Raw genomic sequence first — 115343 nt, forward strand, 5'->3', positions numbered from 1 at the left:
CCATTTATCTAAGACCAAACGAAGGGCTGCGGTTTGCCTGCGAATGCTTACTTTTGCAAAAAAATACAAATTGATACGCCTCGCGCAGGATAACGATTGGGTTATACTTCTTATTACAGGCTGCATTTTCCTGCTCCTGTTCATGCTGCGGTCTCTTCAGCGCGAGTCTTCGTTACCCGAGTTTTTGCTGCAGAAATTTCCCGATGCTACCAATAGCTTTCTCAGTTGGGCAACCATCAGCGTCGTCTATTCACTGATGTTTGCGACGGCGCTGTCTCAATTCATACCTATAGTGCCAAAATTTGTACGGCAATTTCCGTTTTTTGGCTATGAGCTCAATAAATTCGGTTTTACCCTCATCATTGTTTCAATTTTTTATCTGTTACGGACCGGACTCGGTTTTCTGCTTTTCGCCGGAACAGGCGCATCGCGCAGGTGGGAGCGGTTTTATTTTACAGCGGGTAAGTTCTATTTTGTCTTTTCGGTTTTGCTTATCATCTTAAATGTGGCTCAGTTTTACGTGATTACAGACCGGGATTCCTTCTTTATGTTTTCTATAATCCTGTTTCTGGCGATGTTCATATTTAAAAATATATTTTATCTGATGCAGCCTGAAGCTATACTGCCTCAAAAATGGTATTATAAATTTTTGTATATTTGCACCCTCCAAATTGTACCTGTTTTGGTACTGTGGAAAGTCTTATTTGTTTAACAAATTATTGATGATGAAAATAAAATCTATACTTGTTTCACAGCCTGCTCCGAATGAATCTTCTCCGTATCTCGAGATGGCTAAAAAGGAAAAAATCAGGATTGATTTCAGGCACTTCATACATGTTGAAGGCGTGGATGCGAAAGAGTTAAGGACGCAGAAGATTGATCTTTCTCATTTCACCGGAATTATTTTCACCAGCAAGAACGCGATTGATCATTATTTCCGTCTGGCTGAAGAGATGCGCTTTGCCGTGCCGGATTCTATGCGTTATATCTGCCTTTCTGAGGCGATTGCCAACTATCTTCAGAAACATATAGTTTACCGCAAACGCAGAATCTCTTTTGGTGAAAGAACTTTTGCCGATCTGTTGCCGCTCTTCAAGAAGTTTCCGTCTGAGAAGTATCTTTTGCCTTCGGGGGAAACGGTGAGTCCGGACACGCTGAAAGTTTTGGAAGCAGCCGGGATAGAGTGGTCTCCTGCCACAATGTACCGCACGGTAAGCAGTGACCTGAGCGATATCTCGATTGACGAATATGATATGTTGGTGTTTTTTACGCCGCAAGGTATCCGTTCGCTGCGCTCGAACTTCCCGAATTTTGAACAGGGCGATACCAAAATCGCTGTTTTCGGTAATGCAACTGAGCAGACTGCAAAAGACGCCGGTTTACGTGTAGACGTGATGGCGCCAACAAAAGAAAGCCCGTCTATGACGATGGCCATTGAGAAGTTCATAAGGGCGAGCAACAAATAGATTGCATCGTCATGATATACAGGCTGTCTTTTTCAATGGATTAAGGCAGCTTTTTGTTTTTAATTAAAAAGATGCAGCATACCAACTGCCAGATTTACATACGATGAATGCTCCAAAAGCAAAGAAAATAGATAAAATACTCACAACCCATGGCCATGAGCGGAATGACCCGTACTACTGGCTTAATGAACGCGAGAATGCGGAGGTGATAAAATATCTTGAGGAAGAAAATGCGTACTGTGACCACCAGATGCGCGATACCGAGGATTTGCAGGAACTTCTCTTTGAAGAGATGAAAGCAAGATATAAGGAAGATGACCAAAGTCTGCCTTACTTTTTCAATGAATACTGGTATATCGTACGGTACGAGATTGGAAAAGAATATCCAATTTTCAGCCGAAAGTTTCAAACGCTCGACAACGAGGAAGAAATCTTGCTTGATGTGAATGTTTTAGCCATCGGGCAGCAGTATATGGAGGTGGCAAGTCTCGCAGTTTCGCCCAACAACAGGCTGATGAGCTATTCCTTCGACGACCTTGGCCGCCGCATCTATACAATCTGTTTCAAAAATTTGGAAACCGGAGAGAATTTTGAAGACAGAATCGAAAATACTACCGGAAAAGCTGTTTGGGCCGATGATAACGAACATGTTTTTTATATCCGGAAAGATGAAAGCCTGCGCGCATTCCAGGTTTTCCGCCACCGCCTTGGGACGGATCCTGCCGAAGATGTGCTGATCTTTCATGAGGAAGATGAAACGTTCGATGTCAATGTATTCAAAACGAAGTCTTTAGAATATATTTTTATTTCCAGTTCAAGTTCGGTTTCAGATGAGATGTGTTTTATTCCGTCCGGCGATGTCTTTGCAGATTGGCAGATCATACAGCCACGCACGGAGGATTTGGAATATTCCGTAGAACATTACAAAGATGAATTCTACATCATTACCAATGCCGATGATGCCACCAATTTTAAAATAGTAAAAACCAAGGTTTCTGATCCCGGAATTGAGTTTTGGGAAGATATCGTGCCGCACAGACCGGAAACTTTACTTGAAGGTTTTGAGATTTTCCGTGATTTTTTCGTGCTGGAAGAGAGAACCGAAGGTTTGCTGTACATCAAGATCATCGAGAATGAAACGGGAAATTCACATTACATTGAATTTAGTGAACCAACCTACACGGCGTTCATCGGCTTGAATTTAGAGTTCAAGACCGAAAAACTGGTATATGGCTATACTTCATTGACGCATCCGAATGCCGTGCTGCAATATGATATGCACAACCGGACTACCGAAATATTGAAAGTGCATGAAGTACTAGGCGGAAATTTTTCAAAGGAAAATTATATTTCGGAAAGGATTTGGGCGCCGTCCCGCGATGGTGAAAACGAAATACCGATTTCGCTCGTGTATCATAAAACCACACAAAAATCAGCCGATACACCGCTATTGCTTTATGGTTATGGAAGTTATGGCCACACGGTAGATGCGGCTTTTTCTAATGTCAGGCTGTCTTTGCTCGACCGCGGATTTACCTACGCGATCGCGCACGTTCGCGGCGGTGAATATCTTGGCCGCGAATGGTACGAGGAGGGCAAAATGCTCAGCAAAAAGAATACATTCTACGATTTCATAGACGCTGCTAAATTTTTGATTTCAGAAAATTACACGTCCGAAAAACATCTTTATGCAATGGGTGGCAGCGCCGGCGGTCTGCTTGTTGGTGCGGTAGTAAATGAAGAGCCTCAGCTTTTTAATGGTGTGGTAGCACAGGTTCCGTTTGTGGATGTGGTCACTACGATGCTCGATGATTCCATTCCGCTTACGACGGGCGAATATGATGAATGGGGAAATCCGCACGAGGAAGAATATTACCATTATATGAAGTCTTACTCGCCATATGATAACATTAAAGCGACAGATTATCCGAATATGCTTATTACGACAGGTTTGCACGATTCTCAAGTCCAGTATTGGGAGCCTGCAAAATGGACCGCCAAACTGCGTGAAATGAAGACTGATGACAATCTACTCCTTTTAAAAACCGATATGAGCGCGGGGCACGGCGGGGCTTCCGGCAGATTTGAATCACTTAAAGAAGATGCGCTGGAATATGCGTTCATCCTCAAATTAGAAAACAGAATTCATGGAAAATAAATCAGACAGCGAACTTTGGGCAGAGGTAGAATCGTTTTTCCAGCGGAATTTCGATACTGATAAACATCCGCAGATCGACACGATACTTTTCCTGATCGGTGTTCAGGAACTTGGCAGCGGTCAGCAGAAATATACTAAAGATGATAAGCTGAATATTCTGCATATCGCGGTGTGTAGGCTATTGCAACCATTTGGGTATTATGCATTCTCACACTACGACGATGATGGCTACCCGCATTTTACAGAACTCGAAAAACTGCCCGAACTGAAACCGAACGAGCAGCAAATCCTGATGAAAAAAGCGATTATCCAGTATTTTATTGACGAGAATCTGTTTGATTCAGAAGTTCCTCAAGCTGATTAAGCCCGGCTGTGAAACCTTGCTCAAAACCCATTTCCAGTAGCTGCGTCATCTCAGATGAGTCTGCAAAATGAATATTGATGGTAAGTTTTGTGCCTTCTTCTACGCCTGTAAACCCGAAAAGCCATTTCACTTCCGGCAGATTGTGATCGATCTCACCGTTTTGGTCCATAAAGTAATCTGTCCAGTCGAAACTTCTGTGCCAGTTGATTTCGTGGTAGTTGGCGCCGGCAAAATGCTTTTCTCCTTCCGGACCTACCATTGCATAGATCCATTTTCCGCCTTCAGTGACATCTAAATTTGAGGTTTCACATTTCCAGGGTCTTGGTGCCCACCATTGATCCAAAAGTTCTGCACGCGTGAAAAATTTCCAGACGGTCGTCACATCCTGTGGAAAAACCTTCATTACAAAAACCTGCGCCGCATCGTAATCTCTGTTAAAAACCAATTCGTTTGTCATTATGTTATTTTTAAACAAATTTAGGTGAATAATCGTTAATGATATCGGTATGTCATTAATCTTTAATTTAAATGGAAATAGTTAAAAACACTGGTTTTAAGAATTTTTCCATACTATATTAATCATTTAGACGTTTATATATTCTTAAAATGACTAATTTTAACATTTGAAGATTAAAAGCTAAGGATGAACAACAGATTTATTCCATTCATTTCGGTACTGATGACGATCTCTATGATAGTGTTCGTCACGCTGCAGCTATATTGGATCAAAGAACTTTACGCCGCACTGAACCAGGACTTTTCGAACAAAGTCTATGCTGCGATGGAGTCTGCGGCCACCAAAACGCAGCAGTTAGAAGTGGAGAAGTATTTGAATATAGACAACCGGAATTTTGCCAACAACATCATAGACAGTAGTAATCTCCCTACCCAAACTTATATTCAGCAAACGTCAGATTCTGCCAACCGCCGAACCATCACCTTTCAGAAAAGCATTGTAGAAAACCAGAATTTTCCCATTTCGCCACTTGGTGACAGTCTTTTGCTGACCAAACTTTACACCGACGAAGGAATTTTAAAGATAAAAACCCAGGAAAACGCGGCCGAACCGCTGACTGCGCAGATGAGCCGGGATTTCAATAACAATACCTACGCGCTGCGCGAGTTTGCCAAACTGAATGCCAGCAACCTGCCTGTTGAAAGACGTGTGAATGCTGCAATTCTTGATTCTGTATTGTCTAAAGAATTAAAGCTGAACGGATTGAACACAAAATTTGGTTTCGCAGTGATCGACAAGAGAAGCGCGATGACCAAAATAGTGAACGATACCTATTTGGAACAGAAAGATAAGAGCAACTATACCTATCCACTGTTTACCGACAGTAAAGACCGCACACTTTACACCTTGGCACTGGTTTTCCCACGTAAAGATTATTCGCTGGCGAAGAACAACCTGCCGATGTTGCTTGGAACCTTCATGTCGCTGCTTACCATTCTCGGAATTTATATTATTTCGATCAATTACATGATGCGCCAAAAGAAGATTGCGGAAGTCAAGACAGATTTCATCAACAATATGTCGCACGAGTTCAAGACGCCGCTGGCAACCATTTCGGTAGCTACAGATTCTTTGGCTAATGACAAGATTGCGACAAATCCCGAAAAAGTCAAATATTATTCAGGACTAATCAAACAGGAAAACCTTCGGATGAAAAAGCAGGTGGAAAACGTGCTGAATATGTCTAAACTTGAGCGTAATGAAGTAAATCTCTTCCTTAAAGAAACAGATGTGCGCGCTTTAATAAAGGAACTGTCAGAATCTTTTGGTCTGATTGTCGCACAACGCAACGGAACCCTCACGCAGGAACTCCGTGCAGAGCGTTATGTTTTCAAAGTAGATGAATTCCACCTTTCGAACGCGCTGATCAACCTCTTGGATAATGCCAACAAATATTCTCCTGACGCTCCGCAAATCAAAGTGAAGACCAGCAACGAAGGAAACTGGTACGTGGTAGAGATTTCAGACCAGGGAATGGGGATGGATATGGGTAACAAAACGCGGATCTTCGAAAAATTCTTCCGTGAAGAAACCGGTAATATCCACAATGTGAAAGGTCAGGGCCTCGGTCTCTCTTATGTGAAGAAGATTATTGAGCTGCACAAAGGGCAAGTTTTGGTGGAGTCTCAAAAAGGTACAGGAAGTACCTTCACCATCAAACTGCCGGTGGTGTAGAAGCTTATTTTTAAATTTTTAAGAACTAAAAAACAAATATTATTATGAACAACAGGATTTTGTTGGTAGAAGATGACCAGAGTTTCGGCGCGGTTTTGAAAGATTATCTTACCATAAATAATTTTGAAGTAACACTGGCCACTGATGGTGAACAGGGACTGAAAGAGTTTACCGAAAATGAATTCGATATCTGCATCTTTGATGTGATGATGCCGAAAAAAGATGGTTTCAGCCTTGCTGAAGATGTAAAACGTATTGATAAAAATACGCCTATCATTTTCCTTACCGCACGAAATATGCGGGAAGATATACTGAAAGGTTACCAGCTGGGCGCTGACGATTATATCACCAAGCCTTTCGATACAGAACTTTTGCTCTATAAGATAAAAGCCATTCTTCAGCGCAGCAGCGTTTCTGAGGATGAAGAACAGGAACAGTTCAAGATCAGCAATATCTTCTTTGATTCAATGCTGAGACAGTTGCGTGTAGGTGACAATGAATACAAACTTTCGCCGAAGGAAAATGAGCTGTTGAAACTGCTTTGTCTTCACCGCAATGATTTCATGCCTAGAGATTTAGCTTTGAGAAAAATCTGGAAGAAAGAGAATTATTTCACCGCAAGAAGTATGGATGTTTACATCGCAAAGCTTAGAAAACTGCTTAAAGATGATCCGGGATTAGAGATCATCAACGTACATGGCGAAGGTTTCAGGCTTTTGGTAAAAAACTAAAACTTTTCTACATACAGAAAGCTCCGGAAAATCCGGAGCTTTTTTGATTTTGTTCGTTTATTATTTCGCCTCTACACAGAAAACGCGGTACTGCACGGCCATCGCCGACTTGAAATGTGGTTTTATCTTCGAGAGGTCTGACGCGGCGCTCTGCTTGCTGAGATAGCTGCCGGCCATCACTTTGTAATTTGGTCTTAGCGAAGCATCGATTTCCACTTTCATATTCGGGAACCGACGACGGAAGAACAACCCGACTTCCCGGGCTTCCTCATTGCTTTTTACCACGGCAAGCTGAATCTTATAGCCCATGATTCGTGGGTTTCTGCGGCAAATTTCCGCTTTGGATAGTTCTTTTTCCGGAGTAACCACTCGCACAGGTCGCGAGGGAGAATCTTCATCAGTCCGCCGAATGCCTGTTGCGCATTTTTCTTCCAGATTTTCAAGAAGTGCAGCCACATTTTTGTCCATGCTGGTGATAAGTGGCGTGCCGGAAATAGTGTCGTTTTTCGTAACCAGTTGCGCATGAGCGACATTTGAAATCGAAAACAGAAGTATTGGGATTATTTTGAAAAATTGTTTCATCCGTTAATTTTAAACAAAAATAGGACAATTAAAAATTATACCAATTTTTATTATTTAGAATTATTACAAATTACCTCGCTTCCGTGTTTGCAGGCGGCCGCGCCCGTTAATTTTCTGTTAAAAGTGCTATTTTTGCCCAATTGAAAAGTAAACTCAAATATTTTACTAACCCAATATTATATAAATGATTAGTTGGAGAAAGCATTACAAGAAGGGTCTTATCGCAATAGGTTTATTGCTCGCGACCAGTGCTTCTGTTTACGCTCAGGGCGATGCCAAGAACGGTGAAAAGCTTTTTAAGGCAAACTGTACGGCATGTCACGCGTTGGATAAGCAGCTCATCGGGCCCGCGCTCGGTGGTGTGGTAGACCGATTGAAAACTGAACAGAATCTGGATACAGACTGGTTGCACAAGTGGATCAAGGATAACAAATCCCTTCGTGAGTCCGGTGATAAGTACGCTCTAGAGGTTTACGAGAAGTTCAACAAGGTGGAAATGACGCCTTTCCCTAATCTATCGGATACAGATATTGACGATATTTTAGAGTATACGACGAATCCACCCGTGCCAGAAGCTGCTGCACCAGCAGATGCAGCTACTGCAGCGCCATCGGCCGCAGATTTGGAAGCCTCTAAAACCGAGTCTCAAAACTCCAAGATCATCCTGATTTCGATGGTTGCCATTGGCGCTTTGCTGCTTTGGCTTCTAGTGAAACTTAATCAGCTTGTAAAGCTTCAGCAGAGCGATGAACTTGCCGAGCAGCAGGTTAACCGCGCTGTTTCATGGGGTGAGCTATACCGTAAATACCACTATGTAGGTAAAGGTGTGCTTGCAGTTCTTGGGATTTTAGCAGCATACGGAATCTGGAATTCCCTGATGTGGATTGGTGTCTATAAAGGTTACAAGCCTGAGCAACCAATCTATTTCTCCCACAAAATTCACGTGGGTGAAAACAAAATCGATTGTCAGCTTTGTCACTCTTCTGCGAAGTATGGTAAGGTTTCCGAAATACCTTCAATGAACGTTTGTATGAACTGTCACCGTACAATTTCCGAGTATAACGGTAAGTATATGGAGCCAGGTAAAGACAAAGCTTTCTACGACGGAGAAATCCAGAAAATCTATGCTGCTACTGGCTGGGATCCGGCAAAACAGCAGTACACGGGCAAAACACAGCCGGTGGAATGGGTGAGAATTCACAACATGCCTGATTTTGTATATTTCGATCACTCTCAGCACGTTGTGGCCGGTGAACAGGTAATCATCAATTCACACAACAAGAAAAATCCGAATGCTAAGATTGATGTAGTATGTAAGGCTTGCCACGGACAGGTAGATACAATGAACGTTGTACGTATGGCTAACGATTTCACGATGGGTTGGTGTGTAGAATGCCACAGAACAACCGAAGTGGATATGAACAACGGCTATAATAAAGAGTACTTCAAAAATCTGCATGACAAACTGAAAAAACAGTACGGTAATGAAACCAAAATTACTGTGGATGCGATTGGTGGTCTTGAATGTGGTAAATGTCATTATTAATAACAAAAATTAGAAGTATCAATGGCTTCAAATAAAATACAATTCAGAAGTATTCAGGAACTGAAAGATCCAGGTTTAACGGCAAAGCTGGCTCAAAAAGAATTTCAGGAGGAAATTCCGGTGAATGACTTATTAGGAGGATCAAAAAGTGGCGGCTCAGGCTCATCACGTAGAGACTTCCTGAAGCTTTTAGGTTTTTCTACGGCAGCCGTGACGCTTGCAGCTTGTGAGGCGCCGGTTATCAAAACCATTCCGTACGTTGTAAAACCGCATGAGATCATTCCGGGGATTCCGAACTATTACGCAACTACTTATTTTGATGGGTTTGATTTTGCGAGTGTTTTGGTAAAAACAAGGGAAGGAAGACCTATCAAGATTGAACCGAATCCTGCAGCTGGTGAACTGGGCAAAACCAATGCTCGTGCTCAGGCAGCTGTGCTTTCACTTTATGATAATGATAAGGTGAAGCAGCCAAAACTGAACGGCAAAGACGAAACTTTCGATAAAGTAGATGACTATGTTATCAAAAGTTTGAACGAAGCACAGACCAATGGCCGCAGAATCGTGGTTCTGTCGCATTCTTTCGCTTCGCCAACATTCAAAAAGCTTTTCGCTGATTTTAAAACCAAATACCCAACCGCCGAGCTTGTAGCTTATGATGCCATTCCATGCACATCCGCACTGGATGCTGCTGAGGAAGTTTTCGGTCAGCGTGCACTGCCTGTGTACGATCTTTCTAGAACGCAGTTGGTGGTTTCTTTCCAGGCAGATTTCCTCGGAGAATACAACGGTGGATCACTGGAAGGCACTTATGCTGCAGCTAGAGTTCCGGGACCAAACATGTTGCGACACATTCAGATAGAATCTAACATGTCACTTACCGGTGCGAATGCCGACAGCCGTATCAAACTGAAACCAAGCGCTGTAAACAAGGTGTTGGTAGAGGTTTACAACGGTCTGAATGGTGGTAATACCAGCAAAGAAGCCGGTGAGATCGTAAAAGAACTTCAGGCAAAAGGAAGCAACGCAGTTGTTTTCGCTGATGGTTCTAAAGGTGCGCATGTGTTGGCACATTTGATCAACCAAAAACTGGGTTCTACCGCATTTACGGGTAAGGCAAATTTCCTTAAAGAATTTGATGCTAAACGTTTCCAGGAGTTTGTTAGCTGGATGAATACTGGGCAGGTAGGTGTACTGATTGCGAACAACGTGAATCCGCTGTACTCAAATAACCGTTCAGAAGACTTCAAAAAAGCACTGGCACGCGTTCCGCATGTGATTGCCGTAGCTGATAAGAAAAACGAAATGTACAAAGCAGCGAAAGCTGTAATTCCGGTGGCAAACTGGTTGGAATCCTGGGGCGATATGGCACCACAAACTGGTGTTTATACGCTGATGCAGCCTACAATTCAGAAAATCTACAAATCAAGACAGATTGAAGAATCACTTTTGGTGTGGATGAACGGTAAGAACAATCCGGCAAATAACTATTATGACTATCTGAAAGCCAATGCGGGTACAATGATTGGCGGTGCAACATTTAACAATGCACTGTATAATGGAGTAATGGCTGGCGGAAATACTGCAGGTCTTGCTTACGCCGGTGGAAATGCCGCACAGGCAGCAGCAGAGCTTGAAAGTATGAAAGCTTCTGACCTTGAACTTGTTCTTTACACAAAGACAGCAATGGGCGACGGAACGCAGGCCAACAACCCTTGGCTTCAGGAACTTCCGGATCCAATCACCAGACTTTCATGGGATAATTACCTGACGGTTTCACCTAAAGATGCAGAACGTCTTGGTCTTGATAACGACCTCAATGCTCGTATGCAGCTTAATGGTTCTATCGTGAACGTGACTGTGAACGGTGTTACTGTGAAAGATGTTCCGGTATTCATTCAGCCTGGTCAGGCAGAAGGTTCCGTAGGTCTTGCCTTAGGTTATGGTAAAAAAGACACGGGTAAAGTTGCCGAGACAGGTGTGAATGCTTTCCCACTTTTTGACGGATCAAACTTTGCGCTTTCTAATGTAAAGCTTGAGAAGGTTAGCGGAATGCATGAGTTTGCAGGTATGCAGCTCCAAAATACCCTGATGGGCCGTTATGAAATTGCGAGAGAAGTTTCTCTGGACACTTTCCTCAATGTAAAATTTGACGACGAAAAATTAGGCTGGAACAAGCCTTTGGAATATCACACAATCGGAGGTGCACTTCCTTCCGGAAAAATTGACCTTTGGGATTCATTCGATGAAACTGACGGGCCACACTTCAATATGTCAGTTGACCTGAACTCATGTACAGGTTGCGGCGCGTGTATCATCGCTTGTCAGGCAGAAAACAACGTGCCTGTAGTAGGTAAGGAAGAGATCAGAATGTCGCGTGATATGTACTGGTTGAGAATCGACCGTTACTATTCAACAGATGTTCCTGCAGATTACGATACGAACAAAGACCGCAAACTTTCTCAGGAAGAAGCGATCTCTGCCGACCTCAATGTACCTGGAATGTATGGACATTTCCTCGACAAGGAAAGCGGAATTTTGAATCACCCGGCGGACAATCCGGATGTGATCTTCCAGCCGGTAATGTGCCAGCACTGTAACCATGCACCATGTGAAACTGTTTGTCCGGTAGCTGCAACCTCTCACGGTAAGCAGGGCCAGAACCAAATGGCGTATAACAGATGTATCGGTACCAGATACTGCGCGAACAACTGTCCTTATAAAGTGCGTCGTTTCAATTGGTTCACTTATAACCTGAATGATAAATTTGATTTTAATCAGAATAATGATCTAGGAAGAATGGTACTGAATCCTGACGTGGTAACCAGAACGCGTGGTGTGATGGAGAAATGCTCACTTTGTATCCAGATGACTCAGAAAACTATTCTTGAAGCTAAGAAAGAAGGTCGCAGAGTGAAAGACGGTGAGTTTACAACTGCATGTGTGAATGCCTGTTCTACCGGAGCACTTAAGTTTGGTGATATGAATGACAAGGATTCAAACATCCGTTCACTGTTCAAGTCTGACAGAAGATATACGCTTCTTGAAGAAATCGGTACCAAACCAAATGTTTTCTACCACACGAAGGTGAGAAACAGAAAAGAACAAAATGTTTAAAATAATAAATAGGTAAAAAATGTCAGGACATTACGAAGCTCCGATAAGGGAACCTTTAATTATTGGTCATAAGACTTATCACGATATTACAGAAGATATCGCAAGACCTATCGAAGAAAGAGCCGGAAAACTTTGGTGGATTTCTTTTTGGATTGCGCTGGTGCTGTTCATCTACGGATTTGGCTGCATCGCATACACCATCGGTACCGGTATCGGTGCGTGGGGTCTGAACCGAACCAATAACTGGGGTTGGGATATTACAAACTTCGTCTGGTGGGTAGGTATTGGTCACGCCGGAACACTTATTTCCGCAGTACTATTACTCTTCCGTCAGCGTTGGAGAATGTCCGTAAACCGTTCTGCCGAAGCGATGACAATTTTCGCGGTAGTGCAGGCTGCTATCTTCCCGGTGATACACATGGGTAGAGTTTGGGTAGGTTATTGGGTATTTCCATTACCAAACCAGTTCGGTTCACTTTGGACGAACTTCAACTCACCACTTCTTTGGGACGTGTTCGCGATTTCTACCTATTTCTCGGTTTCCACAGTATTCTGGTTCATGGGTCTTATCCCTGACTTTGCGATGATCCGTGACCGTGCGAAAACGCCTTGGACCAAGAGAATCTACACTTTCCTTTCATTCGGATGGGGCGGTAAAGCAAAACATTGGCAGCGATTCGAGGAGTTATCTCTCGTACTTGCAGGTCTTGCGACGCCACTTGTATTCTCGGTACATACCACGGTATCCTTTGACTTTGCCACTTCGGTGATCAAAGGATGGCACTCTACCATTTATCCTCCGTACTTCGTTGCGGGCGCAATCTTCTCCGGATTCGCGATGGTACAGACGCTTCTCCTTGTGGCTAGAAAAGTTGCGCATCTTGAAGATTATATAACGATGTATCATATCGAAATCATGAACATCGTAATCATCGTAACTGGTGGTATGGTGACCGTAGCTTATGCTGCTGAATATTTCATCGCATGGTATTCGGGTTCACGTTATGAAGATTTCACATACCTTTCACCAGGTGCTGCTACAGGACCTTACTGGTGGGCATTCTGGGCGCTGATTATCTGTAACCTTGTGGTTCCTGCTGCGTTCTGGTTCAAGAAAGTACGTACAAACATCATCGCGACGTTCATTATCGCTTTGATAATCAACATCGGGATGTGGTTCGAAAGATTTGATATTATCGTAATCAACATTTCAAGAGATTACCTGCCGTCTTCGTGGACGATGTTTAAACCTTCCATCATTGATGTAGGTGTATATCTCGGAACGATCGGTTTCTTTGGCGTGCTGTTCCTACTTTATGCAAGGACCTTCCCGGTAATTGCACAGGCCGAACTGAAGACGATTCTGAAGATTTCTGGTGAAACTTATAAAGCAAAAGAAGAAGAAGATGAGCACCACTAAAAAAATATTTGGCATCTATGCAGACGATGATGATCTGCTGAATGGAGTACATGCCTTCAATGACAAGGGTATCGCGATTGGCGAGGTTTATACACCTTTCCCGGTGCACGGTCTTGATAAAGCTTTAGGCCTTAAGAAAACAAGAATTTCTGATGCTGCCTTTATCTATGCTGTTTATGGTGTTACGATCGGTGCTTTGGTCACTTATTACACGATGAACCATGACTGGCCAATGAATATTGGGGGTAAACCTGCATTTTCATGGGCAGAAAATATGCCGGCATTCGTAGTACCGATGTTTGAACTGATGGTTTTCTGCGCGGCTCACCTTATGTCGCTTACCTTCCTGTTCCGTAATAAGATGTATCCTGGCTGTCCGCCACAGAACCCGGACCCAAGAACAACGGATGACAAGTTCATGATTGAGCTGGTAAGTGATAACGTAGAAGCAGTAAAGCAAATCCTTGTTGACACCGGCGTTGAAGAAATCACCATGAAGGATGTGTAAGTGATTGCCTGCCAGGTATCATTATTTAAAAAAAATAAAATTGTCCGAACATGACAAAGAATATATTTAAAATTACAGCGATCGTAGGATTTGCAGCCATGGCACTTAGCTCTTGCAGCAAGGAAAATCCACCATTGGTATACTTCCCGGATATGTATTTCCCGGTAGCTTATGACCCATTGATGAAAGCTGATGACGCTTATACTGACCGCGAAAACCAAAATCCCGCGTTCGTAAAGAACGGTGGTGCAACAGGTCTTCGTCCGGTTGACGGTACGGTTGCTCAGAATGCTGACGGAGTAGTATCACCTGCAGCCAATTCGGGTATGACAGTGGATATGTATAATGCCGGCTACGACGCTTCGAAACAGATTACTACCTCGCCATTACAGGCCGGAAACCAGCAGAAAGATATAGAGCGCGGAAAAGTACTCTTCAATCAGGCTTGTGCGGCTTGCCACGGAACTGGTGGTGACGGTCAGGGACCTATCGTAGCAAGTGGAGCTTACAGCGGTGTTCCAAATTATAAGGACCGTGAACTTACGGTAGCGTCCGTACAATATGTGATCAAACATGGCCGAAACGCTATGGGTTCTTATGCAGGTCAACTAAAGCCTGGCGACCAGTGGAGAGTTGCAATGTATGTAATGAACGAGTTTAAAGGTGGCTTAGCAGCAGCATCTCCAGCAGTAGCAGGTACTACGACCTCTACACCGGGCGCTGCCGCGGCACTTACGGAAACACCTGCTCCCGGAGCCGGATCACCAGCACCTACCGCGCAGCAAGGCGCAGGAAATGCATCCACAAATCCTAAAAAATAAAAAGATTTACAATGTATAGTTTTTCACCTAAATTGAGATTATATTCCATCATATTCATCGCGCTTGGATTAGTGCTTTTTGGTGCGGGTTATTTCCTGAACAAAGGAATTGATGATACACGTATAGAACACATGATGGAAGCTGTGCACGCAGGCGGCAACCATGCACCTACGCATTCCAGCGAGCTTGTGGGTCCGCAAGACCATCAGGCACATCTGGATCATGCTAAACTTCAGGTGGGCAACCAGCCATTGGCTGCTATCCATATTGTAGCCGTGTTCCTTTTTGCACTCAGCTGCTGCGCACTTTTCTTTTACTGTATTCAGAACGCGGCACACGCTGGTTGGTCTATAATCATCCTCAGAGTGATGGAGGCTATAGCTTCTTTCATTCCATGGGCGGGTGCTATCCTAATTATTTTAATGGTGCTGAACGTGACCCATTTCGGTCACCTCTTCCACTGGATGGATCCGGAGCTCACCACGCCTGGAGATCCACATTTCGATCCGATTCTGTACGAAAAACAAACGTTCCTAAATATTCCGTTCTATGCTGTCCGTACTTTAATTTATGTTCTTGGTGCTTCATTCTTCGCCTGGAAACTGAAAAGTTTGTCTAAGCGCGTAGATGAGACCAAAGACCGTAAAGTATACGCCAGCTACTATAACTGGAGTGTTGGTTACATCGCATTCTTCGGGTTCGCATCTGCTGCCTGGGCTTGGGATTGGTTGATGTCTATCGATCCGCACTGGTATTCTACGATGTATATTTGGTATGCAATGGTAAGCTGTCTTGCTTCCGCGATTGCCGCAATCATCCTTATCAGTGTTTATTTAAAGAAAAAAGGTGTTTTACCTCAGTTCAATGATAATCACCTGCACGATTTAGGGGTTTACCTTTTCGCGAGCAGCATGCTTTGGACATATACCTGGTTCTGTCAGTTCATGTTATACTGGTATGCAAACATTCCGGAGGAAGTGAATTACTTCTTTGGCAGATTTAAATATTACTCGCCAACTTTCCTTCCGATGCTTATCCTAAACTTCCTTATTCCATTGTTGGTTTTGGTAAGTTCAAGCATCAAGAGAAACTATACGGTTGTGACAACTGTCGCTGTTATCGTTCTCGTAGGTCACTGGCTAGATTACTTTAACATGGTGATGCCGGGAACAGTAGGTCCGTTCTGGAGAACTCCGGAGGTCCTGCTTCTCAACCTTGGTTCGGTACTGTTTGGGGTCGGATTGTTTGTATTCGTCGTACTTACGGCCCTTTCAAAACTGAAACTGATACCGGAAGGCAACCCATTCGTGAAAGAATCAAAGATTTACGAATATCCATTCTAAGTTAGTGCGCTAATACGCAACTCAATATATCCCGGCTTATGTCGGGATTTTTTTTAATTTTGTATAAATCACGCGTTTATGAAACGATTACTTTTCCTGCTTATATTTTCATTTTTAATGGTTGCCTGTAAAAAAGATTCGGTGGATGCATCCACCACACGGTCTTTTCAGTCGAGTATTAATGACATGGCCAGCAGCCTGAATACCCTGCAGCAGGTCAAATTCAACGAAGCACTTTACATTCTCAAGACTTTCGGCGTAGAAGCGGAAGGGGATGTAAACGAATTGAATGCGTTGGGAAAGCTTATCAACGGAATGAAGGTTCCACAGATTTTCGCTCTTGCAGATCAGGTTGCGCAGCGAAACGGTATCGATTGGAGCAGCACAGGTCCGCCGTCTTTAGGTGAAATGAATATTTTTGGCGAGGAAGAGGCAAAAGAATCAGATCCAAACGATATTTCAGCCAGTTCGCTCGGCCTTACGGTCACGCCAACAGCACAGGACAGTATTTTAGGTCCTAAATCACTGCAGATCGTGCCAAGGCTTCTAGACAACCGCGGAAACGCGATAACGTTCTCCGGTGCGGCTCTTGAGGTTACAATGGAGGTCTTCAGTGCCGGAACAAGAATTCTGACGGCGAAAAACCTGATGACCGACAATAATTTCAAAGGTTTCAGTTTACGGTTTGCATCCTTGCCAGCGAGTAAAATTACGGACGGCAAGATAGACATCACCGTGTCCGCTAAAACGGCGAAGAAAACTTTCAAAATGTCTAAAATTGGTGTTCCCGTCAACCAGAAAGCACTGCTGATGCCGGCAGGAACTCCTGTAGATACGCAATTGCCAACTACAACTGATCCTACAACTGACGGAACAGATGTGCCAACCGGTACAGACACTTCGCCCGCGGTGCCAACGGCGGATCCGAAAGCCAGTGTGACAAAATTTCTGAACAGCCTGAGCTCACAAAATCTTAGGGGTGCCTATGATACTGCCGATAATCCGGCGTGGGGATCGTACGAAAGCTTCTCTAATCCTACGTCAGGTTTTGGTGCGGTAAAAAGTATTAACGTAAAAAATATCAGTACTACGAATACTGCCGCCGGCAGTGCAAGCGTGGATGCCACGTATGATGTGACCGATAAAAGCGGTAAAACTACAGCGCTGCAAGTGACATTCGGCTTAAAGAATGTCAATGGAGAATGGAAGATTTCTAGTTACAAAATCAACTGAGATGAGTGAGCCGCAACTGGTAAAACGTTTGGAAGAAGCCATTGAGTCCATTCCGGACTTTCCTAAAGATGGTATTTTGTTTAGAGACATTACGCCAATATTCTTAAATCCCGACCTGTACGAAGATATAATCGGCGAATTTGTGAATTTCAGCCGCGGTAAGATAGATGCGGTCTGCGGAATCGAAAGTCGCGGTTACCTTTTTGGAATTGCCATCGCTGTCGCGCTGAAGGTTCCGTTTGTACTGATCCGTAAAGCCGGCAAGCTACCGCCGCCATTCGTAGCCGAAAGTTATGATCTTGAATATGGGTCAGCCGAAATAGAGATGCGTACCGGACAAATCAAAGCCGGACAGCGCATATTGATTCACGATGACTTGCTCGCGACTGGCGGAACCACCGAAGCCGCCGCAAAACTTGTAGAAAAGCAGGGCGCTACGGTCTCACAGTTCAGTTTTTTGATCGGTTTGAAAGATCTCCAGGGTGAAAACCGGCTTAAAGATTTCAACGCTGAAATTTTCAGCATCATCGAATATTAAATCAGATATCATTAAAATAATTTAAATAAACCGCGCAGATTTTCAGACAGAATGTTTTTTAAACCAATATTTTGTATATCCTGCGAAAACCGCTAAATTTGCACTTCAATTTTTAAAAATATTATGGCAAAACATACAACGCATACCGATAAGAAAGAACTTGAAGGTAAAGAAACCGTAGAAGTCTTCAAAGATCTGGACAGAGGTGCACTGGATACAGAAAGATTCATTGAGAAACATGCGAAAAAACTCGCTTTGGTCTTCGTATTCCTTGTAGCAGCAGTGCTTGGCTATTTTGCCTATGAGCAGTTTTATGTAGAACCAAGAAATGAGGAAGCCACTTTAAGCTATCTGGCAGCGCAGAAAAACCTTGCCGATGGTAAGCAGGATCTGGCTTTGGGTGGAAAAACCGCTGCAAATCCTGGATATTTGGGTACTTACAAAGATTTCTCTGACACGCACGTTGGGAAGCTTTCTGCTTACAACGCCGGTTTGCTTAAATTTAAAGAAGGAAAATACCAGGAAGCTTACGATCTGCTCGATAAATTTTCATCGAAAAATGATGTGCTGATGGCATTGAAATTCGGTGCAATGGCTGATGCTCAACTGAATTTAAATAAGAATGAAGACGCATTAAGCCTTCTGGATAAAGCCACTTCGGCATCGGAAGATCCTTACACTACGTATTATTTTACACGCAAAGCGGGTATCGTAGCTTTAGCTTTGAAGAAAAACAGCGAAGCAAAGAAATATTTCTCAGCGATTGACGAAAAGTACCAGGATTACGATAACGGCATGTCTGATGCGTATATCGAAATGGTGAAATATTACTAATAAAAATGAAAAAATGGCCACGGTAAATCTTTCCGATTACAAACCATTACAAATTGATGATGCCGGTTCTTTCAGAATTGGCATTGTTGTTTCGGAGTGGAATGATTTTGTAACCCACAACCTGCGTGATGCCGCTCTACAAATCCTTCAGCAGGAAGGTGTGCCGGCGCAGAATATCAATGTTTTTAAAGTTCCCGGCGCATTCGAACTCAGCTATGCGTCGATGCAGCTTTGCAAAGAAAACACCTTTGACGCGGTGATTTCTATTGGCTGCGTAATTCGCGGAGAAACGCCGCATTTCGATTTTGTGTGTTCGGCGGTGGCGCAGGGCATCAAAGACTGCAACATCCTTACGGATGTCCCGACGATCTTTTGTGTGCTGACCGATGATACCAAAGAGCAATCTGTGGCGCGTAGCGGCGGCGATCTTGGTAACAAAGGGGTAGAGGCGGCTGTTACTGCACTGCAGATGATTGATTTTAAAAGAAAACTTTCGGGTAAGTCCGGTCACATCGGATTTGTCAGTTAAAAATTTGAATTTTTGAATAAAGCCATCGTAATACCGTGCTACAATGAATCTACGCGTTTGCCTGTGGCAGAATACGCCAATTTCCTGCAAAATGAGGTTTCGTGCGTTCTGGTTTTTGTAAATGATGGTTCTACGGATGATACGGTTGCCGTTCTGAAGAATCTGCAGGTACAGTTTCATGAAAACGTGCAGATTGTTGATTTAATTCAGAATGTGGGCAAGGCAGCTGCTGTGCGTGCTGGCGTGCTTAAATGTTTGGAGCATGACTACGAGAGCATCGGTTACCTCGATGCCGATCTCGCTACTTCACTCGAGGAATGGATCTCAATCTCCGAAAATATTTCTGGCGATGTAGTTTTCGCATTTGGCGCCCGAATTTCAAAGATTGACAACCAAATTTCGCGCAAAAAATACCGTCACTACGTGGGGCGTGTCATCGCGACATTTATTTCCGAAGCGCTTGGTTTCGCAGTGTACGATACGCAGTGTGGCTGCAAAGTTTTGCGCGCAGATGTGGCGCGGGAAGTTTTTACAGAGGGTTTTCTTTCACGCTGGCTGTTTGATGTGGAGATATTTTTCAGAATTAAAAACAGATTTGGTGGCCCAAACATGTCACGGGTTTGCCGCGAAATTCCGCTTCAGCGCTGGCATGATGTGGCTGAATCTAAAGTAAAGTTCACCTACTTTTTTAGGCTTTGGACCGATCTTTTTCTAATCGTTAAAAAATACCGCAATGCGCAGAACTGAATTTTATAATCATCCAAACTTCTATAAAGTAGCCCTGGCCGTAATGATCGTGGCCCGACTTCTTCTTAATGCACTGATCCCGCTGATGGATCAAACTGAAGCGCGCTACTCTGAAATTGCAAGAATAATGGCTGACACCGGCAACTGGATCACGCCACAGATCGATTATGACACGCCGTTTTGGGCAAAGCCGCCCTTATCCACATGGCTTTCAGCAATCTCAATTAAGATTTTTGGTGTAAATGAATTTGCGGTGAGATTTCCGGCATTTGCAATCTCACTTTTGCTTGTTTGGCTCATGAAGCCGTTCGCAAAACGTGCGGGCGTGCCGTTGCTGCTTCCGGCTTTTGTGCTTTTTACCCTTCCTGAATTCCTGCTGCACGTAGGTGTAGTTTCCACAGACATGACTTTGCTTTTGTCGATTACACTGATGATGGTTTCGTTCTGGGAAACGGTGAATGGAGGAAAGCGAATCTGGCGCTATCTGTTCTTTATGGCTATTGGTTTAGGATTCTTGGCGAAAGGACCCATCATCCTTTTACTTACGGGTCCACCGCTCTTTGCCTGGACAGTTTGGTTTAAATCTTTTAGAAAAGTGCTTTTTTCGTTCCCGTGGCTTATTGGTATTTTAATAGTATCTGCCTTTGCAATTCCTTGGTATTGGCTGGCGGAAAAAACCACTCCCGGCTTCCTCGAATACTTTTTTGTCGGCGAACATTACAAACGTTTTTTTGATGCTTCCTGGACAGGTGACAAGTATGGTTTCCCGAAAATTCAGCCGTTTGGTATTATTTGGGTCTTCCTTTTCTCACTTGCACTGCCGTGGATCTTGTTTTTTGCAAATAAAATAGTGCGTCAACCTAAAGTGATCCTGAAAGACCGTTGGCTGCTTTTCCTGGCACTTTGGATCCTGTGGACGCCTGTGTTCTTTACTTCATCAAAAAGTCTTATCCACACCTATATTCTGCCGTGCTGTTTCCCGCTTGCGCTTTTTGTTGCCACCTCCTGGGAAAATATTAAAAATAAGAAAGCCTACATCTATTCCGCATTGGTTCTGCCGGCGCTTTCGGTTTTAATTATTCTGCTTGCATTTGTTCCCGGTGTGTTTGAAAATAACACAAACACAGACAAGTATATCCTGAGAGATTACAAAGGTGAAAACCTGTTTTATCTCTCTGAAAAGACATATTCTAGCCAGTTTTACAGCCGGGGCCGTGTGAAAACCATTCCCGCCGAAAAGCTCGACAGTCTCAAGACAAATAACCAGGATTTTCTTCTGCTCGTTCGTAAACGCGATAAGGCCTCACTCCCGGCTTCGCCTGATTTGGTGAAAGTTGGCGAAAGCAAAAAAAGCCTTCTGTACAGGTTTCATTAATCATTTTTTAAAACTCAACTTAGCGTTACGCGCCGTGTTTTACATTCGGGGTATATTTTTTGTACATTTAATATTCAAAAAATAAACTATTATGAAATGGACAAATAACCGGAGTGGAAATGTAGATGACAGACGCGGCTCAGGTGGTGGCGGAATGCTTGTAGGTGGTGGTCTTGGCACAATGATCATTGCGGCTATCGTATTTTTCCTTGGTGGCGATCCATCCGCAATATTATCCGGTGGCGGCAGTATGGGTCCACAAACGGAACAGCGCGACCTCACTGCGGATGAACTTAAAGTTCGTGCATTTGTACAGATGATCACCTTTGAAAACGAACGTAGTTGGAATCAAATCTTTCAGGAAAACGGGATGCAGTATGAACCTGCCAAAGTGGTGATGTTTGAGCAGATGACGCAGTCGGGGTGTGGCACCGCGCAGGCGGCGATGGGTCCTTTCTACTGTCCGGCAGACCAAACGGTGTATATGGATATGAGTTTTTTCAAAGAACTGCAGCAGCGATTCGGCGCACAGGTTACCGAGTTTTCAGTAGCTTATGTGATGGCTCACGAAATGGGGCATCACGTGCAAAATCTGCTCGGCACCTTACAGAAAACCGATCAGTTGCGTCGCAGTGGCCAATATTCTGAAAGTGAAATGAACCGTGTATCTGTTGCTACTGAACTTCAGGCAGATTTCTATGCCGGACTTTGGGCCAAATACACAGACAACCGCGAGAAAATTTTAGAGCCAGGCGATCTTGAGGCAGCTATTTCTGCAGCAGAAGCCGTAGGTGATGATAATATTCAGAAGCGTTCTCAAGGGTACGTAAACCAGGAAGGTTTCACGCATGGCAGTTCGGCTCAGCGAAAAGAATGGTTTATGAAAGGTTACAATACCGGCGATATTCGCCAAGGTGATACTTTTAACGCATTACTTAAGTAAACATAGTTTAGATTAAAAAAGCTGGAAATATTTTCCAGCTTTTTTAATTCATATTATTTTCAGTTTAACGCCATCCGCCGCCAAGAGCCTGATACAGTTCTACGCCAGCGCGCATTTTGTTGTATTCAGCATTAGAGATGTTCAGTTCTGCATTCAGTGAATTCACCGACGAATTTAAAACCTCAAGATAATTGGCCATACCATAGTTCACAAGTTCCTGAGAATATTCCACCGAATTGCGGTACGCCGCGAGTTCTTTTCTCTTCAAATCAATAAATTGATCCTGCGCTTCGTAAACTTTTAAAGCATCAGAAACTTCTCGTCCGGCCTGCAATACAGTCTTGCGGAAATTCAGATAAGCACTTTCACGGTTTGCCAAGCTTACTTCATAGTTCGTTCGGATCTGCCTTTTATTCAAAATAGGCTGTGTAAGTCCACCAATCACATTCGCAAACAATGAATTTGCACTGAATAGGTTATCTATCGCCAGGCTTTGAAGGCCGCCGCTTCCCGTGATCCGAAGTGTGGGATAAAACTGTGCTTTTGCCGCATTTGTAAGTTCAAAGGCTGACATTAAATTATACTCTGACGCACGAACGTCCGGGCGGTTTGCAAGCAAGTTTGCAGGGAAGCCAAGTTTGTAGTTTGCCGGCATCTTTTGCTGGGCGAGCGTAGTTCTTTCAATTCTTTGCGAAGGAACCGCGAGAAGGTAGCTCATCGCGTTTTCAAGAAGTTCTATTTGGGTATTGGTGTCTATTAGCATAGATTCTGCATTGTAAACCAATGCTTCGCTCTGCTGTACGGCAACTTCGGTCAGCGTTCCGGCTTCTTTCAGTGCGCGCGTGGTTTCAAGGTTTTTGCGACGCAGGGAAATGGTCTCACCAATTATCCGTTTTTGCTCATCGAATGTGAGTAGCTGATAATATGCGGACGCAATAGCCGCCACCAAATCGCTTTTCACCGCTTGATGTGTAGCTACAGAACCGAAATATTCTGCCGCACGGGCTCTTTCCTCAGCTTTCATTCTCCCCCAGATATCGAGGTCCAATGAGACGTCGCCGCTAAGGTCAAATATATCATTGTACCTTCGCGTACCGCCACCCAATTGGCCTAGCTGCGTGTTCAGCGACTGTGTTTGGAATGTATAGGAAGGACCAACAGCCACTGTAGGTTGGTAGGCTGCTTTACTTTGTTTTAAATAGGCCTCGGCACGCGTGATATTCTGCAGTGCGAGTCGTATGTCGAGGTTGTTTTCCAGTCCCTGCTGAATATGGCGCTGTAGTACCGGATCGGTGAAGATTTCGCGCCATGAAATCGTGGCAAGGCTTGAAGAATCCAATATCAGCTTATCAGTTCGGAACAGGTCCCCATCCACTGCGTCCGCGGGGCGTTCATACTTTTGCCGCGCTGTGCACGAGGACAGCAAAACCAATGCGCCCACGAGCCAAAGTATGTTTTTTGTACGCAACTTATCTTTCATTTTTTTGTTTTTAATTAATGACGCGAGTCTTAGGGTTATTCAGCTAAATTGATTTCCTTCGCCTTGATGGGTTTCACTTTTTCCTGTAACCACTGGAAAATCACAAACAGCACCGGAATTGCCAGTAATCCGAAGAAAGTACCGATCAGAAGTCCCGCCGCAGCACCAGTCCCGATTGATCTGTTACCTACCGAACCAATTCCGGAAGCAAAGACCAGTGGTAACATCCCGAAAATAAACGCGAATGAAGTCATCAAAATCGGACGCAGACGTGCTTTTGCCGCATTTATCGCCGCCATCGAAAGGCTTTCACCGTGATGACGCCGTTGAACAGCGAATTCAACAATCAGAATTGCGTTTTTAGCTAAAAGTCCGACAAGCATAATCAAAGCGATTTGGAAGTAAATGTTATTCTCCAGCCCGGCAACTTTCTGTCCGAAATAAGCACCGAAAACACCAAGTGGCAGCGAAATGATTACGGCCAAAGGCAACAGGAAACTTTCGTACTGTGCCGCCAGAATAAAGTACACAAAAACCAAACTCAGCAGGAATATGACCGCTGTCTGGGATCCGGCGCTTAATTCCTCTTTTGAAAGGCCTGTGAATTCCACTACATAATCAGCGGGCAAATGTTCGGCAGCTACTTCCTGCACGGCTCGGATCGCATCACCGGTGGAGTAACCAGGATTGTTCGACCCGGACATCGATACGGAAGTAAACAGGTTATATCGTTCTACAGATTTCGGTCCGAAAGTTTTTTCCATCGTTACAAACTGGGAAATAGGCGCCATCTGGCCCGAAGCGGTTTTTACGAAAATACTGCTCAGATCAGAAGGTTCATTCCTAGCATCGGGGAATGCCTGTACCATTACCCGGAACTGCTTTCCATATTTGGTAAAATCCGCGGCATATACGCCTCCAACATAACCCTGCATTGTGCTTAGGATATCCGACACAGAAACGCCGGTTTCCTTAGCCCTTGGCACATCAATCACCATTTCATATTGCGGATAGTTGGTGTTGAATGAAGTCTGCGCAAACTGAATCTCAGGTCTCTGCATCAAAGCACCCAAATAGTTTCGGGCCGCATCGTCAAGTTGTTTCAGGTTTCCGCCTGATTTATCTAAAAGAACCGCTGAAAAGCCATCACTGCTACCAAAACCCGGAATACTTGGCGGCGAGAAGAATACGATTTTCGCATCAGGATATTTCCCGGCCAAACCGAAAAGTCTTTTTGTAATGGCCTCTACAGATTGATCATCTTCTTTTGCACGCTCATCAAAAGATTTTAGCCTGATGAAAGCCTGTCCCGCATTCGAACCGCTGCCCGACATGAATCCGCGGCTTGCGGTGAAGGTAACGTTTGCCACGCCCGGAATCTTTCTTGCTTCATCCTGAAGATCTTTCAGTACGTTATATGTCCTTTCCATCGAGGCTCCTGGCGGTAGTGAAACATCTGTGAAAATAATTCCCCGGTCTTCTTTCGGTACAAATCCTGACGGCATATTCGCATTCGCCCACCAGAAAAAGAGTCCGCCAACCGCAAAGATCACCAGTGTAGCCCACTTGTGTCGAAGGAGAAATACAAATGAGCGTCCGTATCTGTCTGTGGCTGATTTAAAGGCCACATTAAATTTAAAGAAGAATTTCTGCAGCCAGTTCATTTGAGAATATTCCTTATGATGTGCGGCATTCGGTTTTAGGAACAGGGCACAAAGCATCGGACTTAAGGTCAATGCATTCACTGCGGAAATAAGTATCGCAACAATCAATGTAATACCAAACTGCTGATAAAATACACCGGTAGGTCCTGTGATGAAGGTTACCGGAATGAAAACGGCAGCCATCACCAATGTAATAGAGATAATGGCGCCCGTAATTTCGTCCATCGCGCTCACAGTGGCTTTCTTTGCATCGGCAAAACCGTTTTCCATCTTGGCGTGAACGGCTTCTACAACTACGATAGCGTCATCTACAACGATACCGATGGCCAAAACCAGCGCGAAAAGCGTGAGCAGATTTAATGAATATCCCAAAAGGTTCAGGAAGAAGAATGAACCTACAATGGAGACTGGTACAGCGATCGCCGGAATAAGTGTGGAACGTAAATCCTGAAGGAAAATATACACCACCAAAAATACGAGCAGGAAAGCTTCAAGTAGCGTGGTTACAACCTTACCGATCGACGCTTCCAGGAAGTCGTTCGTATCAAAGTTGATGGTATAACCAACGCCTTCAGGCATTGTTTTCTGGTTTTCTTCGAGGAAAACTTTTATGTCTTTAATGATATCCTGTGCGTTTGAACCCGGCGTCTGGAAAATACCCATACTTACGGAACGGCGACCGTTGTTTTCACCGATCGAGCTGTAAGACTGCGCATCGAGTTTTATTTCGGCGACATCTTTAAGCGTCAGAAACTGGCCATTTCCGAGGGATTTTAAGATGATGTCACCATATTCCTTTGAATCATCGAATTTACCTTTGTAGGTAATCACGTACTCAAACGCATTTCCGCTGTTCTGCCCGAGCTGTCCGGCAGCCGCTTCACGTGACTGTTCGTTGATTGCTGCGGTAACATCGGTGGGTTCAAGTGAATAAGCCGCCATCTTAGCAGGATCAAGCCAAACACGCATAGAGAAATTCTTGCCGCCAAAAGCCTGTGCATCACCCACACCGTTTACCCTTTTAAGTTCCGGTATGATGTTGATATTCAAATAATTCTGAAGCCAAACTTCGTCAAGGTCCTTATTGTCAGTATAAAATGAGAGGAACATCAGCGCACTTGTACGCTGTTTCTGCACGGTAACTCCGGAACGCGTCACATCTCCCGGCAGGAGCGGAAGGGCACGCTGAACTTTATTCTGAACTTCTACAGCTGCAATATCGGGATTAACGCCTTGTTTAAAAAACACCTGGATGTTTGCCGAACCATTATTACTAGCCGAGGAGGTAATATAATCCATGCCTTCAACACCATTTACCTGCTCCTCAATCGGAATGATTACGCTATTCATAACCGTTTCGGCACTCGCACCTGTATAATTTGCATTAATGCTGACGGTTGGTGGCGCAATATCCGGATATTGGGTGACAGGAAGTGCCTGCAAGCCCAAAACTCCGAGAATGATTATCAATATCGAAACTACACTGGCCGCAACCGGCCTGTTTATAAACTGCTTTACCATTAGAATATTGGTTTTATAGCGTTTACTATTTCATCAAAATCGGCGGGCTTGGATTTCACTGCCGTGCCGGGTTTCAAAGTCCCAACACCCTGCGCTACGATTGGATCGCCTTTTTTCACGCCGTCTTTCACTACAACCATATTGTTTACACGGTCTGTGACGCCAATGAGGATGTTTTTCGCGGTATCTTTTTCAACCCGGTAAACGTAAACGAGACCCTGCTGCTCGAATGTGGCACTTTCAGGAACCACGAGGGCCTGATCATAAAGTTTTGGAACGCGGATGGTGCCGCTGTTGCCGTTGGTCAGCAATTTATCGGCATTTTTAAATGAAACTCTGAACTGAATAGTACCGGTTTGCGGATCTATCTGACCCGTTACTGCCTCGATTTTTCCTTTTTCGGAATAAGTACTGCCATTCGCCAATACCAATTCAACCATAGGTAAATTTTTTAGTTTTTCAGGAACCGTGGCTCCCACTGAATCTTCGAGAAAGTCCAGATATTCTCGCTCGTTCATTGAAAAGTATGCGTAAATACCGCTCGTGTCTGAAACCGTGGTCAGAGGTGTAGGGTCATTCGGACCTACCAGGCTTCCAACGCGTAACGGCAGTTTCCCAATGACGCCGGAAATCGGCGCACGGATTACAGAATAATCGATATTGGCCTGTACACCCTGATAATTGGCGGTAGCTTCAGAAACGCCTGCAGCTGCCTGCTGTTCTGCCGCGCGCGCTTGGGCCAGTTTTGCCTGTGAACTTGCCAGATTTGCTTTCGCTGTTTCAAGCTGAACGTTGCTGATGATATTTTTTTGGACCAATGGAATTAGTTTGTTAACCTCCACTTGCGAAGCGTTTACTTCTGCCTGCGCAGCATTGATGTTGGCTCTTGCTGCAGAAACACCCGATCGCGCCGCACCTACACCTGCTCTGGCCGCGCCGGCAGACTGCGTAAGCGTATTGGTTTCCAGACGGAAAAGAGGTTGCCCTTTCGTAACATATTGTCCTTCATCTACCAAAACCTGAGTGATATAGCCCTGGATCTTCGCACGCACATCGTTGTTTACGCGACCCTGAATAGATGCCGGGAACGACTGATAGCCGGTAACATTTCTTACCTGAACCTGAACAACAGGCAGTTCTTTCGGTCCTTCCGGTGGTTTTTCGTCGGTCTTTTTACAGGAAAGGACGCTGAGCAGCGAAAAGGAAAGTATAAATATTGTATTTTTCATATTTAGATTTTATCGAGGGTTTCTTCTATGGTTTCAATGTTTTTATTCAGTAACTGTCTGTAAATGAGGAAGCGGTTGACGTCAGTCTCATTCGCGCAGCCACGGAATTTCTGCAGGTTATCCAAAATTAGTAATTCCTGCTTCATTTTATTTATAATCGCGGAAAAGCGGATGTTGATATAATTATCGTTGATCATGAAAAGCCGTTTCCGACCGTTGATCGTGTTGAAATCGCGGATAAGTTCTGCATTCAGCAATAAGTTCAGATTTGCCGAAACCGAACTTTTACTCGCGGAAAATATTTGGATGAAGTCATCGAAACAAATTCCTTTGCGCTCAAAATCGAAAATGAGATACGAATAAATCTTGGCAGAAAGCGGTGGAAGATTGAATGTCTCACCATAAAATCTCACCATATCCTGGAAAATTTCTTCGTCAATATGTAGCGTTGATGGCATTTTTAATTAAATAACCCGCAAATATAAATGTTTAGTTCGGAACCAAGCGAACCATAATTTGTGTTTATGAAAACTTTAAGATTTGGCGGAAATCTTATTTTACTAAATTTGCCTATGGATTTACGTGACCAACTGAAAAACCTCTTTCCGACGCATGAAGAGCAGGATTTCGATCTTGAGGAAGAGAAAGAAATCTTTGTGCAGAAGGAACCGCTCATCTGCAAATTCGAAAAAAAAGGCCGCCACGGAAAGCCGGTGACCCTTATCGAAGGATTTGAAGGATCGGAAGATGATTTAAAACATATTTCAAAAAAAATTAAAACCACACTCGGTATAGGCGGTTCTGCGAAAGACGGAGTGGTTGTAATTCAGGGTGATAACCGCGACAAGATCATGAAAATACTCAATGACATGGGTTATAAAACCAAACGGGTAGGCGGATAGACGCGGGAAGCACTCTTTTTCACCGAAATATTTCTTACCTTTATTATCCTTTTTCTGAAAGGATTTTTTTAATTAAATCAACAAATTATGCTTAACAAACTGGCCGCCTCCGAACTTGTCTTGAATCCGGATGGCAGTGTGTATCACCTCAACCTTTTACCCGAAGATATCGCAGATAAAATAATCCTGGTTGGAGATCCTGACCGTGTTCCGAAGGTTTCGAAATATTTTGACAAGGTAGAAATCAAAAAAAACAAACGCGAATTTTATACTCATACTGGCACCTTGCGTGGTGAAAGAATCAGTGTAATGTCAACCGGAATCGGGACCGAAAATATCGATATCGTGATGAACGAACTCGATGCTTTGGTAAATATCGACCTTAAGGAAAAAGAGTTCAAATCCGAACATAAAGCATTGCAGCTGTTTAGGTTAGGCACGTGCGGAAGTGTAAATCCAGATATAGAAGTTGACAATATGTTGGTCACTAAAAATGTGGTCGGTCTTGACGGTTTGCTGCATTTTTATCAGGACTACAGTTTCGAAAACGAATTTTCACGAAACTTTTTGGAGAAATTCCCTTACGAAAGGATCAAGCCGATGCTTTATTTTGCAGATTGGGCGGAAGATATTTCAGATTATTACAAAGATGCCACATACCACGGCAACACCGCTACCTTCCCTGGTTTTTATGCGCCACAGGGCCGTCAACTGCGTCTTAAAGCGCTGGATGACAAGTTTTTGGAAACGTTGAATGAACTTGGCGTGACCAATTTCGAAATGGAAACTTCGGCGATATATGGACTTTCCAAGCTGTTAGGTCATAAAGCTATAACTGTAAATTCAGTAATTGCAAACCGCCGCCGCGGCGAGTTTTCAGCTGATCACCACGCTTCCGAGAAGAATATGATCGAGTGGGTGCTGGAGAGAATCATTAAATAATGAATTTGAAATTTGATGATTTGAAATCTCTATTAAACGGTGAATACAAAAAAAAGGAGCCATGATGGTTCCTTTTTTATTTTTTTCTGCAATGGCAATCCGCCACGTGATCGTTCACCATTCCGGTAGCCTGCATGTGTGCATACATCACCGTTGAGCCCAAAAATTTAAAACCTCGCTTTTTCAGATCTTTCGCGAGGCTATCCGAAATCTCGCTGGTCGCTGGTACGTCTTTTAGTGTTTTTGGATGGTTTACAATCGGTTTTCCGTCTACAAAACTCCAGATGTATTTTGAGAATGTCCCGAACTCCTGCTGAACTTCCAAAAAACGCTGTGAGTTATTCACCGTGGCTAAAATCTTGAGGCGGTTGCGCACGATGCCCGCGTCCTGCATGAGTTCTGCGGTTTTTTCCTCATTGTATTGTGCGATTTTTTTATAATTAAAATCATCGAAGGCGGCGCGAAACTTTTCACGCTTTTTTAAGATCGTAATCCACGAAAGACCGGCCTGAAAACTTTCAAGTACCAAATATTCAAATATTTTCTGATCATCATACATGGGCACGCCCCATTCATCATCATGATAATTCCGGTACAGATCATCTTTTTCACACCACGCGCAGCGAATTTTTTCCATTCTTTTTTATTCAAATTTAAAAATTTAACAGAATCAATTTAAAATATTTAAAACTGGTCATTAATTTAATCATATTGGCTTTATGTTAAGAATAATTTAACTTTTCATTAAATGGTTAAGGAATAGAAATTGATAAACAGTAAACATCAAATTTCATTTTTCATTCATTAATCACAAAAAGATAATTAATTATGGACAGACAAGATTACAACGACGCCGAAAGAGCAGTCGATCAGACAAAGTGGACAGTAAACGATTATGCAGACCGTGCGAAAGATTACATTCGTGAAGAAAAAAGAAATAATCGTGTAGCAACAAGCGAAGGCTGGATGGCCCGCGCGAAAGAAAACATCAGAGATGCCTGGGAAGATACCAAAGATGCGGTATCTGATGCCTGGGAAAAAACCAAAGACTGGACAGATGACGCTGCCGATGATGTGAAAGACGCGGGGGAAGATGTAAGAGCTGAATGGAGAAAGAGCACCAACTAATCATAATTTCATATAGTTAGATGTGGGAACCAAGAAATTGGTTCCCTTTTTTTATGCTTTGAGCAATAAAAATTCTAAATTTGTGAGAAATAATAACGATTACTATGTCATACGGATTACTACAAGGGAAGAAAGGAATTATTTTCGGCGCACTGAACGATCAGTCAATTGCCTGGAAAGTGGCAGAAAGATGCCATGAAGAAGGTGCGGAATTTATCCTGTCTAATGCTCCTATTGCAATGAGAATGGGCGAAATCGACGAACTCGCGAAGAAAACGGGATCGGACGTTGTGCCTGCAGATGCAACATCAGTGGAAGATCTCGAAAAACTGTTTGCGCATGCTCAGGAAAAATACGGGAAAATAGACTTCATCCTTCATTCCATCGGTATGTCTGTGAACATCAGAAAAGGAAAAGCTTACACCGACCTCAATTACGATTTCCTTGAAAAAGGCTGGGATGTTTCTTCGGTTTCATTCCACAAAGTGATGAAAGCGGCCTGGGACAAAGACATCATGAACGAGTGGGGATCTATTCTTGCCCTTACGTACATCGCTGCACAGCGCACCTTCCCGAATTATGGTGATATGGCCGACAACAAATCTTATCTTGAAAGCATCGCCAGAAGTTTCGGTTACTATTGGGGCGAGCGCAAAGTGCGCGTGAACACCATTTCTCAGTCGCCAGTGATGACTAAAGCGGGTGCGGGTGTGAAAGGAATCAGCGGGTTTTTTAATTTCGCTGACAGCATGTCGCCACTCGGAAATGCCGATGCGATGGATTGTGCGAACTATTGCGTGAGTATGTTCTCTGACCTGACGAGAAAAGTGACGATGCAGAACCTTTTCCACGACGGAGGATTCAGTAATACAGGAGTTTCACAGAAAATCGTGGACAAATTTGAAGATTTCGAAGGTTAATTCCTTCAATTATAAATAAAAAATTCCGCTTTTTCAGAAGCGGAATTTTTTTTATCTCGAAACCTGCGGAATCACAGGAAGACTTTCGTTGCCGTTTTCGGAAACGCTTTGCACCGCAAACAGGAAATTATCTTTCGAATACAGAACTGTAGCGGAAGTTTCTGTGGTGAAAATTTTTTTAGTCCAAACCGGGCTGCTGGTCTCGCGGATCAGGATATTATATCCTTTTACCTTCCCAATTTCGGGTTTTTCCCAGCGCAGCGCCGTACTGTTGGTAAGTTCCCGCACATCCATCTTTACGTTCATCGGTTGTTGCGGAGACTTTGCGAGATTCGCCAAAACCGCTACGTTCACTTCGGTATTTGTCTTTAAATAATCGAAGTCCATGAATTTAATTAAATCCCCGTACTGTTTGCCATTTTCCAGTTTGATATCCTGATGTTGGTGATCGTAATTCTCAAACCAATCCGTCAGCCGCACAGCCGTAAAACCGTGATTGACAAACGGTGTATGATCGCCACCACGCAGAAATCTGTCGTTACGGTAAATCAGTTTAATATCAATATCTTTCACATAGCGTTCACCGGTTTCTTTGGTATAACGCGCCAGTTGCCGTGCCCCACCGTCGTTTTCAAGTCCGAGTGCTCGCAGTCCGGCCGCAGCTTTTTCTGTATCAATCGCAGGCAATCCCTCACTGAAAACCCGCAGTTTAGGTTTTTCGCCTTTATTGGTCTGATCAAAACTGTTATTGCCAATCATGTCATTATTCAAAACTGCTAAAACCTGCCAGTTTTCGTTTTTCGCCTGATCAGCAAGCATTTTAGCACCCAAAAGTCCTTGTTCTTCGCCGGATACTGCCACAAAAAGAATTGATGCGGGAAATTTTGATGTACTTAGGACACGCGCTGCTTCAATTACCGCAGCAACGCCACTCGCATCATCATTCGCGCCGGGCGCGTCACTTTGTGCGTCCATCACGTCGGAAACGCGTGAATCGAGATGTCCGGACATGATGATGATCCGTTTGTCATTCGGGTCCGTACCTTTCAGAAGCGCGATGGCGTTTCCAAGATTGGTAACCTTGTTAATCCGTTTTCCATCCGGTTGCAGATCCTGATTTTGAAGATAGACTTCCATCCGCCCTCCGGAATTTTTTGCATAATGCCGAAATTTCGCTAACACCCAGTTCCTGGCTGCCCCTATTCCTCTTTTTGGGTCTGTAGTAGAGCTCATGGTATGACGCGTGCCGAAACTTACCATCTTTTCTACGTTTGCGCGTAGGGAATCTTTGTTTGCGTTTTTCACAAAATCGCTGATTTGCGGATCAACTACAGGTTGCTGGGCTTTTAGATGGCTGCAGCACAGCAGGATTATTAAAGGAACTAATTTTTTCATTTTAAATTTTTTATTTCTGCAATGAATTTATCTACCATTTCATCCGGAGTTGCCCAGGAAGTAAGTATCCTGATGGCTGCGCATCCGTCGTCGAGTTTCTTCCAAATGTAAAAATCAAAGTTATCAGAAAGTGCGTTAATTTGTTCCTGCGTAAGGATTGGGAAAATTTGGTTGGTGAAAGTTTCGGACAGCATTTCGCAGCCTGCATCCCGAAAAGCTGATTTTAGTTTCATCGCCTGTTGGTTTGCATGTGCAGCTAATTCGTAATATAAACCGTCGCGAAACAGCTCCTGGAACTGTATTCCCAACAAACGGCCCTTTGCAAGCAGTGCACCTTTTTGCTTTAAGTGATAGCCAAATTCATCCTGCAGCGCAATGTTATTGATGATAATCGCTTCGCCGATCAGCGCGCCGTTTTTAGTTCCGCCCAAATAAAATGCGTCGGTATAGTTTGCGATGTCTTTTAAACTTAAATCATTGTTGTTGGTCATCAATGCGTTGCCAAGTCGTGCGCCGTCCATAAACAGGAAGAGGTTTTTGTCCCGGCAGAATGTATACAGATCTTTCAGTTCATTTTTCAAGTAATGCGTCCCGATCTCCGTGGAGTTCGAAATATAAACCAATTTTTGCTTCACCTGATGCGGAATATTCTGATGCGCATCAATCACTTTCTGGATATCCTCAGGTTTCAGCTTTCCGTCTTCGCTGTAAATCCCATGAACTTTATGGCCGGTAGCTTCTATCGCGCCGCTTTCATTGGTGAAAATATGCCCGGTATCGGCGGCCACCACACTTTCGTGCGGTTTTAAGAAAGCTGAGATTGCGATCAGGTTGGCTTGGGTTCCGCCCGAAACAAAATGAACGGCAGAATTTTCACTTTCCATTTGCAGCTTTATCAGTTGCTGTGCTTTCAGCGAGTAATCATCAAGGCCATAGCCGTTCTGCTGGAAAAGATTTGTGCGTGCAAGCGCCTCCAGCACCCGTGGATGCGCACCTTCAGCGTAATCGTTTTTAAATGAATATTTCATTGATTTATATAAGTATTACCCAGCAATAATTATAAACAAAATAATTAACTAGTTATTTTCAGTGGTATAAATGTAGGATAAAAATCGGGTTTTTTAGCGGTGATGAATCAGTTGAATAACTGTGGATTCTCTACAAAAATGGGTGAATTTTGTGATAGAAAATTTGCCCCCTAAAAAAAACTAATAACCAGTTTTCCGATGTAAACGTGATATAAGGGTAAATGGCATCCATCCTATGTGTTTTAAGGGTTATGCGGCGCGCTTCAATGAAGCGCGTTTTTTTATGTTTAGATTTAATTGTTAGATTTGTACAGGAAATTATCTAATATATGCTGTCTCTTACCGAGGAAAACTACCTTAAAGCAATCTTTCATCTCACCACCACCGAAAATACCGTGACTGTAAATGAGATCAGCAAATTCCTGAATGTGAAAATGCCCAGTGTGAACAATATGATGAAAAAGTTCGCAACCAGAAAATGGGTTATTTATGAAAGTTATAAACCGATCGAAATAACCTCGGAAGGTAAAAGACAGGCCGCGCAAATTGTAAGAAAACACCGGCTGACAGAGATGTTTTTGGTTGAAAAAATGAATTTTGGCTGGGAAAACGTCCATGAAATTGCAGAGCAACTTGAACATATACATTCAGAGGAATTTTTTGATAAGATGGATGAACTGCTCAATTTTCCCAAATATGACCCGCACGGCGAACCGATTCCCGATAAAGACGGCGTCATTATCGCGCAGGACCTGCTGAAGCTCAGCGAGTGCAGCACCGGAAAGGTATTTATTTTCACGTCGGTCACCATAAGCGACGACGATTTTCTGACCTATCTGACAGAAAAAAAACTGGAACTGGGAAAAGAAATCGAAATCCTTCTGATTGAAAGGTATGACCGGTCGATGACCGTTCGAATTGGCGATGAGCAGGCGATTCTAAGCAAGATTATCTGCGAGAAAATCCTGGTGAAAGAGCGCCTGTAGCAAGCAGGCGGGCTTTTGGCACATTGCGGCAATTGGCTTAACTTTGTGCATAACATTCTAATATTAATCGTAAAAAAATTTAAAGATATGAGTAAAGCAATCTCTCAGGTACCGTTTGCTGTGAATGAGCCGGTAAGAGCTTACGAGCCCGGATCTCCCGAGGTGAAATCGCTTATTTCCACGTATAAGAAAATGTGGAGCGAAAAATGGGAAATCCCGATGTTCATTAATGGCCAGGCAGTAACAACTGATGAAAAAGTTGCTATATCATCGCCGCAGGATCACAAACACGACCTTGGCTTTTACTATAAAGGTACGATGCAGCACGTAGACGATGCTATCAATACAGCGTTGGCTGCAAAAGAAAAATGGAACAAACTGGGCTGGGAGCACCGCGCAGCGATTTTTCTTAAGGCTGCAGAACTTATTGCCGGGCCATACAGAGACCGTCTGAATGCTGCGACGATGATCGGGCAAAGTAAAAACGTTCATCAGGCTGAGATCGATGCAGCCTGTGAGTTTATTGATTTTCTGCGCTACAATGTGGAATTCATGACCGAGATTTACTCAGAACAGCCGGTTTCTGACGCGGGTATCTGGAATCGTTCAGAATACCGTCCGCTCGAAGGTTTTTGCTTTGCTGTAACGCCGTTCAACTTTACCGCTATTGCCGGAAATCTGCCAACATGTATGGCAATGATGGGCAATGTGGTGGTTTGGAAACCTTCAAACAGCCAGGTTCTTTCAGCGCAGGTTATCATGGAAGTTTTAATTGAAGCCGGGCTTCCTGCAGGTGTAATCAACCTGATTTTTACAGACGGTAAAGAAACTGCAGAGAAAGTACTCGCACATCCTGATTTTGCTGGTCTGCATTTTACAGGTTCAACCTCCGTATTCCAGGGAATGTGGAAGATGATCGGTGATAACATCCATAATTATAAAACCTACCCAAGAATTGTAGGTGAAACCGGCGGAAAAGATTTCGTTATGGTTCACCATACCGCAAATCCTGCTGCTGTAGCAACCGCTTTGGTGCGTGGCGCATTTGAGTATCAAGGCCAGAAATGTTCTGCTGCTTCACGTGCTTATATCCCAAAATCGCTTTGGGCTGAAGTAAAAGAAATCATGGGTGCGCAACTTAAAACTGTGAAGATGGGAAGTCCGGAAGATCCTTCGAATTTCGTGAACGCGGTAATCCACGAAGCTTCTTTCAAAAAATGCAAAGGCTATATCGAACGTGCAGCACAGGCTTCGGACGCAACTGTAATCTTTGGCGGTAAATGCGATGACAGCAAAGGCTGGTTCGTGGAGCCGACGGTGATTGAAACTACAAATCCTCAGTACGAATCTGTTTGCGAAGAAATCTTCGGACCAATTCTTACGGTTTACGTCTATGAAGATGCGAAGTGGGCAGAAACACTGAAACTGGTAGATCAAACGTCTATCTATTCACTTACAGGTTCCATTTTCGCGCAGGACCGTTACGCAATCGAGGAAGCATATAACGCACTGGAGAACGCTGCCGGAAATTTCTACATCAATGACAAACCAACCGGAGCGGTTGTGGGTCAGCAGCCATTCGGCGGAGCCAGAGCTTCAGGAACAAATGATAAGGCCGGTTCAAAAATGAACCTTTTGCGCTGGACTTCTGTACGAAGCATTAAGGAAACTTTTGTTTCTCCAAAAGATTACAAATACCCTTATTTGGGATAAAATTCATGTCAAAATAATTTAAACTCTGTCGTTTTGGCAGAGTTTTTTGTTTTAAGGTTGACAGTTCACAATTTCAAAAAATACAGGTTTGACCGAGCCCAGACTTAATTAACAAATTTTTGTGAAGCGATAAATTGACGTGGCACAGTTTTTACAAGTAATTGGATAACAAAATATTAATTATAAAACTTAAAATTATGAGCAGTAAAAGAAATGGCTTATTAGCATTGTTGGGCGTAGGCGCAGTAGCCTGGTGGAAGTATAAAAATTCGACTCCAGAGCAGAAGCAGGCGGTGAAAGACACACTGAATACCGCAAAAGACAATTTCAGTAAATTCGGTACAGACCTTAAATCTAAAGCAACTGATATGGCTTCACAGGTTCAGGATAAAGTTGCCGGAGCTACGAATTCTAATCCGGCTACCGCTGATGCGGGTGCACCGGACACTCAAAATCAGAGCAGCTTCTAGGAAATAAGTTGGCTTAAAAAGAAAAATCCCGCTTTTATACAAGGCGGGATTTTTATCTTAATGATTTGAAGAATTCCCACATGACAATCCCCGCGCACACCGAAACATTCAGAGAATGCTTGGTGCCAAGTTGCGGAATTTCTAAAAATGTATCAATTTGTGTCAGAACACCATCGGAAATACCTTCCACTTCATTTCCTAAAACAACCGCGTATTTTTCGGTTTTTAATATTTCAAAGTCAGTCATCATTCTAGAATTTGAAGTCTGTTCAATTCCGATGATCTGGTAATCTTTTGATTTTAAATTATTTAAAGCTTCCGAAATGTCCTTTACATAGATCCAGTCTACACTTTCGGTTGCGCCAAGTGCGGCTTTGTGGATCTCGCGGTGTGGCGGCTGAGGTGAAATTCCGCAAAGGATGATTTTTTCGATCAGAAAGGCATCGGCAGTGCGGAATACGGCGCCGACATTGTGCATGCTTCGAACATCATCCAACACTACCGTTACCGGGATTTTTTGGGTCTGTTTGAAAGCCTCAACATCTATTCGGCCCAATTCTTCGAGTTTAAGTTTCTTCGGGGATGACATTTTCGTATTTTTGGCAAAATTAATTAAAATAAAGGCTTCAGCGCCAATTACAACTCTACGATGGCTAAAAAAGAAACCCCTCTAATGACACAGTACAATACCATCAAGGCGAAATATCCGGATGCGCTGTTGCTGTTCAGAGTGGGTGATTTTTATGAGACGTTCGGCTCAGATGCGATCCGCGCTTCCCAGATTTTGGGCATCGTGCTGACAAAAAGAGCCAATGGGGAAGGCAGCATTGAGTTGGCCGGTTTTCCGCATCATTCGGTGGATTCTTATCTGCCAAAACTCGTGCGTGCGGGTTTACGCGTGGCGATTTGTGACCAACTTGAAGATCCGAAAACCGTAAAAGGAATTGTAAAACGTGGCGTGACCGAGCTTGTGACGCCTGGCGTAACATTTAATGAGCAGGTTTTAAGTTCAAAACAGAACAATTTTTTGCTTTCCGTTCATAAGGAAAAAGAAAAATACGGAATGGCTTTGCTTGATGTCTCTACGGGTGAATTCCTGGTTTCAGAGGGAAATCTTGAGAAACTTCTGCACATCGTTCACACATTCGATCCTTCCGAAATCATTTATCAGCGCACCACAGAACTTCCTACTCAGTTGAAGAACCGCAATTCTTTCAAACTTGAAGACTGGGCATTCCAACACAGCTATGCTTATGAGAAGTTGACTAATCATTTTAAAACAGCTTCGTTAAAAGGTTTCGGAATTGAGGAATTTAGGTTAGGAATTGTTTCCGCCGGCGCAATTTTTGCCTATTTGGTGGAAGATACGCATCACGCGCTGCTGCAGCATATCACCCGCATCCGGCTCATTCCGCAGGAAGATTATCTGATGATGGATAATTTTACGCTTCGGAATCTTGAAATATTGTCGCCAAGCAGTCCGCAGGGGAAATCTTTGCTCGATATCATTGATAAGACCTCGACACCGATGGGCGGTCGTCTGCTCAGAAGAAGGCTGATTCTTCCGTTGAAATCTGTTGCAGAAATCAACCGCCGACTTAGCTTAATTGAGTTTTTCAACCAGGAAGACCAGCTTAAATATGAAATCCAGCAGCTCCTGAAATCAATATCAGATTTGGACCGGCTGATGGGGAAACTCGCTTCGGAAAAAATCTGCCCGAAGGAACTCGGATATCTGCGTCAGAGTTTGATTAACATTCAGCAAATCAAAACTTTGCTTCATCCGTTTGATGAGGTTTTGGCTTGGCTTGAGCCATTAAATAATCTTGATGAACTGATAGAGTTTCTTAAGAATTATTTAAATGATGAACTTCCCGTAAATTTAGCCAAAGGACGTGTGATAAAACCGGGCATCTCAGAAGATCTCGATCATTTGCGCGGTTTACAGACGAAAGGAAAAGGTTTTCTGGATGAAATGTGCGAACGTGAAATTGCACGAACCGGAATCTCAAGTCTGAAGATCAGTTTCAATAATGTTTTTGGCTACTTCATTGAAGTCCGGAATATGCATAAAGACAAAGTTCCGGCAGACTGGATCAGAAAACAGACACTGGTGAATGCGGAACGCTATATCACGCAGGAACTGAAAGATTACGAAGACCAGATTTTGGGCGCGGAAGAAAAGATTTCGAAAATTGAGGCTGAACTTTACCGCAAAGTCTGTGATACAGCGATGATTTATATTGACACCGTTCAGGCCAATTCCCGAATAATCGCCGAACTAGATTGTGGTGTGGGACTGTCAGAACTCGCGGTTTCCGAAAGCTATACGCGTCCGGTATTGAATGAAAGTTTTGAAATCAATTTAAAGGAAGCGCGTCATCCGATCATTGAAAATGCTCTGCCACTCGGTGAAAAGTACATTCCGAATGATGTGTTTTTAGATAAAGACGCGCAGCAGATCATCATGGTGACCGGCCCCAACATGGCGGGTAAATCTGCGATTCTCAGACAAACCGCAATCATCTGTCTGATGGCGCAGGTCGGCAGTTTTGTGCCTGCAAAACATGCTGAGATCGGTTTTTTAGACAAGATTTTCACCCGTGTCGGTGCCACAGACAATATTTCAGCCGGGGAATCTACCTTCATGGTGGAAATGAATGAGGCGGCGAATATCCTAAATAATATCTCGGAACGAAGCCTGATCCTTTTAGACGAAATCGGGCGCGGAACCTCAACGTACGACGGTGTTTCAATTGCCTGGGCAATTGCCGAATATCTGCATCAACATCCTACACAACCCAAAACACTGTTCGCGACACATTATCATGAACTGAACGAAATGACGGTAACGTTTGAAAGGATCAAAAATTTCCACGTGTCGATTCAGGAGAACAAAGGCAACATTATTTTCATGCGGAAACTGCTTCCGGGCGGTAGCGAACACAGTTTCGGGATTCATGTGGCGAAACTGGCAGGAATGCCTTCTAAAGTAGTAAACCGTGCAAATGAAGTTTTAAAAACTTTGGAAAAGAGCCGCAGCCAAAGCGGTTCGAAAGGTAAAACAAGAGCGCTTACCGACCAGAATATGCAGCTTTCATTCTTTCAGCTCGATGATCCTGTTCTGGAGAATATCCGCGAGGAACTCACAAAAATCGACGTCAATACACTGACGCCGATAGAAGCTTTAATGAAGCTGAATTCGATAAAAAAGATGATTGGGAAGTGACGGGCGCTGATTGAAGTTTTGATGAAACTGAAACGCGATTAAAGCGTGATTGGGATGTGGTTAGTCCCATCAATTTCCGTACTAAAAGGAAATCTCAAGCGAAATCGCACTTTTTCGCCATTAATTTCTGCCGGAATCCATTTTGTTTTAATCTTTTTTACGGCTCTGATACTTTCATCATTTAATAATTGACTGCCTCCCAGAGCTTTCACATCTGTTATTGAACCATCTTTCTCAAGTATAAATATAACAGTAGTCCGTAGTTTTCCCTTTCCTTCGAATTTTTCGTATCTGAAAGCTTTTACAAACTGGTTTTGATATTCGTAGATGCCTCCGGGAAACTCGGGAATTTTATCAGCGGTTTCTACTACATCGTTTAGCTGGTCACCGTTGTCATTTACCTGTGCGAACATAATACTGGTGAGCAAAAGAGAGCATAATACTATAATTTTATTTAACATAAATTGTTGCAGATTAATTGTAAAGGAAAATCTAAAAGCTCAGTGTAAACGGCATTGTAAAATTATATTTTACTTTCTCACCGTTCAGCTCCGCCGGAATCCATTTGGTTTTGATTTTTGAAACTGCCCGTACAGATTCATCATTCATCACCTGATTTTCACCTGATGCTTTTATATCGCTCACCGATCCATCTGTATTAATAACAAAAGTTACGGTGGTATTTACAATTCCTTTATCGATTTTCAGCTTCTCTGATCTGAAATTTTTCATTAACAGGTTTCGGAATTCGTTTATTCCACCCGGAAATTCTGCGGGTTTTCCCACATTTTCCTGAGCTGCTACTTCGCCTACGTTCTCTGCTGATATTTGCGCAAAAGCAACTGCTGAGCTCAGGAACAGAAACATTATAAGAATTTTTTTCATCTTTTTTATTTAAACGTTTAGAATTAATGTAGTTAGAAGATCATGCTGAGTGGTACCTTAAACCAGTAGCGTACCGGTACTCCGTTCATTTTGGCCGGCTCCCACTTTGTTTTTATCAAGGAAATTGCCCGTACTGCTTCTTTGTTGAAGCTTTCATTGTCGCCTGTTACGGTAACATTTGTTATCGAGCCGTCTGTCTCAACCACAAATTTGAGTTGGCAAGAAACTTTTCCTGATCCTTTCACTTTCTTACTGCGAAAGTTATCAGCAAGTAACTGACGAAAATTTTTCGCGCCACCATCAGGAAAGTGCGCGGTTTTTTCGGTAACGACCGCTGAATCTGCCGAAACAGTCTGTGCAAACGCGAGAAATGATAATATAAGAGCGAAAAATAGAAGTGATTTTTTCATAAGTTAACTGTTGTGTTTACCCAAAATTCTGAAGTTCCACCAATTTCCGGTAAACTTTCTGGTTATTCATGAGTTCTTCGTGAGTGCCCTGTTCTACGATGTTTCCGCGTTCCATCACGACAATCCAATCCGCTTTCTGTATGGTAGAAAGGCGGTGCGCGATGACCAGCGAAGTTCGGTTTTCCATCATTTTCTCCAAAGCGTCCTGAACATATCTTTCAGATTCTGTATCCAAAGCGGAAGTTGCTTCATCCAGAATCATAATAGGCGGATTTTTCAACACTGCTCTCGCGATAGAAACCCTTTGTTTTTGGCCGCCGGAAAGTTTATTTCCGTCGTCGCCGATATTGGTATAATATTTTTCGGGAAGATTTTCGATGAAGGTGTGCGCATTCGCGATTTTTGCGGCAGCCATTACTTCTTCTTCTGAAGCCGAAGGTTTGCCCATCAAAATATTATTGAACACAGAATCATTAAACAAAACCGATTCCTGCGTCACCATTCCGAGCAGATGCCGGTAATCTTTAAGACTTAAATGTTTAATGTTTACGCCGTCGATAAGGATTTCACCTTCCGAAACATCGTAAAAACGCGCCAGCAAGTTCGCGATCGTGGTCTTTCCGGAACCCGACTGGCCCACGAGTGCCACCGTTTTTCCACGGGGAATCACCAGATTGAAATTCTTTAGGATCACATTGTCTTTATCATAAAAGAAGCCGATATTTTTAAACTCGATCTGATGGTTCAGTGTAGAAATAGGTTGCGGATTTGCGATCTCTTCCACTTTCAGATCATAATCTAAAACCTCAGAAACACGGTCTAAACTCGCCATTCCACCCTGGATATTCGAAATTGCGCTTGATAATTTTTTAGCCGGGTCGAGAATCTGGAAAAACATACCGATAAATACCAAAAATGTCTCCGGTTCCATGGTTTGTTCATTCAGGATCTGAACGCCCGCAAACCAGGTGATAATCAATATAGTAACGGAACCGAGAAATTCGCTCATCGGTGACGCCAGTTCACGCCTGCGGCTCATACCGATCGCATATTTCTGCCAGTTGTCCGTTGTGGTGCTGAATCTTTTCTTCAGAATGGTGTCCGCATTGAAAATTTTGATGACTTTCGAAGATTTAAGCGTTTCGTCAACCAGCGAAAACAGGTTTCCGAGTTCTTCCTGCGCGGATGTTGCCTGGCGTTTAAGACTTTTTCCCACCCACGCGATCAGTGCGCCCATCAGCGGGAAAACAAGTAGCGAGAACAAAGTTAGGTTCGGTGAAAGTATAAAAAGCGTTATCAGTGATGAGATTATCATGAACGGTGAGTTGATGACATCTACTAAACTGCCCATTATGCCGCCTTCCACGCCGCCGATATCGTTTGATATCCGGCTCATCATGTCGCCTTTTCGTTTTTCGGTAAAGAATGAAACGGGCAGTTTCAGGAATTTGTCGTACATCGCTGTGCGCAGGTCTTTTGTAATCCCAACGCGATAATTTACAAGCAGATAAGCGCCGAGGTAGCGAAAAATATTCCTCAACAGAAAAGCCACAGCGGTAACACCGCAGAGCACTGCCAAAACCTGCACCGTGCCGTGTTCATCAATGTTTTTTTGAATGGTATAATAGGCCCAGTCTTTCGCATAGCTGAAAAAATCTACGAGCCGGCCGGAGTTTACAGGCGGTTTTGTGGTGTCTACCTTGTCTACAGTGCCGAACATCAGACCTAAAATGGGGAGCATTGTAGCCACAGAAAAAATATTAAGCACAGAGTACATAATATTAAAAAACATGCTGCCAAAAAGATATTTTTGATGAGGCCGTGCAAAGGAAAGAATACGTTGGAATGGTTTCATTGAGAGAGTTTCGGCGCAAAATTACGCAATTTTAGGTTGCAGTACGTCTACTTCAGATTTACCTTTTCGTTATATCGCGGTGCGAAATTTCCCGGTTTGAGTTGCTGAATGGTATTGCCTAAACTATTGATCAGCAATGTCAAATTATCAAAATTCACTACACCGATATCGTCATTGAGCTGATGATAATGGGTCGCAACGCGCATGTCTACGGTAGAAAATGAATGCGCAACAATATTCTTCCGGGCGAAAACCACATTGTCTGACCGGTAGAATAAATTCTGCCCCGTGTACGGATCAGCATTGATTTTCAGCCCGTCTTTGGAATTGGCATTAATGAGTTCGTCCAAATCTGAAAATTCGTCGCCGGTCATATAAAGTGCATTGTTGCCAAACTGTGAGACGGTGGCGAGCATTTCGAAATTGAACAGTGCGGCAGTTTTAGAAAACAAAGGTTGTAAATCCGTTGCTTCAGCGATTGCTTTGGAGCCTTTCATTCCTTTTTCCTCACCGTTAAATGCCATAAACATCATTGAAAAATCAGGCTTGATATCTTTAAAATAATCGGCTATACCAATCACGGCTGTTACGCCACTGGCATTGTCATCAGCACCATTGAAGACATTGTCGCCCGAATTGCCGTTGGAACCGATATGATCAAAATGAGCTGAAAATGCCAGATTTTTATCCGATTTCCCTTTCTTGAGACCACAGACATTGTAGACGGTTCTGCCTGTATATTCGAACGGGACGAGATATGAACTGCCGGTGCAGAACGCAAGGTTACTTTCCGCAAAGCGTTTGGCGATATACGTGGCGGCCGAATCGTTCTCAGGTGTTCCGATCTCACGTCCTTTCATCTCATCCGAGGCTAAATCGTTAAGGATTGTCACCACCTTTTCCTGAGAAATATTTTGCGCATAAGCACTTACAGAAAACAGGACCGAAAGCACAAGTAATAGTTTGTTCATTGTTTTTTTATTTAAAAATACCAATTCGCTTTTAATAAAAATAAAAAACAGCTCCCGAAGAAGCTGTTTCACTCAAAAAAAATCGTTGTGAGTTTAGCGGAGTCTGTCTACAGATTTTACGAGCCTCTCATCTTTTCTTATTGCCAGATTCGCCAAAAGCAGAAAAATGACAGACAGTAAAGTAAAAAGCGGCTCAATACCTTTCTCAGGAAAATCTATTCCTCCAGGTAAAGTTAGCAGCCAATACGCCAATAAACCGAGCAACAAAGCGTTTATAAAGATGCTTATATGGTTAAGCAAAATTTGTCTTTTACGGTTCTGATAACTCAGAATAGCTGAAAAGCCGAAAAATATCAATACGACGCAGACTGAAGAGATGAAGGGAATGGGCCCGAAGAGTGAGAAATCCTGTCCGGTGACAAACAGCAAGATAGCCCCTACAATGGCCAAAAATATCCAGACAGTCTGTATTCTTTGTAGCATTTTCGTATTTAATCTGAAGAGCAAAAATAGGGATTATTATTTGCATAAATAAAAAATTAATGTAGATTTGCAATAGAAAATCATCTGATTTAAAGAAGTCGTCCGACTTAATTCCCTTACTTACACTTACTTATAATTACTTTTCACATAATAATTTATGTTCACATTTGAGACATTACGCTCGAAAACCGCGTCTGAGTTGGCGAAAATCACGTCTGATTTTGGCTTAAAACTTCCCAAAAACAGCGGTGATAATGAGACAATCTTCGCAATTCTTGATTTTCAGGCGTCAAATACCAAAATGGCTAAAGAATATTTCAGCGCAACTGAAAAGCCCGCCAATACAGAAGAAAAGCCTGCTCCTGCTCCGAAAAAACCTGCTGCAAAAAAGCCGGGACCAAAGAAAAAAGAGCCTAAACCTACCGAAGAACTAGTGAAAGAATCCCCCTCAGCGGAAACCGTGAACGAAACGGAACCGGCAAAAGAAGCTGTCGCCGAAAAACCTGCACAATCCGATGTCGCTCCGGAAGCAGCTGCCGAAACAACAGCTGAAACTGGACCAACACGGCCGCAGAAAAAGCGCAGAACCAGAACCACTGCCTCAAATGAAGCAACGGTTGCAGAGCCGACTGTTGAAGAACAGGCCGCACCGGAAGCTGCATCCGCAGTTGAAGCTAAAAGCGAGCAGCCACGCAACCCGCCTCAGGCGCCACAACGTAGCGAAAAGCCAAATTCAAATACTGGAAACGGAAACAACGGAAACGGAAACAATGGCAACGGAAACAACGCCAACGCCAATAATGGAAACGGAAACAGCAATGCTAACGGAAACGGAAATAACCAAAATCCGAATCAGAACCAAAACCGCCAGCATCCGAACCAGAAAAATCAGCAGAAAAACCAAAATCCAAACCAAAACCGTAATCAGCAAAACGCTGAAAACCAGGAAGAGGCGAAGAAAGATTTTAATTTTGACGGCCTTGTAACCATTGAAGGCGTTCTTGAAATCTTACCGGACAACTACGGATTCCTGCGTTCGCCGGATTTCTCCTACATTTCCTCGCCTGATGACGTGTATGTTTCTACCAACCAAATCAGAAACTATGGTTTAAAGACAGGTGACACCGTGCGCGGTATCGTACGTTTGCCGAAAGAAGGTGAGAAATATTTCTCTCTCCTAAAACCTACGGAAGTAAATGGCCGCGACCTTGAGTTCATCAAAGATCGCGTGTCTTTCGAGTTTCTTACACCGCTTTTCCCCGAAGAAAAATTTAACCTGACCGCAAAAAACTCGACGCTTTCTACAAGAATCGTTGATTTATTCACGCCCATCGGTAAAGGTCAGCGTGCCATGATCGTTGCACAGCCTAAAACGGGTAAAACCATGTTGCTGAAGGATATCGCGAATTCTATTTCAGCCAATCACCCGGAAGCATATATGATGATTTTGCTCATCGATGAAAGACCGGAAGAGGTGACCGACATGGAACGAAGCGTAAACGCAGAGGTGATTGCTTCAACTTTCGACGAACCGGCTGATAAACACGTGAAAGTGGCCAACCTGGTGCTTTCAAAAGCTCAAAGAATGGTAGAATGTGGCCACGATGTGGTGATCCTGCTCGATTCGATTACGCGTTTGGCGCGTGCTTACAATACGGTGACGCCGGCTTCAGGCAAAATTCTCTCTGGAGGTGTGGATGCAAATGCGCTTCACAAACCAAAAAGATTTTTTGGTGCAGCGCGAAATATCGAAGGTGGCGGCTCACTGACAATCATCGCAACTGCGCTTATCGACACTGGTTCTAAAATGGATGAGGTGATTTTTGAAGAATTCAAAGGAACCGGAAATATGGAACTTCAGCTCGACCGTAAAATCGCGAACAAGCGTATCTATCCTGCGATTGACCTCGTTTCCTCGAGTACCAGAAGAGATGATTTACTGCTTGATGACACCACGCAGCAGCGTATGTGGATCCTTAGAAAGTATCTGGCAGACATGAACCCGGTAGAAGCGATGGAATTTGTAAATAAAAACATCAAAGGAACTTTGAATAACGAAGAATTCCTGATGAGTATGAACAGGTAATTTCATTTTGTATTAAATTTAAAAAGCCGCGCTGATCAGTTCAGTGCGGCTTTTTTATGGTTTTAATAAATTACTGCATTTTATATTCGTACCTGTACTCTACATACATTTGGCCATATTGGTCTTTTCCGGTTACCACGGTCGGAAGATTTTCGGCATTATACTGCATTGTATATGTAATGTTCTGGTTTACAACCCAATTTCCAGACCCTTCTTTGTAGCTTATTTTTTCAGTTTTATAATTATTTTCACTTAATGCATACGCGCCGCCCATCATCGTGCGGATGTAAGGATCTAATGTGCTGTACGCATTTTTCTTATCATCGTAGGTGTATTCTCTCTTCGTGCTAATAGAGAAGGTAGAGTTCCATACTGTGGTCTCAGCTAAGATATTTTGGTTACTATATGTATAAGTTTGAGTGATTGGCGAAGAACAATCGGGTTGCTCACACGATTTTACGACAATTACCTGCGCGGCAGCATTGTAAGTGTAACTTGCGCTTCGATTGTAGTTCGGATTGTCGTACACCGAATTTATCTTGACCAGTTTTTCGCCTTCGTAAAGATAATTGTTTGTGTAGGCATAGGATTTATCGGGATTGCAATAGATCGTCTTTACTGGTTTTCCGGAGCTGTCATATTCAAAAACGGAAGACTGTGCGGCGCTGCTTCCGCTCACCAACTGTCCTTTTGAATTGTACTCAAGTGAATTCACGGATACTTCGGGCTGAGCCGGATTATCGTAATATGTTGTAATAATTTTGGTCAAATGTGGCTGCGGTTCTGTAATCTCCGGGTTTTCCTGGCGGTCTGTACTGCATCCTGTCAGGCAGAGTGCTGTGATCAAAAGTGCAGGTGTAAATTTGTTTGTCATATCATGTTTACCAATCCTCAAAAGTATTAAATTAAATGGCCGGGTGTCTTATCGTGTTAAGCAATGTTAAAGATTTATTAAACTGATCGGCCATTTTTGCTGATGCATTTTATATTAAGTAAATTTGAGTATTAACACTTTTAAAAAATTAATTATGGCATTCGAATTACCGAAATTAGGCTATGCGTACGACGCTTTGGAACCTACCATTGATGCAAAGACAATGGAAATCCATCATACGAAACACCACCAGGCATATATCGACAACCTGAATAAAGCTATCGAAGGAACTGACCTTGAAGGCAAATCAATCGAGGAGATCTGCAAAACAGGGACTGATAAGCCGGCCGTAAGAAACAACGGTGGCGGGCATTTCAACCACACACTTTTCTGGGAGATCCTTACACCAGGCGGAAGCAAGGAGCCTGTGGGGAATGTGAAAGCGGCACTGGAAGCGTATGGAGGTTTCGAGAAATTCAAAACTGAATTCGCTGAGGCTGCTAAAACGAGATTTGGTTCCGGCTGGGCATGGCTTTGCAAAAGGGAAGACGGCGCCGTGGCGGTTTGCTCTACGCCAAACCAGGACAACCCGCTGATGCCGGTGGTAGATGTACAGGAAACCCCGATTTTAGGTCTTGATGTGTGGGAACATGCATATTACCTCAATTATCAGAACAGAAGACCAGATTATGTGTCTGCTTTCTTTGAACTGATCAACTGGGATAAAGTGGAAGAAAATTACAACAGGTAATCATCTTTCAGTCTTAAATATAAAAGGTTCCGAAATTTCGGAACCTTTTTTTGTTATCGCACCTCGGCACCACTCAGGCCGTTCATTTTGAGGCCGTATTTCCACTGCACGTACGCAAAAACCTGATAGAGCCGGTAATTGAATGTCATCCCATACTTTTCCTGCGGGTTATATTCTATCGCAGATTCGATGATGTTTCTGTAGCGGCCCGAAAAGTAATAGGAGTTCCATTCGCTTACCAAAAACGCGTTTTTGTTTTTCAGATAACCTTCTGAATACATTGACATCGGTTTTGCAATGGCATTCAGGAAATAGTCGTACTGTGAATCGAGGACGTGGATTTCCCACTCGCCGTCTTCGTTCTTTTCGGGTTTTATGGTGTTCTCTGTATTTGAAGCCGTTTGCGGGCGGGCTGTGCAGGCATTTATCACTAAAAAGCCAAATAACATCAAAATATATTTCATTGCGTTAAATTTTTAATTAAAATACAAAAATAAAACCGAAGCTTTATTAAAACTTCGGTTTAAGGTTTATATTAAAGAGAATTACTGTGTTACCTCGCGCTGTACTACAGAAACCGCTGGGAAGTGGTCACTGAAGCCGTTGGTAAAGCGGTCACCGTCCCACGAGCGTAAAGGATAGCCTTTCCACTGTCCGGAAGGATTCACCAAATACGACGGCGCGTAGATTTCAGCCTTATAGAGGGAGTAGGTTTTGGTAAGTTTATCCGTTGAATACAGGTTTTTGGAAATGATGATCTGGTCAAACAGGTTTGGTGCGTCGCGGTAAGCCAATGAAGCCACGCCTGCTTTGTACAGCTTGTGCATCAGGTTATAATAAGGAGTTTTTTCAGACAGTTGCGAAGGTTCGCCCACAGCTCCCAAATGTTTCTTCAAACTTGGGCTTACAGGATCATCATTGAAGTCACCCATGGCAAACAGCTTGATTTCCGGATATTCCGCACGCGCCTTATCCATTTCTTCTTTCAATACTTTTGCGGCTGCCGCGCGGCGTGCAATCGTAGCTGCCTCTCCACCACTTCTGGATGGCCAGTGATTAAGGAAAATACCGACTCTTTCACCATCAAGGAAGCCTTTTACCACAAGCACGCCACGTGTATAAGACCTTCTGCCTTCATCATTAAAGATTTTAACATCTTTTGAGTAGGTTTCAGTTACTTTGAGACGGCCTTTCTGATAGATTAGGGCAATGTCAATACCTCGTGCATCATAAGAGTTGTAATGGACAATTCCGTAATTGCTCTTTGCCAATAGAGGCTGCTTGATGATATCCTGAACTACCTGACGGTTTTCCACTTCAAGTAAACCAACTACAGCCGGATTGTCATTGGTGTACTGACGGCCAAGCTCCGAAATTACACGGGCAATATTGCCGAGTTTCTGGTTGTACTTTTTGGTGTCCCAATTTTTCGGGCCGTTTACCGTGAAGTCATCTGACAGTATCTGGCGGCGAACCACTTTCTTGCCTATCAGTAAATCATCGGTCCATTCACCTTTGTACTCTTCGGTTACTTCAAGATATTTTAGTGAATCGAGCGGCACACTGCGGTGGAATGCCGGGTTGTGAACGTCTTTCGTACCATCAATATAATCTGCGGACGGTATGGTGTCCCACAGGTTTTCTACGTTCATGAACGCTACTGCTGCGCGCTGAACTTTTCTTTGCTGGCCAAATGCTAAAGTTGTGCTGATAACAGCGAATAAAAAGAGGAGTTTTTTCATTTTAGAAAATCATAAATATAAGGGCTGTAAAAGTACTAATTATTTTTATGGTGACCGATGGTATCTTATTCAAAACCTAAGCAATATCATGTTTTTAGGTATGATATTCTACCATAGTGATTATCCGTAAAAAATCATGTTCTATACCGCGAATAAAGTGTTAAAAATCTTTAAGTTAAGAAAAATTAAGTTTAAATTTGTCTCCCCTTAAAAAACGCTTATCAATAAGGGGAATAAATAATTAGTTATGATAAAAAAGTTATCCTTAATCTCATTGTTTACGTTGCTTCCGGCTTCTTTTTACTTTGCGCAAACTACCGTTTATGCGTACGTAAAAGATGCAGAAGGCAAGCCAGTTGAGAATGCTCAGGTGGATCTGGGTGAATCTTCAAGTTCAGTAACTGCCGACAAGATCGGATACTTTCAGTTTGTGGACTTAAAGCCGGGTCAGTATCAGATCACTGTATCTAAACAGAGCTTTGATCCGAAAATCATTGAATTCGATGTAGCAGAAAACGAAAAGAGAAAAGATTTAGGTGTTATCAGTTTGTCTTTATCTACTATATCTACGGCTGGTGTGATGGTGATAGATGATTCCGCAACTGACGGTGACGAGGGTGGTTCGTCTATGCAGCCTACTATCGGGCTACTGAATGCGGGACGTGATATCTTCCAAAGTGTTTCCGCGTTTGAGTTGGGAGCTTACTGGTTCCGTCCGCGTGGTGTAGACAATAGATTTGAAGATGTATTGTTCAACGGCGTCTCAATGTCTAAAAATGATGACGGCCGTGTAGATTTCAGCAACTGGGGTGGTCTGAATGATGTAACAAGATATCCATATGAATCGGTTGATAATATCACGCCATCAGAATATGCATTCGGAAATCTTGGTGGGGTAGTATATTACAACACACGTGCATCATCTTACAGAAAAGGTGTTTCACTGGCTTATTCGGCTACGAACAGAAGTTATAACAACCGTGCTATGGCTACGTATAACTCTGGTTTGCTAAGAAACGGTTGGGCATTTACATTCTCCGGAAGCCGAAGATGGGCTGAAGAAGGTGTTATCGAAGGAACTTACCAGGACGCGTATGCTTACTTTGGATCCATCGAAAAAAGATTGGGCGAAAACCATGCGCTGAACCTTACCGCTTTTGGTACACCAACTTACAGAGCATCTAACAGCCCGAATACGCAGGAAGTATATGACATCATGGGCAAAGACTACAACTCATACTGGGGTTGGCAAGACGGCGACAAAAGAAGTTCCCGTGTACGTAAGGTTTTTGAACCTGTTTTCCAATTGGCTCACTACTGGAAGCTTAACGGTAAATCAAATTTAAATACTACAGTTTCTTATCAGCAGGGTAGCGACGCAAGAAGCCGCCTCGACTGGTTCCGTGGTGCTGACCCACATCCGCACTATTACAGAAAACTGCCAAGTTACGGTCTTAATACTCCGGAAGAGTACAAAGCGATTGCGCAGATAGACTGGACGGACCTTTACTACCAAAACAGCAACGTGAATCCGGCTTCTTATACGATCGGTGGCGAGACCATTACCGGTAGAAGATCAATCTACAGCCTTGTAGAGGATGTGAACGAAGATAAAACCATCAACGTAGTTTCTCATTATGACACGAAACTGCAGGAAAACTGGAAACTGAACATCAACCTGAATTATCAGACCTTGAAGTCAGACGTGTTCCGTAGAGTGAAAGATCTTTTGGGCGGCGATTTCGCGTTCAACAGAAATGCTTTTGACGGTGACGCTTTCTATAATACTGATGATCCAAACTACATCGTGAGAGTAGGTGACCGTACACAATATTCATATGAACTGTTCAGAGATACTTATGGCCTGAATGTAAGTACAGAAGTAGATTTTCCTAAATGGAACGTGATGGCTTCTATTTTCTCATCTTATACAGAATCTCAGAGAGACGGGAAATACCGCAGTGCGCGTTATGCCGACAATTCTAAAGGAAGAAGCGATATCTTCAGTTCTTTAGATGCAGGTGTGAAAGGTAAACTGACGTACAAAATCAACGGGAAAAACTTCCTTGTGTATAATGGCGCCTTCTTCAGCATTGCTCCTACACTGAACGAAATCTATATCAACCCACGTGCAGTAGACTTCCTTACGCCAGGTGTTGACAGCCAAATCATTAATTCTAATGATCTTAGCTACATCCTGAGAGGTCAAATCCTTAAAGTAAGACTTTCCGGATATTATACTACCCTCAGCAACGGGACTGAAATCTCACGTTATTATGCTGACGTAGACGCGGGTTCGGGAACTTCCCTCAGTACGCTGGTTAACGAAGCGATGAGCGATGTAGACAAGCGCTACATGGGTGCTGAGCTGGGCGTGGATGTAAAAATCACACCAACTCTGAACGCAAACCTTGTAGGAAGTTGGGGAGATTATGAGTACACCAACAATCCTTCGGTATCTACTTTTGATGACCTGAACAACTTCAGAGGTGAAGATTACTGGAAAGGAAAAGCGAATGTAAAAGGTTATAAAGTTGCAGGAACGCCTCAGAAAGCATTCTCTGCTGGTTTAAGATACAATTCACCTAAATTCTGGTGGGTGGGTGTTACCGGAAATTATCTGATGGATCAATATCTTGATTTTTCAGCTTTGAACAAGACACCAAGACTTTATTATAACCCTGTTACTGGTGATAACTATGAAGCTGCAACGCCGGAAGTTATTGCTTCACTTACCGCACAGAAAAAATTCGACGATCAGTTTATGCTGAATGCCAATGCAGGAAAATCTTTCCTTTTAGGAAAATACAGACTTGGGGTAAGCCTTAGTGTAAGCAATATTCTGAACAACAGAAACTATGTAACTGGTGGTTTCGAGCAGGGTAGAAACGTGAATTTCGAAGACGCTGTCACTGATGCTAACCGTGCTACACCATTCTTTGGTCCGAAACTTTGGTATGACCGCGGAACACAGTACTTTGCTAACGTTTATTTAAGATTTTAAAAAAAATAGAAAAACATTATGAAAAACTATCTTTCATTCTTTAAGATACTATTTGTCATCATGGCGTCCTTTGTGGTCTCGGGATGTGTGCATGATGATAAGTACACCGACCCTGACCTTACTGGGTACGGCTGCGCTGAACTGGTGAAGACCAAGACCTTGGAGGAAGTAAAGGCGCTTTACACAAACCAGACCTACGTCTTCCCTGAAAATACCACTGATGTGATCGAAGGGTATGTTTCTTCTTCTGATGAAACAGGAAATATCTACAAGACCATCTTTATTCAGGATGCACGTGAGAACCCTACACAGGGTTTCGTGATCAGTGTAGATGCAGTAAGTACGTATACAAGATTCCCGCAGGGATCTAAGATATATATCAAACTTAACGGACTTGCACTGGGAACGTACGGTGGCTTGGTACAGTTAGGCGTTAAAGACATGGCGCCGGGAGCTGCAGCTAACGGTGTAGCACGTATCCCTGAAAAAATGGTAGCAACCCATATCTTCAAATCTTGTGAAGAACCAAAACCAATCGTAGCTAAAACGATGACACTTGCTGAACTGGGAACTGCAAACGACCGTTTCTTAGGCTGCTTGGTACAGATTCCTGATGCAGAATTTGATGCGAAAGTGCTTTGTTCAGTTTTCGCTCCTGCGGGAACAAGCGTTGACCGTCAGTTGAACGACCCAACGACAAGTGTAACGACAAGAGTAGTGAGAAACAGCGGCTTTGCATCATTTGCAAACCAGACTCTTCCATCGGGTAAAGGTACCTTCATCGGTATTCTGAGTAAATTCAACTCAAGCTATCAGTTTTATATCAACAAACTGTCAGACCTGGCAGATATGAAACATTTCCCTCGTAAAGACGGTATCACTAGCGATCCTTGTGGCATCACGGAATCAGATTACACGATGAAAACAGTTTCTGAAGTGAAGCAACTGTTCAATGGTTCACTTACCCAGATTACTGCTAACCATTTGCTTAGAGCTAAGGTGACTGCTAACGATGAGACAGGTAACCTGTTCAAATATGTATACGTGGAAGATGCTACCGGTGGTATCCGTGTAAACATCAATAAAACTGACCTTTACCGCGATGAAAGATTCAGAGTGGGTAAAGAAGTTTACATCAAACTGAAAGATCTTTACATCGGAAATGTAAACGGTGAACTGCAGATTGGTCAGCCATTCAACGGAAACGCAGGTCAGATCGCCGAGGTAGATGTTTACAAGCATTTCATCGATACGAAAAAGCCAGCGACAACTGTTGTTCCTACTGAACGTACGATCGCGCAGCTTACAAACGAAGATGTAGGAAGATATGTGAAAATTAAGAATGTACAGTTCATCGATGCAGATTTAGGGAAACCTTATGCTTCAGGAACTACTACGAACAGAACTTTAGAAGATTGCTCCGGAAGCAAGATTTTCCTTAGAACCAGTAATTTCGCCTCTTTCTCAGGTGTAGAAGTAGACGGCGGTAAGGGCGATATCTACGCGATCGTAAGTAAATTCAATAACGATTATCAGCTTTGGATTCCATTCCTGGTGAATGCAGACTTTGATAATCCAAGATGTGACGGTACCGTTCCGGCGGTTTATACCACAATTTTCAGCGATGGTTTTGATACACTTGCTAACTGGACTGCTGTGAACATTGAAGGTACGCAGGTTTGGAGCACCACAACTTTCGGAAATCCGAGACCAAGCGCCATCATGGATGGTAACCGTATGCTGAACGAAGACTGGTTGGTTTCTAAGAAAATCGCGATCCCGTCAACCTTCACTGATGCTTACGTATCATTTGAGACCGACGGCCGATTCAGCGGAAATCCATTGGAACTCTACGTTACTGATAACTATACAGGAACGGTAGGTACAACGAACTGGACGAAACTGAACCCGGGACTGGATACAGACCTTAACGCATTTTCAGGCTTCGTAGGTTCAGGTAAAGTAAACCTGAAAAGCTACCTGAACAAAGAAGTAGTGTTTGCCTTCAAATACACTTCAGTTGTAGGCTCATCTACGACTTGGGAAGTTGATAACTTCGCAGTGAAAGGAACTAAATAGTCTCTTCAAAATTAAATAGAAAGGGTTGCAGTTTTGCAGCCCTTTTTTTATGTTTAAATGGTTGATTTAAGTCTTTATTAACAGCTTTAAATCCTGCAGCAACAACGCGGTTCAGGTTTGTTAAATGCATTTTATGCTGAGGTATAAGCCCGTTAATATTATATTAGGTAGTACGAAGGCTATAAAGTATCGTTATACAACTTAAAACTATCTGGGTAATGGCCAAAAAAAAGAGTTCTCACTTGGAAAACTCTTTTTTTTATAACCTATAAGTTTTAGAAACTTACCTCGTTCATTTCCTTTCCGCGCTGGAAATTCATTGTCCTTTGGTTGCCTTTGAAGGCGATATTCACAATGTTGATCTGGCCGGGAAAAGTCCCGAGGAGTATGGTGTTTTTAATCCTTAAAGAATTAATGTCTGTCACACCGCCGGTCTCGAAATAAACCCATGTAGATTCGCCGTTTACCTGGCTTCCGGTGAAAGTGAGTGTTTTCGCACCACCGTTTACATAAAGATCGAAATTATTGTTCACGTACTTTTTTACTTCAGCTTCAAAACCCGCCGTGTTTGGGTTTATCTTTATCGCGTCAGAGATATGGCGCGTATTCATCTTCGTGGTGAATTTCAAAGTACGGTTTCCCTCCACGTAATCCACCTTCGTCATCGATGAGTAAAACTCCGCCGAGGCGAAACTCATCATTACTGCCAGCAGCAGTAACCCCGTAATATATAGAATTTTTTTCATTACTGTATAATGTGTGGTTAAGGCTCAAATATGATGCCAATCAGAAGTTTACGTTCACCGTGTATTTGTCGTAAAATGCCTTGATGTGCGCCACCGCGTCATCGGCAGTATCCACTATTCTGTAAAGCTGCAGGTCACCTTCAGAAATCATACCTGTTTTAAGAAGCGTATTCTGAAACCACTCAAGTAATCCGCTCCAAAATTCGGTTCCTACAAGTACAATCGGGAATTTTCCTATTTTGTTGGTCTGGATGAGTGTTAATGCTTCCGTAAGTTCATCTAAAGTTCCGAAACCGCCCGGCATCACTACAAAACCCTGCGAATATTTGACGAACATCACCTTTCTCACGAAAAAATAATCGAAATCCATATTGAAGCCTTTATCAATATACGGATTGAAATGCTGCTCAAACGGCAACTCAATATTCAGCCCGATAGACTTTCCGCCACGGTTTCTCGCGCCTTTGTTTCCCGCTTCCATGATTCCGGGACCGCCACCAGTGATCACGCCGAATCCGATATTGGTGATTTTTTCAGCAATTTCAGTCGCCATTTCGTAATAAGGATTACCAGGCTGAAGTCTGGCAGATCCAAAAATGGATACACACGGACCGATCTTGGCCAGTTTTTCATATCCGTCCACAAATTCAGCCATGATCTTGAAAACCATCCAGCTGTCTTTGGTGATTGTTTCATCCCACGTTTTTTCGCTGAAAGAGCGTTGCACTTTTTGGTCTATTTCGTATTCAGTGCCGCTCGCCTCGCGCGTGGTGCCTTTTCCCCTTTTTATTTTGCTCATTTACGTTCTTTATTTAAAATATTTTTCGGCGTCCAGTACCGATTCGGGCCGTCCCACATCAATCAAAGTTGCGTTGTGCTCGTATCCGCGAATTTCTTCTGATAACATCAGGTCCAGATATTCATCAATGATCGAAAACTTGCCCTGTCTTTTGATCTTTCCAAAGATCGCCGGATTTACACAGTGAATTCCGCTGAAAGCAAGCGCTTTAAACCCAGGATCAGGTTCGGCTAAACGCTTTTCGCCTGAATCTGTATTCTGCCATCCGCGCAGCACCATATCTTCATTGAACAAAAGTTTCCGCGAGCTTTTTCGGTCTGAGACAGCTAAAGTAACGAAATCATTTTTTGTGTAATGGAATTTAATTAGCTGATTTAAATTAAGATCCGTAAGAATATCCGTATTCATGATAAGGAAATCGCCGTCATTTTCGAGGTATTCGCGTGCAAAAAGCAATCCACCACCGGTCTCGAGCAGCTGATCTTTCTCATTTGAAATCTGGATCTTGGCACCAAAATATTTGTTTTCAATTAGAAAATCAACAATTTGAACTCCGAAATGATGCACGTTGACCACAAAATCGTTGATACCGAAACTTTGCAGATATTTGATATTACGTTCCAGCAAGGGCACGCCATTCACCTTTGCCAACGCTTTCGGATGGTGGTCTGTGAACGGTTTAAGCCGCGTTCCTTTGCCCGCAGCGAAAAGAAGCGCTTTCATATTTAAGGTTGTTGCACTTCACAAAGTTGAGGCTGCTCATCGTGAATAAGCTTCACAGCAGCCTGAGGGAATTTAGCGCGCACAAACTCGGCAGTTTTTTCGGCGCAGTACACGGAGCGGTGACGGCCGCCTGTGCAGCCAAAATTTATCTGAAGATGCTCAAAGCCGCGGTCCAGATAATTGTTGATGTTGATTGAGACAATTCCCTGTACAAGCGAAAGAAATTTCGGCATTTCAGTTTTATTTTCAAGAAATTCCTGTACCGGAAGGTCACAGCCCGTTTGGGGTTTGTATTCGTCGATTCGTCCCGGGTTCAGGATGCCGCGGCAATCGAACGTGAAACCGCCGCCATTGCCGCTTGAATCTTTTGGTATGCCGCCGATTTTGTATGAAAAGCTGTGTATTTCTATGTTTAAAGGCATATTTCTGATCTTTGAATTTTATATTTAATATTTACAGTTTATTATTTTTCCGCCATCATCTGCTCGATTTTATACTGCACAGTTTCCGCACCTAATACCAGAGCAATTTTTTTAAGTTCCGGCAGTGTATCCATGAATTGTGAAGACTTCGCGAACTGATTCAGGTTTCCAATTCCTTTTGAAAGGCTGGCCAGAAAGTGCGCTTTCCGCTGCACCAAACCACGAAAACCATATGCGCCCAAAACCTGGAGATAGCGGATCAAAATAATCGGCTGGAGTGAAAGCTTTAATTTTTCGGCGAGGTGTTCGTCATTCCAAAGCGAAAAATAATATTCGAGCATCTCGGCTTTAAATTCAGCGGGAAAATCGGCTTTTGCCTGGTAAAGAAACGAAACCACATCATACATCAGCGGTCCATGCATCGCAGACTGATAATCGATGAATGAAATGTCGTCACTGCTGTTTACCATGATGTTCCTCGCCTGAAAATCGCGGATCATCAGGCCTCGCGGCTCCAGTTTTTCTATTTCGGCGGTGATTTTTTTAAACTCACTCAGCAGCGTAGACTTGTGGTAGGGAAGTTCAAGTACATCTGCGATGAAACTTTTAAAATAAAAAAGATCATTGCTTACCGGAAGTTCGTCATACCTTTCATATTCAAAAGTTTGCGAGTAATCTATTGCGGACAAAGTCGCTTTCTGTAAGTTGTATAGCTTTTCTATTGTTTGTTTCACTAAGTTTAAAGCCCGCTCAGAAAGTCCCTCTTCGCCTAAAATTTCTGAAAGCGTGTTGTCTCCCAAAAATTCCTGCACGTAAATCGACCGGTCCGGCGAAATGGCAAAGACGCGTGGTGTATTGAGCTGAAGTTTAGAAAAGGTATCCGAAAAATAAAAGAAGCTTTCGTTTTCGGCAATATTGCTGTTCGAAGTGACAATGAATTTAGAATCTGCTGTGCCCGCCAGAAAATTTCTACGCGCGGACCCGCTTTGTGCCAGTAAAACAAAACTGCTGGCCGGTTTGCCAATATAATTTTCGAAAAAAGACCTCTCTCTGTCGTGATTCATGCTTAGACAAAGATACTTAAATTAGAATTTCTTAAAAGCAGTATATTTGCACATGTTCAGTGATTTCCGGCCTGTCTTTAAGTTACTTTTGCGTTTTTTAGTGCTTTATGTACTGTTGGTTTTAGGTTATCAGCTGTATCTGAATTTATACAAAGGCGCCGGTCTAGACCCTGCTTCCGAGTGGGTAGCGCGCCAGACCATTTTCGTGCAAAATCTCCTGGATTATCCTTCTCAACTTGTTCCCGGTAAACCCGCTCAGGAGACTTCGTGGTTTTGGGTGAGTGGCAGGTATGTCTCCCGAATGGTGGAAGGCTGCAACGCGATATCTGTGATCATTCTGTTTCTGGCTTTCATCTTTGCGTTTTTCAGAGGGCCAAAAACGTTTCTGTTTGCGTTTGCGGGCTTGGTTTTTTTGCACATCGTAAATGTCCTTCGTATTGCCGGGCTTAATATTCTGCTTGTTGAGATGCCGCAGTACTCAAAAATAGGCCACGATTATCTTTTTCCGGCCATTATCTATGGAAGCGTGGTGCTTCTTTGGCTCATTTGGATCAACAGATTCGCATTAAAGGAAGTTCCGGATGAAAATTCTTAGTTGGTTTTTAGTTTTAGCCGGTGTGTTTGGGCTGATCGCGGTGCGGATGTTTGAAGAACCGCTGTTTTACGATCCGTTTCTGCAATATTTCAAATCTGCCGATAAAAATGCGATCTTCCCGCTTTACGATTGGGGAAGCCTAATTTTAGGACATTTATTCCGGTTTGTGCTCAATCTTATTTTCTCGCTGGTGATCGTGCAGTTTTTATTTAAAAATACCAGATGGACCGCCCAGTCCGCCGCTTTGATTGTAATCGCTTTCGCCATCACACTTCCGATCTATCTCTATTGCATCCACACAAACTTTGAAATCGGCTACCTTTTTTCCTTCTATATCCGAAGGTTCGTGATTCAGCCACTGGTTTTACTGCTGATCATTCCGGTTTTCTATTACCGCTGGAAACTGGAAAAGTAAAGCTTTAGATTAAGTGTTTACGTCGTGTTTATTGAGCTGCGCAATTGTGGAATCATTCCATTCAATTTTCTTTTTAAAAGAGTGCTGTCGCACTTTACATTCCCAAAGTTCACAAATTTCGCATGAAAAAGGCTTGCAGTCATCAAGGTGAAAATTAAACTCGATGGTTCTTTCGGAATTTTTCCCAATCAGTTTATACACTTCTTCCATTTCATTATGTGCCGTACGCAGATCATAATACCAGGGTAAAGTAAGATGCGCGTCAATATGCAGTTCGCTGCCGTGCTGCTGGATCCGCACGTTATGGATGTCTACCCAATCGCGCTGCCTGTTTTCATTTAAAAGTTTAGACAATTTCGTAAGGAGCCGCACATCAGCTTCATCCATGATCCCGCTCAGCGACTTTCGAATGATCTGGTAACCGATAAAAATGATGTATCCGCCAAAAAGAAGTGCCACCACCGCATCGATCCAGTAAATTTTGGTAAAATAGACCAGGACCAAACTCAGCACAACCCCGAGCGTAGTGAAAGTGTCACTTTGCAAATGTTTACCTGAGCTTTGCAGCACGAGTGAGTTTTCCCTGATTCCTTTTTTGTATGAAATATAGCCCATCAGATAATTGATGCCCGCGGTAACTCCGACGATCAGTATTCCCCAATCAAGCTTTTTTGGAACATTACCGTGAAGCAAAGAGTCTACGGCTTGAATGATGATAATGATTCCGGCAAAAATGATGAGTCCGCCTTCAATACCCGATGTGACGAATTCTGCTTTGCCATGCCCGTACGGATGACCGGTATCACGCGGTTTAGCCGCAACGTAAAGCGAATACAGGCCTAAAAATCCCGCCACGATATTTACGATACTTTCCATCGCGTCCGAAAATACCGCATCTGAATTGGTGAGATGCCATGCCAACAATTTGGCGATGAAAAGGCCAATCCCGATGAAAGCGACCTGCCGCTGAAAGACGAAATTGCTTTTTGAGCTGCGTTCTGTAGCCATAGTTCGGTGGTATTTAATTATATTGTTTGAAAAGTCTAATAATTAAAAAATGCTCACTTTCTGGTGAGCATTTGTTTTTAAACCAAATCTTGTTTTACGAGATATTCGGCGATCTGCACGGCGTTGGTTGCGGCTCCTTTCCGGAGGTTGTCGGCAACAATCCAAAGGTTTAGGGTGTTCGGTTGTGAACGGTCACGTCGGATCCGGCCTACGAAAACCTCATCTTTTCCATCAGCGTAAAGCGGCATCGGATAGATTTTATTCTGTACATCATCCAAAACCGTCACACCCGGCGTTTCAGAGAGAATGTTGCGTATTTCGTCGATGTCAAAGTCGTTTTCGAACTCGATGTTCACACTTTCAGAATGTCCGCCTTGTACAGGAACGCGCACTGCGGTTGCTGTTAGGTTAAAGCTGTCGTCACCCAGAATTTTTTTGGGTTCGGTCATCAGTTTTATTTCCTCTTTTGTATAATCGTCTTCGGCAAATACGTCGCAGTGCGGCAATGCATTTTTAAAGATTTCGTAAGGATAAACTTTTGCGGCATCAGCATCGCCCGAAATTTCGGCATTCAACTGATCCACCGCATTTTTCCCGGTTCCCGTAACTGACTGGTAGGTTGAAACAACCACACGTTTCAGCCCAAATTTCTTATTTAAAGGATGCAACACCATCACAAGCTGTATCGTGGAGCAGTTTGGGTTCGCGATGATTTTGTCTTCAGGCGTAAGTTCCTCTGCATTGATTTCGGGCACGACCAATTTCTTATCTGCATCCATCCTGAATGCGGAAGAATTATCGATCACGGTAGTGCCAGCGGCAGCGAATTTCGGCGCAAACTCCAGCGAAGTGTTTCCACCAGCAGAAAAAAGCGCGATGTGCGGCTGCATATCAATCGCTTCCTGCATGGAGACGACTTCAATGGCTTCATTTTTAAAGAAAATCGTTTTGCCCACAGACTTTTCAGACGCAACCGGGATGAGTTTCGTCACCGGGAAGTTGCGTTCTTCCAAAACCTTCAGCATTACTTCGCCCACCATTCCGGTGGCGCCTACAAGGGCTACTTTCATAATTTTCTGTTCAAAGAGGTTTTTAATATTGTTCAAAAGTTCAAATGGTTAAATGATACAAATGTTCAAGTTGTTCAAATGGTTAGGTCAATTAAGTAATTATGATAAACAATTTGAACCTCATTGAACCATTTGAACAATTTGAACCCATTTAAAGACCAGCGTTTACCCTCCAAAAAGCCTGTTCCACTGGAATGCCCACAGCATCAGAGCGAGTGCAACAAACGCCATGATCACCCACGGCATCTGCATTTTGTCGTTGGTCTTGAATTTTTTATTAAGGATTGTAAGCAGAACCGCAGAAACAATCATCGCGAAAGGATGCTCAACATAAGCGTTTCTGGCTACAGAGTCTTTCATCAGTGTTCCGGCCTCAGTCGCGGCCTTAAAACCCGGTGAAAAGAAGAACAGCATGATCAGCCCGATTACAGCTTGGGTATGGAAGAAAATCATAGTGAACAGCGTCGATTTTCTTAAGAGTTTGGTAATTCTTCCGGAATAGCCAAACATTGTCATGAGCAGTGCTACGACGAAAACAGCGATTGCGAGCAAAATAAGGTAAGCAAAACCACGGTGTGCCTGAAGCATAATGTTGAAATCCATAATATTTTTTTTGTTAATGGCAAAGATAAAAAAAATCCCGGCGTATTGCCGGGATATGTATAAGCGGAAAGCTTGTTTTTAGAAAGAATATTTCATTCCAAATAAAGCTGACCACGTGGTAAATCTGTTGTTCGCAGCTCTGTAAGGCGCGTTTACCAGGTTGCTGCCATCTCTTACCATAGTGAATGTAGGATCTGGCGAAACAGCACCTGATCTGGATAGGATAGCTGCACCATACTGGCTTACAGTAGTATCTTGGATTCCCCACTCGGAGTTCAACATGTTTCCAAAGTTCAGAACATCAAGCGTTAACTGAATCTTGTCGCCTTTTTGTACCATATCGCTGAAAAGGTTTTGTGAGATACGTACATCTACACGGTTCAACCATGGAAGTAGGAAACCATTTCGTGGCAAGATCTGTCCGCGGTATTTTTCAAGTCCGTTATCGGTAATGAACTGCTCGAATGCTGCTCTCTGCTGGTCAGCTGTGAACAGGGTTACCTGATTTGCACCTGAACCGGAAGTGATATTCGCAAATTTCATCGTAGCAGTACTTTCCGGGATGTACATCAAGTCATTAGCTAAACCATCTCCGTTCAGGTCATTGGTATAGTAATAAGAGAATCTTCCTTGGTGAGCACCTGAGTAATAAGCACCAATGGTTGTTCCGGTTTGCTTGATATCATACGTAACGTTCGCTACAACTCTATGCGGAACCGCAAAATTCGAAATGCTCAGGAAATCCTGGTTTGGTGTATCGATAACCGGTGAACCCAGCCATGAAGATGACGCGTTAGAACCAGAGTTTGAAGATACTTCCTCAGCTTCAGAGTAAGTGTAGAATACCGATCCTGAAAGTCCGTTCCAAGGGCGAAGGCTTGCACCTACCGTAGCTGAGAATGCATAACCTTTCGTATCAGTATTGGTAAGGATCGTGGCATTGTTTGCTCCAATCGCTGAATTATACTGATAGTTTGGCATTTGTCCCGCTGCCGGTGTCGGATAGAAATCCCGCGGCTGGCTCGTCATTTTCACAGTAGAAGGCTTTCTGTTTGCACCGTACTGGAAAACTGCGTTGATATCTTTAGTGTAAAGAACGTCTGATGTAAGCGTGATCAATGAATTTGGAATTCTGTAATCGATCCCGATGCTTGATCTCCACACAGACGGCATCTTGAAATTGCGGTCTACAAGTGCAAATGTACTTGGTGCACCATCAGCCGGTGACTGAATGAACACGTTTCCGGCACCTGCAGGCACATTGTTCAAATGATAATAGATATCCTGTGGCTGGAAAGTGATATTATTGATCCATCCCGCAACCTGCTGATATGAAGTTGGTTCCACGATATTTTGAAGAACCCCTGCGTTGGTCGGCATGTTAGTCAACCATACAAACGGTACACGACCGGAGAAAACTCCAGTACCACCACGAACAGTAAGGGTTCGATCACCAAAAGCATCATAATTGAAACCTAAACGTGGTGAAAGCATTACGTTAGAATTTGGCCACTCGCCAGAAGAATAGTTTGTTGGGTTACCTTTTGTGTCAAGTAATGTCAGATTATCGATAGCTGGGTTTGCAGTAAGATCATTAAGATACATTGGCAATTCAGCACGTAAACCGACAGTGAAATTGAATCTGTCATTCAACGCAATTCGGTCCTGTGCATAAGCAGATAAAAGACCGAAATTTACGCGTGAGTAAGTGTCCTGACCTGCGTACGGATATGTAAGGCCGAACATGATCGGCGCCACTTCGTTGGCTGTACCTGTCGTAAGGAAATCTGCAACTGATGCGTAACGGTAGTAACCTGTTCCCATTCTGGTGTATGAATTACCGAATTTCTGCATCTCATACGCCGCACCTCCGGTAATTGTGTGTTTACCCGCGCTGTAAGTAAGGTTATTGATGATGGAGAAGTTATCATTGATCACATCATTCAGATAAGAGAAAAGCTCCGTACCGAAACTGATGTAGTTTCCGCCGCTTGCAGAACCATCCCATATATCAACAAAAGGGAAAAGTTGATCTGATGGTGTAGTTCTTAAATCCTGGATTTTTGAGTAGGTGAACAATAATTTGTTCGAAAGGCTTGAGTTGAAAGTTGAGTTCAATTCTGCAGTAAGCGACTGTACTCTGTTTTCAAGTGCGTAGTTACCGTTTTCGAATGTCATTGCCTTATCGCTAACACGTCCGTGAGCCGATCTAGGTGAAGGTCCTGATGAAGCATTCGCAACCTGCATTGATTTGGCATTCAAAACATTGTAACGTACGGCAAATTTGTGCTGGTCGCTGATATTCCAGTCAAGTCTCGCGAGGAATTTGTCTCCCTGCTGCTCAGCTTCGTTAGCGTAGCCCTGGTATCTTCCGGGATCGTAACCCCAACGGTTGATCAGGTGATTTCTTACCGCGATAAGGTCTGACTCTTTTACGCGTGAAATGTTATTTGCCGGATCGGAAACACCATCCTGTGAAGCTTTCCAAAGGTTTGCACCTGAAGCGTTAGCGCCCGTAGCAGTTTCTCTTTCAGCACTAACGAAGAAGAATAGTTTGTTTTGAACAAGTGGTCCCCCGATTGTGAATCCATTGGTCATCTGTCCACCGGAAACCTTCGCGATATCGTTGTCGTTAATTTTCCAGCCGCTAAGTTCTTTTCCTGTGTAATACCCGTAAAGTGAACCGTGAAACCTGTTAGTTCCCGATTTTGTTACCGCGTTGATACCTGCACCGGTAAAACCTGATTGGGTAATATCAAATGGTGCGATGTTCACTGAGATTTCCTGGATCGCATCCAAAGAAATAGGCTGTGAATTTCCTCCCGGAAGTGGGTTTGAACTTAAGCCAAAACCGTTATTAAAGTTCGCACCGTCAATCTGAAGGTTGTTGTAACGCGCATCACGGCCTGCAAATGAGTTGCCGTTTGCCTGAGGCGTAAGTCTTGTAAATTCTGTGATGCTGCGGTTTGCCTGTGGAAGCTCCTGAATTTGCTTCAAACCTACATTGGTTGCTGCACCCGTTTTGTTGGTGTTCACCCCGCGTGTACCTGTAAGTACCACTTCAGCGATGTTTTCTGTCTTCTCACCGAAAACAGGGTTTAATGTAAATGGTTGGCCAAGTTCTAAGTACACATCTTCATAAATGATGGGCTGCTCCGTACCGGTACTTACTTCTACACGGTAAGGTCCGCCTACACGCATGTTCGGAAGGTTGAAAGCTCCCGAAGCATTCGCTGCAGCACTATACACTGTACCAGACGGCAAGTGGGTGGCCGTAATTCTGGCACCGGACGTCTGTTTTCCGTCGCGCGTGCTTACAATACCGGTCATGTTACTGGTAGTAACCTGTGCATGTACGTTGCCGTAACCTGCAAAGGCAATTGCAGCGATAAGAACACTCTTCTTAAATGGTTTCAAATTCATATCAACTCGATTAGGTTATAATTGAAAATATCTTTTGCTGCAAAAATGAACAAAAAAAATGAGATTATTATTACAGCGATGTTAAGATTTAAATTTTCTTAAAAATGATATTTAAAAAGCACATTAACAGATAGTTAATGTGCTTAAAAATTTCCCCGAAGAGGAATAATGCATTGCATAATCGCTAAAAATAATTCCCTAAAACGTGCTTTGACATAAGTTTCAGACTACGGCTTTCAAGCTTAAATCTATGTTCGAAGCCGAATGGGTGAGTGCGCCTGCCGAAATAAAATCTACACCTGTTTTAGCGACTTCTTTCAGCATTTCGCGGGTGATTCCGCCCGAGGCTTCCGTTTCACATTTTCCGGCAATCAGGCTCACTGCCTTCGCCATGGTTTGAGTGTCCATATTGTCGAGCATGATGCGGTCTACCTCCATTTTCAGGGCTTCTTCCACTTCTTCGAGGTTGCGGGTTTCCACTTCTATCTTCAGTTTTTTCTTCAGCGACTTGTTGTATTCGCGTGCCATTTTCACGGCATTGGTGATGCTTCCGTTGTAATCGATGTGGTTGTCTTTCAGCATGATCATATCGTACAGGCCATACCGGTGATTGGTTCCGCCACCTATCGCTACCGCCCATTTTTCGCAAATCCTGAAATTTGGCGTTGTTTTGCGGGTATCCAGAAGTCTGGTTTTGGTTCCGAGCAAACGCGAATCCCAGTCGTGCGTCAGCGTTGCGATGCCGCTCATGCGCTGCATACAGTTGAGTACCAGCCTTTCGGTGGAAAGAATAGACCGGGCGCTGCCTGTCACATAAAACGCGATATCGCCCACTTTGGCAGTTGCGCCGTCTTTAATTAAAACTTCAATTTCCAGATTCTTATCAAACTGCTTAAAGACCATCGTGGCCATTTCTACACCAGCCAGGATGCAGTCTTCTTTTACAAGCAACTTGGCTTTTTGCTGCAGATCTGCCGGAATAGTCGCCAGCGTAGAGTGATCGCCATCCTGAATGTCTTCTGCAAGTGCAGATTTTATGAACTGTTTAATATTTTTATCGGTAACGTAACTTGGTTTTTTCATGATTTTATTGAGTAAGATTATTTGCTGGTTGAGTCGCGATCGGTTTATAGTTCCGGCTGTATTCGCTCCAGGAGCCGACGTAAAATGTGGGTATCGGAAGACCTGCATAGTCCATTGCCAGGATCGTGTGACAGGCGGTGACGCCGGATCCGCAATGAACTGCGATATTATTGGCGTTTCCAACAACCTCCTTGAATTGTTTTTTAAGTTCTTCAGGTTTACGGAAAAAGCCGTTTTCGTCAAGATTATTTTTAAAAGGTAAATTGATCGCGCCCGGAATATGTCCTGCAACCAGATCGATAGGTTCAGTTTCGCCATTGTAGCGTTCGGTTTCACGCACATCCACTAAAATATTCGATTCTGCGGATACGTAGCTTTCAATTTGATCCAAATTAATGACCGGAAGCTCCCAGTTTTTGAATTTAATTAATTCAACCTCATCGGCGACAGGTATTTTCTGAGTGATTGGCAAACCGAATTTTTCAGTTTGTTGCAAACCGCCGTCTAAAACCTGAACATTTTCAAGGCCTGCGGCGCGCGCCATCCACCAAAATCTAGCTGCAGCATTCGAGCCGTTTTTATCATCGTAAACAATGAGGTGTGAGTTTTCTTTAATTCCTACGCGCTGCAAAACATCTGCAAATTTTTCAGGTGAAGGAAGCGGGTGACGGCCACCATTTTTGGCATCTGCCGGAATTTCAGCTAAATCTTCATTTAAATCAACATAAAATGCATTTTCGATATGCTTTTCCAGATATCTCTCGTGTGCAGGCTTTCCGCTGCCGGCATCGATGAGTACAACATTTTTATTATTAATTATTTCCGTAAGTTCATTTGGTGAAATAACAGGAGAGATTTTCATACGCTGGTTTTTTGGAATTTAAATCTCAGTTAAGGTCCTTGTTAAAAAATGCGCCTTTATTCTGTTTCATAGCCAGAGAATGTTTGATGATCAGATAGGAAACGTTTACCAGATTCCGAAGTTCTGAAAGTTGTGGCGACATGATGGAATAATTATAAAGTTCGGTCACAGCTTCATAGATTTCGCGCTGTTTCTTTTGTGCCAGCAAAAGCCGTTCGTTAGTCCTTACGATGCTTACCAGATCGCTCATCATTTCCTGAAGCTGTCTGCGGAAATAGGAAATCATTACCATCTCGTCCATCATTTTCAGGCCTTCGTCATCCCATTCTGGCACGGCTTTCAGGTCATCAAAATTAAACCGATTCGCTTTGAGCAGTTCCACAGTTTTCATAGCAGCATTATGCCCGAAAACCAATCCTTCGAGCAGTGAATTTGAGGCGAGTCTGTTTGCGCCGTGAAGTCCGGAATTTGTGCATTCGCCCACTGCAAATAGGTTTGTGATCGAACTTTGTCCGTTCATGTCGGTTTCTATGCCGCCCATCAGGTAATGGCAGGCCGGAACCACGGGAATCAGCTGCTTAAACGGATCGATACCTTCCTGCAGACATTTTTGATAAATATTCGGGAAGTGTTCTTTGAATTTTTCTTCATCCATTCCACGACAGTCGAGCCCGACGTATTCGTCACCGGAGATTTTCAGTTCATTATCGATCGCGCGTGCAACGATATCGCGGGAAGCGAGTTCTTCGCGTTCATCGTACTTATGCATGAATTTTTCACCGTTTTTGGTCCGCAGTTTTGCGCCGTCTCCGCGCACCGCTTCAGAAATCAAAAACAGCATTCCGTCACGTTTTGAGTAGAGTGCAGTAGGGTGAAACTGATAATACTGCATGTTCGAGACCTTTCCGCGCGCGCGATGCACAAAGGCAATTCCGTCGCCTGTTGCGATCACCGGATTGGTGGTGTTCTTGTAAACATGTCCGGCGCCACCTGTGGCTACAAGCGTGATCTTGGCGGTGATTTTTTTAATTATTTTCTGCTTTTCATCTAAAATATAGGCGCCGTAGCAAGCGATATCGTCGGTTTGTGTTTCCTTGCCCGGAACGTGGTGCTGCGTGATGAGGTCTATCACGTAATGATGCGCCAGCATTTCGATATTCGGCGATTTACGTACAGTTTCGAGCAGTGCGCGTTCTATTTCGGCACCCGTGACGTCTTTATGATGAACGATGCGGTTTTCGGTGTGGCCGCCTTCACGCCCGAGTTTGAAATCCCCGCCTTTTTCCATATCGAAATTGGTTCCCCAATCTACAAGTTCCCGAAACCGCGCCGGACCTTCCCTGATGACCATTTCCACCACTTCGCGCTTATTTTCACCATCGCCGGCACGCATCGTATCATCGATATGTTTTTGGAAATCGTCTTTATCAAAATCGGTCACCACAGCAAGCCCGCCCTGGGCATATTTCGTGTTGCTCTCATCCTCATCAGCTTTGGTGACGATGGTGATCTGCGCATCGGGCATTTTTTGGGAAATCTTAATGGCATAGGAGAGGCCGGATATCCCGGAACCAATTACCAGTACATCTGTTTTTATCATTGAAATTAAATGAACTTAAATAATTTTTGATCTGGTTTGCGCACTTTCTTTAAATGCTGGAAGTTGTCATCCGGCGCGCGGTAGCCCAGTGCAAGCGTCACTGCAACACTTTCTTTTTCAGTGTCTAAGCCCAGAATCTCTTCGATGAGGTTTTTTTTAAATCCTTCCATCGGACATGAATCCACTTTCTCCAGCGCGGCCGCAAACATCAGATTTCCGAGTACGATATAGGTCTGTTTTTCAGCCCAAAAGGCAACTTCTTCCTGTTCCGGTTTTTTGGTGTAGCCCTCAATGTTTTTTCGGAACAGGTCCAGACTGCCAACCGGAACTTCGCGAACATCAGAAATGTGCCGGAAATAACCGTCAATGTAGCTGTCATCCACATTTTTTTTAGAAATAAGGATGACCAGATGTGAACACGTTGAGATTTGGGATGGATTATAAAATGCCGGGATCAGTTTGGATTTTATTTCGGCACTTTCTGCGATAACTATTTTGTAAGGCTGCAGGCCAAGCGAACTTGCAGACAGCTTGCCGGCTTGCAGAATGTTTTGCAAAACATCCGCCGGAACCTGCCGTTCGCGGTCGAATTTCTTTACCGAATATCTTTGCTTCAGCGCTTCAATATAATTCATTGAACAAAGATAACAAAAGTAAAAAAGCGCTGACAGCGATTACTTCTGGTGTGGTAAATTAAATTAAAACAGCCCGCCCGGATCAGGATTCTCGAAATATTCATCGGTTTCCAGTGTCGGTCCCTGTGCAGCCTTCACCGCGAGTTGGTCACAGATTTCGTTTTCGGGGTGCCCGGCGTGGCCTTTTATCCAGTGGAAAGTCGTGTTGTGAGTCTTGAGCAGCGGTACCAGCCTTCGCCACAAATCGGGGTTTTTTACGTTTTTAAAATCTTTCTTTATCCAACCCAGCAGCCATTTTTTATTGATAGCGTCGGACACATATTTGCTGTCCGTGAAGATGTGGATGTCGTTGTCCGGAGATTTCAGTTTTTCGAGTGCCACGATCACCGCCAGCAGTTCCATGCGGTTGTTGGTAGTTCGGCGGAAACCTTTGCTGAAGTGTTTCACGTAGTTTTTCTCCGGAACTTTCATCACAATCCCGTATCCTCCTTTTCCCGGATTTCCGCTGCACGCGCCGTCTGTGTAGATTTCTATTCGTAAACTCAATCTGTAATATTTCTTTAAGATAAGCTTCAAAAAAAGCCGGCATTGCACCGACTTAATTTGTATAGCTAAATTTTAATATTTAAAACTCAAATTCATCATCGTCATCCAAATCATTCATCGATGAACCCGACACATTTTGGCTGCCGGGTAAATCAAACGCGGCACCCGGATCAATGGTTGCCCGGATTTTATCAAATCCGCCCGGCGCGTCCATCGCGGCGAAGTTAGACGGTTGATAACCCATCGTGTGCTGGTTCCCAAACAAATCGAGGTCAGCGAACTTCGCGATGTTTTTAAAGAATGACATCCTTACGTCTGCCGTAGCGCCGTTCCGGTGTTTTGCGATGATGAGTTCGGCCTGGTTTTCAGTTGAACTTTCCCCGCCGTCTTCATCATTATCCCACGTGGTGATCTTGTAATATTCAGGACGGAAAATAAACGATACGATATCGGCGTCCTGCTCAATCGCTCCCGATTCCCGCAGGTCAGAAAGCATCGGTCTTTTGCCCGGACGCGTTTCCACCGATCTTGAAAGCTGCGAAAGCGCGATCACCGGAACATTAAGTTCTTTTGCGATTGCTTTTAGGGATCGGGAAATCGTGGCGATTTCCTGTTCGCGGTTTCCGGCGCCCTTACCGGAATTCGCCGTCATCAACTGCAGGTAATCGACCATGATGATCTTCACACCATGCTGCATCACAAGTCGGCGGCATTTCGCACGGAAATCAAATACCGACAGAGAAGGTGTTTCATCAATGTAGAGTGGTGCGTTTTCGAGTTCCGATACATTGGAGAACAGACGCTGCCATTCTTCATCGCTCATCTGGCCTTTACGGAGTTTTTCTGAAGAGATGCCGGTTTCAGAGGCAATCATCCTCGTGATAAGCTGCACAGACGCCATCTCGAGCGAGAATAGGGCAAGCGGAATCTGGTGCTGCACCGCAATGTTTCGTGCCATCGAAAGCAGAAAAGCCGTTTTACCCATAGCAGGACGTGCCGCAATGATGATCAAGTCTGAATTCTGCCAGCCGCCGGTTTCTTTATCAATGTCTCTGAAACCTGACGGAATACCGGAGATTCCTTCTTTGTCTTTTAATGATTTAATGGTTTCAATCGCCTGTTTTACAAGTGTATTTGCTGTGTCAAAACCTTTTTTAATGGTTCCGTTGGTGATTTCAAAGAAAGACTGTTCGGCTTTATCCAAAAGTTCGAATACATCCGTTGATTCTTTGTACGAACTGTCGATTACGTTCGCGGAAACGTTGATCAGGCTTCGAAGAATGAATTTTTCGAGGATGACGCGCACATGATATTCGATATGCGCGCTTGACGACACGCCCATTGTAAGGTCGATGATATAATGATCGCCGCCCGCAAAACCGAGTTTTTCATTTTTCTTAAGTTCCTGGATTACGGTCATCAGGTCAACGGGATGGTTACCTTCATACAGTTTCAGGATCGCACGGAAGATTTCCTGGTGTCTGGGATCGTAAAATACGTCTGCCGTAAGTAAATCTATCGAGTAATCGAGGCCTTTTTTATCAATAAGGAAAGTCCCGATCACCAAACGCTCAAAATCTACTGCGTTTGGCGGCATTTTGCCATCGGAAATGGAAAGCTCACGCGCAAAATTGCCGTGAATCAGTGAAGATAAAGTTTCCTTCTGTGTCATGGGACAAAGATAGTTTTTTTTGAAATCGCCTGCCATTTATTAACCAACAATAGCCCGTGTTTCTGGGTTAAAATGTTGGTAATGAATGCTAACCGATGTTAATAAGTCAATATCTGTCTGAAGGTAAAATGCCCGGGTTCCTAGCCCCGATTGCAGCGGAAATCCCCGCCTAAGCGGGATTGCAGCGGAAAGCGGGTGGAGTCTTCAGAATGAACGAAAATTTGTAGCTCCTTAAAAATATTTTAATACTCCATTTTCCGGAGTTTCGGGTTGGTAGTTCCCACCAGCAGCGCGATGAGCACCGTAGCTGTACCACCGAATATCACGGAGCGTACCACGCCGAAAAGCTTGGCAGCCACACCACTTTCGAACTGCCCCATCTCGTTGCTCGACATGATGAAGATTGAATTTACACTGAGCACGCGGCCGCGCAGGTGATCTGGTGTTTTCAGCTGAACGATGGTGCCGCGGATGACAACCGAAATACCGTCGAGCATGCCACTCAGCATGAGGAAACCGAATGAGAGCCAGAAAAGTTGCGAAAAGCCGAACGCGATGATGCAGAGACCGAAACCTGCAACCGCCGCCAGCAGTATTTTTCCCTGATTTTTCTTCAACGGAAAGAAGGCCAGAAACGCGATAATGCACATGGAACCTATGTCTGAAGCTGCATTCAGCAGGCCGAAACCTTCCGAACCCACCTTCAGGATGTCTGACGCGAACACCGGAATCATTGCCACAGCACCGCCGAACAGCACCGCGAACATGTCCAGACACAGCGCACCCAGGATTTCCTTGGTTTTGTAGATGTACGCGACGCCTTCGCGCATGCTTTGTACCACGCCGATGTCGCGCTGGCCGTTTTCTGAATGATGCTTTTTCAGGAACCAAAAGAAGAACGAGGAAAGCACCATAAGTACGACCACTACCAAAATAGTCCCCGAAATATCAATCCAGTGAATCAGGAAGCCACCGAGCGCGTGTCCGCAAACCGAAGCCGTGAGAAATGTGCCTTGGTTAATAGTAATAGCGTTGGGCAAAGTCTCGCGCGAAACTATTTTGGGGATCATCGACGGGATGATGGGTCCGAGGAAAGCCCGGCAAAAACCCGTAAAAAATATCACTGCGTAAATGAAGTATGAGATCTGCAGATTGCTGAAATGTAAAAGTCGGTGCCCGAAAAAAGCCGGGATGATGAGCAAACCTATGAGGAAAACATAGATGTAGTTGCAGATCAGCAGCAGTTTCTTTTTCTCCGAATTATCGATCACATGGCCTGCGTACAGCGCGGTGAACACAGCCGGTATCACTTCTGAAAGCCCGATGAGGCCGATTGCAAACGGGTCTTTTGTAAGCTGGTAAATCCACCAACCCATCAGCGTAGCCAGCATGCGGAAAGAAAGTACCAGAAAGAAACGTCCGGCCATAAGGTTCCGGAACTCGGGAATTTTCAGCGTTTGTAGAGGCGTGAGTGAAATCATGTGCAAATGTAAATCTTGCCCGGCATTTTTCAGGGAAAAATTATCTTTGCGTTTATGAACTGGATTTTACTGATCATCGGCGGTCTTTTCGAAACCGGATTTGCGACCTGTCTCGGCAAGGCGCAGGAAACCACGGGCCGTGAAAGCTTTTTCTGGTGGGCCGGATTTGCCATCTCGCTTTCGCTGAGTATGTTCCTGCTTTATAAAGCGATTTCGTACGGCAGCAACCCGATTCCCGTGGGAACAGCGTATGCAGTGTGGACGGGAATTGGTGCAGTGGGCGGCGTGATGGCGGGAATTTTCATATTTAATGAGCCCGCGACCTTCTGGCGGATGTTTTTTGTCTTTACACTGATCGCCTCTGTTGTTGGGCTGAAGGCGGTTTCGAACTAAATTAGAGAATTTAAAACAAAAAAAGCCTGCAAACGCAGGCTTTAAAAATAGAAGTTAAATCTATTTTTTGATAAGTTTTGTAGTTTCGATAACTTTTGAACCCGCATAAACTTTAACAAGATATACTGCTTTCGGGAGTTTTTCTACATCGATAGAATTGCTTGCTGAACTTGTAACCAGTTTGCCGTTCATATCATAGATTTCGGTTTTCGTGATGGCATGTTTCCCGTTTGCTTTCACGTTCACTACGCTAACTGCAGGATTCGGGTAAACGGAAACATTTTTACGGTTTGAGTAAACTTCGCCCGTTCCCAGTGCAGTTTCGCCAGTAATAGAGAATGCCATCCCCGGCATAGGGTCTCCGGTCAGGTCGGAGATTGTGCTCCAGTCTGTTGCTCCTGCCTGAAAAAGATCTTCCTCATCAATAAGGACAGGCTCAGCAAAATTACCGGTTGGCGTGCCTGCCCAGTAGAATATTTCAGAAGAATCTGCACCATATTCATCACCAAGGTCTACGATCGGTGCGAATGCAACCCAATACCTTTTGTTGGCATCCAGCGTAAGAGTTTGTCCTAAAGCCTGCGTTACATTGACATCGATAGTAAATTCCCACGGGTTTTCAGTAGAGATAGCAATGGCACTGCTACCGCGCAAATTGATGGCTGCTACCGCATTCCCCGCATTTGTAGGTGTGCCGGCCGGCTTGCCGTTATCGTCATTGAAGATGTACATCTTTGCACCAAGTAGGTAATCAGGTAAATCATCGTAATCCTGTGTGCCGTAGAAAACAAACTTGTCAACTTTTACAGCTTCTGTAAGCTGGAAATCGTCTGCAGCAATGATCTGCGCATCATCCTGATCAACCATTGAAATAATAGCATTGTCAAAATCTGCTGCCTGCTGAAATTTAATGCTGCTCTCTTTCAGATTAGAGACAAAAGGTTTGTGAAGGCCAGTGTCGCTTTTTTTGAAAAAGCTTTTTTTCGCGGTCTGCGCATTTGAGAATGTTATCGCTAACATTGCTCCCAAAACATAAAATTTTCTCATAAATAATAATTATTTCGGCTAATATAAGGCGGTATCACGTGATTTCCTAGGAAATGCGTAATTCCGAACTTCCATTTTACCCGATATTAGAATCTAATGCTTTGGAATTTATGAATTTAGACCCTAAAAAAATTTGAATAATAGACCGGATGCAGAATGAGTTTCACTTATACAAAACAAAACCACCCTATTCGGATGGTTTTGGTCTTAAGTCCGTTTAATTTCAGGATTTCAGTTTTTCCAGAAAATCACCGATTTTCCTGTCATTCGCGAGTCTTGGAATCTTGTTCTGGCCGCCAAGTTTCCCTTCAGATTTTGCGTATTCGTGAAATGCGTTTTTCTTTAGTTTGCCGATTACCAGAGGTTTTAAAATGTTTCCGGCAATCAGGTCATCATAATATGTATTTCGGCGCCGCATTTCTTCATCTAAATTTATTCTGAATGCTTCCATGTCCGCCGGTTCTTTCTCAAACTCGATGAACCACTCATGATAAGGCAAACCTTCGGCAGGATTCACCTGTGGCGCCAGATGAAATTCGGTGATCTGAGCCGGAAATTTTTCAACTGTGGCCTTCATTGCTTCCTCCACTTCAAACGCAATCACGTGTTCACCAAAAGCCGAAGTGAAGTGTTTGGTTCTGCCCGACACCACGATTCTGTAAGGATCTTTAGAAATAAATCGCACCACATCACCAATAGAATACGCCCAAAGTCCGGAATTGGTCGTCAGGATCAGTGCGTAATCTTTGTGAAGTTCCACGTCTTTTAACGTAAGCCGTTGTGCATCGGGTTTTCCGTAGGTATCTAGCGGCACGAATTCGTAAAAAATTCCGTGATTGGTCAACAGCAGTAAACCTTCTTTGGTATAATCATCCTGGAACGCAAAAAATCCTTCGCTCGCCGGAAAAGTCTGGATGGTGTCCACAGGTTTTCCCAAAAGTTCGTTCATTTTCTCGCGGTAAGGCTCGAAATTTACACCGCCGGTAATGACCAGTTGGAGATTCGGGAAAAGTTCCGTGATTTTTTTGCCGTTTCGCTCGATGAGTTTTTCAAAATACATGATCAGCCACGGCGGTATGCCCGAAATCAGTGTCATATTCTGCCTTTCGGTTTCCTTTACAATCTCGTCCACTTTGGTTTCCCAGTCGTCGATGAGGTTTGTTTTTTCACTCGGAAGGCGGTTTTTCTGAAGATAATTCGGGATGTGATGAGCAACAATTCCGGAAAGACGGCCGGTTTTAATTCCGTTAATTTCTTCAAGTTCCGGACTTCCCTGCAGGAAAATCATTTTTCCGGCCACGAAATCTGAATTGTTTTTCTGGCTGATATAATGAAAGATCGCGCTTTGCGCGGCAGCGAGTTGATAAGGCATTCCTTCTTTTGAAATCGGGATGTATTTCGAACCTGAAGTGGTGCCTGAAGTTTTCGCAAAATATTCCGGTGTTTCTGTCCACAGAATATTGCGCTGGCCTTTTTTTACTTTTTCGATATAAGGTTTTAACTCTTCATAATCAGCAATTTGCACGTGTGTCTGGTAATCTTGGATGGTTTTGATTTCTTCAAAATTTCGTTCCCGTCCAAACAATGTCTTTTCCGCGGTTTTTACAAGCGAAAGCAGAAGCTGGTGCTGATCTTCTACCGCATTATTTTTGAATTTTGCGGTAGCTTTAACGTGCTTTTTTGCCCAAATAAGCGCGATTTTTTTCTTGATGAAATTTATCATTCAGCAAATTTAAATATTATTGATGCGAAAGGTCTAAAAATTATACCTGTAACCCAAACTCAAGCTTAGCAGGACCGAGCGGCTGTAGTATCTCCGGATATCAGCATTTTCATTAAATGTGTTGCCGAAGTAGAAATTCGCTTTTCCTGCTACGAAAACCTGCTGCGGCCCATCCAGCGTGTAAATTGCTTTCCCGCCAAGGTGAAACCCGACCGCTTTTTCTTTTAACTGTTCGGAACCAAGGTCAATGAAATTATTCGTCAGCCGGTAAAAGGAGAATCCGGCCATTTCTTCAATGTAAAAATCTTCGGAAATCTCATCGCGGTGCGTCAGGAAAGCATCGATAACGGTCATCCGCGGCGAACCGAGGTTGCCGTAGCTGTTTCTTCGGCCATAATCTACATTCGAAAAATAGGCGCTGTAATCAATCCCTACTCCGAAATTGATCGGTGTCATCAGGTTTCCACCGAAACCAAAACCGTAAAAAGGCTGCAGGTCTTTGGCGAGCCAGTTATTTCCGATCGGTTTCATCGCAAGCACCTTCACATCGATGTTCGAAACTACATCGAGACCTTTTTTCCGCTTCTGGCTCAAAAAAAGCGCCGGCGAAATCATTAAAAGTAAAATAACGATCCTCATTTCGTCAGCACTATTTCGTTGAACTTAAGGTAAGTGATTCCTTGCGGAACATTGATCTGCATTGAATCTGCGGAGATTGTCAGCCCGGATTTTTCGGCTTTGAAAGATTTTATTTTTTCGGTGGATGTCAACGAAAAGCCATCATTTGAGATGGGTCCGGAAAGTGTGAAAGATCCGCCCGCCTGCAGCGCGGTTTGTGCTGTCACGATATTATTGCTGATGATTTTAAGCCTGAATTTATTGAAATCTACCGTCGCAGAAACCATCTGGCCTTCTACGTAGGCTCTCGGATTGTCTGTTGAATCACTTCGGCAACCGCTCATTATCAGTGCAAAATAGATATACAGCAGGCCTGTAACAGGACGGAATTTCATTGGCTAATTTTGTTTAAAAATACAAAAAAACTGCTTCAATAAAATTGAAACAGTTTCAGTGTATAGTGTCGTTACAGACTATCGGTTGGCATTAGCCGTCCAGGTTTTTCCGTTATTGCTGTAAAATATTTTCAGGTCTTTATTGTCGATCCTGATGTACGATGTTGCCGTAGAACCCAACATCACCATTGTGTTGTCGCCTTCTTTCTGGAATTCGATTCCGTTGATATCCGGAATTCCGTCTGAAAATCTGAAGTTGTACTTCGTAGCGCTGCCGATTTTCGTTACAAATACGCTTCCGTTTTCCTTTGTAATCGAGGTGGTGCCGTCATCATACGTGAGTGTTCCGCGGTAGGTGCCGGCAAAGAAATCGTTGTCTGACGGATCATCGTCGCGGCTGCATGAGCTCAGCGCGAAAACGGAGAAAATTAACATCAGAAGTCCTGCGAATTTGGCAGTCTTTCGGAAGATTGAGGTTTTAGTTTTAAATGCAATCCTTTTCATAATACTATTTTTTACGGTTAACGCGTGTGACTTTTCAAACGGTGTGCCACTAAAACATTGCTTTAAAAGTATTTGGATAACAGTTTGCTGCCCAATAGCTAATAAATTTTGACAAATAAAATCTTAAATTTGCATGTCTTAACGGTTCCGGAAATTTTCCGGAATCGTTTTTGACGTTTGAGATCTTCTCATCGAAATTCCCAAATTATTTAAATGCAGTTAAAAAACATAAGTCAAAACTTCCTGCCCGATATGCTCAAAAGTGGTTTCGGTGCAGAGATTTTTAATAATATAGATGATCATAGCCGCCTTTCTGTACGGGGTTCCGCAGGTTCATCGCCGTCTGTCTTCGCAGCAGAACTTTTTCTTACGCGCAAAAAAACCATTCTTTATTTAATCGAAGATAAAGAAGAAGCGCTTTACGCCACTGCCGAAATGGAAGATCTGCTAGGCAAGGAAAATGTGCTCTATTTCCCGGCGACCCATCTTGCGCCTTACCAAATAGAGAAAACGCAAAATGCAAATCTGGTCTTGCGAACGGATGTACTTAATCAGCTGAATGCGTCTAAAAAACATAAGGTCATCGTCGCATCTTTCGCAAGCCTTTCCGAGAAAGTATTAAAAAAAGAAGATTTCAATGCGATTTCGCACCGCATAAAAGTGGGTGAAAGCCTGGATTTCGATTTCACTGGCGAACTTTTGCAACAGTTCAATTTTCAGCTTACCGATTTTGTGTCGGAGCCCGGCGAATTTTCCGTGCGTGGCGGCATTGTGGATGTGTTTTCTTATTCTAATGAAGAGCCGTACCGAATCACTTTTTTCGGTAATGAAATCGAAAGCATTAAAACATTTAATATCGAAACGCAGCTTACCAACGGCAAAGTGAACGAATTTCAGTTGGTTTCGAACATGAATTTCGCGGTCTCAGGGAGCAAAGTGCCGCTATTTGGACTGTTGCCGAAAGACAGTTTCGTGATTTCGAACAACGCCTTTTTGGCTGTGAGGAAGATCAAAGATTTCTTTGCGAAGGCGGAGGAAATGTTCGAAAATTTAAACAAAGACATCAAGCATCAAAAGCCCACAGAACTTTTCGTGTCCGACAGCGAATTCGCTGAAAATCTGGAGCGCTTCAAGCTTATTGATTTTACGATCGAACCATTAAAGTCTGGAACCGGCAACACAATAGAAATTGAACTGAGCCAAAGTCCGCAGCCGAGTTTCCACAAGAATTTTGAGTTGCTGATAGATGATTTAAAAGAAAAACGACGTGACAATTTCGATATTTGGATCTCGTTTTCCACAGAGAAGCAAAAAGAAAGGCTTGAGGCAATCTTTGAAGAGATCTCGACGGGAAATTCTGACGATTTTGAATCTGAAGATGTTGATTCGGTGAGTGTTTCAAAGATTTTCTTTAAATCTTTCAAATCTGAACTTCACGAAGGTTTCGTAGATGCCGACCACAAAATTTCGGTTTACACAGATCACCAGATTTTCGACCGTTACCAAAGATTTAAAGCTAAAAATACTTTTGCAAAATCTGAGCAGCTCACGCTGAAAGACCTCATGCAGATGAAAGTCGGTGATTATATCACGCATATCGACCACGGCATAGGCAAATTCATGGGTTTGGTAAAAGTAAACAACAACGGCAAAGTGCAGGAATGTTTTAAACTCACCTATAAAAACGGCGACTTGCTGTACGTAAGCATTCATTCACTGCACAAAATCTCAAAATATAACGGCCCGGACGGAAAAGAAATCGTTTTGAGCAAATTGGGTTCGCCGGCCTGGAAAACATTAAAGCAAAAGACTAAAGCGAAAGTAAAACAGATCGCTTTCGACTTGATAAGACTTTATGCGAAGCGAAAAACCGCGAAAGGTTTCGCCTTCACACCCGATTCTTATCTACAGAACGAGTTGGAAGCCAGTTTTTTGTATGAGGATACGCCCGATCAGGAAAAAGCGACGCTCGACGTGAAAACCGATATGGAAAAGGAAACCGTGATGGACAGGCTGATTTGTGGTGATGTAGGGTTCGGCAAGACGGAAATTGCGGTGCGGGCAGCTTTCAAGGCAGCTACGGATGGCAAACAGGTTGCGATTTTAGTGCCGACGACCATTCTGGCTTTCCAGCATTACAGAAGTTTTAAGGAAAGGCTTAAAGATTTTCCGGTAAACATCTCTTATTTGAACCGCTTCCGCACGGCAAAACAGAAATCGGAGACGCTGAAAGGTCTGGCAGAAGGCAAGGTGGATATCGTGATCGGAACGCATCAGTTGGTAAGTCCGACGGTGAAGTTCAAGGACTTAGGTCTTCTGATCATCGATGAAGAACATAAGTTTGGTGTGGCGGTGAAGGATAAACTCAAGACTTTAAAAAATAACATTGATACGCTGACGTTAACCGCGACGCCTATTCCGAGGACACTGCAGTTTTCGCTGATGGCCGCGCGGGATTTATCGGTGATCAAGACGCCGCCGCCAAACCGTCAGCCGGTAGAAACCAGTATTGTAGGTTTTAGTGAAGAAATTATCCGCGATGCGATTTCATACGAAATCCAGCGCGACGGCCAGGTTTATTTCATCAATAACAGAATTGAAAATTTAAAGGATATCGCCGGACTTATCCAAAGGCTTGTGCCTGATGCTAAGGTAATTACGGGCCACGGACAGATGGAAGGCAAACAGCTCGAACGCAACGTACTTGACTTCATGGAAGGTAAATATGATGTTTTGGTTTCGACGACTATTGTAGAAAGCGGCGTGGACGTGCCGAACGCCAACACCTTGTTCATCAACGATGCGCAGCGTTTCGGGATGGCCGATTTGCACCAGATGCGCGGAAGGGTAGGACGAAGCAACCGGAAGGCTTTCTGTTATCTGATTACGCCGCCGTTTGATATGATGACATCGGATGCAAGAAAAAGACTGGAGGCGATCGAGCAGTTTTCGGATCTTGGAAGCGGCTTCCAGATTGCGATGAAAGACCTTGAAATCCGTGGTGCGGGCGATCTTCTTGGCGGTGAACAGAGCGGTTTCATCAACGAAATGGGCTTTGATACGTACCAGAAAATTATGCAGGAAGCGTTGGAAGAACTTCAGAATGATGAGGAATTCGGCGAACTTTTCGAAAATGAAGAAGACCGCAAAAAATTATTTAAATCCACCAAAGAAGTAAATATTGACACTGATCTTGAACTGATGCTGCCTGATGTTTATGTTCAAAGCATTGAAGAAAGACTTTCACTTTACCAAAAACTGGCTGAAATTCAGAACCGCGAAGATTTAAGAAAGTTTGAAAACGAACTTAACGACCGCTTCGGCGCATTACCGCCTGAAGCTAAAAATCTGTTGAAATCTGTTGAGCTCAAATGGATTGCGGCTGAAATTGGTTTCGATAAGATCGTGGTGAAAAACGGTGTTTTCCTGGGCTACTTTCCACCAAATCCGCAGGATAAATTTTACCAAAGCGAGAAATTCAGAAACATTATCGCTTATCTTCACCAAAATCCTGCTGAGGCCACATTAAAAGAAAAAGTGAACAAAGAAGGCAACCAACTGATGATGCGCAAAGAAAATGTGCAGAATGTGGATGAGGTGAACCGGGTTTTAGAAAGGATTATTGCATAAAACAAAATCGATGAAAAAAATATTTGTGTTATTTCTGTTTATTGCGGGGTATTCCACATTGTTGGCGTGCAAATGCGGCAGTTTGGGAATGGTGGGAATTAATTTCCAGAAATCGGATTTCGTAGGTGAGATTGAAATTTTAAAAATCCGTAATTCGTCGTCAAAATCGCGCACTTATTTAGCTGATGTAAAGGTTCTGAAATTATATAAAGGCAAAGAGATCAATACTTTAGAAGTACACGGATTAATGGGGGGTATTCAGAGCGCTGCGTGTGAAGTACAGATTAAACAGGGACAAAAGTTTTTGATGTATTTGTCAGGTAACGATGGCGATACGATAATGTCGATGACAACTTCCGGTAATAACGCCACTACGGGTAAATATTTCACCGTTTCAGCCTGTACACCCAAATCGGAAATCAAAGAAAACAGCCGAACACTGGCCTTAGAACGCGCGGCGCTTGAGTTTTTAGCTTCAAATCCGAGTGATCTGGCGCAGGCATTTTATTTAGATAATTCCGTTTCTGCAATTTCCGACGGTGATTTTAAAAGCTATATAATTACAGAACCGGCACGGTCATTTGCGGTTTATAAACTTAAAGTTAACGGTAAATCTGAAGTTGAGGAAATTGAAGCTCTCCAGAACTTCGGCAGTTCCCAGGATGGCGAGATTATGAGGCTTATTAAAAAGAATTTTGTGATAGGAAAAGATTTTTTTAGTGAGGTTCGAAACGAGGAGGTTCTTCTTACTTTATTTTATAACCCTGATAAAAATGCAAGTACATGGGGCGACACCCTGACGCAAAGCTTAGTGGAGCCCATTTTTGATTAACCGTCAATGCCTCCAAATACGAAGTTTGGGCCAAGTTTAAAGTTTTAGAAAAAGAGTACTTTTGCTTTAAGTAAATATACAATGCAAACAATAAAATCATTTTTAATTTTAATAATCAGCCTCACTTTCGTGGTTTCGTGCCAGCCCGGCCGTGATGAGAACGGCGACCTGCTTTTTGGGCTTGATACAGATGCACCAACTGGCGGCGGCGGGTCCGGCACGTCGAAATTGCTTCATAAACTTACAGCGCCCGATGGTTCAGGCGGAAATTATACGATAACATATAATTATGCACTTGGTAAGCTGACGAATGTTAGATCAAGCGATAATTCGGTGTCGTATGACCTGATTTACGACAACAATAACATCAGCAAGATAAAAGTGGTTCAGGATGATGGAGGAACCGTTACGACCACCAATTTTGATATTTCCTATACCAACGGGAAATTTACGGAAGCTAAAGGTACGGGTGTGGAAGATTCGGGTAATTCGTTTAACAATACCATAACAGCGAGTTATGCCGCCGGAAAAGTTTCGAAAATCGTAAGTAAAATGCAGGGTATCGACATCTCTGATCCCACTGTGACTTACGATATGTTCACGATGCAGAATGATATTACCTACAGCGGAAACAATATCTCCGTCTGGAAATCTACGATGAGTATGCCGCCCATTACGATTCCGCCAATTGTACTCACTGCCAACTTCAGTGATTATGATTCTTACAAAAATCCTTTCAATACTTTGCCTGAAGTTTTCAATATCGTAAGCGCGGTTTTTGGTACTGATACCACTCCGGTTACCGCTTTTTCAGCCAATAATTACATAAAAGTCAGCGTTGAAGGCCAGACAGTTACTTACACATATACGTACGATGCTGATGGTTATCCAACTAAAGCAGCTGCATCCGAAAATGCTGGAACTTTAACTTTCGAATACACAAAATAGAATTTTTCAGATGAAATATCTTATCGTCGGTCTCGGCAATAAAGGAGATGAATACACTGAAACCCGGCACAATGTCGGGTTTAAAGTTGCTGAAAAGATCGCAGAAACCATTGGTGCCCCGTTCAAATCTTCCAATTTTGGTCTGATGGCTGAAGGCAAGTATAAAGGCCGGAAGGTTTTTATTTTAAAGCCCGATACTTATATGAATCTTTCGGGAAACGCCGTGAAATTCTGGCTTCAGAAAGAAAATATTCCGGTCGAAAATTTAATGATTGTCACTGACGATCTTTCTCTGCCTTTCGGGACTCTTAGGATGAAAATGAAGGGTTCAGATGCCGGACATAACGGTTTGAAAAGTATTCAGGAGCAGCTACAAACACAAAATTATCCACGCCTCAGGTTTGGGATTTCGGCTGAATTCTCTGAAGGAAAACAGGTTGATTATGTGCTCGGAAAATGGAGCGAAGACGAAAAAGAAAAACTTCCCGAAAGAATCGAGAAGTTTTCTAAAGCATGTCTGTCCTTTGTTTTCGCCGGAATTCAGAATGCGATGACCGGATTTAACGGTAAATAATTAAAGCCAGCTTACAACGCCACTTTCAACACAGTAATTTGCGCCCACAATCTTTATGCTGCCTTCTTCCTCCAGTTTACGGAGCGTTGAACTCTGCGTACGGATATCCGAAATGGTGCGTTTGATATTACAGATGTTCACCCTTTCGAGAAGATCGCTGTTTGAGGAAGAACGCTCTTCACCTTCGCGCAGAATCTCGTTGATGCAGCCTTCAAAATTGCTGATCAGATGGTTAAGATTTTCCATGCCGGCCGGTTCAATACTACGCGCATCAAGACCGCCTTTCAGTGCGCCGCATTTGCTGTGGCCTAAGACGACAACAAGTTTTGAGCCTGCAACATTACAGCCAAATTCCATTGAGCCAAGGATGTCTTTATTTACAAAATTCCCGGCGATACGGATGCTGAAAATGTCTCCCAATCCCTGATCAAAGATAAGTTCCGCAGAAGTGCGGCTGTCGATACAGCTTAAAACCACGGCGAAAGGCCATTGTCCGGCGCGGGTATCATTCACCTGCTCTAATAAGTTGCGGTTCATTTTAAGGTTCTGTACAAAACGTTGATTACCTTCCTGCAGAAATTTCAGGGCTTTATCCGGAGTGGTTGTGGTTTGGGTTTCTAATGTATGTGCTTTCATTATTTTTTTAAATTCTTTATTACTTAACTATTATATTGCTCTTCTGTGTGCGATGATTACGTGCGAATCTTCGTCTTCTGCGTATTCGCGGTAAGATGTTTTGAAACCGAGCAGGGTAACTTCAATATCTTCTTCTTTCGCTCTGATGTTGGCAAATTCCTGAATCATATCCAGAATGTCGGTCGCGATGTAGGACGTTGAGCGTGCATCAATACACACTTTTGAGTTTGGTCTTACATTTTTAAGTGTTTTCTTGATGGCTGCTTTATTCAGAAATGAAACTTCCTCGGCCAGTTTAATATTGATATCATCGGCGTCATCCAGATCTTCGCGGCTTAGATAATAAGCTCTCTTCATATTTCCCTGCAGGATATAGAAAACTGAAATCAGCAATCCGATTCCCACACCTTTTAAAAGGTCTAATGAAACTACTGCGATCACGGTGGCGATAAACGGGATAAACTGATATTTGCCTTTATGCCAGAAGTGCATGATGGTTGCGGGCTTCGCGAGTTTGTAACCTACCAGAATCAGAACTGCTGCAAGTGTGGCAAGCGGAATTAAATTCAAAATAAACGGTATTGAAAGTACGCAGACCAAAAGCAGCACGCCATGAATCATGGTTGAAGTTTTTGACGTTGCACCGGCATTTGCATTCGCGGAACTTCTCACTACAACCGAAGTCATCGGAAGGCCGCCAATCGCGGCGGAAAGCAGGTTTCCGATACCCTGCGCACGGAGTTCAAGATTGGTATCTGTAATCCGGCGGTGCGTATCGAGGCGGTCTGAAGCTTCAATACAAAGAAGCGTTTCAATAGATGCCACAATCGCGATTGTTGCACCGACGATCCACACTTTAGGATTTAGAAAACCGTTCAGATCCGGGAAAACCAGCATATTCGTAAAGTCTGCCGCGGTTTGCGGAACCGGAAGCGAAACCAAATGCTCAGGTCCGATCGCTAACGAACTTCCGGATACAACGAAAATATAATTGAGCAGGATGCCCGCTGCTACGGCTACAAGCGCTCCCGGAATGATTTTTATTTTCTTTAAAAATGGAAATTTATCCCAGGCAAGCAAAATTGAAACGGAAACCAACGTCACGATCACCGCACCCATGTGAACTCCGGACAAAAGCTGGCTGAAATAAGCCGGATTGAAACCGTTTTCGAATAGCGTTTCTTTGGTCTCGAAACCGTTTGTGAAGCCGAATGCATTCGGGATCTGGGTTAGAATAATAATGATCCCGATACCGGCGAGCATTCCTTCAATCACATTGGTAGGAAAATAGTTCGAGATACTTCCCGCGCGGACAAAACCGAGAATCAGTTGAAATAATCCGGCAATAAGTCCGGCGCACAGAAACAGCTCAAATGCGCCAAGATCTGTAATGGCCGTAAGTACAATTGCAGTAAGGCCGGCTGCAGGTCCGGAAACAGAGATGTTGGAATTACTGAGGTAACCCACAACAAGGCCGCCGATGATTCCTGCAATAATGCCGGAAAGTGGCGGTGCGCCGGATGCAAGTGCAATCCCTAAACAAAGCGGAAGTGCAACAAGAAAGACGACGAGGCCGGAAGGGAAATTTTCTTTAATCCCTCCGTATATAGATTTTGCTTTTTTCATTTTAGAAAAAGTGGTATAACGTAAAATACTGCGTATGAGTAAATTACTGTGTTGGAAAATAATTATTAATCACAGATTTGTGTCCGTTTCGGCATGGAAACAGCTACAAATACAATCGGAGAAAAAATTATGCTTCCGGAGGTGGAGAAAATATAGTGAGGAAAGGCGAAAGATGAACAGAATCATCAGTCCAGAGGAAAGATTTGCTGTTCTGGTCAGCCTGGAAAAATTTCAGAAAATCATGGACATTCAAAGTGTCCGGAACGGTTTTTTCGTTAATAACCAACGGAGAATGCTGGCTCTCTTCTTCGGATATCACCACATTGGTCGCCGGCAAATTCCACCCGAAAGCTACGGCAATACTTGGTAAAGCCATAAAATTCAGGAAGACCGTCAATGTAATGATACTCCAGATTTTCATATTGTTTTATCTAAATCAGATGAGGTTTTTATTTTTTTTCTTGCTCATCACCCAATCAGAATTGGTAAGGTTGTAAATCTTCTGAATATCTTTCAGCGTACTCTCAAAGTCAATTTCAAGATCGATTATCTTACCCGTTCGTAGGTCGAAAACCCAGCCGTGAACGATAGGATATTCATCTACCAGATATTCTTCCTGTACAACCGCCATTTTTGTCACGTTGATGCACTGCTCTAAAACATTGAGTTCCACGAGCCTGTCATACCGTTTCTGCTCGTCATCAATCGCATCCAATTCTAGCTGATGAATCCTGTACACGTCGCGGATGTTGCGCAGCCACGGGTTCAGGATGCCTAAATCTTCGGGAGTCATCGCTGCCCGAACGCCACCGCAGCCGTAATGTCCGCAAACAATGATGTGTTTCACTTTCAGATGCTGTACCGCGTATTGTATGGCTGAAGTTACATTCAGGTCGAGGCTGTTCACCAGGTTCGCAACGTTTCTGGAAACGAAGACTTCGCCCGGTTTCAGACCCATCATCTCTTCCGCCGAAACCCGACTGTCCGAACATCCAATGTACAGATAATCAGGATTTTGTGAGCTTGAAAGTGTTTTGAAGAAGTCTTTGTCTTCTGCCAGTTTACTTTCAACCCACTTTCGGTTATTCTCAAATATTACTTCGTAAGATCTTTTCATATTGGGGCTAATGAACCTGTTTTGATTGTCGGTTTCGTGCAAAAGCACCGCTCCGAACGCGCACAAAAATAAAAATTAGAATTTAAAACGGGCTAAAATTAACAAGATTTAATACAAAAAAGTACGTGTAACAGTAGATCAATCCTCAATTTTATTACCAATGTAGCCTTCCGTTGCGGCCGGATTTGGAATGATGGTCGCCGGGTTGCCGGTTACTACAGAATCATTCGGTACATCAAAATTTACGTAAGCGTTCGGTGCAATTAATACATTATTTCCAACCGTTATATTACCGACTAAAACAGCATTAGGCCCGATCCATACTTCGTTTCCGATGGTGGGTACGCCCTCTTTTTTTCCGCGGTTGGCCTGCGCGATCGTCACACCTTGCGCGACGTTGCAGTTACGACCTATTTTCGTTTTTGGATTGATAACCACTGCGCCCCAATGTCCCAGGTAAAAACCCGCCCCGATCTGCGTTTCCGGATAAATCTGGAAACCGTATTTTATCTGATGATGACGCAAAACCAGTCGCCAAAACATTCCCAGAATTGAATTTTTCGGGTGACGCTGGGTTTTCCTTAAAATGTAAATGAAATGAAGATTCGGGTTTACGCATTTCATCCAGATGCCCGGTGTATCAAGCATTTTGCCGCTTTCGCGGTAGAAATCTTTCTGGATGATATTGTTTTTCGGCATCAGAGCAAAGTTAGCAGATATTTCGAATCAGAGCCCGTCTATGATATCCATAATTTCCCGCACCGAGTTTTCAAGGCTGAATGGCAGCACATGATTGTTCAGGTTTTGCTGATATTCGAGGAAGATTTCATGATCCTGCATCGCTTTCTTTAAGCCTTCATACAGGCCTTCTTCAGAATTTTCTACGATCAATCCGAGGTTTCCATTTTCTAAAATCTCACGCGCACCCGAAACATCCGTGGCAATGATGTTCTTTTTTAAAGTCACGGCTTCAGACAGTACAGTCGGAAAGCCTTCATATCGGGAACTGAGGACGAAAAAATTAGCCGCCTTTAGGTGTGGATACGGATCGTTTGAAAAGCCGGTCATTTCTGCATAATCGCCTAAATTAAGGTCTTCTTTAAGTTTTTTAATCTTTTCAAAATCATATCCGTCGCCGATAATTTTCACATTGAAACTAAACCCTTCGTCCAAAAGTCTGCGCTGCACTCTCAACAGACGGTCAAAACCTTTCTGCGGAAAAACGGTACCGATTGCCACGAATGTCGGCACGTTGGATTTGGCAATTTCTAAAGGTTTCCCCGCGCTGGCGATGACTTTCTCCGTGTCGAGCGGGTTGTAGATCCTCAAAATTTTCTGTCTTTCAAAATCGTTTCGCGCCAGTTTTTCAAAATCGTTTTTAATATGTTCAGAAATCACCACAATTTTATCAAATCCAAAAAACTTCCGGATTTCAGCGTCGTTATAATTGTGAAAATGCGTTTTTCGCAGGTCATTGTGAATCCAGACGATTTTCTTTGAAGATTTCAGAGGCGAATTTAAAATATCATCGCGCATACCATGGATAGCCGCAAATTCAATATCATACTGTTTTCCATTCAGGATGCTTTTGTACAGGACTTTCGGAAATTTTTTTAAAAATGCCTGATACACTTTTCTGTAAACTTTACGAGGCAAATCCTGCGTGCGGTTCGTGGTAATCATTTCGCCTTTATTCAGGTACAGAACATTTACAAAAACAGGAACTTCGCCTAAATATTTTCCCGAATATAGATTCAGCAACAGGTCGATTTCATATTTTTCCCGCGGCAGATTGTTTAGAAAAGTGACAAGCACTTTTTCCGCGCCACCATGCCGCAGCGAACCGATTCGGATAAGGATTTTCTTTTTTGCCACAGATCAATCTAAAGTTTGGTAAGTCTTTATCAGAAGTTCTTCAATTTCGCGGAAAATATTTTTATTATCAAATTGATTATCAATATTTAATAGCTTCGTTTGAATTTCCGAAACCAGTTTTTTGTCGGTAAGGAACTCATGCATCGTTTTATATAATTCGTCGGTGTCGTAGCGAACCAATAATCCGGTTTCGCGGTTTCTGATCATTAATCCCACATCACCGGTATCAGTCGCGATAATGGGTTTCTGCAGAATCAGCGCCTCCGCAATCACTAGCGGCCAGGCCTCCGATTCGCTTGGCAATATGAAAAAATCAGCGTTTTTGATGTAAGGATACGGATTCATTTGGTTGCCGGCGAGAATGAAAGTTTCTTCCACATTAAGCTTTTTTCGCTGTTCGAACAGGTTTGCGCGTTCTTCGCCGTCACCGATGATCATTACCGCATGCTGAAAACCTTCCAAAATAAGTTTCGCGTGCGCTTCCATCAATTTGTGGAGACCTTTCCGCGTATTCAGCCGACCGACCGCCACAAAAACCGGTGCTGACGGCATTTCCGGAACAAACGCATCAGCTTTTCGCCGAATTTCTGTGGTTGAAACTGCATTCGTAATCACGCTTTCGGGCGGATACGCAAGGTTTGGATGCTCACGGTGCATCAGTTTTCTGATATTTTCTGAGCAGTACACCATATGATCGAACTGCGGGAACTGCTTCAGAATCTGCGGAACCAGGACCGCTAGTTGCCTTTCGTTGATTTCGGAATGAAACCAGCCTATTTTTTTTGATTTTTTGTTGGATGAATTCAGCACCGGTTCAAAATCGTTGTACGTCATCGCAATTTCGATGTCGAAAGACTTTTTCAAATAATCACGGTCAATTATCTGCGGGTTTCGGCGCAGTTTTTCGAGTTTCAATCGCCTTGCCACCAGTTGTATTTTTTGAATTAAAATATTTCCGGACAGGTCTTCCCTGCCTTTGGCCAAAACCACTTTGCGAATGTGCGTCGGTATCTCATTGCGGAGTTCGCCCTGATTTAAATTCAATAAAACCGTCAATTCAAACTTCTCCGGATCCAGGTTTGTAAGCAGACTCAATAATACTTTTTCCACGCCGCCCATTTCCATGGAACGGTGTCTGAAGAGGACTTTAATCTTTCGGGTAGGAGGCATGCGTATATTTGGCTTTAAAAACATGGAATTTAAAGAAAATAGATCAAATAATCTATTTTTATAAAAAAACCTCCACAAATGACTGAATTGCTTTATGAAAGTGACAAAAGCTACGATGGCCGCATGTGGGCTTACCACGAGCTTTTCGCTCATCTGCGCAGCGGCGGGGTTTTAATCAGCGATGATATCGGTGATAATGCTGCTTTTAGAGACTTTTGCGAAGCGAATGATATTCAGCCCGAAATCGTAAGTTTTGAGGGGAAATATGTTGGGGTTTTCATTAAAGATTGACCTTTCGACACGGAAAACATTTAAAACATTTCATTTTCCGCAACAGGCGTTTTATTGTAGTGTTTTCTTTTTTATAAATGAATTCCGGAAGATTCGAAATGTCACCTCGCCTGACGCCATAGATTGTATCCAAACCCCGTCTGGCCGCTATTTCCGAAAGTACCCGGTGCCAACTTTCATTCTTTGTTTTTTCTAAATCTTTGCTGTGCGAGAGTCCGCCGGAATGAAGTCGATAATAATACAACGGCTGCGGAATATATTTAAAATCGCCTTTCTCATAAAGTTTCAGGATCAAATCCTGGTCTTCAGCCACGCGGAGCTCAGGATTAATTCCATCCGTAAGGTTGTACACCGATTTACGAAACGTAAAAAAATGCGCCACCTCGAAATGGATGTTAAAGAAGAGCGCTTTTCCGTTGCGGACCTTTGCCGTATTCGGGAAGATTTTCGTTACATCAAGGTTTTCGTCGCATAAATACAGTTGCGAATAGGTTGCAACCGTCTTTTCATCGAAGTTGTTGATGCTTATTTCGAGCGCATTTTCGTGAAGTGCGTCATCCGGATCCACGAAACCGCAGATTTCTCCTTTCGCCAGCTCCACGCATCGTCGTTTCGTAAAACCTACGCCACGGTTTTTGTCATTCCTGTAAACCTTAATTTTCGAATTTCCTTCGGTAAATGCCTGGATTTTTTTAAAAGAACCGTCCGTAGAACAGTCATCAACCAGAATAATCTCGAAATCGCGGTAGGTCTGTGCGCAGATACTTTCGTAGCACTTTTTGAAGTATTCAAAATGATTGTAATGCGGGACAAGAACCGAGAATAGCATACAACTTTAAATGTTTTTTATTGATTGATTTTGGTTGGCAACCACCACCGAATTTGCGGGCACGTCTCTGTGCACCACGCAACCTGCGCCCAAAATTACATTGTCGCCTATCGTGACGCCTTTCAGAATGACACAGTTGGCACCCGTCCATACATTATTGCCGATTTTTACGGGAGCAGTGTTGAACTCGGTTTTGGAAACTGAAAATGGCTCAGAAGTATGCTGATGATTGTGGTCGAAAATTTTCGAACCTTCACCGAACAGGCAGTTTTCACCAATCTCGATGCGTTCCAGGCAAGTGATTGTGGAGCGTGTGATGTATGTCCCGCGACCTACCAAAAAACTTGCCCGCGGTTTCACGGTAAGCAGATTATATTCATTGATCGTGACGTTTTCCGCAATCTGAATTTTGGCTGAAGGGTCAATGCCAATTTTATTGTGCGTCCCAAGCCGGAAACTGCTGTGTACGTCGCTTTCCGGATTTACCGAAAACTGCTGCCGCTGTGCGTCAGCGCGCAGCCTGTGCAGAATTTCGTACAGCTTCGAAACCGATTTGGCGAGTAAACTTTTTATCATCCTGTGTGCATTGGTGGTGCAGACAAATCTAAGAATTTGAAAATATAATTAAGTATTTTTGACGAAATATCACACAGATGCTGCCTTTGGTTACCGTTTCGATCCCGCTTTTCCGCTGCGAAGATTTTATTGTCAAATGCCTTGAATCGGTACGTGCGCAAACTTACCAAAACATTGAAGTAACGCTGATCAATGACCAAACGCCGGATAAAAGTGTTGACATTGCAGAAAGTTTTATCCAAAAAAATCAGTTAAAAAACTGGAGAATCTTCCATTTAGAACAAAATTCCGGGCTTTCGGTGGTAAGGAATAAAGGAATCGAAACTGCCCGCGGGAAATATCTTTTTTTTCTTGACAGTGACGATTATTTAAAGGAAAACTGCATAGAAGTGCTCGTTGAAACCGCCGAAAGGACCGGCGCTGAAATGACCGTCGCGCAACTCGAATGTGAGCAGTTGAAATCAGGTGAAAAATCGATCTGTATCCCGCTGTTGTCAAATCAGGAAGTGATTGAAGGTAATCTTTCGGTGATGAAGGCTTTTGCAGACGGCGACTTGGTGACTTACGCTGTTAATAAGCTAATGCTCACGGAGTTTCTTCGCAAAAATGAACTTTGGTTCGTGCCCGGTCTTTTTGCGCAGGATGAACTCTGGACTTTTCATACCATGCTCAAACTTAACAAAATAGCACTGCGAAAGGAGCTGACATACACGTATGTTTTGCATGAAAAATCGGTGATTCACAACCGAAACAGGCGGCATTTTGACAATTGGGCCACAATTATAGAACATTTCACACAGTCATTAGAATCAACTAAAGACCCGCAAATCCGCAATTTGATCCGCACGCACATTGTGAATTATAAAACGATGACTTTAGTGATGAACTGGAAGGCAAAACAGGACGCGCGAGAATGGCTTTACAGTTTCGGGCGGTACAAAAAGTACCCAAATCTGCGCTTAAAAGATTATTTCAGTCCCGGTTTCAGTAGTTCTGTGAAGAAAAAATCACTCAAACTTGCTCTGCCGCCGGCTTTGGCTGTACAGTATTTCCGTTGGATGTATTACCGCTGATCATTTTTTTATTTGATAAAAGCGGCTGAAAAGGTTGTAGTCTGACAATAAAATTTGGTGATAGAACCGAATAAAACCATTAAAGTTTTTAAATAAAACCGGCCGGTCAATTTCTCTAAACGCGGTTCGGAGACGTTCATTTTGTCTGTAAGATTCCTCAGCGGGCAATTCTTTGCGAAAATGCTGGAAGGCTTTCATCGCATCGATCAGATTTTTATACGCAACCAGCTCAAAAACTTCCTTCCTTTCATTGTAGATGCCATGGTTTTTAGCGAAACTGCGCATATACATATCGGTGACCACCAGATCGGTTTTCTTTATGTTAAATGATTTAGCCGAAGAATCGGGGTGGACAAAATGTGTGTAAATACCGCTGCACGAGCCAATTAGTTTTACGTTTTTCAAGATTAATCTCTCCACGATCTCATCTGCGTTCAAAAGTTTTTCCGTAAACCTGAACGACACCTTTTGGAAGACTTCACGGCGGTAAATTCCACGGAAATGGAAATCATAACGTCCCAGCGTAAGCCGCAGCGCATCTTCGCCGCTGATCTGGTGCGGAATAAAAGCGGACTCTGTATCGAGCGGCTGATGCAGCGAATAAATGTTTTTAATATTTCCATCGGGAAATACGGTTTTCACAATCATTCCGACCATCCCGAGAGCAGGTTTTTCTGTAAAAGCCTGAACCCCTTTTTCAATAGCATCCGCGGAAAGCAAATCATCGTGATCGAAAAGCATCACCAAATCACCTGTGGCAACGTCCTGTCCGGCCGCTTTTGCATATTGCGCGGTTCCTTCGTTGGGTTTATCAATGATTAAAATACGTGAATCTTTTTCAGCATACATCTTCAGCTGTGTGAGTGTTTCATCTTTAGAACCGTCATTTACGCAGATCAACTCGAGATTGTGGTAGGTTTGGGCAAGTAAACAATCCATCGCACGATGTACAAAGTTCCCCAGTGAAACTGAGTTGTAGAAGGTGGTGATGACGGAAACTTTGGGTTTCATTTAATAGAAATTTAAATTGGCGATGCCGAATGACCTTTTTATTTTAATTTTTGCAGCACAGCGCGGATTTTTGTGATGTTTTTTTCATTGCTCATTACAGAGCAGTAATCGCCTTTAATCCTTTGTGCAAAAGATTCAAGTACGTCAGGGTTATCGTAGAGGTAAATGATCGCGTTGGCCATTTCATCGATATCGCGGTTGATAAAGATCCCGTTTACGCCATCCTGAATCACCATTGACGGCAGCCCGATAAACGTGGAAACCGACGGAATATTCGAAAGACTGGCCTCACAAAACATCGTTGGTGCACCATCGCCACTGGACGCGATCACCGCAAGGTCCACATCATTATAAAACTCGATCATTTCTTCGTAAGGCGCATCAAATGAGGTCTTGAGGCGTATATTTCGGCCTGTTGCCAACACTTTTTTCACTGCTGGTTCGATGATTTCGAAAAACCCTTTCACGGGCCGGTGCGGATTTCCTGTCCAGCCTAAAGTGAAAACTTCACTTTTGACTTTCTTAAAACCGAAACATTCTTCTTTATATATTCCGAGTGCAAATTCAAGGTTCGGCGTGTACTGCTTGTACGCATTGATGAGATTATCGTTGGCCAACAGAAGGAAATCGTAGTGTTTAAGGTACTTTTCAAAAAATTCTGCGCGGGAAAGCGCATTTACATTCGTCCTTGTTTTAATGTCGAACTCGGGACCAAGATGCGGAAAACAATCATTAAAAATTCCTACTAAATTTTTAGTTCCTTTAAACGGGATCTCCGAGCTGTACTGGAAGAAATATGCCATCGAAACGACATAATCGAAGTGTAATTTTTCGGTTTCAGTACTTTCATCATTGAATGGAACCACTGTGTTTTTTGTAAACCTTGGGTAAGAATAGTTGCCTGAGGGATGTATGAACTGTACTTTCCGCTTTTCGCAGGAAGCCACTTTAAGAAGCTGGAAACGAACCGTGGAAATTAAATTCAATATGAAAATCTGAAACCGATTTGTTTTTTTTAATGCTTTAATTCGGTACGGTTCATTGCAGACATAGTAGCAAACGTATTCGTCGGCTAATTTCAGTGACCAGGATTTTACCATGAAGTAAAAAGCCCAGTCTTTGAAATCGACTTCGAACAGAATAGTTTTTTTCATACAGATAGTAAAAGTAACTAAATTTGTACATACATGAAATTCACCATTTTCACACCTACATTCAATCGTGCACATTTGCTGCCCCGGCTGTTTGAGAGCATTACACAGCTCGATTTCAATGATTTTGAATGGGTGATTGTGGATGATGGTTCAACAGATGAAACGAAAAAAGTAGTTTCAGAATTTATTTCAAATTCAAGCTTTCCAATTCGCTATTTTGAGCAGGAAAATCAGGGGAAACATGCGGCGACTAATCTCGGTGTGGAGCACGCTGAGGGCGACTTTTTCTTCATCGTAGACAGTGATGACTGGTTGCCGGCAGAAGCTTTGTCTGTTGCACTGCGATATACAGAGCGTATTCAGTCTTCTGAAATTGCTGGAATTGTAGGCAAACGGTCTTTCGGTGACACAATGCACGATTTTCCCTTCACCGAGCGCGTCAGTACGCCGCTGGAGATGAGGTACCGGTTTAAAAATAATTTTGACTTAGCGGAAATCTACAAAACTGAAGTACTTAAAGAATTTCCTTTCCCGGTTTTTTCAGGCGAAAAGTTTATAACAGAATCGCTCGTCTGGTTTAGAATTGCCTCAAAGTATCAGCTTCTTTATTTTAATGAATTTATTTATCACTGTGAATATCAGGCAGATGGGCTTACGGATAATTACCGAGAGCTGATGGAAACCAATCCGAAAGGTTCACTGCTCTATTTTGGTGAGTTGCTGAGAAACAGGATTCCGGCAGATGCAAAAAAGACCGCCGCCAGGAATTTCAATTCCATTGCGCGACTCAATGGTCACAGTCAGATTTGGGTCTTATGGAAACTGGGTTTCCGCAATTATCTACGCATTTTTAGCTGAAATTTCTTTAATGATTTCGCTCATTTTTTCTGCCCAAACTTGCCAGTTCAGTTCCTCTTCATACTTATGGCGAGCATTTTCCGAAAGTTCTTTGAGACGCACTCTTTTATTTAATATTTCGCGCTCGATCAGGTTGGCATAATCTTCAGCGGTTGCATTTTCGGGTAAGAGAAAGCCCGTTTTTCCGTGCTCAACAATCGAGGGAACACCGCCGGTATCAGTGCTTATGACGGGCAAGGAGAATCCAGCGGCTTCGCAAAAAGCAATCGGAGAACAATCGGTGCGCGTGGGCACAAACATAAAATGGGCTTCGGACAGGTGACGTTCTATTTCGGCCAGTTCGCAGGGATAATTTTTATTTAAAAACGGAATGATTTCTACAAATACTTCCTGCACATCGGGCGTGCAGCCCATAATCTTAAATTTTAAGTCATAGCCTTTTTCGTGCAGAATTTTTACGGCTGCAAGTGCGATATCGCCACCTTTCCGTTCCCAGCCGACACCCGAAAACAAGATGTTTAATGGTCCGGAATAATCCTTTTCCAGCAATGCAAAATTGGGCACGCGGAGGTTTGCTCCAAACTTTACGACCGAAATCTTTCGCGAGGGGATTCCGTAGGTTTTATTTGCGTCTTTGGCAGCCCAATCCGATGAAAATACGAGCTGCTTAGCGTTATTGAATGCCTTTTCTTCAAGCAGACGCGTGATTTTTTTTGAAAGCCAACCCATGCCCAAAAAGCCGGGGTTATAACCAATCAGTTTATTAAAAGTTCCGTCATTTAGGTATAGGATCGGTTTAGTAATGTTTAAAAAAGCTACTTCATTAATATAGGTTGGGGAAAAAAGCAGGTCGTAGTCTGTGCTTTGAAGGATTTTTTGGGTTTTTTTGGATGCAAGGAAAGCTTTTAAAATAAAATGATGAGAATTGAAGCGCCTGCGGAAAGTGCGTTCGTAAATATTTTGAATAGAAGCAAATATTTTTTCCTCCCTTGCCGAAAATTTCCCGGTTGGAATCCAGACGATATCAAAGCCCTGCGCCTGTAGGGATTCGTACATCTTGAACATGGTGCCGGACCAATGCCGCCGGTCCTCAAGTGGCTGGCTGCTGAGAAAAGCGATCCTTAATGCTGCCATTTTTGATTATATAAATTGTGAGGATTTTGTACTTCTTTAAAATCCAAAACAGGAATTTCGCGGCTGTCATTATATTCCTCTTTTTTATTGCTAAACTGAAACCCAGCCGGCTGCGCGAAAATATCTGCCAGTCTGCGAGATTTTTTATTTTACCCTTATGATACTCACCGATGGTTTGGTCTAAGGTGTTGTGCCGCAAATCTTTATTTAAGTTGTGGCCGAACGAAATACCCTGTTCGTGACGACGGTACGCAGACATTGTACAGCTGATACCGATCAACTTTCCCGTGGTAGAGGCTGCCAAAAAAAGAATTGTGTCAAAATACAGCAAATCCGCATCCCGGAGTGTGACTTTAAAAGCGTCAGATTCAAGTACATCGCGGCGCATCACCACCGAGGCGGTGTGGATAATCCAGTGACGATAGATTTCGGTAGCAGAATATTCGCGGTCCTGGATTTCTGCAAATATTTTTCCGTCATACTCGCTATGCGTCGAAACGTTGATGACTTGGTGAAATGTCAGCGCACAATCCGGGTTTCCGTCCATCAGTTTTAGCTGCACCGAGAGTTTCGCGGCATCGGTCCAGTAGTCGTCACCTTCACAAAAGGCGAGAAATTCGCCGGTCGCCTTTTTCAAAGCAAAATAGAAATTAGGCGTGGCGCCAAGGTTCTTTGGATGGTTGAAATATTTGACTTTAAAATTTGCCGGTACATCCGCAATCTTTTGCCGGATTTTCGCGTCTGTATTGTCGGTGGAAGCATCATTACAGATAATCAGCTCGATATTACCTTCAAAATCCTGCATGAAAATACCGCCCAGGTTTTTTCCGATGAAATCCTGGTGGTTGTAGGTGAGGACGATGATGGAGACTTTAGGATGCATTAGAATGGGATTTTGCCGCGCAGGTTTTTAAGAAAACCGAACCTTTCATAAAAATAGCCTAAAATGGCAGCACGGCCCAGATATTTATAATAATTCCGGATGATATAGTGGTCTAAAATCAAATGTTCGTTGATGTTTTTGCGCCGGTTTTGTTGGGTGGTCTGTTCAGGATGAACGCGGAAACGCACCAGTTTTTCATTGATCAGCACGATGTTGAAATTGCGAAGCAAGCGCAAATTATATTCTAAATCAAGAAGTTGCCTCAGCTTGGGATTGTGCAGACCCGTTTTCAGATATGCGCTTTTGCTCACAAAACCCGCGACCGGCTCGCCAATGAAATTGTGGCTTAGCGCTTTTTTTTTACCAATCAGTTTCAGGTCTTTCTTCGAAAATACCATATAATCAGCAAGGTCCGGCAGGATTCGCTTCTGAAGATCTGCAATGTAGGAGGTGTCTGAAATGTCCTTTCCAATAGAATCAATTATCATCCGTTTGCAAAAAAAGACATGTTCGCCCGTTTTCTGTTGGACTTTTAAGAATTCCTCAAGACAGTTTGGTTCTAAAATGTCATCCTGAAACAGAAATTTTATCCATTCGCCAGTGGCTTTTTCAATGCAGTGATCCCAATTGGCGCCAATTCCGGCAGGCTCATGTTTAAAAATAGAAACAGGAAATGGAGCCTGTTGTTTAAAATTTTCCGCGATCTCCAGCGTGGCATCCGCGGATACATCATCAGAGATAATGACCTCAATGTTTTTGTACGTCTGCTTGGTCACCGAATCCAGGGCTTCCTGCAAATATTTTTCGCCGTTGTAGGTGGGTATGCAGATTGAGATTAAGGCATTTTCCATAGTTTCAAGTTCGATAACAGAGAATATTCAGCTGTTGATTAAACGTTGACGGTTTTTCACCACAGTATGGGAACTTGATGGTCTCGCCTGCTAACCTGATGTAATACTGAAAGCCTTTTTCTTTCAGTACGTTTAAGATTTCGCCTAAATTCTGGGGTTCGCCAATAAGACCATGATATTCCAGAAAAAGATTTTGCACATGATGAAGATGGTCTGCAATATCGAAAAAGACAGTGTTTTCCGCTCCTTCAATGTCGATTTTTAGAAAATCGACCTTTCTATTCAGGAATTTTTTCAGATCGACAGTCTCAATCTCAATGATGTTGTTTTTATTGCTGAAATCGGTAACCACAGATCCCGCGAGAGCACCTTCAGAAAAAAATTCCAGCGTAGTTTCCTCCGTCCAGACAGCCTTTTTTTCGATGGTTACATTTTCGAGACTATTCGTATTTCTTTCGAGAATTTTAAAAATCTTCTCATCAGGTTCAAAAGCGACAATTTCAGAATTGGGAAATAACCTTTTAAAATAAAGAACGCTCAAACCTATGTTTGCACCGCAGTCTATGATGTACGGGGTGGGACTTTCTGAGGTGAATTTGTATATTTCTTCCTTAAAAATTTCGTCAACAGAGTGAATTAAAGAAGGGCCGTGCGAAAATGAAAACGGTTGTCCGAAAAGGCTTGCCTCACCGGGCACAAATTCGGGAAAAGCTAAAAGGCGTGCGTGTTCTGCGGGGGTAAGTCCGGTTTTGTGATCCATCACGTGCCGCAAATTTTCCTGGTAGCGTTCTTTGCGGTAAACCTCCCAAAGTTTTTTCAGCTTATTTATCATATTAATCCCATTTATATCTTCCGAAAACCGATCCATAATCATATTCGCCGTGTTTTGCTAAATATGAATTGGGGTCGGTCACGACAAATTTGCACACATCTTCTACCATGTCAAGTTGGGCGATTTTGGGTTGGTTAATAAACGCCTGAATCGAATATTTGCCGCGGACAAGTGTTTTAGGTTCGATGGTAAGCGTCATGTATTCACTTATATTTTCGCGTTCGCAGGAAAATATTCTTCGTTTCCGGGAATCGAGTACGGTCACAAAGAAACTTGCTTTCGGAGGCGGTCCGTTCATACTGAGACTGAATTTAAAATTGATGGGTTCGTCATAAGTAAACTCATTGGAAACCCCTCCGCAATCCCGGGTTACTTCGATCTGCTGAATGAATATGGCCTTGTGGGAATTATTGAGTGTGTTTAAATAGATTGCATCATCATTATCAGCATTGAGGTACGTCGCAACAGTGTCGCGTATGGTGCCGATGTGCTCTACAATGCCCTTGTTCAGTAAGATGCCCGTATTACAAATTTGCGAAACCGCATTCAAATCATGACTCACAAACAAAACCGTGCGTCCTTCACCTTTGCTCACGTCGCCCATCTTGCCCAGGCATTTCTTCTGGAATTCTGCATCGCCAACGGCCAATACTTCGTCCACAATTAAAATTTCTGATTCTAAATGCGCCGCGACAGCAAAAGCCAGACGCACGTACATGCCGGACGAATATCTTTTTACCGGTGTATCGATATATCTTTCAACGCCTGAAAAATCGACAATCTCATCGAATTTGCGCGTGATCTCCTTTCGGGTCATCCCTAAGATCGCGCCGTTAAGAAAAATGTTTTCGCGACCCGTCATTTCAGGATGAAAACCGGTGCCTACCTCGAGAAGTGAGGCGATACGGCCGTTGGTATAAATTTTTCCTGTGGTGGGTTTAGTGACTTTACTTAAAAGCTTCAGAAGAGTGGATTTTCCTGCACCGTTCCGGCCAATGATCCCGACAGCATCGCCCTGCTCAATTTCAAAACTGATGTCGCGCAGTGACCAGACGTACTCGGATTCTGCTTTCGTCGCACGGTCATTGGTTTCCCCGATTTTGAGATACGGGTCATCCTTCCCGCGCACTTTGTGCCAAAATCGGTTGAGGTCATGCGAAAGCGTACCTGTCCCGACCTGCCCGAGGCGGTATTGTTTCGAAATATTTTCAGCTTTTAATGCAAGCATTCTTTATTGTTCAAATTTGTTTAATGGTTCGGTTGTTCAATTTTGTTCAAATGTTCAAATGTTCAAAGTTTTAATTTCTGGATAAGACTTTCACCATTCACTTTTTACTTTGCTCTTTACACCGAATCCATGAAACTCTTCTCCACTTTATTAAAGATGACGGTGCCAATGGCCAGCAGCGCAAAGATGATAGTAGAACTCACTGCAAGCAGTATCGCCGAAAAATCACCGGAGCCGAGCCAGCCATATTTAAAACATTCAAAAATTCCGGTGAGTGGGTTATAATAGGCGAGTTTTTTCCAGATTCCGGATAAGGCTGAAAGCGGATAAACCACTGGCGTGGCATACATGTAAAGGCTCACGCCAAAGCCCAAAAGCATCTGCAGATCGCGGTATTTAGTGGTAAGAGCCGAAAAAATCATCCCCATGCCGAGTGCGAAGCAACCCATTAAAAAAATTAAGAAAGGTGTAGCCAAAACCCAAATATTTGGTTGTACTTCACCTTGAATTAAATAGTAAATAAAAACAATAAGGAACAGCAGAAATTGTACGCCAAAGCGCATCAGATTGGAAATCACGATGGTCAGCGGCATCACGAGTCTCGGGAAATATACTTTTCCGAAAATTGCTGCATTTGAGGTGAAAACGCTCGATGCGCCGGTAAGACACGAGGAAAAATAGTTCCAGAGCGTAACGCCGGCAAGGTAGAAAAGAACTTTTGGGACGCCATCTGTTGAAAGATTGGCGATGTTTCCAAAAATGACGAGATAGACAACCGTCGTGAGAATCGGGTTGATGAAAAACCACAGCGGCCCGAGTACTGTCTGTTTGAATCCGGCCACAAAATCACGCTTAACGAACATGTAGACTAAGTCCCGGTAGCGCCACACCTCGCTCAGTTTCAGGTCAAATAGCGAGTGCTGCGCCTCGATGGTTTCCGTCCATTGTTGCTGAGGTTGTGTCATTTGTGTTTAATGATATTTAACCAAAAATAGTTTTATTTAATGAAATTTGGCTAAGTTTCGTGCGTCCGATAAGAACTGATGTGATGAAAAGCGGTACGTAAAGCCGTATTTCGTATAAAATTCCGGAGTAAAAACACATGAAGATGTACGGTGCTGAAAGGACATGGAACATCAAGATCCTTCTTGCGCACCCTTTGTTTTTCGCAATGAGCAGCGAGAACACCAGAAAAGTAATCCAAAAAACCAGACCCAGCAGATTCTTTTGCTGTGTGAAATTTTGGATCAACAAATTTCCATCGTTCGTGGTAAAATCTTCGCCGAACATCCGCAGACCAAAATAACCTGCAACGAAAACACCAGCTAAGATCAGAACGGGAACTTTTGTGTCTTGCCGAAGTCCGTTTTTAGCGTATAAAAGCGTGGCAGCAATCGAAACAGAAAGCGCCGCAGTTTCTCTGTTCAGGGTTGAAAGTGCTAAGATTAGGCACAATGAAACGAGATTTTGCGCGTTTTGTTGGTTTAAAAATTTTAGGAGAATATAAAAGAATAGAATAAGAAAGAAATAACTTGAAACATCGTATGGAACGATCACGAATTGTGATAAGGAAATCGTGAATATGATTAATCCGTTGATCAGCGTTTTCTCGGTTTCGGTGGCTTCGAAAGATTTTGATTCCGAAATCAGCGTCAGCATGACCGCCGAAAGCATCAGGAAAAACGTGTTCAGAAGATAAAAACTGAGGTAAAATAGCGGCTCAGATTTTGGGTCTAAAAATTTTAGTTTAAATATTTCAGGATCTAGGTTTAATGACTGAAAAACTTCGTAAACACCAAGCAGCAGCCAGCCGCTTAATTTTCTGTACTGATAGATGCCCGAACTGAACTGTTGTTCAAATTCCTGAAAATTGAGGATTTTCGAAGAATAGATATTCGCAAAAGAGAAATAAACAAACGTGCTGACGACAAACGCCAGCATCGCCATGAATAAAGCTTTTCCGAATAAATTTAATTTCAAATTGTGTGTGTTTTAGCTTACTTTATGGTTTTCCGCCCGATCGATTTATAGAAAAACCCGGTACTTTCCACCTGTTCAAGGGCGAACATATTCCGGCCGTCAAAGATTGCTTTATTTTTCATCTGTTCAGCCATCATTTCGAAATTCGGGTTTTGGAATTCACTCCATTCAGTGGCAATAAGCAGACAATCAGCGTTTTCGAGCGCTGAATACATGTCGGTGGCGTATTTTATTTTATCACCAAGGATTTTTCTTACGTTCTGTTCGGCAATCGCATCATAGGCTGAGATTTCTGCTCCTTTTTCGAGCAGCATGCGGATATTGTCAAGTGAGGACGCTTCGCGGATGTCATCGGTGTTTGCTTTAAAAGCCAGTCCCCAAACGGCGATTTTTTTGTCCTGAAGATCACCGTCGAAATAATTTTCAATCTCCGAAACCAGAATAGTTTTTTGGTTTTGATTCACATTTTCGGTCGCTTCCAGAAGCTGAAAATTAAAATCTTCTTTTTTGCCGGATTTAATCAAAGCTTTCACATCTTTCGGGAAACAACTTCCGCCATAGCCGATGCCCGGAAACAGAAACCGGTGCCCGATTCTGTCATCTGAACCCATACCCAGACGCACTTTATCTACATCGGCGCCTACTTTTTCGCAGTAATTTGCAATTTCGTTCATGAAGGTGATTTTCACGGCCAGAAACGAGTTTGCGGCATATTTGGTGAGTTCCGATGATTTTTCATCCATGAAAATAATCGGAATCCCAGTATTGGTGAAAGGCTGGTAGATTTTCGACATGATTTCACGTGCCTTCTCAGATTCACTGCCGACGATGACGCGGGCGGGATTCATTGAGTCTTCCACGGCAAAGCCTTCTCTTAAGAATTCGGGGTTTGAAACTACGTCAAAAGGTACGTCTGTCACTGCCGAGATGGTTTCGCGGACGGTGTCTGCGGTACCCACCGGAACTGTGGATTTGTTGACGATGACTTTGTATTCGGTCATCGCTTCACCTATTTTTTCGGCCACATTCAAAACATAAGAAAGGTCTGCGGATCCGTCCTCACCCGGCGGCGTAGGAAGCGCGAGATAAATCACTTCGCTTTTCTGCAGGGCTTCGTTCAGATTGGTGGTGAAAAACAGCCTGCGGGACTGGATGTTTCTCAAAAACATCTCTTCAAGCCCGGGTTCATAGATCGGAACTACGCCCTGCTGCATGGCTGCAACCTTATCTTCATCGATGTCTACGCAATAGACGGTATTTCCAAGTTCTGCGAGGGTAGTCCCCGTTACTAATCCTACATAGCCCGTACCTACAATTGTAATATTCAAAATAAAATTCTTTAAAACATGCAAATATAATTAAATAGACGGCGCTGCAGTACAGCCCGTTAAGGTTTTATAATCTACAAAAATTTTGTCTGATAGCTAAAAATGTGTATATTTGCACCGGATTTACGGATAATAATGAAAAGGCTTTCGAAAGAACGCCTTTTTTCGTAACCTACATGAAATTATGGAATTTAGAAAAAGAATTGAAGAATTGCTTCACACTTTTTTGGCGGAAAGAGAAGACCTTTTTTTGGTAGATCTGAAGTTTTCTGCCGCTGACGATATCACGGTGATCCTTGATGGTGACAATGGCGTATCGCTTCAGGACTGTCTGGATGCGAGCCGCGCGATCGAGTTTAATGTGGATCGTGAAGAGCACGATTTTTCACTGCAGGTGATGAGCGCCGGACTGAGCGAACCGCTAAGTACGCCTCGTCAGTTCCGGAAAAATATCGGGCGCGAACTTGATTTATTAATGACAGATTCAAGCGAGATCACGGGTGAACTGAAGGAAGTGGGAGAAGATAAAATCATTTTGACATTAAAATACCGCAAGCCAAAAGAAATTGGTAAAGGTAAGACCGATGTGGTGGAAGACAGGGAAATTCTGTACCCCGACATCAAAAAAGCACTGGTAACGATTAAATTTTAATAATAAAGATGGAGCCGCAGAGGCCTCATTCTATATCACTTATAAATATGGACGGTTTAGCATTAATAGAAGCATTTGGCGATTTCAAGGAGGAAAAAAGCATCAGTAAGATCGACCTGATGGCGATCATTGAGGACTCGCTGAAGACTTTGCTGAGAAAAAGATTCGACTCAGACGATCATTTTGATGTGATCGTGAATCCTGATAAGGGAGACTTCCAGATATTTTTGAATAAAACCATCGTAGAAGACGATATGTCTGAAGATGACGACCTGGAAATAGAAATCTCTGAAGCTAAGAAAATTGACCCAACCTTTGAGGTGGGCGAAGATTTTACGATTGAAATCCCGATTGAAGGTCTGGGACGCCGCAGCATCCTTACGCTGAAGCAGATTTTAGCAACAAAACTTCAGGAGCATAACAATGCGATGCTTTATGAAGAGTTCCGCGACAAGATTGGCGAAATAGTTGTAGGTGAAGTTCACCACATCCGTCACAAACATGTGATTTTGCTTGATGACGAGGAGAATGAGTTTATTTTGCCTAAAGAAAACCAGATCCCGTCTGATTTCTTCAAGAAAGGTGAAAACATCCGCGCGATTGTAGAAAGTGTAGATTTCAAAGGCGCAAAACCGCAGATTATCGTTTCAAGAACAGCACCGAAATTCCTCGAAAAACTGCTTGAGCTTGAAATTCCTGAGATTCAGGATGGTACCATTATCCTTAAAAAAGTAGTGCGGATCCCGGGTGAGAAAGCGAAGATCGCTGTAGATGCTTATGACGACAGAATTGATCCTGTAGGAGCGTGTGTAGGTGTGAAAGGTTCAAGGATTCATGGCGTTGTACGTGAACTGAAGAATGAAAACATCGACGTGATCCAATGGTCAAAAAATCCTGAGATCATGGTTAAAAGAGCCTTGGGTAATGTCACCATCAACAAGATCGACATCAACGACGAGACCAATTATGCAATGGTATATACGCCGGTTGACGAAATTTCAAGAGTGATCGGAAAACAGGGTCAGAACATCCGTTTGGCATCTTGGTTAAGCGGTTATGAGATTGATGTTTACAGGGAATCTGGTGAGGACGATGACGTAGAACTGAAAGAATTTGCCGGAAATGAAGAAGGCGATATCGAACAGTGGATCATCGATGAATTCGAGAAAGTGGGACTAACTACTGCGAAAAGCGTGCTGGATAAAGACACAGATGCACTTCTGAAAATGGTTGACCTGGAAGAGGAAACTATCGAGGAAGTAAAACAGATATTGAAGGAAGAGTTTGAGGATTAAACTTCCAAAAAAACCCGGTAACGTTAAAATAGGTTAACTTTACCAAAAATTAAAACAAAAGTTTACATTATACATGTCCAAAATTAGATTAAACAAAGCGGTAAAGGAATTAAATATCTCAATCCCAAGACTTGTAGAGTTTCTGCAGTCTAAAGGAATGGAGGTAGACAATAACCCGAACGCTCAATTGGATGAATCAGCATATTCTGCACTGAAAGCGGAGTTCGCGAAGGACAGTGAGCAGCGTAAAGCCTCGCACGAGGTGGTGATCACGAAGGTTCCCGAAGAAAAACTGGAAATAGAGCCATCTAAGCCAGAAATCATTCGCGCCAGAACCACCGCCCGTCCCGAAACCAAAGTTTTGGGCAAAATAGACCTCGAGCCTAAGAAGCCTGAAGCTCCGGTTGAAAAACCTGTCGAAACACCAGCTGAGAAGCCGGTTGAAGAGGTTACTCTGCATACGCCTGCGGCGGAAAAGCAGGAATTTAAAGTTCTTGACAAGATAGATCTTTCACAGATCGAAAGCGGCCGTACACGTACAGCGCCGAAGGAAACTCCGAAGGAGGAGAAACCGGCTATAGAAGAAGTGAAGCCACAACCTGTAGAAGAAGCACCAAAACCTGCTGCTGAGCCCGAGAAAGCTCCGGCAGATCCTTCAGTTCCTGAAAAGATAGAAACTGTTTATCAGAAGCTGGATGGTGTGAAAATTCTGAAGGAAACCGTGGACCTTTCACAGTTCAACAAACCAAAATCTTCAAGCGCGGCAGCCAAGAAGAAAAGAAAAAGAATTGAAAAACCTGCAACACCGGGCACCGGAACAGCGGGTACTCAAGGTAACAGACCACAAGGGCAGGGCGGCAATCGCGGTCCCGGTCAGGCTGGTGGAAACCGTGGTGGCCAGGGTGGAAACCGTCCGGGAGGCCAGGGTGGAAATGCCGGACGTGGTGGCAGCAGACGCGGCGCACCTACAATGCCGGTAGAACTTACCGATGAGCAGGTAAAGAACCAAATTAAAGAAACACTTGAAAAACTTACCAATAAAGGCGGTAAGAACAAGGGTGCTAAATACAGAAAAGAAAAACGTGTATACCGCCGCGAGCAGGACGAACTGCAGCAGGAAATGGATGCAGCGGACAGAACTCTGAAGGTAACCGAATTCATTACTGTTGGTGAATTGGCCAGCCTGATGAACGTAAGCCCGACGGAAGTGATTTCAGCGTGCTTCTCTCTTGGCGTAATGGTAACCATGAACCAGCGTCTGGAAGCCGATACACTTCTGCTTGTAGCTGACGAATTCGGATACAAAATTGAATTCTCTGATGCGGATCTTGAAGAATCTGCAATTGAAGAAGATACAGATACTGAGGAAGATTTGTTGCCACGTGCACCGATCGTTACCGTAATGGGTCACGTAGACCACGGTAAGACTTCCTTACTCGATTATATCAGAAAGACAAACGTAATCGCCGGTGAATCTGGGGGTATTACGCAGCACATCGGTGCATACAATGTTCAGCTTGAAAACGGTCAGCGAATCACGTTCCTGGATACACCGGGTCACGAAGCCTTTACCGCGATGCGTGCGAGAGGTGCGCAGATCACCGATATCGCAATTATTGTGATAGCTGCGGATGATGATGTGATGCCTCAGACCAAAGAAGCGATCTCTCACGCACAGGCGGCGGGAGTTCCGATGATCATTGCGTTAAACAAAGTAGATAAGCCAAACGCGAATCCAGATAACGTACGTCAGCAACTTTCTTCGATGAATGTACTCGTGGAAGAATGGGGTGGAAATGTACAGTCTCAGGAGGTTTCAGCTAAGTTTGGTAACAATATGGATGCGTTGCTGGATAAGGTTTTGCTTCAGGCTGAAATGCTTGAACTTAAAGCAAATCCAAACAAAAATGCACAGGGTGTAGTAATAGAAGCGTCACTTGATAAAGGACGTGGATATATTTCTACTATCCTAGTACAAAGTGGAACACTGAAGGTAGGTGATTATGTTCTTGCAGGTAAAAACCACGGTAAGGTAAAAGCAATGCTTGATGAGCGTGGTAAGCCTCTTGAATCTGCCGGTCCATCAATACCTGTTACGATTCTGGGACTCGACGGTGCGCCGACAGCTGGGGATAAATTCCGCGTGTTTGAAGATGAAAGAGAAGCGAAAAGTATCGCCACTAAGCGTGAACAGCTTCAACGCGAACAGTCTATCCGCACCAAGAAGCACCTTACGCTTGATGAACTTGGCCGTAGAATTGCCCTTGGCGACTTCAAGGAACTTAACATTATCCTTAAAGGTGATGTGGACGGTTCTGTGGAAGCACTTTCAGATCAGTTGCAAAGTCTTAGCACAGAAGAGATCAGCGTGAACATCATCCATCAGGGTGTCGGTCAGATAACCGAGTCCGACGTGTTGCTTGCAGCCGCTTCGGATGCTATTATGATCGGCTTTAATGTACGTGCCGGTGTAAATGCGAAAGACCTTGCTGATAAAGAAGAGATTGAGATCAGAACATATTCTGTAATCTACGCTGCTATAGACGATGTAAAAGAAGCGATGGAAGGTATGCTTTCGCCGGAGATTAAAGAACAGGTAATCGGTAACGTAGAGATCCGTGAAGTGTTCAGGATTTCGAAAGTTGGCTCTATTGCAGGTTGTATGGTCTTGACCGGAAAAGTGACACGAAACTCCAAAATCCGTTTGCTGCGTGATGGAATCGTGAAATTTGATGGTGAACTGGAAAGCTTGAAGCGTTTCAAAGACGATGTGAAAGAAGTAACGAAAGGCTACGAATGTGGTTTGAACATCAAAGGATACAACGATATCGAAGTTGGTGACATCCTGGAAGTGTATGAAGAAGTTGCTGTGAAGAAGAAACTCAAATAATAAAATTGACATATAAATAGGAGACCTGCTGAGAAGCAGGTCTTTTTTTGTACCTGAAGCTAATTTGACATTGCGGGAATCCCGGCTAAGGTCGCGAGCGCAAACCCCGGATGGTAACTTACATCGATGACAACTTCATTCAGCTAAATTTTCGGAAATCCGACCTTTTTATAAGAAGGACGGATTTTTTTTTTAAAATGCATAATCGTAAGAAAAACGATAAATAACAGGGCGGGATTTTATCTTAAAGACAAGAAAATAATTAAAACATAATCTAATTCGTAGCTTAGTATTGCGCTTAAATGTTAAATTGTAAAAAAAACAAAATTTTAGTTAACGTAAGTTTATCGGGGTTTTAACAGTACTTGTACAAAGAACATTGTCAATTATTTAGAATGAGGCATTAATCACGCTTATCCATTGTAAAATTAAAAACGAATAAATATCCTGAGTATTGGAGCGGTTTGTTAATGTTAAATATAATTAACATATTTGCGTTCAATTTAAAAAAAATGTGTTAAGATGAATGTGAAATTAAAAGCACTCGGAGCAGGTGTTATCTTCTTTTTAGGAGGAGGAATGGCATATGCTCAGACTGACTCAACAAGAACTGTTGAAGTAGATGAGGTGGTGATTGTTGGTTATACCGCAGTGAAAAAAGAAGATTACACTGGATCGGTTTCCAAAGTTGGCAGTGAGAACATTGCTAAGAAGAATGTATCAAATGTTGCACAGGCGCTGACTGGTGAAGCTGCTGGTGTACGTGTTATTACTACTTCCGGACAGCCGGGTTCTGAGCCTTCTATCAGAATTAGAGGTTTCGGATCGGTAAGTGGAAACAGAGAGCCGCTTTATGTTTTAGACGGAATTCCGTTTGCAGGTAACGTATCTGCGATCAACCCAGACGACATCGAAAACATGACTGTTCTTAAAGACGCTACTGCAACCGCAATTTATGGTTCCAGAGGTGCGAACGGTGTTGTATTGATTCAGACTAAAAAAGGTAGAGCCGGTAGAGATGTAGTAACCATCGACACTAGAATTGGTTTCAATGCACCTTTAATCCCGCGTTACGATGTGATCCGCAGCCCGGAACAATACATCGGACTTTCATGGGAAGCACTTTACAACCAGGGAAGACTAAGCGGAAGTGCAGATCCTGTAGCTTATGCTAATGCAAGACTTTTCTCTACGGCGGGTGTAAGAACTCAATATAATATGTGGAATGCTACGGCAGCACAGTTGATTGATCCTGCTACACATCAGGTAAGAGAAGGTGTTACAAGAAAATATAACCCGGAAGACTGGAGAGACTATGGTTTCCAGACCTCTATGAGATCTGAGACCAACTTCAGCATCAGCGGTGGTGAAGGAAAGACTACTTATTATACCGGTATCGGTTATCTGAAAGATGAAGGTTATACCATCAACTCTAAGTATGAGCGTTACAGCGGACGTTTGAACATCGCACACCAGGCTAAATCGTGGTTGAAAGGTGAGTTTAACATGGGTTATGCTTTCTCTGATACAGATAGAAACGGCCAGACTGAAGACAGTGGAAGTATCTTCTGGTTCGTAGATAACATTCCTTCGATCTATCCATTGTTCCTTAGAAATGCTCAGGGTGGCTTCGTAAATGATCCATATTATGGTGGATACCAGTACGATTATGGTAACGGTAGAGGTTTCGGTGCACTTACCAACTCTATTGCGGACGCAACGTACAACCTGGATAACAGAAAGAAGCACGAAATGAACGCGAACTTCTTCCTGAAAGCTGACATTACCAAAGACCTGAGCTTCGAAACAAGAATCGGTGGTCAGTATTACAACAACTCCAGAAACGACTACAGCAACCCTTACTACGGTAGCTCTGCTTCCCAGTTCGGATCACTTTATAAAGTTCGTACAGAATTATTCTCATACAACTTCCTTCAGTTGCTTCGTTACATGAAGAAGTTTGGAGATCATAACGTACAGGCTTTTGCTGCACATGAAACAACTGACTGGAAATACAACTACATGTCAGTTTCTAAATATGGTTTGGTAATTCCTGATGGTGGCGAATTCAACAACGCAATCAACCAGAACCCGGCATATTCTTACCTTTACAACTATGCGCTTGAAAGTTTCTTTGGTCAGGCAATGTATGATTTCCAAGGTAAATATTTGCTTTCTGCAAGTGTGAGAAGAGACGGTACTTCACGATTCCTTAATGACAAATGGGATACTTTCTATTCCGTAGGTCTTGGATGGGTTGTAAACAAAGAAGCTTTCATGCAGGACAGCAACGTTTTCAACAGACTTAAACTTAAGGCCAGCTACGGTACTGTAGGTGATCAGGCAGGTGTAGGTTACTACCCTGGGTACAATGTGTACAACCCTGGTAACTTTATGGATCTTCCGGCTGCGGCTTTTGACAGAATCGGATACCCAGAACTTACATGGGAAAAATCTAAAGTGTTTGATGCGGGTGCAGAATTCACCTTATTCAAAAACAGAATTATTGAAGGTGCTGTAGATTATTTCCACAAAACTACAGACGCGCTTATCTTTGATTCAAGACTTGCACCTTCTACAGGTAACGCAATCCTGAAAGTAAACGACGGTCTTTTGGTGAACCAGGGTGTTGAATTTACATTGACAGGTCACGTAATTAATAAAGACGATTTCTATTTAGATCTTTCTGTGAACGGTGAATGGCTTGATAACAAGCTTACCAGAATGCCAATTGATCCTTCTACGCAGCAGCCAAAGATTATTGATGTAGCTGAAGTTGGCTTCGGTAGATCAGTAGGTCACTCACTTTATGATTTCTATATGAGAGAATGGGCTGGCGTGAACCCTGCAACGGGTGCAGCCATGTGGAACGTAAGCTATACGGATAACAACGGTAACGGAAAATTCGATTCTGGTGAGCAGATCGCGTCACTTACAGAATTTTTAGCCGCTAATCCTGGAGCTACAGTGTTGGAAGCAACTACAGAAAACTACACACAAGCAACTCAGAAATATGTGGGTAAATCAGCTATTCCTGACCTTAGAGGTGCATTCTCTGTAAATGCAGGTTACAAAGCGGTTTCACTATCTGCTCAGTTCCTGTATGGTATCGGTGGATACGCTTATGACGGCGCTTACGCAGCATTGATGCACAACAGTGTCGTAGGTAACAACAACTGGCACCAGGATATCATGCAAAGATGGCAGAACCCAGGTGACATCACAGATGTACCAAGACTTACCAGCAACCGTACTGGAGATACTAACTATAACAGTATGTCAACAAGGTTCCTCACAAAGTCTGATTATCTTGTGTTGAATAATGTGAGACTGGCTTACACAATGCCAAACAAATATTTTGCAGGTCTTGGACTTAACGGTCTTACTATTTCACTTACGGGAGATAACTTGTGGATCCAAACTAAGAGACAAGGTTTCAACCCTACAACATCTGAAACCGGGAACAGTAACACTTACAGATATTCACCTCTTTCTACCATTACGTTTGGTGTAAAGACAAACTTCTAAATTTTTAATTAACAAATGAAAAAGCTACTTATATTAGGTTCCATGATGGGACTACTCTTCACTACTTCTTCTTGTAGAGATGAGTTTTTGGAAAGCGAGCCGACGGAAACGTTGGCAAATCCGCCAGCTCAGGCGAAACTGAACGGTCTTTACCTGATGATGGTAAATACCGGAACAGGAGGTACTACGGGTCATGATGATTACGGTCAGAAAGGTTACGACCTCACTGCAGACCTTTTGTCGGGTGATATGGTACTGAGCGGTGTAACTTATGGATGGTACCGAAACATTGCCAACCTTACAGCGACTACTGACTTTACTAATAACTCCAACTACATGCCGTGGAGATATTACTACAGAATTGCATACGCTGCAAACGATGTAATCGCGGGATTGGGTGGAAACGATTTCGTTCCTGCTACAGCCAGCGATAAAGCATCAATGGGTCAGGCAAAAGCGATACGGGCCTATGCATACTTCTACCTTACTCAGTATTTCACTACCAAATATGATCCGGCATCACCTGCAATTCCACTTTATACGGATACTGGTGTAGCAGCGAAGCCTAAAGCTTTACAGTCTGAGATCTACGCACAGATCGTGAAGGACCTTTCTGAGGCAGTAACTTTGCTGAACGGTTTCAGCCGTGCAAACAAAGGGATGATCAACCAGGATGTGGCTAAAGGTTTGTTGGCATACACATATGCTGCAATGGGAGATAACGCGAAAGCAGCTACTCTTTCATTAGAATTAATTGCTAAGTTCCCTAAAACTACTGCAGGTGACCTTGTATTTGACGAAGCTAGTGCTACAGGGGGCGGATTCAATAGCCTGGCGACTCCAAGTTGGATGTGGGGCTTCGACCTTACACTGGCAAACGATCTTGACTTGATCAGCTGGTGGGGTCAGTTAGATATTACCA

Annotated in this window: 105 protein-coding genes (1 of these 105 cut by a window edge); 46 read left to right on the forward strand and 59 right to left on the reverse strand. The window is 43.3% G+C overall.

The window, feature by feature from the left end; translation table 11 throughout:
- The first annotated feature begins 70 nt into the window (after positions 1–70).
- From H9628_RS03290 to H9628_RS03305, 4 genes are all read left to right on the forward strand, one after another.
- Positions 71–712: a DUF4271 domain-containing protein gene (locus H9628_RS03290; RefSeq protein WP_251832687.1), complete on the forward strand. Its 642-nt coding sequence runs from the start codon at positions 71–73 to the stop codon at positions 710–712.
- Between the two features lie 13 nt (positions 713–725).
- The gene (locus H9628_RS03295; protein ID WP_251832915.1) at positions 726–1466 is read left to right on the forward strand and encodes a uroporphyrinogen-III synthase; all 741 of its coding nucleotides are present in this window, start codon (positions 726–728) and stop codon (positions 1464–1466) included.
- Between the two features lie 103 nt (positions 1467–1569).
- Positions 1570–3624: a S9 family peptidase gene (locus H9628_RS03300; RefSeq protein WP_251832688.1), complete on the forward strand. Its 2055-nt coding sequence runs from the start codon at positions 1570–1572 to the stop codon at positions 3622–3624.
- A complete protein-coding gene (locus tag H9628_RS03305) occupies positions 3614–3988 on the forward strand; it encodes a hypothetical protein (RefSeq protein ID WP_251832689.1) in 375 nt (124 codons plus the stop codon). Before H9628_RS03300 ends, H9628_RS03305 begins: the two co-directional genes overlap by 11 nt.
- Here the strand turns inward: H9628_RS03305 and H9628_RS03310 are convergent.
- Positions 3942–4445 carry an SRPBCC family protein gene (locus H9628_RS03310; RefSeq protein ID WP_251832690.1) on the reverse strand — a complete coding sequence of 168 codons (504 nt, stop codon included), beginning with the start codon at positions 4443–4445 and terminating at the stop codon, positions 3942–3944. The two genes, H9628_RS03305 and H9628_RS03310, sit on opposite strands and share 47 nt — an antisense overlap.
- Positions 4446–4631: 186 nt before the next feature.
- On the opposite strand from H9628_RS03310, the gene H9628_RS03315 reads away from it, so the two are divergent.
- Positions 4632–6179 (forward strand): sensor histidine kinase, encoded by a 1548-nt coding sequence (locus H9628_RS03315; RefSeq protein WP_251832691.1) that lies wholly within the window; start codon positions 4632–4634, stop codon positions 6177–6179.
- Between the two features lie 44 nt (positions 6180–6223).
- The gene (locus H9628_RS03320; protein WP_251832692.1) at positions 6224–6910 is read left to right on the forward strand and encodes a response regulator transcription factor; all 687 of its coding nucleotides are present in this window, start codon (positions 6224–6226) and stop codon (positions 6908–6910) included.
- Positions 6911–6970: 60 nt separating this feature from the next.
- Here H9628_RS03320 and H9628_RS03325 read toward each other — a convergent pair whose 3' ends face one another.
- The gene (locus H9628_RS03325) at positions 6971–7492 is read right to left on the reverse strand and encodes an SPOR domain-containing protein (protein WP_251832693.1); all 522 of its coding nucleotides are present in this window, start codon (positions 7490–7492) and stop codon (positions 6971–6973) included.
- A 184-nt stretch (positions 7493–7676) separates the two neighbouring features.
- Here H9628_RS03325 and H9628_RS03330 point away from each other — a divergent pair, with 184 nt between their 5' ends.
- From H9628_RS03330 to ypfJ, 13 genes are all read left to right on the forward strand, one after another.
- Positions 7677–9038: a c-type cytochrome gene (locus H9628_RS03330; protein WP_251832694.1), complete on the forward strand. Its 1362-nt coding sequence runs from the start codon at positions 7677–7679 to the stop codon at positions 9036–9038.
- Between the two features lie 21 nt (positions 9039–9059).
- A complete protein-coding gene (locus H9628_RS03335; protein WP_251832695.1) occupies positions 9060–12155 on the forward strand; it encodes a TAT-variant-translocated molybdopterin oxidoreductase in 3096 nt (1031 codons plus the stop codon).
- A gap of 19 nt (positions 12156–12174) precedes the next feature.
- Positions 12175–13575 (forward strand): NrfD/PsrC family molybdoenzyme membrane anchor subunit, encoded by a 1401-nt coding sequence (gene nrfD / locus H9628_RS03340; protein ID WP_251832696.1) that lies wholly within the window; start codon positions 12175–12177, stop codon positions 13573–13575.
- A complete protein-coding gene (locus H9628_RS03345) occupies positions 13562–14083 on the forward strand; it encodes a DUF3341 domain-containing protein (protein WP_251832697.1) in 522 nt (173 codons plus the stop codon). Before nrfD ends, H9628_RS03345 begins: the two co-directional genes overlap by 14 nt.
- 50 nt (positions 14084–14133) lie before the next feature.
- Positions 14134–14904, forward strand: a complete 771-nt coding sequence (locus tag H9628_RS03350) for a c-type cytochrome (protein WP_251832698.1) — start codon at positions 14134–14136, stop codon at positions 14902–14904.
- Between the two features lie 11 nt (positions 14905–14915).
- Entirely contained in the window at positions 14916–16247 is a 1332-nt protein-coding gene (locus H9628_RS03355; RefSeq protein ID WP_251832699.1) for a quinol:cytochrome C oxidoreductase, read from the forward strand.
- A gap of 78 nt (positions 16248–16325) precedes the next feature.
- Complete coding sequence (locus tag H9628_RS03360; RefSeq protein WP_251832700.1) at positions 16326–17480, forward strand: hypothetical protein; 1155 nt, start codon at positions 16326–16328, stop codon at positions 17478–17480.
- Between the two features lies 1 nt (position 17481).
- Positions 17482–18018: an adenine phosphoribosyltransferase gene (locus H9628_RS03365; protein ID WP_251832701.1), complete on the forward strand. Its 537-nt coding sequence runs from the start codon at positions 17482–17484 to the stop codon at positions 18016–18018.
- Between the two features lie 123 nt (positions 18019–18141).
- The gene (locus tag H9628_RS03370; protein WP_251832702.1) at positions 18142–18852 is read left to right on the forward strand and encodes a YfgM family protein; all 711 of its coding nucleotides are present in this window, start codon (positions 18142–18144) and stop codon (positions 18850–18852) included.
- Positions 18853–18865: 13 nt separating this feature from the next.
- A complete protein-coding gene (gene ribH / locus H9628_RS03375) occupies positions 18866–19381 on the forward strand; it encodes a 6,7-dimethyl-8-ribityllumazine synthase (protein ID WP_251832703.1) in 516 nt (171 codons plus the stop codon).
- A gap of 12 nt (positions 19382–19393) precedes the next feature.
- Positions 19394–20128 carry a glycosyltransferase gene (locus tag H9628_RS03380; protein ID WP_251832704.1) on the forward strand — a complete coding sequence of 245 codons (735 nt, stop codon included), beginning with the start codon at positions 19394–19396 and terminating at the stop codon, positions 20126–20128.
- Positions 20115–21503 (forward strand): ArnT family glycosyltransferase, encoded by a 1389-nt coding sequence (locus H9628_RS03385; protein ID WP_251832705.1) that lies wholly within the window; start codon positions 20115–20117, stop codon positions 21501–21503. The genes H9628_RS03380 and H9628_RS03385 overlap by 14 nt, the downstream gene beginning before the upstream one ends.
- Before the next feature lie 91 nt (positions 21504–21594).
- Positions 21595–22446 (forward strand): KPN_02809 family neutral zinc metallopeptidase, encoded by an 852-nt coding sequence (gene ypfJ / locus H9628_RS03390; RefSeq protein WP_251832706.1) that lies wholly within the window; start codon positions 21595–21597, stop codon positions 22444–22446.
- 64 nt (positions 22447–22510) lie between these two features.
- Here the strand turns inward: ypfJ and H9628_RS03395 are convergent, their stop codons facing one another.
- Genes H9628_RS03395 through H9628_RS03410 form a run of 4 tightly spaced genes read right to left on the reverse strand, consistent with a single transcriptional unit; the run spans position 22511 to position 28798 of the window.
- Positions 22511–23926, reverse strand: coding sequence for an efflux transporter outer membrane subunit (locus tag H9628_RS03395; RefSeq protein WP_251832707.1), 1416 nt, complete (start codon positions 23924–23926; stop codon positions 22511–22513).
- 35 nt (positions 23927–23961) lie between these two features.
- Positions 23962–27111 carry an efflux RND transporter permease subunit gene (locus H9628_RS03400; RefSeq protein WP_251832708.1) on the reverse strand — a complete coding sequence of 1050 codons (3150 nt, stop codon included), beginning with the start codon at positions 27109–27111 and terminating at the stop codon, positions 23962–23964.
- Complete coding sequence (locus H9628_RS03405; protein WP_251832709.1) at positions 27111–28340, reverse strand: efflux RND transporter periplasmic adaptor subunit; 1230 nt, start codon at positions 28338–28340, stop codon at positions 27111–27113. Before H9628_RS03405 ends, H9628_RS03400 begins: the two co-directional genes overlap by 1 nt.
- A 2-nt stretch (positions 28341–28342) precedes the next feature.
- Positions 28343–28798 carry a transcriptional regulator gene (locus H9628_RS03410; protein WP_251832710.1) on the reverse strand — a complete coding sequence of 152 codons (456 nt, stop codon included), beginning with the start codon at positions 28796–28798 and terminating at the stop codon, positions 28343–28345.
- A 114-nt stretch (positions 28799–28912) separates the two neighbouring features.
- Between H9628_RS03410 and H9628_RS03415 the strand changes: the two genes are divergently transcribed.
- On the forward strand, positions 28913–29242 hold the full coding sequence (locus tag H9628_RS03415; protein ID WP_251832916.1) for a translation initiation factor: 330 nt from the start codon (positions 28913–28915) through the stop codon (positions 29240–29242).
- Positions 29243–29329: 87 nt separating this feature from the next.
- Complete coding sequence (locus tag H9628_RS03420) at positions 29330–30184, forward strand: nucleoside phosphorylase (RefSeq protein ID WP_251832711.1); 855 nt, start codon at positions 29330–29332, stop codon at positions 30182–30184.
- Between the two features lie 76 nt (positions 30185–30260).
- On the opposite strand, the gene H9628_RS03425 is transcribed toward H9628_RS03420, so the two are convergent.
- Positions 30261–30821 (reverse strand): DNA-3-methyladenine glycosylase I, encoded by a 561-nt coding sequence (locus tag H9628_RS03425; RefSeq protein ID WP_251832712.1) that lies wholly within the window; start codon positions 30819–30821, stop codon positions 30261–30263.
- A 191-nt stretch (positions 30822–31012) separates the two neighbouring features.
- On the opposite strand from H9628_RS03425, the gene H9628_RS03430 reads away from it, so the two are divergent.
- Both H9628_RS03430 and H9628_RS03435 read left to right on the forward strand, forming a co-directional pair.
- Positions 31013–31312 carry a hypothetical protein gene (locus tag H9628_RS03430; protein ID WP_251832713.1) on the forward strand — a complete coding sequence of 100 codons (300 nt, stop codon included), beginning with the start codon at positions 31013–31015 and terminating at the stop codon, positions 31310–31312.
- Positions 31313–31416: 104 nt separating this feature from the next.
- On the forward strand, positions 31417–32232 hold the full coding sequence (locus tag H9628_RS03435) for an enoyl-ACP reductase FabI (RefSeq protein ID WP_251832714.1): 816 nt from the start codon (positions 31417–31419) through the stop codon (positions 32230–32232).
- A gap of 51 nt (positions 32233–32283) precedes the next feature.
- Here H9628_RS03435 and H9628_RS03440 read toward each other — a convergent pair whose 3' ends face one another.
- Both H9628_RS03440 and H9628_RS03445 read right to left on the reverse strand, forming a co-directional pair.
- The gene (locus H9628_RS03440) at positions 32284–33627 is read right to left on the reverse strand and encodes a M28 family metallopeptidase (protein WP_251832715.1); all 1344 of its coding nucleotides are present in this window, start codon (positions 33625–33627) and stop codon (positions 32284–32286) included.
- Complete coding sequence (locus H9628_RS03445) at positions 33624–34655, reverse strand: threonine aldolase family protein (RefSeq protein ID WP_251832716.1); 1032 nt, start codon at positions 34653–34655, stop codon at positions 33624–33626. The genes H9628_RS03440 and H9628_RS03445 overlap by 4 nt, the downstream gene beginning before the upstream one ends.
- Before the next feature lie 329 nt (positions 34656–34984).
- On the opposite strand from H9628_RS03445, the gene H9628_RS03450 reads away from it, so the two are divergent.
- The 3 genes from H9628_RS03450 (at position 34985) to H9628_RS03460 (ending at position 37824) form a co-directional block, all read left to right on the forward strand.
- Positions 34985–35641, forward strand: coding sequence for a metal-dependent transcriptional regulator (locus tag H9628_RS03450; RefSeq protein WP_251832717.1), 657 nt, complete (start codon positions 34985–34987; stop codon positions 35639–35641).
- A gap of 87 nt (positions 35642–35728) precedes the next feature.
- Positions 35729–37354: an L-glutamate gamma-semialdehyde dehydrogenase gene (gene pruA, locus H9628_RS03455; protein ID WP_251832718.1), complete on the forward strand. Its 1626-nt coding sequence runs from the start codon at positions 35729–35731 to the stop codon at positions 37352–37354.
- A 197-nt stretch (positions 37355–37551) separates the two neighbouring features.
- On the forward strand, positions 37552–37824 hold the full coding sequence (locus tag H9628_RS03460) for a YtxH domain-containing protein (RefSeq protein WP_251832719.1): 273 nt from the start codon (positions 37552–37554) through the stop codon (positions 37822–37824).
- A gap of 52 nt (positions 37825–37876) precedes the next feature.
- On the opposite strand, the gene H9628_RS03465 is transcribed toward H9628_RS03460, so the two are convergent.
- The gene (locus tag H9628_RS03465; RefSeq protein ID WP_251832720.1) at positions 37877–38413 is read right to left on the reverse strand and encodes an RNA methyltransferase; all 537 of its coding nucleotides are present in this window, start codon (positions 38411–38413) and stop codon (positions 37877–37879) included.
- A 60-nt stretch (positions 38414–38473) separates the two neighbouring features.
- Here H9628_RS03465 and mutS point away from each other — a divergent pair, with 60 nt between their 5' ends.
- Entirely contained in the window at positions 38474–41053 is a 2580-nt protein-coding gene (gene mutS, locus H9628_RS03470; protein WP_251832721.1) for a DNA mismatch repair protein MutS, read from the forward strand.
- A 38-nt stretch (positions 41054–41091) separates the two neighbouring features.
- On the opposite strand, the gene H9628_RS03475 is transcribed toward mutS, so the two are convergent.
- From H9628_RS03475 to H9628_RS03500, 6 genes are all read right to left on the reverse strand, one after another.
- On the reverse strand, positions 41092–41466 hold the full coding sequence (locus H9628_RS03475; RefSeq protein ID WP_251832722.1) for an energy transducer TonB: 375 nt from the start codon (positions 41464–41466) through the stop codon (positions 41092–41094).
- A gap of 79 nt (positions 41467–41545) precedes the next feature.
- On the reverse strand, positions 41546–41938 hold the full coding sequence (locus tag H9628_RS03480; RefSeq protein WP_251832723.1) for an energy transducer TonB: 393 nt from the start codon (positions 41936–41938) through the stop codon (positions 41546–41548).
- Between the two features lie 32 nt (positions 41939–41970).
- Positions 41971–42348: an energy transducer TonB gene (locus H9628_RS03485; protein WP_251832724.1), complete on the reverse strand. Its 378-nt coding sequence runs from the start codon at positions 42346–42348 to the stop codon at positions 41971–41973.
- A 16-nt stretch (positions 42349–42364) separates the two neighbouring features.
- Complete coding sequence (locus H9628_RS03490; RefSeq protein WP_251832725.1) at positions 42365–44203, reverse strand: ABC transporter ATP-binding protein; 1839 nt, start codon at positions 44201–44203, stop codon at positions 42365–42367.
- 47 nt (positions 44204–44250) lie between these two features.
- Positions 44251–45174: a M28 family peptidase gene (locus H9628_RS03495; protein WP_251832726.1), complete on the reverse strand. Its 924-nt coding sequence runs from the start codon at positions 45172–45174 to the stop codon at positions 44251–44253.
- A gap of 93 nt (positions 45175–45267) precedes the next feature.
- Entirely contained in the window at positions 45268–45657 is a 390-nt protein-coding gene (locus H9628_RS03500) for a DUF4293 family protein (protein ID WP_251832727.1), read from the reverse strand.
- Between the two features lie 157 nt (positions 45658–45814).
- On the opposite strand from H9628_RS03500, the gene rho reads away from it, so the two are divergent.
- On the forward strand, positions 45815–47743 hold the full coding sequence (gene rho, locus H9628_RS03505; protein WP_251832728.1) for a transcription termination factor Rho: 1929 nt from the start codon (positions 45815–45817) through the stop codon (positions 47741–47743).
- A 70-nt stretch (positions 47744–47813) separates the two neighbouring features.
- On the opposite strand, the gene H9628_RS03510 is transcribed toward rho, so the two are convergent.
- A complete protein-coding gene (locus H9628_RS03510; RefSeq protein WP_251832729.1) occupies positions 47814–48617 on the reverse strand; it encodes a hypothetical protein in 804 nt (267 codons plus the stop codon).
- Between the two features lie 154 nt (positions 48618–48771).
- On the opposite strand from H9628_RS03510, the gene H9628_RS03515 reads away from it, so the two are divergent.
- Positions 48772–49368, forward strand: coding sequence for a superoxide dismutase (locus tag H9628_RS03515; RefSeq protein ID WP_251832730.1), 597 nt, complete (start codon positions 48772–48774; stop codon positions 49366–49368).
- Between the two features lie 53 nt (positions 49369–49421).
- On the opposite strand, the gene H9628_RS03520 is transcribed toward H9628_RS03515, so the two are convergent.
- Positions 49422–49832: a DUF6146 family protein gene (locus tag H9628_RS03520; protein WP_251832731.1), complete on the reverse strand. Its 411-nt coding sequence runs from the start codon at positions 49830–49832 to the stop codon at positions 49422–49424.
- 81 nt (positions 49833–49913) lie between these two features.
- Positions 49914–51110, reverse strand: coding sequence for an endonuclease/exonuclease/phosphatase family protein (locus H9628_RS03525; RefSeq protein WP_251832732.1), 1197 nt, complete (start codon positions 51108–51110; stop codon positions 49914–49916).
- Positions 51111–51357: 247 nt separating this feature from the next.
- On the opposite strand from H9628_RS03525, the gene H9628_RS03530 reads away from it, so the two are divergent.
- Together H9628_RS03530 and H9628_RS03535 are read left to right on the forward strand one after the other, a co-directional pair.
- Positions 51358–54114, forward strand: coding sequence for a TonB-dependent receptor (locus H9628_RS03530; RefSeq protein WP_251832733.1), 2757 nt, complete (start codon positions 51358–51360; stop codon positions 54112–54114).
- Positions 54115–54132: 18 nt separating this feature from the next.
- Positions 54133–56193 (forward strand): DUF5689 domain-containing protein, encoded by a 2061-nt coding sequence (locus tag H9628_RS03535; RefSeq protein WP_251832734.1) that lies wholly within the window; start codon positions 54133–54135, stop codon positions 56191–56193.
- A gap of 275 nt (positions 56194–56468) precedes the next feature.
- Here H9628_RS03535 and H9628_RS03540 read toward each other — a convergent pair whose 3' ends face one another.
- The 5 genes from H9628_RS03540 to H9628_RS03560 are packed head-to-tail and all read right to left on the reverse strand — an operon-like array spanning position 56469 to position 59947.
- Complete coding sequence (locus H9628_RS03540; RefSeq protein WP_251832735.1) at positions 56469–56939, reverse strand: DUF6702 family protein; 471 nt, start codon at positions 56937–56939, stop codon at positions 56469–56471.
- Positions 56940–56979: 40 nt separating this feature from the next.
- Positions 56980–57738 (reverse strand): LOG family protein, encoded by a 759-nt coding sequence (locus tag H9628_RS03545; RefSeq protein WP_251832736.1) that lies wholly within the window; start codon positions 57736–57738, stop codon positions 56980–56982.
- A gap of 9 nt (positions 57739–57747) precedes the next feature.
- On the reverse strand, positions 57748–58461 hold the full coding sequence (locus H9628_RS03550; RefSeq protein ID WP_251832737.1) for a nucleotidyltransferase family protein: 714 nt from the start codon (positions 58459–58461) through the stop codon (positions 57748–57750).
- A gap of 2 nt (positions 58462–58463) precedes the next feature.
- The gene (locus tag H9628_RS03555) at positions 58464–58883 is read right to left on the reverse strand and encodes a RapZ C-terminal domain-containing protein (protein ID WP_251832738.1); all 420 of its coding nucleotides are present in this window, start codon (positions 58881–58883) and stop codon (positions 58464–58466) included.
- A gap of 41 nt (positions 58884–58924) precedes the next feature.
- Positions 58925–59947, reverse strand: coding sequence for an aminoglycoside phosphotransferase family protein (locus H9628_RS03560; protein ID WP_251832739.1), 1023 nt, complete (start codon positions 59945–59947; stop codon positions 58925–58927).
- A 52-nt stretch (positions 59948–59999) separates the two neighbouring features.
- Between H9628_RS03560 and xrtF the strand changes: the two genes are divergently transcribed.
- Both xrtF and H9628_RS03570 read left to right on the forward strand, forming a co-directional pair.
- The gene (gene xrtF, locus H9628_RS03565; RefSeq protein ID WP_251832740.1) at positions 60000–60542 is read left to right on the forward strand and encodes an exosortase family protein XrtF; all 543 of its coding nucleotides are present in this window, start codon (positions 60000–60002) and stop codon (positions 60540–60542) included.
- The gene (locus H9628_RS03570; RefSeq protein ID WP_251832741.1) at positions 60529–60957 is read left to right on the forward strand and encodes an exosortase F system-associated membrane protein; all 429 of its coding nucleotides are present in this window, start codon (positions 60529–60531) and stop codon (positions 60955–60957) included. Before xrtF ends, H9628_RS03570 begins: the two co-directional genes overlap by 14 nt.
- Positions 60958–60966: 9 nt before the next feature.
- Here the strand turns inward: H9628_RS03570 and H9628_RS03575 are convergent, their stop codons facing one another.
- The 11 genes from H9628_RS03575 to H9628_RS03625 all read right to left on the reverse strand — a co-directional run bounded on the left by H9628_RS03575 (position 60967) and on the right by H9628_RS03625 (position 74940).
- Complete coding sequence (locus H9628_RS03575) at positions 60967–61965, reverse strand: cation diffusion facilitator family transporter (protein ID WP_251832742.1); 999 nt, start codon at positions 61963–61965, stop codon at positions 60967–60969.
- A 77-nt stretch (positions 61966–62042) separates the two neighbouring features.
- Positions 62043–63035, reverse strand: a complete 993-nt coding sequence (locus tag H9628_RS03580; protein ID WP_251832743.1) for an aspartate-semialdehyde dehydrogenase — start codon at positions 63033–63035, stop codon at positions 62043–62045.
- Positions 63036–63200: 165 nt separating this feature from the next.
- Positions 63201–63638 (reverse strand): hypothetical protein, encoded by a 438-nt coding sequence (locus H9628_RS03585; RefSeq protein ID WP_251832744.1) that lies wholly within the window; start codon positions 63636–63638, stop codon positions 63201–63203.
- Between the two features lie 78 nt (positions 63639–63716).
- Positions 63717–67061 (reverse strand): TonB-dependent receptor, encoded by a 3345-nt coding sequence (locus H9628_RS03590; protein ID WP_251832745.1) that lies wholly within the window; start codon positions 67059–67061, stop codon positions 63717–63719.
- A 222-nt stretch (positions 67062–67283) separates the two neighbouring features.
- Positions 67284–68144 carry a carboxylating nicotinate-nucleotide diphosphorylase gene (nadC, locus tag H9628_RS03595; protein ID WP_251832746.1) on the reverse strand — a complete coding sequence of 287 codons (861 nt, stop codon included), beginning with the start codon at positions 68142–68144 and terminating at the stop codon, positions 67284–67286.
- A gap of 4 nt (positions 68145–68148) precedes the next feature.
- Positions 68149–69006, reverse strand: coding sequence for a sulfurtransferase (locus H9628_RS03600; RefSeq protein WP_251832747.1), 858 nt, complete (start codon positions 69004–69006; stop codon positions 68149–68151).
- Between the two features lie 25 nt (positions 69007–69031).
- The gene (gene nadB, locus H9628_RS03605) at positions 69032–70606 is read right to left on the reverse strand and encodes an L-aspartate oxidase (RefSeq protein WP_251832748.1); all 1575 of its coding nucleotides are present in this window, start codon (positions 70604–70606) and stop codon (positions 69032–69034) included.
- Between the two features lie 5 nt (positions 70607–70611).
- Complete coding sequence (locus H9628_RS03610; protein WP_251832749.1) at positions 70612–71241, reverse strand: NAD(P)H-dependent oxidoreductase; 630 nt, start codon at positions 71239–71241, stop codon at positions 70612–70614.
- A 63-nt stretch (positions 71242–71304) separates the two neighbouring features.
- Positions 71305–71787 (reverse strand): ribonuclease HI, encoded by a 483-nt coding sequence (gene rnhA, locus H9628_RS03615; RefSeq protein WP_251832750.1) that lies wholly within the window; start codon positions 71785–71787, stop codon positions 71305–71307.
- A 79-nt stretch (positions 71788–71866) separates the two neighbouring features.
- Positions 71867–73459, reverse strand: a complete 1593-nt coding sequence (gene dnaB / locus H9628_RS03620) for a replicative DNA helicase (RefSeq protein WP_251832751.1) — start codon at positions 73457–73459, stop codon at positions 71867–71869.
- A 242-nt stretch (positions 73460–73701) separates the two neighbouring features.
- Positions 73702–74940, reverse strand: coding sequence for an MFS transporter (locus H9628_RS03625; protein WP_251832752.1), 1239 nt, complete (start codon positions 74938–74940; stop codon positions 73702–73704).
- A gap of 54 nt (positions 74941–74994) precedes the next feature.
- Between H9628_RS03625 and H9628_RS03630 the strand changes: the two genes are divergently transcribed.
- Positions 74995–75333, forward strand: a complete 339-nt coding sequence (locus H9628_RS03630) for a DMT family transporter (protein ID WP_251832753.1) — start codon at positions 74995–74997, stop codon at positions 75331–75333.
- 60 nt (positions 75334–75393) lie between these two features.
- On the opposite strand, the gene H9628_RS03635 is transcribed toward H9628_RS03630, so the two are convergent.
- From H9628_RS03635 to H9628_RS03655, 5 genes are all read right to left on the reverse strand, one after another.
- Entirely contained in the window at positions 75394–76380 is a 987-nt protein-coding gene (locus H9628_RS03635; RefSeq protein ID WP_251832754.1) for a T9SS type A sorting domain-containing protein, read from the reverse strand.
- A 223-nt stretch (positions 76381–76603) separates the two neighbouring features.
- Entirely contained in the window at positions 76604–78103 is a 1500-nt protein-coding gene (locus tag H9628_RS03640) for a GH3 auxin-responsive promoter family protein (protein ID WP_251832755.1), read from the reverse strand.
- Between the two features lie 33 nt (positions 78104–78136).
- Positions 78137–78742 (reverse strand): hypothetical protein, encoded by a 606-nt coding sequence (locus H9628_RS03645; RefSeq protein ID WP_251832756.1) that lies wholly within the window; start codon positions 78740–78742, stop codon positions 78137–78139.
- Positions 78739–79116 (reverse strand): hypothetical protein, encoded by a 378-nt coding sequence (locus H9628_RS03650; protein ID WP_251832757.1) that lies wholly within the window; start codon positions 79114–79116, stop codon positions 78739–78741. Before H9628_RS03650 ends, H9628_RS03645 begins: the two co-directional genes overlap by 4 nt.
- Positions 79117–79194: 78 nt before the next feature.
- On the reverse strand, positions 79195–79620 hold the full coding sequence (locus H9628_RS03655; RefSeq protein WP_251832758.1) for a hypothetical protein: 426 nt from the start codon (positions 79618–79620) through the stop codon (positions 79195–79197).
- 213 nt (positions 79621–79833) lie between these two features.
- On the opposite strand from H9628_RS03655, the gene mfd reads away from it, so the two are divergent.
- From mfd to pth, 4 genes are all read left to right on the forward strand, one after another.
- On the forward strand, positions 79834–83250 hold the full coding sequence (mfd, locus tag H9628_RS03660; protein WP_251832759.1) for a transcription-repair coupling factor: 3417 nt from the start codon (positions 79834–79836) through the stop codon (positions 83248–83250).
- A 10-nt stretch (positions 83251–83260) separates the two neighbouring features.
- Positions 83261–84082: a hypothetical protein gene (locus H9628_RS03665; RefSeq protein ID WP_251832760.1), complete on the forward strand. Its 822-nt coding sequence runs from the start codon at positions 83261–83263 to the stop codon at positions 84080–84082.
- A gap of 81 nt (positions 84083–84163) precedes the next feature.
- Positions 84164–85030: a hypothetical protein gene (locus H9628_RS03670; RefSeq protein WP_251832761.1), complete on the forward strand. Its 867-nt coding sequence runs from the start codon at positions 84164–84166 to the stop codon at positions 85028–85030.
- Between the two features lie 10 nt (positions 85031–85040).
- Complete coding sequence (gene pth, locus H9628_RS03675) at positions 85041–85604, forward strand: aminoacyl-tRNA hydrolase (protein WP_251832762.1); 564 nt, start codon at positions 85041–85043, stop codon at positions 85602–85604.
- On the opposite strand, the gene H9628_RS03680 is transcribed toward pth, so the two are convergent.
- The 7 genes from H9628_RS03680 to H9628_RS03710 form a co-directional block, all read right to left on the reverse strand.
- The gene (locus H9628_RS03680) at positions 85605–86240 is read right to left on the reverse strand and encodes a carbonic anhydrase (RefSeq protein ID WP_251832763.1); all 636 of its coding nucleotides are present in this window, start codon (positions 86238–86240) and stop codon (positions 85605–85607) included.
- A 30-nt stretch (positions 86241–86270) separates the two neighbouring features.
- Positions 86271–87866 (reverse strand): SulP family inorganic anion transporter, encoded by a 1596-nt coding sequence (locus tag H9628_RS03685; protein WP_251832764.1) that lies wholly within the window; start codon positions 87864–87866, stop codon positions 86271–86273.
- Positions 87867–87993: 127 nt separating this feature from the next.
- Entirely contained in the window at positions 87994–88287 is a 294-nt protein-coding gene (locus H9628_RS03690; RefSeq protein ID WP_251832765.1) for a hypothetical protein, read from the reverse strand.
- 15 nt (positions 88288–88302) lie between these two features.
- Entirely contained in the window at positions 88303–88983 is a 681-nt protein-coding gene (locus H9628_RS03695) for a carbonic anhydrase (RefSeq protein ID WP_251832766.1), read from the reverse strand.
- A gap of 138 nt (positions 88984–89121) precedes the next feature.
- On the reverse strand, positions 89122–89682 hold the full coding sequence (locus H9628_RS03700) for a serine acetyltransferase (RefSeq protein WP_251832767.1): 561 nt from the start codon (positions 89680–89682) through the stop codon (positions 89122–89124).
- A 27-nt stretch (positions 89683–89709) separates the two neighbouring features.
- Entirely contained in the window at positions 89710–90858 is a 1149-nt protein-coding gene (locus tag H9628_RS03705) for a glycosyltransferase (RefSeq protein WP_251832768.1), read from the reverse strand.
- Between the two features lie 3 nt (positions 90859–90861).
- The gene (locus tag H9628_RS03710; RefSeq protein WP_251832769.1) at positions 90862–92028 is read right to left on the reverse strand and encodes a glycosyltransferase; all 1167 of its coding nucleotides are present in this window, start codon (positions 92026–92028) and stop codon (positions 90862–90864) included.
- A gap of 78 nt (positions 92029–92106) precedes the next feature.
- Between H9628_RS03710 and H9628_RS03715 the strand changes: the two genes are divergently transcribed.
- Complete coding sequence (locus tag H9628_RS03715) at positions 92107–92319, forward strand: hypothetical protein (protein ID WP_251832770.1); 213 nt, start codon at positions 92107–92109, stop codon at positions 92317–92319.
- Here the strand turns inward: H9628_RS03715 and H9628_RS03720 are convergent.
- Positions 92309–93148 (reverse strand): glycosyltransferase family 2 protein, encoded by an 840-nt coding sequence (locus tag H9628_RS03720; protein WP_251832771.1) that lies wholly within the window; start codon positions 93146–93148, stop codon positions 92309–92311. The genes H9628_RS03715 and H9628_RS03720 overlap by 11 nt on opposite strands.
- Before the next feature lie 6 nt (positions 93149–93154).
- Entirely contained in the window at positions 93155–93724 is a 570-nt protein-coding gene (locus tag H9628_RS03725; protein WP_251832772.1) for an acyltransferase, read from the reverse strand.
- Positions 93725–93801: 77 nt separating this feature from the next.
- On the opposite strand from H9628_RS03725, the gene H9628_RS03730 reads away from it, so the two are divergent.
- Entirely contained in the window at positions 93802–94797 is a 996-nt protein-coding gene (locus H9628_RS03730; RefSeq protein ID WP_251832773.1) for a glycosyltransferase family 2 protein, read from the forward strand.
- On the opposite strand, the gene H9628_RS03735 is transcribed toward H9628_RS03730, so the two are convergent.
- A complete protein-coding gene (locus H9628_RS03735; RefSeq protein ID WP_251832774.1) occupies positions 94798–95808 on the reverse strand; it encodes a glycosyltransferase family 2 protein in 1011 nt (336 codons plus the stop codon).
- Between the two features lie 38 nt (positions 95809–95846).
- Positions 95847–96962, reverse strand: coding sequence for a glycosyltransferase (locus H9628_RS03740; protein WP_251832775.1), 1116 nt, complete (start codon positions 96960–96962; stop codon positions 95847–95849).
- A 33-nt stretch (positions 96963–96995) separates the two neighbouring features.
- Between H9628_RS03740 and H9628_RS03745 the strand changes: the two genes are divergently transcribed.
- A complete protein-coding gene (locus H9628_RS03745) occupies positions 96996–97820 on the forward strand; it encodes a glycosyltransferase family 2 protein (RefSeq protein WP_251832776.1) in 825 nt (274 codons plus the stop codon).
- On the opposite strand, the gene H9628_RS03750 is transcribed toward H9628_RS03745, so the two are convergent.
- The 8 genes from H9628_RS03750 to H9628_RS03785 all read right to left on the reverse strand — a co-directional run bounded on the left by H9628_RS03750 (position 97803) and on the right by H9628_RS03785 (position 106056).
- Complete coding sequence (locus H9628_RS03750; protein ID WP_251832777.1) at positions 97803–98954, reverse strand: glycosyltransferase family 4 protein; 1152 nt, start codon at positions 98952–98954, stop codon at positions 97803–97805. The genes H9628_RS03745 and H9628_RS03750 overlap by 18 nt on opposite strands.
- Positions 98911–99837 carry a glycosyltransferase family 2 protein gene (locus tag H9628_RS03755; protein ID WP_251832778.1) on the reverse strand — a complete coding sequence of 309 codons (927 nt, stop codon included), beginning with the start codon at positions 99835–99837 and terminating at the stop codon, positions 98911–98913. The genes H9628_RS03750 and H9628_RS03755 overlap by 44 nt, the downstream gene beginning before the upstream one ends.
- On the reverse strand, positions 99837–100688 hold the full coding sequence (locus H9628_RS03760) for a glycosyltransferase family 2 protein (RefSeq protein ID WP_251832779.1): 852 nt from the start codon (positions 100686–100688) through the stop codon (positions 99837–99839). Before H9628_RS03760 ends, H9628_RS03755 begins: the two co-directional genes overlap by 1 nt.
- 4 nt (positions 100689–100692) lie before the next feature.
- Complete coding sequence (locus H9628_RS03765; RefSeq protein ID WP_251832780.1) at positions 100693–101520, reverse strand: FkbM family methyltransferase; 828 nt, start codon at positions 101518–101520, stop codon at positions 100693–100695.
- Between the two features lies 1 nt (position 101521).
- Complete coding sequence (locus H9628_RS03770) at positions 101522–102748, reverse strand: ABC transporter ATP-binding protein (protein WP_251832781.1); 1227 nt, start codon at positions 102746–102748, stop codon at positions 101522–101524.
- 116 nt (positions 102749–102864) lie between these two features.
- Positions 102865–103713: an ABC transporter permease gene (locus H9628_RS03775; RefSeq protein WP_251832782.1), complete on the reverse strand. Its 849-nt coding sequence runs from the start codon at positions 103711–103713 to the stop codon at positions 102865–102867.
- Positions 103714–103729: 16 nt separating this feature from the next.
- Positions 103730–104728, reverse strand: coding sequence for a hypothetical protein (locus H9628_RS03780; protein WP_251832783.1), 999 nt, complete (start codon positions 104726–104728; stop codon positions 103730–103732).
- Between the two features lie 17 nt (positions 104729–104745).
- Positions 104746–106056, reverse strand: a complete 1311-nt coding sequence (locus tag H9628_RS03785) for a UDP-glucose dehydrogenase family protein (protein ID WP_251832784.1) — start codon at positions 106054–106056, stop codon at positions 104746–104748.
- Positions 106057–106240: 184 nt separating this feature from the next.
- Here H9628_RS03785 and rimP point away from each other — a divergent pair, with 184 nt between their 5' ends.
- From rimP to H9628_RS03810, 5 genes are all read left to right on the forward strand, one after another.
- Entirely contained in the window at positions 106241–106708 is a 468-nt protein-coding gene (gene rimP / locus H9628_RS03790; protein ID WP_251832785.1) for a ribosome assembly cofactor RimP, read from the forward strand.
- A 47-nt stretch (positions 106709–106755) separates the two neighbouring features.
- Positions 106756–108003, forward strand: a complete 1248-nt coding sequence (gene nusA / locus H9628_RS03795) for a transcription termination factor NusA (RefSeq protein ID WP_251832786.1) — start codon at positions 106756–106758, stop codon at positions 108001–108003.
- A 73-nt stretch (positions 108004–108076) separates the two neighbouring features.
- Positions 108077–110893 carry a translation initiation factor IF-2 gene (gene infB / locus H9628_RS03800; RefSeq protein ID WP_251832787.1) on the forward strand — a complete coding sequence of 939 codons (2817 nt, stop codon included), beginning with the start codon at positions 108077–108079 and terminating at the stop codon, positions 110891–110893.
- Between the two features lie 522 nt (positions 110894–111415).
- Entirely contained in the window at positions 111416–114421 is a 3006-nt protein-coding gene (locus H9628_RS03805) for a SusC/RagA family TonB-linked outer membrane protein (RefSeq protein WP_251832788.1), read from the forward strand.
- Positions 114422–114436: 15 nt separating this feature from the next.
- Positions 114437–115343 carry the 5' portion of a RagB/SusD family nutrient uptake outer membrane protein gene (locus H9628_RS03810; protein WP_251832789.1) on the forward strand. The gene runs 587 nt beyond the window's last position, so 907 of the gene's 1494 nt are visible here — the first part of the coding sequence; its start codon is at positions 114437–114439; the stop codon falls past the right edge of the window.

The organism is Kaistella pullorum (genome assembly GCF_014837035.1).
Classification (GTDB): domain Bacteria; phylum Bacteroidota; class Bacteroidia; order Flavobacteriales; family Weeksellaceae; genus Kaistella; species Kaistella rhinocerotis.

Excerpts from the sequence above, each read along its gene's own strand:
- H9628_RS03405 (WP_251832709.1), bottom strand. The coding sequence starts at position 28,340 with ATGAAAAATACAATATTTATACTTTCCTTTTCGCTGCTCAGCGTCCTT.
- dnaB (WP_251832751.1), bottom strand. The coding sequence starts at position 73,459 with ATGACACAGAAGGAAACTTTATCTTCACTGATTCACGGCAATTTTGCG.
- mutS (WP_251832721.1), top strand. The coding sequence starts at position 38,474 with ATGGCTAAAAAAGAAACCCCTCTAATGACACAGTACAATACCATCAAG.
- H9628_RS03490 (WP_251832725.1), bottom strand. The coding sequence starts at position 44,203 with ATGAAACCATTCCAACGTATTCTTTCCTTTGCACGGCCTCATCAAAAA.
- H9628_RS03495 (WP_251832726.1), bottom strand. The coding sequence starts at position 45,174 with ATGAACAAACTATTACTTGTGCTTTCGGTCCTGTTTTCTGTAAGTGCT.
- H9628_RS03350 (WP_251832698.1), top strand. The coding sequence starts at position 14,134 with ATGACAAAGAATATATTTAAAATTACAGCGATCGTAGGATTTGCAGCC.
- H9628_RS03610 (WP_251832749.1), bottom strand. The coding sequence starts at position 71,241 with ATGAATTATATTGAAGCGCTGAAGCAAAGATATTCGGTAAAGAAATTC.
- H9628_RS03545 (WP_251832736.1), bottom strand. The coding sequence starts at position 57,738 with ATGAGCAAAATAAAAAGGGGAAAAGGCACCACGCGCGAGGCGAGCGGC.
- H9628_RS03345 (WP_251832697.1), top strand. The coding sequence starts at position 13,562 with ATGAGCACCACTAAAAAAATATTTGGCATCTATGCAGACGATGATGAT.
- H9628_RS03335 (WP_251832695.1), top strand. The coding sequence starts at position 9,060 with ATGGCTTCAAATAAAATACAATTCAGAAGTATTCAGGAACTGAAAGAT.
- H9628_RS03760 (WP_251832779.1), bottom strand. The coding sequence starts at position 100,688 with ATGGAAAATGCCTTAATCTCAATCTGCATACCCACCTACAACGGCGAA.
- nadC (WP_251832746.1), bottom strand. The coding sequence starts at position 68,144 with ATGAAAAAACCAAGTTACGTTACCGATAAAAATATTAAACAGTTCATA.
- H9628_RS03445 (WP_251832716.1), bottom strand. The coding sequence starts at position 34,655 with ATGAAATATTCATTTAAAAACGATTACGCTGAAGGTGCGCATCCACGG.
- H9628_RS03440 (WP_251832715.1), bottom strand. The coding sequence starts at position 33,627 with ATGAAAAAATTAGTTCCTTTAATAATCCTGCTGTGCTGCAGCCATCTA.
- H9628_RS03510 (WP_251832729.1), bottom strand. The coding sequence starts at position 48,617 with ATGACAAACAAATTTACACCTGCACTTTTGATCACAGCACTCTGCCTG.
- H9628_RS03805 (WP_251832788.1), top strand. The coding sequence starts at position 111,416 with ATGAATGTGAAATTAAAAGCACTCGGAGCAGGTGTTATCTTCTTTTTA.
- H9628_RS03480 (WP_251832723.1), bottom strand. The coding sequence starts at position 41,938 with ATGAAAAAAATTCTTATAATGTTTCTGTTCCTGAGCTCAGCAGTTGCT.
- H9628_RS03305 (WP_251832689.1), top strand. The coding sequence starts at position 3,614 with ATGGAAAATAAATCAGACAGCGAACTTTGGGCAGAGGTAGAATCGTTT.
- H9628_RS03415 (WP_251832916.1), top strand. The coding sequence starts at position 28,913 with ATGGATTTACGTGACCAACTGAAAAACCTCTTTCCGACGCATGAAGAG.
- H9628_RS03770 (WP_251832781.1), bottom strand. The coding sequence starts at position 102,748 with ATGCTTGCATTAAAAGCTGAAAATATTTCGAAACAATACCGCCTCGGG.
- H9628_RS03520 (WP_251832731.1), bottom strand. The coding sequence starts at position 49,832 with ATGAAATATATTTTGATGTTATTTGGCTTTTTAGTGATAAATGCCTGC.
- H9628_RS03555 (WP_251832738.1), bottom strand. The coding sequence starts at position 58,883 with ATGCCTTTAAACATAGAAATACACAGCTTTTCATACAAAATCGGCGGC.
- H9628_RS03700 (WP_251832767.1), bottom strand. The coding sequence starts at position 89,682 with ATGCCGAAAAACAATATCATCCAGAAAGATTTCTACCGCGAAAGCGGC.
- H9628_RS03535 (WP_251832734.1), top strand. The coding sequence starts at position 54,133 with ATGAAAAACTATCTTTCATTCTTTAAGATACTATTTGTCATCATGGCG.
- nrfD (WP_251832696.1), top strand. The coding sequence starts at position 12,175 with ATGTCAGGACATTACGAAGCTCCGATAAGGGAACCTTTAATTATTGGT.
- H9628_RS03330 (WP_251832694.1), top strand. The coding sequence starts at position 7,677 with ATGATTAGTTGGAGAAAGCATTACAAGAAGGGTCTTATCGCAATAGGT.
- H9628_RS03650 (WP_251832757.1), bottom strand. The coding sequence starts at position 79,116 with ATGAAATTCCGTCCTGTTACAGGCCTGCTGTATATCTATTTTGCACTG.
- H9628_RS03735 (WP_251832774.1), bottom strand. The coding sequence starts at position 95,808 with ATGAAACCCAAAGTTTCCGTCATCACCACCTTCTACAACTCAGTTTCA.
- rimP (WP_251832785.1), top strand. The coding sequence starts at position 106,241 with ATGGAATTTAGAAAAAGAATTGAAGAATTGCTTCACACTTTTTTGGCG.
- H9628_RS03600 (WP_251832747.1), bottom strand. The coding sequence starts at position 69,006 with ATGAAAATCTCTCCTGTTATTTCACCAAATGAACTTACGGAAATAATT.
- H9628_RS03570 (WP_251832741.1), top strand. The coding sequence starts at position 60,529 with ATGAAAATTCTTAGTTGGTTTTTAGTTTTAGCCGGTGTGTTTGGGCTG.
- H9628_RS03715 (WP_251832770.1), top strand. The coding sequence starts at position 92,107 with ATGACTGAATTGCTTTATGAAAGTGACAAAAGCTACGATGGCCGCATG.
- H9628_RS03465 (WP_251832720.1), bottom strand. The coding sequence starts at position 38,413 with ATGTCATCCCCGAAGAAACTTAAACTCGAAGAATTGGGCCGAATAGAT.
- H9628_RS03710 (WP_251832769.1), bottom strand. The coding sequence starts at position 92,028 with ATGCCTCCTACCCGAAAGATTAAAGTCCTCTTCAGACACCGTTCCATG.
- H9628_RS03730 (WP_251832773.1), top strand. The coding sequence starts at position 93,802 with ATGCTGCCTTTGGTTACCGTTTCGATCCCGCTTTTCCGCTGCGAAGAT.
- H9628_RS03575 (WP_251832742.1), bottom strand. The coding sequence starts at position 61,965 with ATGGCTACAGAACGCAGCTCAAAAAGCAATTTCGTCTTTCAGCGGCAG.
- H9628_RS03695 (WP_251832766.1), bottom strand. The coding sequence starts at position 88,983 with ATGAAAAGATCTTACGAAGTAATATTTGAGAATAACCGAAAGTGGGTT.
- H9628_RS03360 (WP_251832700.1), top strand. The coding sequence starts at position 16,326 with ATGAAACGATTACTTTTCCTGCTTATATTTTCATTTTTAATGGTTGCC.
- H9628_RS03690 (WP_251832765.1), bottom strand. The coding sequence starts at position 88,287 with ATGAAAATCTGGAGTATCATTACATTGACGGTCTTCCTGAATTTTATG.
- H9628_RS03450 (WP_251832717.1), top strand. The coding sequence starts at position 34,985 with ATGCTGTCTCTTACCGAGGAAAACTACCTTAAAGCAATCTTTCATCTC.
- H9628_RS03560 (WP_251832739.1), bottom strand. The coding sequence starts at position 59,947 with ATGAATCACGACAGAGAGAGGTCTTTTTTCGAAAATTATATTGGCAAA.
- H9628_RS03580 (WP_251832743.1), bottom strand. The coding sequence starts at position 63,035 with ATGAAAGTAGCCCTTGTAGGCGCCACCGGAATGGTGGGCGAAGTAATG.
- H9628_RS03395 (WP_251832707.1), bottom strand. The coding sequence starts at position 23,926 with ATGAAAGATAAGTTGCGTACAAAAAACATACTTTGGCTCGTGGGCGCA.
- H9628_RS03430 (WP_251832713.1), top strand. The coding sequence starts at position 31,013 with ATGGACAGACAAGATTACAACGACGCCGAAAGAGCAGTCGATCAGACA.
- H9628_RS03320 (WP_251832692.1), top strand. The coding sequence starts at position 6,224 with ATGAACAACAGGATTTTGTTGGTAGAAGATGACCAGAGTTTCGGCGCG.
- H9628_RS03720 (WP_251832771.1), bottom strand. The coding sequence starts at position 93,148 with ATGCTATTCTCGGTTCTTGTCCCGCATTACAATCATTTTGAATACTTC.
- H9628_RS03655 (WP_251832758.1), bottom strand. The coding sequence starts at position 79,620 with ATGAAAAGGATTGCATTTAAAACTAAAACCTCAATCTTCCGAAAGACT.
- H9628_RS03530 (WP_251832733.1), top strand. The coding sequence starts at position 51,358 with ATGATAAAAAAGTTATCCTTAATCTCATTGTTTACGTTGCTTCCGGCT.
- H9628_RS03685 (WP_251832764.1), bottom strand. The coding sequence starts at position 87,866 with ATGAAAAAAGCAAAATCTATATACGGAGGGATTAAAGAAAATTTCCCT.
- H9628_RS03670 (WP_251832761.1), top strand. The coding sequence starts at position 84,164 with ATGCAAACAATAAAATCATTTTTAATTTTAATAATCAGCCTCACTTTC.
- H9628_RS03365 (WP_251832701.1), top strand. The coding sequence starts at position 17,482 with ATGAGTGAGCCGCAACTGGTAAAACGTTTGGAAGAAGCCATTGAGTCC.
- ypfJ (WP_251832706.1), top strand. The coding sequence starts at position 21,595 with ATGAAATGGACAAATAACCGGAGTGGAAATGTAGATGACAGACGCGGC.
- H9628_RS03500 (WP_251832727.1), bottom strand. The coding sequence starts at position 45,657 with ATGCTACAAAGAATACAGACTGTCTGGATATTTTTGGCCATTGTAGGG.
- infB (WP_251832787.1), top strand. The coding sequence starts at position 108,077 with ATGTCCAAAATTAGATTAAACAAAGCGGTAAAGGAATTAAATATCTCA.
- H9628_RS03475 (WP_251832722.1), bottom strand. The coding sequence starts at position 41,466 with ATGTTCGCACAGGTAAATGACAACGGTGACCAGCTAAACGATGTAGTA.
- H9628_RS03590 (WP_251832745.1), bottom strand. The coding sequence starts at position 67,061 with ATGAATTTGAAACCATTTAAGAAGAGTGTTCTTATCGCTGCAATTGCC.
- H9628_RS03315 (WP_251832691.1), top strand. The coding sequence starts at position 4,632 with ATGAACAACAGATTTATTCCATTCATTTCGGTACTGATGACGATCTCT.
- H9628_RS03300 (WP_251832688.1), top strand. The coding sequence starts at position 1,570 with ATGAATGCTCCAAAAGCAAAGAAAATAGATAAAATACTCACAACCCAT.
- H9628_RS03295 (WP_251832915.1), top strand. The coding sequence starts at position 726 with ATGAAAATAAAATCTATACTTGTTTCACAGCCTGCTCCGAATGAATCT.
- H9628_RS03435 (WP_251832714.1), top strand. The coding sequence starts at position 31,417 with ATGTCATACGGATTACTACAAGGGAAGAAAGGAATTATTTTCGGCGCA.
- H9628_RS03680 (WP_251832763.1), bottom strand. The coding sequence starts at position 86,240 with ATGAAAGCACATACATTAGAAACCCAAACCACAACCACTCCGGATAAA.
- H9628_RS03725 (WP_251832772.1), bottom strand. The coding sequence starts at position 93,724 with ATGATAAAAAGTTTACTCGCCAAATCGGTTTCGAAGCTGTACGAAATT.
- H9628_RS03640 (WP_251832755.1), bottom strand. The coding sequence starts at position 78,103 with ATGATAAATTTCATCAAGAAAAAAATCGCGCTTATTTGGGCAAAAAAG.
- H9628_RS03525 (WP_251832732.1), bottom strand. The coding sequence starts at position 51,110 with ATGAAAAAACTCCTCTTTTTATTCGCTGTTATCAGCACAACTTTAGCA.
- H9628_RS03420 (WP_251832711.1), top strand. The coding sequence starts at position 29,330 with ATGCTTAACAAACTGGCCGCCTCCGAACTTGTCTTGAATCCGGATGGC.
- H9628_RS03370 (WP_251832702.1), top strand. The coding sequence starts at position 18,142 with ATGGCAAAACATACAACGCATACCGATAAGAAAGAACTTGAAGGTAAA.
- mfd (WP_251832759.1), top strand. The coding sequence starts at position 79,834 with ATGCAGTTAAAAAACATAAGTCAAAACTTCCTGCCCGATATGCTCAAA.
- H9628_RS03755 (WP_251832778.1), bottom strand. The coding sequence starts at position 99,837 with ATGCATCCTAAAGTCTCCATCATCGTCCTCACCTACAACCACCAGGAT.
- H9628_RS03630 (WP_251832753.1), top strand. The coding sequence starts at position 74,995 with ATGAACTGGATTTTACTGATCATCGGCGGTCTTTTCGAAACCGGATTT.
- H9628_RS03400 (WP_251832708.1), bottom strand. The coding sequence starts at position 27,111 with ATGGTAAAGCAGTTTATAAACAGGCCGGTTGCGGCCAGTGTAGTTTCG.
- H9628_RS03485 (WP_251832724.1), bottom strand. The coding sequence starts at position 42,348 with ATGAAAAAATCACTTCTATTTTTCGCTCTTATATTATCATTTCTCGCG.
- rho (WP_251832728.1), top strand. The coding sequence starts at position 45,815 with ATGTTCACATTTGAGACATTACGCTCGAAAACCGCGTCTGAGTTGGCG.
- nusA (WP_251832786.1), top strand. The coding sequence starts at position 106,756 with ATGGACGGTTTAGCATTAATAGAAGCATTTGGCGATTTCAAGGAGGAA.
- nadB (WP_251832748.1), bottom strand. The coding sequence starts at position 70,606 with ATGATAAAAACAGATGTACTGGTAATTGGTTCCGGGATATCCGGCCTC.
- H9628_RS03585 (WP_251832744.1), bottom strand. The coding sequence starts at position 63,638 with ATGGATTTCAACATTATGCTTCAGGCACACCGTGGTTTTGCTTACCTT.
- pruA (WP_251832718.1), top strand. The coding sequence starts at position 35,729 with ATGAGTAAAGCAATCTCTCAGGTACCGTTTGCTGTGAATGAGCCGGTA.
- H9628_RS03325 (WP_251832693.1), bottom strand. The coding sequence starts at position 7,492 with ATGAAACAATTTTTCAAAATAATCCCAATACTTCTGTTTTCGATTTCA.
- H9628_RS03540 (WP_251832735.1), bottom strand. The coding sequence starts at position 56,939 with ATGAAAAAAATTCTATATATTACGGGGTTACTGCTGCTGGCAGTAATG.
- H9628_RS03550 (WP_251832737.1), bottom strand. The coding sequence starts at position 58,461 with ATGAAAGCGCTTCTTTTCGCTGCGGGCAAAGGAACGCGGCTTAAACCG.
- H9628_RS03635 (WP_251832754.1), bottom strand. The coding sequence starts at position 76,380 with ATGAGAAAATTTTATGTTTTGGGAGCAATGTTAGCGATAACATTCTCA.
- H9628_RS03665 (WP_251832760.1), top strand. The coding sequence starts at position 83,261 with ATGAAAAAAATATTTGTGTTATTTCTGTTTATTGCGGGGTATTCCACA.
- ribH (WP_251832703.1), top strand. The coding sequence starts at position 18,866 with ATGGCCACGGTAAATCTTTCCGATTACAAACCATTACAAATTGATGAT.
- pth (WP_251832762.1), top strand. The coding sequence starts at position 85,041 with ATGAAATATCTTATCGTCGGTCTCGGCAATAAAGGAGATGAATACACT.
- H9628_RS03775 (WP_251832782.1), bottom strand. The coding sequence starts at position 103,713 with ATGACACAACCTCAGCAACAATGGACGGAAACCATCGAGGCGCAGCAC.
- H9628_RS03410 (WP_251832710.1), bottom strand. The coding sequence starts at position 28,798 with ATGCCATCAACGCTACATATTGACGAAGAAATTTTCCAGGATATGGTG.
- H9628_RS03310 (WP_251832690.1), bottom strand. The coding sequence starts at position 4,445 with ATGACAAACGAATTGGTTTTTAACAGAGATTACGATGCGGCGCAGGTT.
- H9628_RS03765 (WP_251832780.1), bottom strand. The coding sequence starts at position 101,520 with ATGATAAATAAGCTGAAAAAACTTTGGGAGGTTTACCGCAAAGAACGC.
- H9628_RS03425 (WP_251832712.1), bottom strand. The coding sequence starts at position 30,821 with ATGGAAAAAATTCGCTGCGCGTGGTGTGAAAAAGATGATCTGTACCGG.
- H9628_RS03740 (WP_251832775.1), bottom strand. The coding sequence starts at position 96,962 with ATGAAAAAAACTATTCTGTTCGAAGTCGATTTCAAAGACTGGGCTTTT.
- H9628_RS03460 (WP_251832719.1), top strand. The coding sequence starts at position 37,552 with ATGAGCAGTAAAAGAAATGGCTTATTAGCATTGTTGGGCGTAGGCGCA.
- H9628_RS03355 (WP_251832699.1), top strand. The coding sequence starts at position 14,916 with ATGTATAGTTTTTCACCTAAATTGAGATTATATTCCATCATATTCATC.
- H9628_RS03750 (WP_251832777.1), bottom strand. The coding sequence starts at position 98,954 with ATGGCAGCATTAAGGATCGCTTTTCTCAGCAGCCAGCCACTTGAGGAC.
- H9628_RS03385 (WP_251832705.1), top strand. The coding sequence starts at position 20,115 with ATGCGCAGAACTGAATTTTATAATCATCCAAACTTCTATAAAGTAGCC.
- H9628_RS03625 (WP_251832752.1), bottom strand. The coding sequence starts at position 74,940 with ATGATTTCACTCACGCCTCTACAAACGCTGAAAATTCCCGAGTTCCGG.
- H9628_RS03515 (WP_251832730.1), top strand. The coding sequence starts at position 48,772 with ATGGCATTCGAATTACCGAAATTAGGCTATGCGTACGACGCTTTGGAA.
- H9628_RS03745 (WP_251832776.1), top strand. The coding sequence starts at position 96,996 with ATGAAATTCACCATTTTCACACCTACATTCAATCGTGCACATTTGCTG.
- xrtF (WP_251832740.1), top strand. The coding sequence starts at position 60,000 with ATGTTCAGTGATTTCCGGCCTGTCTTTAAGTTACTTTTGCGTTTTTTA.
- H9628_RS03645 (WP_251832756.1), bottom strand. The coding sequence starts at position 78,742 with ATGAGGATCGTTATTTTACTTTTAATGATTTCGCCGGCGCTTTTTTTG.